Here is a 104,086-nt window from a genome sequence, read left to right as displayed (position 1 = left end):
GCGCGCGCCCCCCCCCTCGACACCATCCCTAATGCGATCTGCACAACCCGGCAAGGCTATCCTACGGCGAGGCTTTACGACAGGTGCCCCTGACATTGGCTGGGAAAGTGGAGTTGCACATGCGTGACAAGACGCAGTTGACAGGGCTCGAAACAGAAACTGTCAATTCCGCCAAAACCCGCAAGCCGCTTTATGCCGCGCGTCAAAAGATCTTTCCGAAGCGCGCCTCGGGCAACTTTCGTCGCTTCAAATGGCTGGTGATGACGATCACACTTGGCATCTATTACCTGGCTGCGTGGCTGCCTTGGGCTCGCGGTCCATTTGCCCCGGACCAGGCAGTCCTGCTCGATCTCGCGAACCGGCGCTTCTACTTCTTCTTCATCGAGATATGGCCCCAGGAATTCTTCTATGTGGCCGGCCTCCTGGTCATGGCGGGCGTCGGTCTTTTCCTGATCACCTCGACTGTCGGCCGTGCCTGGTGCGGCTATGCATGCCCTCAGACGGTGTGGGTCGATCTGTTCCTCGTCGTCGAACGTGCGATAGAGGGCGACCGTAACGCTCGCATGAAACTCGATGCAGGCCCCTGGACCGCCCGCAAGCTGATGCTGCGCTTATCGAAGCACGCCGTCTGGCTGGTCATCGGTGCGGCGACCGGCGGCGCCTGGATTTTCTATTTTGCCGATGCGCCGACGCTGGTTGGCGAACTCTTCACCGGCACCGCGCCACCCGTCGCCTACATCACTGTCGCCGTGCTGACGGCTACCACCTACACGTTCGGCGGTCTGATGCGCGAGCAGGTCTGCACCTACATGTGCCCATGGCCGCGCATCCAGGCAGCGATGCTCGACGAAAGTTCTCTCACCGTCACCTACAATGACTGGCGCGGCGAACCGCGTTCTCGCCACGCCAAGAAGGTCCTTGCCGCAGGGCTGCCGGTCGGTGACTGCGTCGACTGCAATGCCTGCGTCGCGGTCTGCCCGATGGGGATCGACATCCGCGATGGCCAGCAGATGGAATGCATCACCTGCGCGCTGTGCATAGACGCCTGCGACGGGGTCATGGACAAGCTCGGCAAGGAGCGCGGGCTGATCTCCTATGCGACACTGTCCGACTACAACGCCAACATGATGCTGGCGACCGCGGGCGGCTCCAGTTCAGTCAACCCGTCGCAGGTCAGGACCGCTGATGGCCTGTTCTCCGACAAGGTGGCGCATTTCCATATCCGCAAGATCTTTCGGCCACGCACCTACGTCTACATGGGTATCTGGTCGCTGATCGGCCTGGGTCTGCTCTATTCGCTGCTGACGCGCGATCGGCTCGAAGTCAACGTGCTGCATGATCGCAATCCGCAATTTGTCACGCTGTCCGACGGCTCGATCCGCAACGGCTACACCGTCAAGCTGCTCAACATGATCCCCGAGCCAAGGACGATCGTTGTCGCGATTCAAGGCTTGCAGGGCGCCGAGATGAGCGTGGTCGGCGACGACATCCCGGAAGGCCGTTCTTTTGCCATTCCGGTCGAACCCGACCGCCTGAAAATGCTGAAGGTCTTCGTGCGCCAGCCGGCGGATCAAATCCAGGGCACAGCGCAGACCTTCAAGTTCCGTGTCGAGGACAAGGCGAGCTTCGAGGCGGACGAATACACCGCCACCTTCAACGCGCCGGAGACTGCCAGATGACCGCTAACGCTGAAAAACCCCGCGTATTCACCGGCAGGCACATGCTGGCCATCATCCTAGCCTTTTTCGGGGTGGTCATCGCGGTCAATCTGACGATGGCAACGCTCGCCAACACGAGCTGGACCGGCCTTGTCGTCGAAAACACCTATGTGGCGAGCCAGCAGTTCAACAAGAAGGCCGAGGAGGGGCGGGCGCAGGCAGCGCTCGGCTGGACCGGCAAGCTGACCATCGCATGGGGCGAGGTCCGCTATAGCCTTACCGACGCCGTCGGCAAGCCGATTGCCTTGCATGGCGTCAAGGTGCTGTTTCGCCATCCCGCCTACGAGAAAGAGGACAAGGCGGTCAACCTCGCCCTCGCCTCCGGCCAGGAATTCGCAGCCCAGCACATGCCGAAGGATGGCGTCTGGATCGTCGAAGTCGACGCTGACGCCGGTCTGGCCGAGCCCTACCGCGAAGTCCGCAGGATCATGATTTCCCATGGAGCGCTGAAATGAGTTGTTGTGCACCGGGCGCCGAAATGGCGCTTGATCTGGGCAGCACCACGTCGGTCCTGCCGTCTAGTCAAGAGATCAGGCTGGCGAGCCGATCGCTTGGAGATGATCTCCGCCAAACCGATCTTTCGGTGCCGAGCGTTCATTGCGCAGCTTGTATCCAGACGATCGAGACGGCGTTGGGAACGCTCGATCGCGTCGAGAGCGCCCGCGTCAACCTGTCGACGAAACGGGTCTCGGTCCGCTGGCGTGGCGACGAGGTTCCACCGTTCGTCGCCGCGCTTGGACGGCTCGGCTACCAGGCGCATCTCTTCGCCCCCGAGATTGATGAAAAGGACAGGACGCTTTCGGAGTTGATCCGCGCCGTCGCGGTTGCCGGGTTCGCGGCGGGCAATATCATGCTGCTTTCGGTCTCTGTCTGGTCCGGGGCCGAAGGGGCTACCCGCGACCTGTTTCACTGGGTCTCCGCATTGATCGCCATCCCAGCGCTCGCCTTCGCCGGCGGCATCTTCTTCCGCTCGGCCTGGAATGCACTGCGCCACGGCCGCATGAACATGGACGTGCCGATCGCGGTCGGAGTGTCGCTCGCTTACGCCATGAGCCTCTATGAGACGATCAACCATGGCGACCACGCCTATTTCGACGCGTCGGTTTCGCTGCTTTTTTTCCTTTTGATCGGCAGGACGCTGGATCACGTGATGCGCGAACGTGCCCGCACCGCGGTGAAAGGCCTGTCGCAGCTGGCCGCACGCGGCGCCATGGTGCTGCGCGGCGATGGCGCGCGCGACTATCTGCCGGTTGGCGAGATCGAACCGGGGATGCAGCTGCTGATCGCGGCCGGTGAAAGGATCCCCGTCGACGGCAAGATCATCCACGGAGCGTCTGATCTCGACTGCTCGCTGGCCTCAGGCGAAAGCGCGCCGAAAAACGTGGCGCCGGGCGAAGCCGTGCAGGCCGGCGTGCTCAATCTTACCGGCCCGCTGACGATCGAGGCGACCGCCGCCGCGAAGGATTCGTTCCTCGCCGAAATGGTTCGGCTGATGGAAGCCGCAGAGGGCGGTCGCGCGCACTATCGCCGCATCGCTGATCGCGTGTCGGCACTCTACGCGCCCGTGGTTCATCTCACCGCCTTCGTGACATTCCTGGGTTGGATGGCGGCGACGGGCGACTGGCACCGGGCGATGACGATCGCCATTGCCGTTCTGATCATCACCTGCCCGTGCGCGCTCGGCCTCGCCGTACCGATCGTTCAGGTGGTCGCCGCGCGGCGTCTGTTCGAGAACGGCATCATGGTCAAGGACGGTTCGGCCATGGAGCGCCTGGCGACGATTGATAACGCAGTGTTCGACAAGACCGGAACGCTCACGCTCGGACAACCCCGGCTCCTCAATGCATCGTCGATCGATCCGGCCATGCTGGCAATCGCGGCAGACATGGCCGCGCACTCGCGTCACCCGTTTTCAAAGGCCATAACCGGCTTTGCCGCTCCTGGCGGGCAACACAAATTCGATGCCGTCACAGAGCATCCGGGGTTCGGGATCGAAGCCACTGTCGCCGGAAGCATCTGGCGGCTGGGTCGACGCGGATGGGCTGGATGGAAGGCCCGGACCGGTGGTGAAGGCAACCATGGCTATGGCGGAACGGTGCTGACAAAAGACGGGTTCATTGTCGCGACCTTCGATTTCGAGGATGCGCTGCGCGCCGACGCGGCGGCGGCGATCAAGCGATTGAACGATACTGGGGTGTCGATGCAAATGCTGTCGGGCGATACCGCAGGTGCCTGCGGTGAAGTTGCAAGAATGCTGGGTGTCGAGGACTTCGTTCCGTGCCTGCTGCCGTCGGGCAAGGTCGAGCGCATCGAGACCCTGGCGAAAGACGGACACAAGGTTCTGATGGTTGGCGACGGCCTCAACGACACGCCGGCGCTGAGCGCGGCGCATGTCTCGATCGCTCCGGCCACCGCCGCCGACATTGGCCGCAATGCCGCCGACTTCGTATTCCTGCGCGAAAGCCTTCTGGCAGTGCCTCTCGCGCTGGACGTCTCGCGCAAGGCGGGACACCTGATCCGCCAGAACATCGCGATTGCGATCGTCTACAATGCCGTCGCCGTGCCGATCGCCATCCTGGGCCACGCCACGCCTTTGTTAGCGGCGATTGCCATGTCTGCCTCATCGGTGCTTGTTATTGGAAACGCATTGCGCTTGCACGGCTTCGGGGCGAATGCGACGCTGCAAGTTATTCAAAAAGTCGGACGCTCCGCAGTCAGCTATTCGGCATAATCCTCGTGACGACGTTGCTCTATCTCATACCAGTGGCCCTTTTTCTGGGTGCACTGGGTGTGTCCGGCTTCGTCTGGGCATTGCGAAGCGGTCAATACGAAGATCTCGACGGAGCCGCCGAGCGGATACTAATTGATCGGGACGACAAACCGGAACGCTGATTTCAATCCGCTGTGCATAAGATGCGCGGATCGCGCTCGTCAGTCGAGCCGGCTCGGTCGGGAACAAGCTGTCCATGCTCCATGCTCCATGCTCCATGCTCCATGCTCCATGACCATCTTGACCTAAGCTGCACACTACATTTGTGAAAAGCCTCTGTCGTGCGAAGGACTGCCTCCCATTGCACCCAGTATGAGGCGTGTGATGCCACGAGAGTACCTCGCGTGGCCGGACGAGAGCTTGGCAATGTGCGCACGGGTTCCAAAGTGGAACGTCACGGTCGATCACCTGACCGTGAACCGCCAGTGCCGATTGGTCATGTCTGGCTGATCCAGATCAGGGTCATACTCATCGGCGTGGTCTATTGACCAGTCTTCGACGGAGAAATGCATGACTTACGGAAAGATTGGTCGTCATTATCAGCACCTTCACGGTTCTGGGTTTTCTGTCGTGTGGTCGGCCATGCCTTGTGCTTACGGCGCAGCCATTAGCTGACCGGCGTCGTGTGTATCTCGCTTGCTGGCTGACCATCCGCGTGGCTTGCGCGGACAGGGGGCCGATCAACAGCTTTCGCCTTTGATGGGTTGTGTGCGTCGTTGCCGATCCATCCCGATTCCCGGCCCGCGCCTTGAGGCTATGCGACGGTACCGGAACCCAGCGCACGTCACGCGGTTCCGCGCGCGTGGTGTCCGCTCGTCACGACGATGAACGAACAAGCGGCTGGAGTACCATGAACACCGTACACATCATCGACTGCCACAATGCAAATGACTACTTCGCCGACAGGCAAGAGGGACCGATCGTGCAGCACTTGTTAAAGGCTGTCAACATCCGCGCGGAGCTCCAAATGGCGTTGAACCGAACGAAATTTGGTGAGGCTGTAGTACGAGCGATGGAGGCGGAGTGCGACGTGCTTCACATCGCCGGGCACGGCAATGGTGACGGGATCGCTTCGTCCAGTGGGCGAAGTGGCCTTCTTTGGGCTGACTTCGTAAAAATGTTCCAGGGCTCGCATCCAGCGCCGAAGATCCTCGTGATGTCAACGTGCTGCGGAGCATCATCGGGGTTGGGACGTGCGTTTTCGAAATCGATCAACCGTCCGAAGTTGATCATTGGTTCGAGTGACGCGCGCTATTTCGACGACTATGTCGCCGCGTGGGCTTTGCTCTATCGGCGACTGAATTGCAAGGACATCGACATCGAAGCCATGCAGCAGGTTCTTGATGAGATATGCGCGGTCGTGGATAAAAGTTTCCGCTACCTTGGCTGGGATGACGAGAGAGAGCGCTACGTTCGATACCCTCACCCTCGCAAGAGAGCCCGCTTCGACGTCGTGGAGCGTGAGTAGTATGCGCAAGGGTTCCAGGTGGAATGTGGCGATCGATGCGGCGCGGCCGTCGCTGACCAGCGTCGCGAGTGTCTCGCTTGCTGGCGGCGATCTGCGCGGCTGCGCGGCGAAAGGGCGGGATCGGTTAGCCGCATCCACCTCTGAGCGCTTTGAGTGCTTCGTTGCCGATCGATGCGAATCTCCCGGCCCAGCGCCTTTAGGCAATGCGGCGGGCACGGAGCTCATGTCACTCGGCTCAGTTCCACCGTTACACGAGGATAGGCGACCGGATGGCGGCACGCTGATGGGCTCTGACGATAATTTTGACATCGTTGTCGTTGGAGCCGGCCCGGTCGGCCTTTCGTTCGCTGCGTCGCTTGCCCAAAGCGAACTCAAGGTGGCAGTTGTTGAACAGAACACATTCGATAGTCTGGCGAATCCGGCTTTCGATGGTCGCGAAATCGCGCTGACCAACGCTTCGATCAGAACCCTTCGCGAGCTCGGCGCCTGGGATGTCATCCCGGCTTCGGACAAATCAGCACTTCAAGGCGCGCGCGTGCTCAACGGCTCGAGCGCATTCGCTCTTCGTTTCGATCCTCCCAGCAACTCTGGAGAACCGCTGGGGGTTTTGGTTCCAAATTGCCGGATCCGCGAGGCGCTGTTCAAAATCGTCCGCTTGCAGGATCGCGCCCGGCTGTTGTGCGGCCACTCGGTCGTCGATGCAACAAACAGCCAAGAAGGAGCAGTCGTAACGCTCTCTAATGGCGCGCGTTTAACTGCTCGGCTGGTTGTTGCCGCGGATTCGCGTTTGTCCGCCACGCGTGATCTGCTAGGCATCGGCGCCGATATCAACCGGCTTGGCCACTCGATGCTGATTTGCCGAGTGAGGCACGAGCGCGCCCACCACCAGATCGCCATCGAATGGTTCGATCACCATCAGACGATAGCGATATTGCCCCTCGCGGAGGGCATGTCGTCGCTGCTGCTCACATTGCGCTCAAACGAGGCCTATAGACTGCTTGCCTTCGATGATGATTTGTTCCTGTCGGAGTTGACGAAACGGTGTCGAGGGCGCCTTGGAAAAATGACCTTGGCAAGCAAGCGCCACACCTATCCGCTGGTCACGACCTGGGCGCACAAATTCCGGGCGCCGAGCGCCGCACTCATCGGCGACGCTGCCATCGGCATGCACCCGGTGACCGCTCACGGATTCAACATCGGTCTCAGCAGCCAGAAGCAACTCGCCCGTGGAATCATGACTGCGTGCCGCGACGGCCGCAATGTTGGCGACCCCGACATGCTGCATATATACGAAAGGCGGCTGCGCCTGTCGGCGGCGCCGCTCTACCATGCAACGAACATATTGGTTGGACTCTACTCCAGAGACCACCTGGCGGCACGGCTTGCAAGGCATCTGGGGCTTCGCTTTGCCCAACATGTTCCCCTTGTCCGGCATGGGATTTCGGCGGAGCTCCAGCGGTGATACTGCACCAGCAGTCGCATTTTTGCGCGTGCTGGGCGAGCGATGAGAGAGTGCATGATGCACCGGAGTAATCCTGCTCCCCGACGCTGATCTCCGATTGAAGAATTAACCCGTCCTTCAGGGGGGCTGCATAGGCTGCGGACAAGCAGGAGTAAGCAAGCTGACCCGTCCAGCCTTGGAAAAAGAAGATCCGCTGGAGGCGAGAATCCTTCAGGACCAGCTCGCTGATCTGAGGGCAGGCCTTTTCGTCTCAATGCCGATAAGCATTGTGCTGTCCGGGCTGATTTTGACCGTGCAGGCCCTTTCCGGGAACGGTCTTGCTGGCGCGGCCTGGTTTTCGGTCGTTAATGCGATAAATGCCGCCCGCCTTGCACTCGCCCGTCATCAGCTGAAGGAACCCGGAGTCCAGGATGATCTGACACGGGTTTGGCTGCGGCTTCGCTGGTTTGGCAGGCTTGCTCTTCTGGCGGGATTCACCTGGTCATTCCTTGCCGTCCTAACGGCTGGATACACGACGTCTCAAGCATCGCTGCATCTAATAATTCTGGCGGGCATTTCAGCTGGCGCGGTCACGTACGGCAGCTCATATGCTGCGGCAGCGATATGCTTCATCACACCGCCACTCCTCATTGCCGCCGCATGTTTGCTGACGAAGGGAGCCCCGGAAAACTACATTCTGGCTTTTGCCGTCCTGCTTTTCGAGGGCGGCCTGGTTCGATCCTCGTTCGTTGGACAAGCGCGCTTCCGTGACGCGAGCCGCCTGAGACATCAAGCCGAGCGGCTTGCCGCGGAAATGGAGCGCAATTCCAGGGAGGACCATCTTACCGCGCTCCTCAACAGGCGGGGCCTCGAACATGCAATCGATCAGTTTGAGAACACCGATGGACCCTTTGTGGCCATGCTGATTGATCTGGACGGGTTCAAATCTGTCAACGATACCTACGGTCACAGAACGGGTGACGAGCTGCTTGCCAGGATCGCCCGCCGAATAGAGGAAGAAGCACCGGAGGGCTCAACGCTCGCCCGCATCGGTGGGGATGAATTCGTGCTGGTTTTTTCTTCGCGAAAGAATTCTCCTTCTCCCACCAATCTCGCGTCCAATCTCATAGCCAAGCTTGCTCGCCCCTATCCTGGGATCGCATCAGTCCGCATTGGAGCGTCTATAGGAATCTACTTGGCTGAAAACCCCGGACTAACGGAAATGTTGTTGCGGGCCGACATCGCCCTTTACACAGCTAAGCGCCGCGGCAGGAATGAATTTTGTCTGTTCGATGCCGAGCTAGCCCGGGAGTTGCAACGCCGCCAGTCAATCGAACGCGATCTTCATTCGGCGATAACGATGAGAAGCTTGGTCGCTTGGTTTCAGCCAATCGTAAGACTCGAAACTGAAGCCGTCGTCAGTTTTGAAGCCTTGCTAAGATGGTCTCACCCGCTTCACGGTCCCATTTCTCCGCCCGAGATCATGACAGCGGCACGCGAAACTGGAATGCTTCAGCTGCTAACTCAAACGGTATTCGCCGACTGTTGCGCTCTTATCGAGGGCTTGGTCAAAGCTGACCGTCGTGATGTTCGTGTGGCGATGAATGTTTCACCGTGCGAGTTGGAAGCTGGCGATATTGACGAGATGATTCTTAATGGTCTGGCGGCAAAAGACCTCCCTGCAACGATGTTCGACATCGAGATTACCGAAGAAGCCCCAGTGGATCCGGACAGAGTGGATGAAAAGCTCGCCCGGCTTTCACATGCTGGCATTTCTATCGCGCTCGATGACTTCGGCACCGGTTTTTCGACGTTGGCATCGCTCAAGGACAGTCGGATCAGGAAGGTGAAAATAGATCAGGGCTTCGTTCGCGGCTTAGCCAAGTCCCGGGAGAATCGGCTGCTTGTCAAAGCGGTGATTGATCTTGGTAGGACGCTCGGGATCGAGGTCATGGCCGAGGGCGTTGAAACAGAGGCAGATCGGCAAACTCTGTACAAGCTTGGCTGCAGAACCGCGCAGGGCTTCCTGTTCTCTAAGGCAGTGCCTCTCCATTTGGCACTTGATTCGGTAGTAAAAGAGCACGCGAAGGAGTTGTGACCGGCCTCTCCGTCCGTGCTGCTCGCGGAACTTTCATGTGGGGTGGACCTGACGCGCGAAAGCCGTTTCGGACGGTAGAGTTATTACGGGGGCGAAACTGAGCACGTGGTTTGGATAGCAGCAATCCGGTCCACCGGCGCACATGCAGCGGCTTCATACAAGCGTTCAAGTTGCGAGATGAGCTTGAGTGAACGACGTCGGAGAATTGCGTCCTTTGGACGCTGGTTTCGCGGTTCCCGTAGGATTCGATTACGGGAAGCGTTCTTGGCTGCTTCTCGGCTCAGCGCTCATCGGGATGAACAACGTACCCGCGGTCAAGGTCTTCGCGACCTCAACCCAGTCACCATCCCGCAACAGCAGCGGTCGGGTCCTGATCAAGCGCTCAGCCTCAGCACAGGTGCTGGAGCAACGGTAGAGCGCGGAAAACGTGTATCGGAATGCGCTGGCTCACCATAGGAAGCTGCCACGGCATGTCGAATGTCCCCAGGGGGCGGACCGTTCCCTTGCATTTGTCTCGATGACGGGCTCTCAAAGCTAAAGCCAAGAGAGCTTTATAAAAATCGCACCCGATCGGCTGCGCAACGACGACCAGCTGAGGCCCGATCGGGTGCTAAGGTCGTGCCAAAAAAGGCGCGTCACTGTCGCATTTCTAGCCGGCTTGCGATCGGACGTCATCTCTTGGCGATCGCTGCCCCTTCTCTCAAATGCGCTTAGCGGCGCCGATGGCGAATAGCGCAAGCTTTTCCACCCGTTTCTACTCCACTACCGAGACTCGTCACCAACCTCCTTTTATTCGCTTCCATATGGCCCATCCTGTCTCCAATCGAGGAGGAGCGCGAACATGGGCCAAGCCGTAGAACGTCTCAGTCTCGGGAATTCTTCTGCTCGCCAAACTGCCGTTGTCGCCGGCACCATATTTGGCAGGGTGACAGTGCACGACAAGATATCAGGCGTTCTTGTCTGGGCTGAACTATGCTTGCAAGCCATAACCCAAAAATCGCCGATCCCTTTGAATTCGAGCCGGATGAATGGGTGTTTCAAAATTTTTGGCGGTTTTAGGCAGAACCCTCCGATGGCCCGCGTACCGGTCAAGCTTCGTGAGCACTTTAGGTTCGTCGATCAGGCATAGGTTTCTTTCCCATGCCACATGCTGGCCGTTTGCCTAGTTCGGAAGCCCTCGAGAGGCGTTGCTCGTCTTGGTATGGCGTCGCCCCTTTTTCCGATCCATCGGCCACGGAGCTAGAATGGTGTCTAGCTGTTGCCGCCTACTTGGTCATCCGGCATGGAGATGCCTATATACCGACCTTCGAAAGGCTGGAATACGAGGTCGAACAAATGCGGCGGAAGCTCGGAAATCGCGAGCGAGCGCAGCGCGTGCTGGCCACGCTCAACCTAAATGGCTCGGACAGCTGGAGCCGTGAGGTTGGTTCTCAAGGCCTGGATGGCGCCGCAATCACATTCGCCCGGGCGGGGTAAAAGCGATTTTTTGGAGCCACTCGCGCTTTTGCGCTAACGAAGGTCCCGCGCCGTATTTGGGCCGGATCCATTTGTGGCCCATCAGAGAAGCAATTACCTTCTCCGGCGCCTCAACTGCCGTCAGCCGGTCCTCGAAAGTGTGTCGCAGGCTATAAAGACTATGCTCGGAAGTCGGCAGAAGTTCCTTGCTGGCGAGCACCTTGTTGACGAGCGCTGAAAGTGACGCGGCCTTGTCGCGATAACGAGGAAAGCCGTCCGGATGGAGCTTGATGGCTGCAAGTGCGCCGCCAACCAAGGGAATGTCACGGGCTGAATGACCGGTCTTCAAGCGACGGCCATTGGGGCGCACCCGCACATGCGGGATTTCTCGATCGAGGTGGATTGTTTCGGTGGTGAGGTTTGCCGCTTCAGAAAGCCTGAGTCCGGTATCGGCAATCACATAGATTAGATGGCGGGCTTCGTCATTGAGTCCGTCGAGCGCGCCTTCAGCGAGTATCTTCTCCTGAATGAACTCCGCTGTGAACGCAGCGCGTTGCCCGGGGACGGCGCCGGAAAGACGCAGGTTTCGAAAAACCGGCTCCAGCTTGAGCTGGTGAGTCAGATCGACGACGCGCAGCATTTTCGAAACATGGCCGATGTCCTTGTTGGCCGTACCGATATCAAGTCCATCCTCAACGATCCGCTTTTGCCACCACTCGCGGAACGCGATTGCGTCGTCCCGAGTGAGGCTTGCGATCTCCTTGTCGCCAATGACTCCAACCAGATTGGCAACTGCGCGCTTTTTGGGGTTACGCCATTTCTTGATTTGGTTGGGCGACATGGTCAGCAAGTTCTGTTGCTCGATCGTCTCGAATTCCTTGATAAGACCGCTCAGGCGGACCGCTGGCCGCTTCTCCCCACCCATGACGGCCGAGACGTCCTGCGCGTCCTCGATCGATTTTTTGTCGAGGAGCAGCTTGATACGGGCCATGAGTTCGTCGAGCGGCCCCGCTGCTAGTTCCTCGTTAGTGCGATAGGCCAATCCAAATGACCGCGCGCGCTTCCTCGCGGCTTCGAAACGCAGCCCCGCCTCGGCGGATTGGCCTTCCCGCAGTCTACGCCAATACGCCTCCAGCCCCGCGCCGAGGCTTTGCACTGCATCTCGCGCCCGTACACCGCGGGGATCGTCAGCCACGGCGACGCCCGTGGAAATGCGTACTAGGCAGCGGCGATCAAACGCCGCGAATTCCTTCGGCACCCTGCGGACGAGATACCAGATGCCTTCACGTTTATGCGGCTTTGGCGCTGCGGAACGTCGCATTATCTTTCTCTAATGTTACACAGTTTGTTACACAGTCTAAGATATGTTTCGCTTCGTGCTGGTCAAGCGCAACAAGGAAGCTTTTGAAAGGAAAGGATTTTTATGGAAGCTAAATGGCGGAGAGGGAGGGATTCGAACCCCCGATGGGCTTGCACCCATGCCGCATTTCGAGTGCGGTGCATTCGACCACTCTGCCACCTCTCCGCGGTCATGGTCGGCCGTTGCCGGCGCGGCGCACTAGATAACGGCTGAACGGGCAGGTTACAAGGCCAAATCCACCGATATTTGGCTTGTCATCCAGCCTGCCGGACAAGCGGCTGAAACAGGGCAGGTCTTTGCAGGCGAGCCGATGCGGTTTCATGGGCCAACCTCGCATCCTCGCCGCCAGGCGACGGCGACGCCGGGCGGTCATGTCGACATGCCTGGTCCTTGCCGGCCAATGACGGTCCCGGCAACGGCTGTTGCCTTGACTCCGACGCAACCTTCGGTTAGGGACAGCGCGCAATCGGCGTGGAGGGTTCTTCCGCGCCGCTTGTTTTTTGAACCCGCAGACTGACAAAAAGACGGCCGATTCGCCTCAGGCGGTTCATCAAGGCCGACCGAACAGCGAAAGGCAAAAAATGTTCGCAGTCATTAAAACGGGCGGTAAGCAGTATCGCGTTGCCGCCAACGATCTCCTGAAGATCGAAAAAGTCGAAGCCAATGTCGGCGATATCGTCGAGATCGGCCACGTGCTCGCGCATGGCGAGGGCGAGAATGTCACGTTCGGCGCGCCGTTCGTCGATGGCGCTCTGGTCACGGCCGAAGTCGTCGAGCAGGGCAAGAACCGCACGGTCATCGCTTTCAAGAAGCGCCGCCGCCAGAACTCGCGCCGCAAGATCGGCCATCGCCAGCTTTTGACCACCGTGCGGATCGCCGAGATCCTGCTGGGTGGCGCCAAGCCGGCCAAGAAGGCCGCCGTGAAGGCGGAAGCCAAGGCCGAGGTTGCTGCCGACGCCGCGCCGAAGGAGGCCAAGGCCAAGAAGGAAGCCGCCCCCAAGGCGGAAGTGACGGCCGAGACGGCCGCCGCGCCGCTGTTCAAGGCGCCGAAGGGCGAGCCGGACGACCTGACCGTGATCAAGGGCATCGGCCCGGTCGCCGCCAAGGACCTCAACGAGCAGGGCATCATCACCTTCGCGCAACTCGCCAAGCTGACCGACAAGGATGTCGCCAAGATCGACGAGCACATGCCGTTCAGCGCCGACCAGATCAAGGACTGGCGCGAGCAGGCCAAGGAACTGGCGAAGAAGTAATTTTTCCGGCGAAACATCCGCCGGATCGGACTTGAAACGGAACGCGAACGCGTTCATAAGGCCTTTTAGGCGCCTTGCGGCGCAACGGAGTTAGTTAGATGGCACACAAGAAAGCTGGCGGCTCGTCGCGCAACGGTCGCGACTCGCATTCCAAGCGTCTGGGCGTGAAGAAGTTCGGCGGCGAAGCCGTCATCCCGGGCAACATCATCATTCGTCAACGCGGCACCACGTGGCATCCCGGCGTCAATGTCGGCATGGGCACGGACCATACGCTTTTCGCGCTCGAATCAGGCGCGGTCACCTTCAACAAGAAAGCCAACGGCCGAACCTACGTATCGGTCAATCCGATCGCCAAAGCCGCGGAGTAGCCGGTTCCGCACTAGAACACCGGCACCCATCTCGGGAACCGGTGTCTGGCAACGCCAGGAAAAGGATCAGGGGAGATGGGTTTCCATCTCCCCTTTTTCTTGTGCCTGGAGGACTTTGAAATGGTTGCCGAAGCGGAAGACTCAGAAGACGAAAGTTACGCGATAGACTGCCCGGTGCTGGCCACCGAGCGGCTGGTGATGCGGGCGCCGCGCGAGAGCGACATCGCGCAACTGGTCGAGCTTGCCGACAACCGTCACGTCGCCGAGATGCTGGCGCGCATGCCGCACCCCTATGGTGAGACCGAGGCCCGCGCATTCCTGGCCATGACACGGTCGCGCCGCGCCGGCATCGCCTACGCCTTGACGCTGGCCGGCACCGACACGTTCGTCGGCTGCGCGGGGCTCAACACCACCGATCGCGGGCTGGAGCTCGGCTACTGGATCGGCGAACCCTACTGGAAGCGCGGCTATGCGACGGAAGCCGCCCACGCGCTGGTCGACCTCGCCTTCCAGCAGACGTCGGTCCAGGTGCTGCATGCCTCGACGCGGGTCATCAATCCGGCCTCGCGCCGGGTCATCCACAAGTGCGGCTTCCAGTATGCCGGGCAGGGCATGCTGAATTCGATCGTCGCCGGCCAGGTGCCGGTCGAGCGTTACAGGCTCGACAGGAAGACGTGGATCAGCCTGCGCAACTGGGTGCATTTTTGATGTGTGCTGATATTCAGGTGAGGCCGGCCTGCGAATGGCGGCTTCCTGCGCTTCCGGTGCTCACGTACTTTAAGTACGCTCCGCTCCGGTTCTCGGAAGCCACCACTCTCGGCGCGGCCTGACCTGAATCTCAACACACATCGGAGCGAGGCCGAAGACTGAATCAGGCCAGTTCGGCCCACACCGGCAGGTGGTCCGAACCGGTCGCCTGCCGGTCGACCCACAGGCGCTGCAGCGATCTGGCCAGCGATGCGCTGGTGAAGACGTAGTCGATGCGCTTGTGGCGGCTGGTGTTGGTAGGATCCTTGGGGTCGACCCAGCTGGCGAGATCGTCGCCGGTGACATCGAGGCGCACGGCGGCGTCAACGGCGAAGTCGGCGGTCAGCGGCATGCCGAATTCATGGTCCGGCCGGCCGGCGAGTTCGACATATTCGGGCGAGCCGGCCAGCATGTTGAAATCGCCCATGGCGACAAAGGCCTCGGGATGGGGCAGTTCCGGCAGGCCGATCTCGGCGACGCCGGACAATGCGCCGCCTTCGAGCGCATAGTTCAACAGGCGCCGGCGCAGGAACTGGATCTGCCTGGCGCGTTCGACCGGGCTGCGGTGATCGAGATGGATGGAATAGAAACGGATGAAACCAAGCGGCGTCTCGATCAGCGCCTCCAGCGCGCCGCGCTGGAAATTCATCATCTCGAAGCTGCGGCTGCGCGGCAAAAGCAGGTTGCGCGACAGATGAATGGGCGTCTTCGACAGCATCATGTTGCCGAGCTGGAAGGTGGTGGTGATGGCGCGGCCGTTCTCGATGCGCGAGCCGATATTGGCCTCGAAATTGCTGCCATAGACGGCGAAATAGTCGGGCAGCGCCTCGCCGATCTCGGCGACCATGTCGCGCCCGCCGTTCCTTGGATTGTTGCGGGTGACCTCCTGCAGCGCGATCACATCCGCGCCGCGCACCGTGTCGGCAATGCGGGCGACATCGTATTGTCCATCAAGGCCGATGCCGTACTGGATGTTGTAGGTTACAAGCTTCATGCCGACATGTCTCCGGCCGACCCCACGCGGCCAATGTCACAAAACGGCCTCGCCCTTGGCCGCGCCTTGGTTTAGAGCAAGGCCCAAGGTTTAGAGCAATGCCGCAAGGCCAATAAAAGAAACTGCAATCCCATGAAATTTCTCGATCAAGCCAAGGTCTATGTCCGCTCGGGTGACGGGGGCGCCGGTTCGGTGTCGTTCCGGCGCGAGAAATTCATCGAGTTCGGCGGGCCGGACGGCGGCGATGGCGGCCGCGGCGGCGATGTCTGGCTGGAAGCGGTCGACGGGCTGAACACGCTGATCGATTATCGCTACCAGCAGCATTTCAAGGCCAAGACCGGCGTCCACGGCATGGGCCGCAACATGACCGGCGCCAAGGGCGCCGACGTGACGCTGAAGGTGCCGGCCGGAACGCAGGTGTTCGAGGAAGACAATGAGACGCTGATCTGCGACCTCACCGTGGTCGGCCAGCGCTTCCTGCTCGCCAAGGGCGGCAATGGCGGCTTCGGCAACCAGCATTTCAAGACCTCGACCAACCAGGCGCCGCGCCGCGCCAATCCCGGCCTTCCCGGCGAAGAACTCAACATCTGGCTGCGGCTGAAGCTGATCGCCGATGCCGGGCTGGTCGGGCTGCCCAATGCCGGCAAGTCGACCTTCCTGGCCGCCGTCACCGCGGCCAAGCCGAAGATCGCCGATTATCCCTTCACGACGCTGCATCCCGGCCTCGGCGTCGCGCGCATCGATGCGCGCGAATTCGTCATTGCCGACATTCCGGGCCTCATCGAGGGCGCGCATGAGGGCGTCGGCATCGGCGACCGTTTCCTCGGCCATGTCGAGCGCACGCGCGTGCTGTTGCACCTGGTTTCGGCGCAGGAGGAAAATCCGGGCAAGGCCTACAAGACCGTGCGCGTCGAGCTCGAGGCCTATGGCCACGGCCTGACCGAAAAGGTCGAGGTCCTGGCGCTCAGCCAGGTCGACACGCTCGATGCCGATGAACGCAAGAAGAAGGTCGCCTCGCTGAAGCGCGCCGCGGGCCGGGCGCCGATGCTGCTGTCCGCCGTCACCGGCGAAGGCGTGGAGGCGGTGCTTCGGGCGCTGATGGCCGTCGTTGCCGAGGCGCGGGCGCAGATTGCCGCGCCGGTCGAGACGCGCTGGGAAAAGTAAGGCCATGCAGTCGCTGAAAAAATACCGGCGCATCACCGTCAAGATCGGCTCGGCGCTGCTCGTCGACCGGGCGAGCGGCCTGAAGCGCGACTGGCTGGACTCGCTCGCCGACGACATCGCGGTGCTTGCCCAGGGTGGCGCCGAAATCCTCGTCGTCTCCTCCGGCGCCATTGCGCTTGGCCGCACCATCCTTGGCCTCGGCAAGCGGGCGCTGAAGCTCGAGGAAAGCCAGGCGGCGGCGGCGGTCGGGCAGATCGCGCTCGCCGGCGCCTGGTCGGATGCGCTCGGCAGGGGCGCGCTGAAATCGGGCCAGATTCTTCTGACGCTTGGCGACACCGAGGAGCGCCGCCGCTATCTCAATGCGCGGGCGACGATCTCGACATTGCTCAAGATGAAGGCGGTGCCGGTCATCAACGAGAACGATACGGTGGCCACCTCAGAAATCCGCTATGGCGACAATGACCGGCTGGCCGCGCGCGTTGCCACCATGATGGGCGCCGACCTTCTGGTGCTGCTTTCCGACATTGACGGGCTCTACACAGCGCCGCCGGTGCGCGACCCCCAAGCCAAGTTCATTCCGGTGGTCGACCGCATCACATCAGACATCGAGGCGATGGCGGGGGCTGCCGCCTCCGAACTGTCGCGCGGCGGCATGCGAACCAAGCTCGATGCCGGCAAGATCGCCACCGCCGCCGGCACGGCGATGATCATCACCTCGGGCACGCGGCTGTCGCCGCTGATGGCGATCGAGCGCGGAGAACGCGCGACCTTCTTCCGGCCGAGCGCCAATCCGGTCAAGGGCTACAAGACCTGGATCGCCGGCCAGCTCGAACCGGCCGGCCGGCTGACGGTCGACGCCGGCGCCGTCGGTGCGCTGGCATCGGGCAAATCGCTGCTGCCGGCCGGCGTCAAACTGGTCAGCGGCAATTTTTCGCGCGGCGATACGGTGGCGATCCTGTCGCCCGAGGGCCGCGAGATCGCGCGCGGGCTGGTTGCCTATGATGCCGCCGATGCCGTAAGGATCGCAGGCCTGAAGACGGCCGAGATCGAAACCGTGCTCGGTTACGAAGCGCGTTCGGCGATGATCCACCGCGATGATCTCGTGGTGAGTCACGCGGGAGGCGACATAAGCGGAGGATGAGCCATGCTGAAGCTGCATGAAAAATCCGGGGATGACACCGTGGCGCTGATGGCCGATATCGGCCGCCGCGCCCACGCCGCCGCCCGACCGCTGGCCATCGCCGCCACCGCCGCCAAGAACGCCGCGCTGCTTGCCATGGCAGAGGCGATCGTCGCCGGGCAACAGGACATCCTCGACGCCAACGCCATCGACATCTCGAATGGCCAGGAGTCAGGGCTTTCCGCCTCCTTCATGGACCGGCTGAAGCTCAATCCGGCGCGCATCCGTGCCATGGCCGACGGCATCCGCGAAATCGCTGAACTCAACGATCCGGTCGGCGACGTGATCGCCGCATGGGAACGGCCGAATGGCCTGCGGATCGAGCGCGTACGGACGCCGCTCGGCGTCGTCGGCGTCATCTATGAGAGCCGCCCGAACGTGACGGCCGATGCCGGTGCGCTCTGCCTCAAGGCAGGCAATCCGGTGATCCTGCGCGGCGGTTCGGATTCGCTCAATTCGTCCGCTGCCATCCATGCCTGCCTGGTCGAGGGCCTGAAGGCCGCCGGCCTGCCGGATGACGCCATCCAACTGGTGCCGACCACCGATCGCGCCGCCGTCGGCGAGATGCTGAAGGGGCTCGATGGTGCGCTCGACGTCATCATCCCGCGCGGCGGCAAAAGCCTGGTCGGGCGGGTGCAGAGCGAGGCGCGCGTGCCGGTCTTCGCCCATCTCGAAGGCATCTGCCACCTCTACATCGACCGCTCCGCCGACCTCGACATGGCGGTCAAGATCGCCGTCAACGCCAAGATGCGGCGCACCGGCGTCTGCGGCGCGGCCGAGACGCTGCTGGTCGACCGCGCGGTGGCGTCCACGCATCTGGTGCCGATCCTCGATGCGCTCCGCGCCGCCGGCTGCGAGATCCATGCCGATCAAGAGGTGCTGAAGGTGTTTTTCGACGCCAAGCCGGCGACCGATGCCGACTGGGTGACCGAATATCTCGACGCCATCATCGCGGTGAAGCTGGTCGACGGCATCGGTGGCGCGATCGAGCATATCGAGACCTTCTCCTCGCATCACACCGAGGCGATTATCGCCGAGGATCCGAAAGCCGTGGAGCGGTTCTTCAACGAGATCGATTCGGCGATCCTGCTGCACAATGCCTCGACGCAGTTCGCCGATGGCGGCGAGTTCGGCATGGGCGCCGAGATCGGCATCGCCACCGGCAAGATGCATGCGCGCGGGCCGGTCGGCGTCGAGCAGCTGACCTCGTTCAAATATCGCGTGCGCGGGTCGGGACAGGTGAGGCCTTGACGTTTTTCGTTATCAGAGCCTGAGGCGATGCTGGCATCTTCCGGACCGCCAGTGCACTCCGCCTACCTGAAAATGCCGCATGCCGAGAAAGGCCTGGCCGTCGGCCTGTTCGGCGGCTCGTTCAATCCGCCGCATGCAGGCCATGCACTGGTCGCCGAGATCGCGCTGAGGCGCCTGGCGCTCGACCAGCTGTGGTGGATGGTGACGCCGGGCAATCCGCTGAAGAGCACGCGGGAATTGGCGCCGCTGGCCGAGCGGCTGCAACTGTCCGAGCAGATCGCCAAGAACCCGAAGATCAAGATCACCGCCTTCGAGGCGGCGCATCATGTGCGCTACACCGCCGACACGCTGGCGCTGGTCAAGGCGCGCAATCCGGGTGTCGACTTCGTCTGGATCATGGGCGCGGACAGTCTGCGCGATTTCCACCACTGGCAGCGCTGGCGCGAGATCGTGCTGACCTTCCCCATCGCGGTCATCGACCGGCCGGGCGCGACGCTGTCGTTCCTGTCGTCGGTGGTCGCCAAGACCTTCGATTATGCCCGCATCGACGAAGGCGACGCGCCGCTGCTCGCCCACATGAAGGCGCCGGCCTGGACCTTCATCCACGGCCCGCGCTCATCGCTGTCGTCAAGCGCGATCCGCAAGATGGCGAAGGGGTAGGGCTTGCACGGATCTTCCTTCTTCCCTTGCGGGAGAAGGAAGATCGCTGATGTCGTTTTTGCAGGGGCTTTTCGCCGCCGAATGGGCGATCGTGTCTGAACATGGCCACTCCCGTGAAGCACCATACCAAAATCGAACCGGAGCATGGCAGCGCGCCGACGCCGCTGATCGCGATCGCCAGTGTCATCGTGTCGATGGCGCTGATCGCCATCGGCAACGGGCTGATGTTTGCCTACATCCCGGTCCGGCTCGGCGTCGAAAGCTTCGATCCGACCTGGGCCGGGCTGATCGTCACCGGCCTGTCGGCCGGCGGTCTTGCCGGCTGCATCCTGACCGGGCCGCTGGTGCGCAGGGTCGGCCATGCCCGCGCCTTCATGGTGCTGTCGGCGCTGATCGCGCTGTCCAACGCGGCCATCGGCGCCGGTCCGCATCCCGTGCTGTGGATCGGCGCGCGCGCTCTCTACGGCTTTGCCATATGCGGCCTGTTCATCGTCGCGCAGAGCTGGCTGAACGATGCCGTGGCCAACACCATACGCGGCCGGGTGATGGCCTTTTTCTACGTCGCCTATGTCGCCGGGCTCGGCGTCGGCTATGCGACGCTGGCGCTGGTCGACATCAAAACCGCGGAAGCGCCGTTGATCGGCATTGCCTTCACCGCTTTGTCGATCCTGCCCGTCGGCATGACACGGCTGGCGCAGCCACCGGCGCCGCAGGCCGCCTCCGTGGCGCTGCGCCGGGCATGGCGGATTTCGCCGGTCGGCGTTGCCGGCATGCTGGCGGTCGGCGGCCTGTCGATGTCGATTTCAGGTTTTGCGCCGATCCATGCCACGGCCAAGGGCTACAGCCAGGCCGATGTGGCGTTGCTGCTTTCGGTGATGCCGCTCGGCACATTGATCCTGCAGCTTCCCTTCGGCTGGATTTCCGACCGCACCGATCGCCGTTACGTGCTGATCGGGGCATCCGCGCTGGCCGCGGTGGCCGGCATGTTCGCGCTCGGTTTCGACGGCGGCGCGCTGCCGGCGCTGCTGTTGATCTATGTCTTGTGGGACGGCGCCTCGGAATCGATCTATTCGCTGTCCAGCGCGCACGCCGCCGACCGGGCCGTTAAGGACGATATGGTGGCGCTGTCCAGCTCGCTCCTGTTCGCCTGGTCGCTGGCCGGGTTCGTGGTGCCGGGTATCGTCACGGCGCTGTCGGCCGTCTTCGGCACGCAGGCCTTCATCTATGTTACTGTCGTCATCGCCTGCGCCTTCTGCCTGTTCGTGCTGTTGCGTGTGTTCACCACACAGGCGGTACCCGCCACCGACACCGGCAGCTTCGCGCCGATGACGGCACAGGCGCCGCTGCCGGTCGAACTCGCTTATGCGCCGGACGAGACCGCAGGCCGGACCAAGGACTGAACCGGTTTCCTTCGCACGGCCGGGGGGAAAAGCGCTCTGGACGCCTCGCGGCTGCTTACTGCTTACGGGTCTCTTGTGCAGGCGCTTCCGGCGGCGGCAGCGGGATGGAGATGCCCTCGCTGTCGAAAGCCTGCTTTGCGCGCTTCGTCATGTCGATATTCGTGGAGAAATAGTCGGCCGCCGAGGTCCAATAGCGCAAGGTAAGCGAAACGGTCGTATCACCGAGGCTGGCCACGAAGGCGATCGGCGCCGGTTCACGACGGATGCGCTTGTCGGCACCGGCAAGGGCAAGCAATGTCTTCTGGGCGCCGTCGATGTCGTTCCACGAGCCGATGCTCAGGCTGATGTCGGAGCGGCGCACCCCGTTGCGCGAAAAGTTGCGGACCGGCTGGTTCCACAGCGTCGAATTGGGCGCCAGTATGTAGACGCCGTCGGCGGTCCTGAGCCTGGTGGCGAACAGACCGATTTCCTCGATCGACCCTGAAATGGCGCCGACCTCGACGGATTCGCCGATGCGGAACGGCCGCAGCGCCAGAAGCATGATGCCGGCGGCGATGTTCTGCAGCGTGCCTTGCAGCGCCAGGCCGATGGCCAGGCCGATGGCACCGATCGCGGCGATGATCGAGGCTGTCTGCACGCCGAACTGGCCGAGCACCATGATGACGACCAGGATCAGGATGGCGTAGCGGACGATCTTGGAAAAGAAATGCCGCAGCGTCGCGTCGAAACCGTGGATATGGCCGAGGCCGGCAAAGATCGAGCGCTCGGCGAGGCCGGCGACGATATAGCCGACCACCAGCAGGATGATAGCGCCGATGGCCGAGAAGGAATAGGAGACAATCAGCGTACTGAGCTGCGCCAGGCCGGCCTGGACTGTGAGAAGCGTGTTTTGTGGGTCGATCGGCATGACGGGTTTCCGGTTGGTCGGTCAGCCGATAACCCATGCCAGACGCCAGGGTTCCGATCTTTTTTGCGCCCCGCATGGAACAGGCTGGCAATCGGCGAGTTCGCGTCAGTTGTGACTGCGTCTTGAAACTGCAACGGAACTCTGCCTATCTAAGTGGTGTCACCTGCTTTTGGGGTGATTTGGTTGTTCTTGCTGCGAAAGGAAATACACTGAGAACAGCACTGCGGAAGAAGGCCGACATCGTGCCTTCGCCGGCCGGGATCAGCGTAAACGACGCCGTGTCCCGCGCCATCAACACAGTCCTTGCCAGTCTGGAAGACTCCAAGGCCGAAAACATCGTCTCAATCGACATTCAGGGGAAATCGAGCCTCGGCGACTACATGGTCGTCGCGTCGGGCCGATCGCACCGTCATGTCTCGGCTGTCGCCGACCATCTCCTCAAGGCGCTCAAGGATGCCGGCCTCGGCACGGCGCGCGTCGAGGGGCTGTCCGGCGCCGACTGGGTCCTGATCGATTCGGGCGACATCATCGTCCACGTCTTCCGCCCCGAAGTCCGCGAATTCTACAATCTCGAAAAGATGTGGCAGGCGCCGGATCTCGAGGAAGAGACCCTCCACTAAGCCGCCTTTGTTTTGATGCATGTCATTGCCCCAAGACCGCTTCCCACTTTTGGGTGACATGCATTAGCGGCTTATAGAGGCGAGGATGAAGATTTCAGTTCATGCCGTGGGCCGAATGAAAGCCGGCCCCGAGCGGGAGTTGGCCGACCGCTATTTCGAGCGCTTCGCCAAGAGCGGGCCGGCGGTCGGGCTTGAATTTGCCGGGATAACCGAGATCACCGAGGGCCGGGCGCAGAGCGCTATCGAGCGCCAGCGCGACGAAGGCTCCCGACTGCAGGCGCAGCTGCAGCCGGGCACGGCGCTGATCCTGCTCGATGAGCGCGGCAAGAGCCTTTCCTCGCAGGATTTAGCCAATCGCATCGGGCAGTTGCGCGACGGTGGGCGCAAGGCGCTGGTTCTGGCCATAGGGGGCGCCGACGGCCACGATCCACCGCTGCGCGACCAGGCCGATCTGGTGCTGTCGTTCGGTGCGCTGACCTGGCCGCATCAGCTGGTGCGGGTGATGCTGGGGGAGCAACTCTACCGAGTGGCGACGATCCTTTCCGGCCACCCCTATCATCGCGCGTGAGCCTGCCGCTAGAGTTGCAATCAGCAGTGATTCGTCGCCCATTGCCCGGATTTCCGCCCCAATGCCGAGCTAGATTGAGAATCTGTGGTTTTGATGCATGTCGTTGCCCAAAACGGGGACCACTTGGGGCAACATCCATTCGGGGACGGGCTGGTCAAACATGGTTGATGGTTCGTTAACGAAGCCGCGGATAGTATAGATCGCGAATGTCTGAGGGCTGGAAATCGACAACGGGCCCGACAGGGGGCTCCTGGCGCGCGCGCTGCGGCATGGCTGCGGTGGCGATGTTCCTGTCGCTCCACTCGGCGCGGGCCGAAAACACGCTCGACATGGCGCCCGATCCGGACCAGAGCCGCGCCGAGTACGAGCAGGTTTCCAAGGAAATAACGCTGTCGTCCGAACGGCTTGCCAAGCTCGCCGCCGATATCGCCGCGGTCAAGAAGGACCATGCCTCGATTACCGCCGCGCTGATCCAGTCGGCGATGACCGAGCAGAAGCTTGGCCAGGACATCGAGGATATCGGCGCCAAGCTGGAAGGGCTGAAGAACCAGCAACAGAAAATCCGCGGCTCGCTCATGGCGCGACGCGATGTGCTGGCCGAAGTGCTGGGCGCGCTGCAGCGCATGGGGCTCAACCCGCCGCCGGCGATCCTGGTCAAGCCGGAGGACGCGCTGTCGTCGGTGCGCAGCGCCATCCTGCTCGGCGCCGTGGTGCCGGAATTGCGCCAGCAGACCGACAGCCTGCTGGCCGACCTCAAGGAGCAGACCCGGGTGACGGCCTCGATCGAGGCCGAGCGGGCGCGGCTGACGGACGCTGTCGGCGAGCAGGTGGCGGAAAAGAAGCGGCTCGGCATGCTGCTGGAAGCCAAGCAGAAGCTCGAGGCCGATACGCAGGCGCAAATGGCGGCCGAACAGCAGCGTTCCGCGCAGTTGGCGGCCAAGGCCTCCAGCCTGAAGGACCTGATCGCCTCGCTCGAAGCGCAGGCCGACAAGGCCCGCAAGGCCGCGGATGCCGCAAAGGCAGCCGCCGCGGGCCAGCCGGGTGACGTTCAGACGGACAGCGACAAAACGGCATCGTTGGCGTCGCTGCCGGTTCCCGAAGGCAACCGGCTCACCGCGACCGCGCCCTTTTCGGCGCTGCAGGGGCAGATCGCGCTGCCGGTCACCGGCCGCATCAAACGCCGGTTTGGCGCGGACGACGGTAATGGCGCGGTGATGCTTGGCGACATGCTTGCGACACAATCGGGAGCCATCGTCACCGCTCCGGCGGATGGGAATGTGCTTTATGCGGGGCCGTTTCGCTCCTATGGTCAACTCTTGATCCTCAATGCTGGCGACGGTTATCATGTCGTTCTGGCGGGGATGAGCAGAATCAGCGTCGTGACTGGCCAGTCAGTGCTCGCAGGAGAGCCGGTCGGTGCGATGGGAGAGGCCCGGGTGGCAAGCACCTCGGTCTCGAAGAATGGAAATGCCACGCCGGAACTCTACGTCGAGTTCCGCAAGGATGGAAAACCCGTCGATCCGACCCCATGGTGGGCGGACCGTTTTTCTGGAAGGACGTGAAATGATGCGGAAACTGTCGCTTCTGTTTGCCGGTGCGCTGATGGGCGCATCCGCCATGAGCCTTGTCTATGGTGCTCCTGGCTCGTCGGCGAACGCTGCGGGATCGGAGACCTACAAGCAGCTGGCGATCTTCGGCGACATCTTCGAGCGGGTGCGGGCACAATATGTCACGCCGCCCGACGACAAGTCGCTGGTCGAGAACGCCATTAACGGCATGCTTTCCTCTCTCGATCCGCACTCCTCCTACATGAATGCCGAACAGGCGCAGGATATGCGCGTGCAGACCAAGGGCGAGTTCGGCGGCCTCGGCATCGAGGTCACCATGGAGAATGACCTGGTCAAGGTGATCACGCCGATCGACGATACGCCGGCCGCCAAGGCTGGCGTGCTGGCTGGCGACTACATCGCCAAGATCGACGGCGAAGAGGTTCGCGGCCTGACGCTCAACGACGCGGTCGAAAAGATGCGTGGCCTGGTCAACACGCCGATCAAGCTCACCATCCTGCGCCAGGGCGCCGACAAGCCGATCGAGCTGACGGTGGTGCGCGACATCATCAAGGTCAAGGCGGTCAAGTTCCGGGTCGAGAACGACATCGGCTACATGAAGATCACCTCCTTCACCGAAAAGACCTATGACGACCTCGAGAACGCCATCGAGACCATCAAGAAGCAGGTGCCGGACGACAAGCTCAAGGGTTATGTGCTCGACCTGCGCCTCAATCCGGGTGGCCTGCTCGACCAGGCGGTGAGCGTGTCTGACGCCTTCCTGAAGCGCGGCGAGATCGTCTCGACGCGCGGCCGCGATCCGAAGGACGTCACCCGCTTCGACGCCAAGCCGAAGCAGACCGACGACATCAACGGCAAGCCGATGATCGTGCTCGTCAATGGCGGCTCGGCCAGTGCGTCCGAAATCGTCGCCGGCGCGCTGCAGGATCTGCGCCGCGTCACGGTGGTGGGCACGCAGTCCTTCGGCAAGGGTTCGGTGCAGACCATCATTCCGCTCGGCGAGAATGGCGCGCTCAGGCTGACGACGGCGCTCTATTACACGCCGTCAGGCAAGTCGATCCAGGGCAAGGGTATTACGCCCGACATCAAGGTCGACCAGCCGCTGCCGCCGGAACTGCAGGGTAGGGACCTGACGCGCGGCGAATCCGATCTCAAGGGCCACATCAAGGGCGCCGACGAGAGCGCGACCGGCTCGGGCTCGGCCGCCTATGTGCCGCCGGATCCGAAGGACGATCTGCAGCTGATCTTTGCCGAGAAGCTGCTGCGCGGCGAGAAGACCGATCCGGCCTTCCCGCCCAATCCGGAAAAGGCCGTGCTCAACCAGTAATGGTTTGGTCGGCCGGGTCTGGCCGCCCGAACGAAGCAATGCGATGCTGCCGGGACCGAAAGGTTCCGGCAGTTTGATTCGGGGAGGCAAGATCAAGCCTCCGGATGCGGCGCCAGGGGCGCCAGGGTTGATGAATTCGCGCATGTCGTCGAAGGGATCGCCTTCGCAACCATGCGTCCGGGGACAGGGCTTGGCTGATATCGGCAAGGACATCGAACGCCCGCTTGGACAGTCGCTCCGGGCGCCGCGCGCTGCCCGCAAGGTCAGCACTGGCGTGGTCGCGTCGACCGTTGTCGTGCTGGCGCTGGTCGGCGTCTCGGCCGCGATCGCGCTCAGGGAAAAGCCGTTTCGCAAGCCGCAAGAGGTCGCCGTTTCGACGCCGAAAGTGACTGCCGCGGGCCCACCCGCCGCCGCGCCATCCGCTCTGGCCCCGGTCGCGGCGCCAAAGGTTGAAGCGCCGTCCAAGACCGGTGGTCCCCAGATCATCCATGTGCAGAAGGAGGAGGGCGATGGTCCTCCGCAGGCGGCCATCGTCATCCGCGATCCGTCTGGTATCGGGCAGAACCTGAAGATCGCGCATCTTCCCGACAAGGCGCTGATCGAAGCCAGCGACGCCGGACCCTTGCCGATACGCTCCGCCGATGGAAGGCGGCCGTTCGATGTCTATGCACGGCCGTGGTCCGGGGCGCGCGGCGCGCGGGTGGCGATCGTCATCGGTGGGTTGGCGGTCTCGCAGACCGGCACCCAGGCTGCGATCGCCAAGCTGCCGCCGGAAGTGACGCTCGCCTTCGCGCCGCAAGGCAACAGCATCGGCCGCTGGATGCAGGCCGCCCGGCAGAGCGGCCACGAGATCGTCATGCAGGTGCCGCTCGAACCGTTCGACTATCCCAACGTCAATCCCGGCCGCAACACGCTGACCGTGGCGGCGAGCGCCGAGGAGAACCTCAAGGATTTGCACTGGGCGCTGTCGCGCACGACGAACTATACCGGCGTCATGAACTATATGGGCGCGCGTTTCTCCGCCGACCCGGCGGCGATGGAGCCATTCATGGCCGAACTCGGCAAACGGGGTCTCGCCTATATAGACGACGGCTCGTCGGCGCGCAGTCTGGCGCCCGACCTGGCGCTGAAGGACGGCGTGCCCTTCGTCGCCGGCGATACGGCGATCGACGCCGTGCAGGATCGCGGCGCCATCCTGAAGAAACTCGACGGTCTCGAAGCCACGGCGCGGGCCAAGGGCACTGCCGTCGGCATCGGCTCGGCCTTTGATCTCACGGTCGACATCGTCTCATCCTGGATTGCCGAGGCCAGGAAGCGCGGCATCGAGATCGTGCCGATTTCTGCGGTGGCGATCGATCCACAAAAGGGTTAGCCATCGCAAGATGGCTGGAGAGACTGACTGATGCCGAAGACGAAAATGGTCGACCGCGAAACGCTGCCCTACCGTCCCTGTGTCGGGCTGATGATCCTCAATGGCGAGGGCCTGGTCTGGGTCGGGCATCGCATTGCCGAGCCCGACAGCGAATTTGCCGGTACGACGCAGCTATGGCAAATGCCGCAAGGCGGCATCGACAAGGGTGAGGAACCGTTGCAGGCGGCCGAGCGCGAGCTTTATGAGGAGACCGGCATGCGCAGCGTCTCGCTGCTCGCCGAAGCGCCGGACTGGATCAATTACGACCTGCCGGACCATCTCGTCGGCATTGCCTTCAAGGGCCGGTACCGCGGCCAGACGCAGAAATGGTTCGCCTTCCGCTTCCATGGCGAGAGCAGCGAAATCCAGATCAATCCGCCGCCCGGCGGCCACACCGCCGAATTCGACAAATGGTCGTGGCGGACGATGCAGGACCTGCCCGACCTGATCGTGCCGTTCAAGCGCAAGGTCTATGAAGACGTGGTGGCGGCGTTCAGCCATCTGGCGCGGTAATCGCGCGTCGAGGTTGCCGCGTTGGTGCGAGGGTCGTATTGATGGCCGATGCAATGAGGGTCGCCATGAACGACGCCGTCAACCGGTCCGCTGCGAAAACCGTCACCGGTTGGCCGGTCAGCGAAGCGGCGGCCGGAGCGATCCTGACGATCGATCTCGGCGCGGTCCGTGAAAACTACCGGCGGCTGAAGGCGCGGCTGGGCGGCGTGGCCTGCGCCGGCGTGGTCAAGGCCAATGGCTACGGCCTCGGCGCGGCCCAGGTGGCTGCGGCCCTGATCCGGGAAGGCTGCGACATCTTCTTTGTCGCGCTCCTGGCCGAAGGCGTTGCGCTGCGCAAGACGATCGGAACCGGACCGCACATCTACGTGCTGAACGGGCTGCCGCCGGGCTCCGAGCCGGAAGCGGTGGCGGCCGGGCTCTGCGCGGTCATCAACAGTGGCGCGCAGTTGAAAGCCTGGCGCGCGGCGGCGCACGATGCCGGTCGCCGGCTGCCGGCGGCCATCCAGGTCGACAGCGGCATGTCTCGGCTCGGCTTGGCGCCGACCGAGGTCGAGGCGCTGGGCGGGGATAGCAGTGCGTTCGACGGCATCGACGTTAGATATGTCATGAGTCACCTGGCCTGCGCCGACGAACCGCGCCATCCGGCCAACGAACAGCAAAGGCTGGCCTTTGAACGGCTGCGCGCCATGCTGCCTGAGGCGCCCGCCTCGCTCGCCAATTCTTCCGGCATCTTTCTCGGGCCGTCCTATCATCACGATCTCGCTCGGCCGGGAGCGGCGCTCTACGGCATCAACCCGACGCCCGGCGAGCCCAATCCGATGCTGCCCGTGGTGTGGCTGCAGGCCAAGGTGGCGCAGACGCGCCGCGTCGAAAAGGGCGCCGGCATCGGCTATGGCCACAGCTATCACGCGGACGCTCCGCTGGGCCTGGCGACGATTTCGTTCGGCTATGCGGATGGCTGGCTGCGCCGCTCCGCTTCGGCGGGCTGGTTCGAGGGCGTGCGCCTGCCTTTCCTCGGGCGTGTGTCGATGGATTCGATCATTCTCGACATATCGGCCCTGCCGCCCGGCAGGCTGCGCGAGGGCGATCTGGTCGAGTTGCTCGGTCCCTCGCAGAGCGTCGACGACGCCGCCGGCCATGCCGGCACCATCGGCTATGAAATCCTGGCCAGTTTCGGCCCGCGCTTTCACCGCCGCTATGTCGGCGGTTGAGCGGTTTGGCCGCGCTTGACAAGCGTGCGCCTGTCGGCAAGGTTCGGGGCATGAGCAACCTCGCCTACACCAGAACCTTGTTCAGGGTCTGCCCGATCGCGGGATCGTAGCCCCGGCGCGGCCGCCTTCCGGCGTCCGTCCGTATCGGGGCATCCATACATCCAAAACCGCCATCAAGCCGTACAGCCCTTCGCGGCTGCCGGCCTTTCATCACGCCGCCGTCAGTGCGGTGGCAAGCGCGCATCCATTCGATGCGCCGATCCAAGAGGTTTGCCATGCAATATGCAACAGGACTGCGTCCGCCAAGCCGGATTCTGATCAGCGACACCGACCATGACAGGTTGACCGGCCTGGCGAGAGCCTTGCTCGACCGCGCCCCGGAGACGGCCGAGGAACTGCTCCTCGAAATGGACCGCGCCGTCGTCACGGAGGCCGCAGCGATGCCGCCCGACGTGGTGCGTATGGGGTCGATCGTGACGGTCCGCGGCGAAGCCGGGGAGACCCAGCGCATCATGCTGGTCTATCCCGGCGAAGCCGACATTGCCGAAAACAAGATCTCGGTGCTGACGCCGATGGGAACGGCGCTCATCGGAGCGGCGATCGGGCAGGCGGTGTGCTGGAGCAGTCGTGGCGGCCGTGAACTGTCGGTGACAGTCGAGGCCGTCGACACGCCGGCCTCCGGCGCGCAGCGGCGCTGATCGTGGAGGCGGTGATGAAAAGCACGAATTGCTGCCTGACTACGAAGGACCGCGCCGTCCTCGAAATCATGCTGGAGCGCCGGCGGGCATTCGCGGACCCGATCGTGCAGATGCTCGAACACAAGCTCTCAAGCGCTGATGTTGTCCCGATCGATTCGGTCGGCCCCGATATCGTCACGCTGAACAGCAGGGTGGTGTTCAGCGTCGATGCCGGTCACGCCGAGACGCGCACCCTGGTGCAGAACGAGGTGCGCGGACCGGTGGGCTCCAGCCTGTCGGTGGCAACCAGGCGTGGGCTGTGCATGCTTGGCATGGCGCAGGGCCAAGCGGCTTCGATCGAGCATGCCGACGGCCGGCGGGAGTCGATCCTGATCAAGGCCGTGCTCTACCAGCCGGAGGCTGCCCGGCGCGCGGTCAGGCAGAAAGACCGGACCGACGGGCGGCGACCGCACGGGCTCACTCTCGTCTACAGCGCCGCGGACAATTGGCGACCTCTTGGCGAGACGGCCGGAATGCGGCAGACAGAAGATGACGACCCCGGTCCCTCGGCGGCGTGAATGGGCAACAGCGCACGGTTCTCGAAAATCGGCATCGATTTTCATTTGGGATCATGCGCAAATCGAGAAATGCGGTGGCGTCCACGGGCGTCCTGAGGACGCGCGGCGCGGCAAGGAGTGAACGATGCAGATCATGGTGCTGGGCGGCGGCGTCATCGGGGTGACCACGGCCTATTATCTTGCCGAGGCCGGTCACGAGGTGACGGTGCTCGACCGCCAGAAAGGCCCGGCGCTGGAAACCAGTTTCGCCAATGCCGGCGAGATTTCGCCCGGCTATGCCTCGCCCTGGGCCGGGCCCGGCATTCCGCTGAAGGCGATCAAATGGCTGTTGATGAAGCATGGCCCGCTGGTGGTGCGGCCGGCCTTCGATCCGCACATGTGGACCTGGCTGGTCAAGATGCTGCGCAACTGCACCGCGGAGCGCTATGCCCTCAACAAGTCGCGCATGGTGCCGCTGGCCGAATACAGCCGCGACACGCTGAAGGCGCTGCGCGAGGCGACCGGCATCACCTATGACGAGCGCAGCCGGGGCACGCTGCAGCTGTTTCGCACGCAAAAACAGCTCGACGGCACCGGTGGCGATGTCGATGTGCTGAAGAAATATGGCGTGCCCTACGAGATCCTCGACCAGGACGGCTGCATCGCGGCGGAGCCGGCGCTGGCCGGCGTGCGCGAGAAATTCGTCGGCGGGCTCAGGCTGCCGCATGACGAGACCGGCGACTGCAAGATGTTCACCGAGAAACTGGCCGAGCTCTGCGTGGCGCGCGGCGTCAAGTTCGAATACGACACGACGATCTGGCGCGTCCTGCGCAGCCGCAACCGCATTGCCAATATCAGCACCAGCAAGGGGTTCAAGGCCTCCGAAGCCTATGTGATGGCGCTGGGCAGCTACTCGGCCGGCTTCATGCGCCGGATGAAGCGGTCGGTCCCGGTCTATCCGGTCAAGGGCTATTCGATCACCGTGCCGATCAAGGATGCCGCCCTGGCGCCGGTGTCGACAGTGATGGACGAAACCTACAAGGTGGCGATCACCCGGCTGGGCGACCGCATCCGCGTCGGCGGTACGGCCGAGATTTCAGGCTTCGATCTCAGGCTGCACGAATCGCGGCGGCGCACGCTCGAACATTCGGTCGGCGATCTCTTTCCGGGCGCCGGCGCCATGCGCGAGGCGACCTTCTGGTGCGGCCTGCGGCCGATGACGCCGGACGGGCCGCCGCTGATCGGCCGCACCGAGCTTTCCAATCTCTTCCTCAACACCGGCCATGGCACGCTCGGTTGGACCATGGCGTGCGGCTCTGCCAAGGTGCTGGCCGACATCATGTCGAACAAGGTGCCCGACATCGATGCCCGAGCGCTGGCTCAGGAGCGCTACCTGAAATAGGCGCGGCGCGGGAAGATCAGAACGCTTGCCTGACCCAAGCCTCGTCGAACAGCAGCCGATAGGCCCATGGGATCGTCACGTTGGCGGCGACCGGGTTCGAATGGGCGAGATAGTCGTCATAGATCGGCTTCATCCTGACGTAGAAGGCGGGATCGAGCACCATCATGCCGTTCTCTGAATCGTGGAAGAAGCTGCGGTTGTTGAGATTGACCGAGGAGATGGCGACCAGCCTTTCGTCGATCATCATGATCTTGGAATGCAGCACCACGTCGGGCGCCTTGAACTCGCGGATGTTGATGCGGTCGCCATATTTCTCGACGAACAGCTTGTTGAGCGCAGTGAGGAACCTGCCGCCAATGTCGCCCTTGAGGTCGATGCGGCCGACAATGTCGATCTTGACGCCGCGGGCGAGCGCCCGGTCGAAGGCCTGGGCGAGGCTCGGCGTCAGATTGAGGTAGGGGTTTACGATCTGGATATGGTGTTGGGCGGCGTCGACCAGTTCGACGAAATAGTCCTCCAGCGCATGGTCGTCCTCATAGGGCACGGAAATGAAATGCCGGGCATTGCCCCGCGGGCGGCCATCTCCACGGACCGGGATTGAGAAGGGGCGCGCCAGATTGGTGTCGGCGTCGCGCAACCATATCGTCGACAGATGCGCGGCGAGCGTCTCGACCGTCGCCCTGTCGGCGAACTCGATGTCGAAGTCGCTCCAGTTCGAATAGTAGTTCAGCGAAAAGCCGTCGGTCTTGCCGTATTGCTGCAGGTCCGGATAGCGCGACAGGTCGATCGGACTGTGGAACAGGAAACCGTCATGGATGTTGCGGCCGCCGATGATGACGCGCGAGCGCGCAGGGTCCAAAGCCAGCGTCGCCAGTATCTTGATATGATGGGTCTTGTGCATCTGTGAGATCTGCTCGTCGATCGGCGCGCCGTGATAGGCGCGCCAGCGGTATTCCTGCAATTCGACATTGGGGAACTCCGCCGCCAGCCGGTGCAGCATGGCGTCGTCCTTTTCGCGCTCCAGCACGTCCGTGACCAGAATGCGCACCTTGGTGCCAAGGGCGGCATGATGGCGGATCAGCCGCTCGATGATGCGGCCGGAAAAGTCGGCCTTGAATTCGAGCGACGACAGATAGATCAGCTTCAGCCTGGGCGCCCTGGAGAAATCGAGAGGCAGTTCCGGGTCGCCTTTGTCTATTGCCGCATCGGAAAGCGGTGCGCCCATCAGCGCCTCGACCTTGGCGTTGAAGCCGTCGCGCGACTTGCGCAGCAGCCGAGGCTCGCCGATTGGCAGGGCGCAGGTCTGCGACAGCCAGCGGCTGGCATAGAAGGCACGCTCAAGCGCGTCGAGGCCGGCGCTGTCGGGGACCGGGCAGCGCTCGTAGCGGCTGTCGAAGCTGGCGAGTGAGGGATCCGCGGCCTCTTCGCGCCGGATGGTGAGCGGCGCGCCGGCCGGGGCAAGGCTGGAGCGGACCCTTGCCGTGCAGCGGTTCAGGCTGTCGCTTGGAAACAGGCTGACCGTGTCGTCCTCACCCGACAGGCGGAAGCGAAATGCCGCGCCGACGGCGATGGTGCGCGCGGCGCCGGCGGCGCGGATCGCCAACGCGCCGTCGCAAGTAGCCTCGATCTCAGCCGGCTGCTCGCCGGCCTGGCGCACGACGATCTCGGTACTGCGCGCCTGCAGGCCGGAGAAATCGAAACTCTTGGGTGACGAGGGCCGTGCGGCCGCATCGATGTAGAGGGTCTGCCGCGACACCCGCCAGCGTCCGTTGAAATGGCCTTCGCCGCTGCCGCCATTGGCCGGCGGCAGATGCGTCCTTGCGAGTGGTTCGGCCAGTTGCTGCAGCTTCGAATAGGTCGCCTGAAAGTCGCTGTTCCGCACGTCGCGGCGGTTGCGCCCGAACGGGCCGGTGCCGTTGGCGCGGTCCATGGCGCCGAGCTGATTGTGGGCGAGCAGCGCCAGGAAGCGCCTTTCGTAGTCGCTGGCGCCGGCGTCGTCAAAAAACTGCGACGCGGCGACCTGCGGCCCAGGCATGCTTGCTGACAGCCAGGGCCGCGCACAGGCCGCCTCTCCCAGCAGGAGATCGCAGGAATCGCGGCCTGTTCCGGCACAACCGGCAAGGGCGATCAGCCCGAACAGGGCAAGGATGACAAATGCGTGGCGATTCACCCGGTGGCTCCGGCCTTCATGACGCTCAACTGAGCCGGGTCGCGCGGCGGCATGAAGCCTTGGGGAAACACCTTGCAGACGGGAATGACGAAGGTAGCGATCAGCAATTCCGCCTCGCCGCGCATCTTGCGTGGCGCCGTGTTGTCATCACGGATCGCCCTGGCGGAGGCGACGAGCGCGCCGTCGCAATCGCAATGATCGTGGCGCGCGATGTAGCAGGCGTCGTGGGTCCGGCACACCGCGTCGAGGCGGTCGACCGGCCGGGCCGACAGATCGCCGGTGCGGGTGCCGGGGCCGCAATAATTGCCGAAGACGAAAGGCGAGGGGCGCGCCATGGCGTAGCGGATCGGCTTGGGCAATTCGGCTTGCGGCACTTTTGCCCACGGGTTGGCGCAGGCCGAAACGAAAATCAGCGGCAGGATGGCAAGAACGGCTCGCATGTCTATCCGCGCCAGCTTTCTGAACGATTTTCCCACCCGGCGACCTGCCCGTGGCCGGCGCTGCATGCCTGATGCCACAGTGGCCGGTTTTGTGGCAAGGAAAAGGCGTCGCCTATTGACCGATCCTGATATATCGTGGCGGCACAATCTGCCTATGGCGCTACCTGCGCCTCACATTCGCGAGCGGTGATGCGTATCTGCTTCCTGGTTACGGCCGTCGGATTTCTATTCTGCGCAACAGCGGCCAATGCCGCCGACAAGACCGTCCACGACCGGGAAAATGGGTTCGCACTAACCTTTCCACCGGAATGGATCAATGAGCCGCCTTCCGGGGAAGCGATGCGGCTGAGCGTGCAATCCCCCGATCGGGCCCTTACCTGCATGGTGTCGACGTCGCTTTACGATGCATCCGCACCGGATTCTCCGTCCGATCCGAGCAAGTTCATCGAGGGCTGGTCCATGGAAACATGGAAGATGATGATGGGCAAATCGTTCAGCACAGCCGATTTCAGCAATGACAAGCTTGCAAGGTTTCCCGACGGCTACCCTGTGCGACTTGCCGATCTGGATTTTACGGTTGTCGACAACGGTGTTCGCGTGCACGGCCATTCCAGATTTGCGTTCTCGTTGCGGGGAGCGCGCTATGGCTATGTCAATTGCAGCGTGATGAGCGAGAGCGCCGAGCAGGTGGAGCAGATGTGGGCGCCACTGGCGGACAAGGCCGAGCATGTCGTGAATTCGTTCGTTCTCGACCCACCTTGAACAGCGCATCGCGTCTGCCGGTTTGCGAAATCAGGCAAAGAGGCCCCGCTCCCGTTCCACCGCCTTGGTGATGAAACCGGCGACGATCTGGATGCGGCGCAGCGGCCTGACCGATTCGTGATAGACCAGCCAGTAGGCGCGGCGGATGGGCGCCACCACGTCGACAGCCACCAGTTCCGGCATCGACCGCGCGACGAAGGTGTGCAGGATGCCGATGCCGGCGCCCGAGCGCACCGCTTCGGCCTGGCCGAGCGCCGAGGAGATGGCGAAGCTGGTGCGCCAGTCCGCGCTGAATTCGGCCGCGTAGTCGAGCGAAGGGCTGACGATGAGATCGGGTACATAGCCGATGAGTGTGTGCCGGCCGAGTTCGGCTGCGGTTTTGGGCAGGCCATTGGCATCGGCATAGGCGCGCGAGGCAAACAGGCCCAGCGAATAATCGACCAGCTTTCCCGCCACCAGCCGGCCCTCGGTCGGCCGCTCGACGGTGATGGCGATGTCGGCCTCGCGTCGGGACAGGGAGAAGGAGCGCGGCACCGGCACGAGCTGGATCGTCAGTTCGCGATGCAGCGCGGTCAGTTCGCCGAGGCGCCTGGCCAGGAAGGCGACGCCGAACCCGTCCGGCGCGCCGATGCGCACGGTGCCGGAGATATCGTCGCCTTCGCCTGATATGGTCGAGCGCGCGGCGATCATGTCGCTCTCCATGCGCTCGGCAATATCAAGGAATCGCTCGCCGGCCGGCGTCAGTTCGCTGCCGGTGGTCAGCCGGCGGAAGAGCTTCGTGCGCAGCGCTTCCTCGAGCGCTGCGATGCGGCGCGAGACTGTGGCGTGGTTCAGCTCCAGCCGCCGGGCGGCGCCGAGGATCTGGCCGGCGCGTGCCACGGCGAGAAAGATGCGGACGTCATCCCAGTTCATGGGAATCCCCAGGAGATATCTTGTCGTAAGTCATTTGCGAGAATTGATGCTCGCCCGTCAACCGATATCTAATTTTCGCACAACGGTTGCGTTCTCCCTCGCGTTGCCTTCGCCACCGCAAAGGCGGACAATGCGCCATCACAAACAAGGGAGAGATATCATGATCGAATACGGTCATTTCATCGGCGGGAAGCGTGTCGCCGGCACCAGCGGCCGCAAGCAGGACGTCATGCAGCCGATGGACGGCTCCGTGCGCGGCACGGTGGCGCTGGCCTCGCAAGCGGAACTGCGCGCGGCGGTCGAGAATGCCAAGGCGGCGCAGCCGAAATGGGCCGCCACCAACCCGCAGCGCCGCGTGCGCGTTCTGATGAAATTCCTCGAACTGGTCGCCCGCGACTATGACGAACTAGCCGACATACTGGCACGCGAGCACGGCAAGACCATCGCCGACGCCAAGGGCGACATTCAGCGCGGCCTGGAGGTGGTCGAAGTCTGCATCGGTGCGCCGCACATGATGAAGGGCGAATTCACCGATGGCGCCGGCCCCGGCATCGACGTCTATTCGATGCGCCAGCCGCTCGGCGTCGTCGCCGGCATCACGCCGTTCAATTTCCCGGCGATGATCCCGCTGTGGAAGATCGCGCCGGCGATCGCCTGCGGCAATGCCTTCATTCTGAAACCGTCGGAGCGTGATCCGGGCGTGCCGATCCGCATCGCCGAACTGTTACTCGAGGCCGGCCTGCCCGCCGGCATTCTCAACGTCGTCAACGGCGACAAGGAAGTCGTCGACGCCATCCTCGACGATCCCGACATCAAGGCCGTCGGCTTTGTCGGCTCGACGCCGATCGCCCACTACATCTATTCGCGCGGCACCGCGGCGGGCAAGCGGGTGCAGTGCTTCGGCGGCGCCAAGAACCACATGATCATCATGCCCGACGCCGACATGGACCAGACCGTCGACGCGCTGATCGGCGCCGGCTACGGCTCGGCCGGCGAGCGCTGCATGGCGATCTCGGTGGCTGTCCCGGTCGGCAACGACACTGCCAACCGGCTGATGGAAAAGCTGGTGCCGCGCGTCGAGAGCCTGAAGGTCGGCCCGTCGACGGATTCGGCCGCCGATTTCGGCCCGCTGGTGACGGCTCAGGCGCTGGAGCGCGTGAAAGGTTACGTCGATACCGGCGTCAAGGAAGGCGCCACGCTGGTCGTCGATGGCCGCGGCTTCAAGATGCAGGGCTATGAGAACGGCTACTATATGGGCGGCTGCTTGTTCGACAACGTCACGGCGGACATGCGCATCTACAAGGAAGAAATCTTCGGGCCGGTGCTCTCGGTGGTTCGTGCTCCGACCTATGAGAGCGCGATCAAGCTCGCCAACGACCATGAGATGGGCAATGGCGTCGCCATCTTCACCCGCGACGGCGACGCCGCGCGTGACTTTGCAAGCCGTGTCCAGGTCGGCATGGTCGGCGTCAACGTGCCGATCCCGGTGCCGATCGCCTATTACACGTTCGGCGGCTGGAAGGCGTCGTCCTTCGGCGACCTCAACCAGCACGGCCCGGACGCCTTCCGCTTCTACACCAAGACCAAGACGGTGACCTCGCGCTGGCCGTCCGGCATCAAGGACGGTGCGGAATTCGTCATCCCGACGATGAACTGAGCTGACGGTTTTCTTGCTTGCGCGCCTCTCGCCCTCGGCGGCGGGCGCGCGGCAACATATCCGACATCGAAGGCCCGGGCTGCATGCCCGGGCCTTTTCGTTGTGGTCGCGGCGTTATCCGCCAAATCGCTAATGTGATGGAACCAAGCGGGCGCCATACGTCTTACGCTGTATCCTGCAGCGCTTGCAGGCCAATCAACAGCGCCGGTAGCAGCTGGGGTTTTGCGTCTGGCGCAGGGAGGTCTCAGATGACACGAGGTCTTGTGGCGACGATGATCTTGATGTCGCTTGCGATATCAGCCGGTGCGGCGCAGGCGAATGCGGCTGGACAATGCGCACCGCGGGCCGATCTGATCAAGGCACTTGGCGAGAAGTTCCATGAGATCGAGGCCGGGCGTGGCCTGATCAATTCCAGCGTGGTTCTCGAGGTCTTTGTTTCCGAGCAAGGCAGTTGGACCGTTCTGGCCTCCGATACCAAGGGCCAGAGCTGCATACTGTCCGTCGGTGAAGGCTGGGACAGTACAATGATGAAAGCGGCCCTGCCGGGTGCTTGAGCGACCCGGCGCGTTCGCGGCCCCTCGGCAGGTCACGCCGTGACGGCAGGCCCTTTTTGCAGCGGCCTGAGTGTGGCTTGTTTTCAGATCGGGGCCTCACCATATCGATTCCAGGGAAATGATAAAATTCCCTGACGACAGACCGGAAACCAGAAGGAGTGACGTGATGAAGACGTCGAACCCGGCCTGGAGCGTTCTGGTGTATTGAGGCTGCCCCATGTGCCTCCCTTTGCCGGAACGCCAAGGCGAAGGAGGTGCCAAATGGCACACAAATTTTCGTTTCGATGGATCAGGATAGCCGCGATCGGCGCCGTGCTGGCGTTGTGGACGCTATCGGCGCAGGCGCAATTTATCTGCGGCGGCCACAGTGACCTTGTCACGGGACTGGCGCAGGCCTTTGAACAAAAGCAGATCGGCTACGGTGTGGTCGGGCAATCCGCCATTGTGGAGATCTATGTCTCGGCAAGCGGGACCTGGTCGATGCTGGTGACCGACGTGCAGGGTCGAAGCTGCATTTTCGCGACCGGTGAGGGATGGGAGAATACCGCCATCGCCGCCGCGCGAGGGATTTGATCGCCCGATCAGCGTGTCGCGGCGACCTCGGCATGGCCGCGCAGCAGCGCCATCAGCCGCTTGGCATCCTTGGCGGCTGCATCCTCGTCGCCGTCGAGGATCGAGCGGATCAGCGCGACGTGATGCTCGGCTGACTCGGCGAGGCCCGTGTCCGCCTTGTAGCGGAACCAGAAGCGGCGGCTGTGGGTCTGCAGCGGCGCCGCCAGCCGCGCGGCGAAGGGGTTGTCGGCGGCCATCGCCAGCGCCTCGTCGAGCGCCTTGTCGGCCTGGATGAAGGCAAGCACATTGCCCGAGATGACCGCCTTCTGCATGGCGAGCGCCGCCTCGTGAAACAGGTCGGCCGCCTCGCGGGTGACGAAGCGGGCGGCCGAACGGGCCAGCACCACCTCGACACCGCGCCGGGCGTCGAGCACGCGCAGCCAGTCGCCGGGATGCAGCGGCGCGATCGCGATGCCGGCGCGCGGCCTGACATCAAGCAGCCCTTCCCAGGCCAGCCGCTGGATCGCCTCGCGCACCGGCGTGCGGCCGAGGTCCAGCTTCTCGATAAGCGCCCCCTCGGTGACAAAGCTCGACGGCGCCAGTTCCAGCGTAACGATCATATGCTCGAGCACGCGATAGGCCCTGGCCGCCGCCGGCCCGGAGGTCATAGTTGCTTCCATGGATATCAAAGGCGATCTCCTGATATATTCAAAATATATCATAACGGATTCCGCATTGACAGCGAGTTTCTTAACAGATATACGACTGATATATCAGATGGAGACACGACTATGTGGACCGGAGTTTTCCCCGCCGTCACGACCAAATTCACCGCCGACGACCGGCTCGACCATGCCGAAATGGAGCGCTGCTTCGGCCTGCAGATGGAGGCCGGTTGCGATGGCATCATCGCATGCGGCTCGCTTGGCGAAGGGCCGATGCTGTCGCCTGACGAGAAGATCGAGGTGCTGAAGACAGCGCAGAAAGTCGCCGGCAAGAAGCCGGTACTGCTGACCGTCAATGAGGCGGGCACCCGTGAGGCCGCCGCTATTGCCAGGCGCGCCGCCAGGGAAGGCGCCGATGGCCTGATGGTGGTGCCGAGCCCGATCTACCACACCAATGCGGAAGAGACCGTCGCCGCGCTGCGCGCGGTCGCCGAGGCTGGCGACCTGCCGGTCATGATCTACTCCAACCGGCTCGCCTATCGCGTCGACGTCACCGTCGACCAGATGGAGGAGTTGGCGTCGGACAAGCGCTTCGTCGCCATCAAGGAATCCTCCGACGATATCAGGCGCTCGACGGAGATCATCAACCGGCTTGGCGACCGCTACGATCTGTTCACCGGTGTCGACAATCTTGCTTTCGAGGCGCTGTCGGTCGGCGCCATCGGCTGGGTGGCCGGCCTGGTCACCGCCTTCCCGCGCGAAACCGTCGCCATCTTCCAGCTGATGAAGCAGGGCCGCCGCGAGGAGGCGCTCGCCATCTACCGCTGGTTCCGGCCACTGCTCGACCTCGACGTCTCGACCTATCTGGTACAGAACATCAAGCTTGCCGAAGTGCTGGCAATCGATACCAATGACCGCGTGCGCATGCCGCGCCAGCCGCTGTCGGGCGAGCGCCGCAAGGCGGTCGAGAAGATCATACGGGATGCGCTGGCGGCGCGGCCGAAGCTGCCTTCGCTCCAGACGTCTCCGCTATCGGCGGACAGACTGGTGGCAGCCGAATAAGGGACAGCATCGACGTGCCAGGAAATCCCAAATCCCCGGAACAGGAGCAGCGCTCCGCCACTGGGGCACCTTCTCCGCGTGAACGGGGAGAAGGGAAAGATATCGCCATTGTCGGCGGTGGCATTATCGGCATCTGTGCCGCCGCCTTCCTCGCCGAGGCGGGGCGCGGCGTAACGATCTTCGACCGCACCGGCATCTGCGAGGAGACGAGCTCCGGCAATGCGGCCGCCTTCGCCTTTTCGGACGTGCTGCCGCTGGCGCACAAGGGCATGATCAAGCACCTGCCGAAATGGCTGGCCGATCCGCTCGGCCCGCTCGGCATTCCGCCCGCCTACCTGCCGCGGCTTCTGCCGTGGCTGATCCGCTTCTGGCGCGCCGGCGAAATACGAAGCCAGCCTCGCCGCCCAGGCCGGCATGATGAAGCTCGCCGAAACCGAATGGATGGGGCTGCTCGATCGTTGCGGCGCGCGGCCGATGCTGCGCGAGGACGGCTCGCTGGAGCTCTACGAGAGCGAAGCCGAGTTCCAAGCCTCGCTGTCGGGCTGGGCCGCGCGCGAGCGCTTCGGCATCGGCTTTCGCCATGTCGAGGGCGAAGGCCTGGCGGGTCTGCAGCCGGGCCTGTCCCCGCGCTTCATCAAGGGCACCTTCGTGCCGGGCTGGAAGACGGTCGCCGATCCAAAGCTGCTCGGCAAGGCGGTGTGGGCTTACGCCGAGGCCAGGGGTGCCCGCTTCGAAAGGGCTGGGATCGACCGGATCGCGGCGGACCAGCATGGCGCGACGCTGACGCTGGCCGACGGCACGACCAGGCAGGCAAGGCACCTGATCGTCGCCGCCGGCGCCTGGTCGCACCTCCTGGCACAGCAGCTTGGCGACCGCATTCCGCTGGAGACCGAGCGCGGCTACAACACGACGCTGCCCAAAAGCGCCTTCGATGTGAAGCGGCAGCTGATCTTCTCCGGCCATGGCTTCGTCATCACGCCGCTGGAGACGGGCCTGCGCGTCGGCGGCGCGGTCGAACTCGGCGGCATAGAGCGGCCGCCCAATTTCAACAGATCGAAGGCGCTCCTGCAGAAGGCGCAGCAGTTCCTGCCCGGGCTCAATCCCTCGGGCGGGCGCGAATGGATGGGGTTCCGGCCCTCGCTACCGGATTCGGTGCCCGTCATCGGCAAGGCATCGGGAAGCCGGCCGGTCGTCTATGCCTTCGGCCACGGCCATCTCGGCCTGACCCAGGCCGCGGCGACCGGACGGTTGATCCGGGAAATCATCCTGGGGCAGGTTGCGTCTGTTGATCTCGCCCCCTTCAGTCCACAACGGTTTTGAATTTTCGAGGAACGACATGGCCAAGAAATCCTTCTTCTGCATCGACGGCCACACATGCGGCAATCCGGTGCGGCTGGTCGCCGGCGGCGGCCCGCTGCTCGAGGGCTCGACGATGATGGAACGGCGCGCGCATTTCCTCGCCGAATATGACTGGATCCGCACCGGGCTGATGTTCGAGCCGCGCGGCCATGACGTGATGTCGGGTTCGATCCTCTATCCGCCGACGCGCGAGGATTGCGACATCGCCATTCTGTTCATCGAGACCTCCGGCTGCCTGCCGATGTGCGGCCACGGCACCATCGGCACGGTGACGATGGCCATCGAACACGGGCTGATCAAGCCGAAGACGCCGGGTGTGCTGAGGCTCGATACGCCAGCCGGGCTGGTCATCGCCGAATACAAACAGGTCGGCGAATATGTCGAGGAGGTGCGCATCACCAATGTGCCGTCGTTCCTCCATGCCGAAGGTTTGACGGTCGAATGTCCCGGGCTCGGCGAGATCACCGTCGATGTCGCCTATGGCGGCAATTTCTACGCCATCGTCGAGCCGCAGGAGAACTACCTCGACATGGCGGATCATTCCGCCGGCGACCTCATCGCCTGGAGCCCGGTGGTGCGGCAGCGCCTCAACGAGAAGTATTCCTTCGTGCATCCGGAGAACCCCGGCATCAACAGGCTGTCGCACATGTTGTGGACCGGCAAGCCGACGGTGGAAGGGGCCGACGCCCGCAACGCCGTATTCTATGGCGACAAGGCGATCGACCGCTCACCGTGCGGCACCGGCACCTCGGCGCGCATGGCGCAGCTCCATGCCAAGGGCAAGCTCAAGGCAGGCGACGCCTTCGTGCATGAATCGATCATCGGTTCGCTGTTCAAGGGCAAGGTCGAAAAGGAGATCACCGTGGCGGGCAGACCGGCGATCATTCCTTCGATCGGCGGCTGGGCGCGGATGACCGGACTGAACACGATCTTCATCGACGACCGCGATCCGTTCGCGCATGGTTTCGTGGTCAAGTGAGGAGAATCCTGACGCCGCGGAAAGGAGTGTGACGAAAAGACCAACCTTGTCAGGAACGCAACGATTCCTCTTGTCACCTAATTTTGACGATGATTTCTTCGAAACGGGGCGCATGATACGGCCGAATCGTCAAAGACATTGCGTTATGCCAATGATAGGGTCCGCGATAGTCCAGGGGTCGGGTGCAGAAAACGGGCGGTCGGAACGACGTGAATCGGAAACACGCGGGGCGGTCAAAAAAATCACGTTGCAATCCGGGCTCGAAACTTTACGACTAGGGGAAATACGAAAAGGAATGCGTCTGCATGGGCGACATTCCAGGGGAGCCACGTACACATGCAGTATTTTGTCCAGCAGCTTATCAACGGGCTGACGCTGGGATCGATCTATGGGCTGATCGCAATCGGCTACACGATGGTCTACGGCATCATCGGCATGATCAACTTCGCCCATGGCGACATTTTCATGGTGGGCGCCTTCACGGCGCTGATCGTCTTCCTCATCCTCGGCGCGCTGTTCTATTCGGTGCCCGTGGTCATCGCTCTGCTGGTCATGATGATCGTGGCGATGCTGCTGACCAGCCTCTACAACTGGACGATCGAGAAGGTGGCCTACCGGCCGCTGCGCGGTTCGTTCCGGCTGGCGCCGCTGATCACCGCCATCGGCATGTCGATCGCGCTGTCGAACTTCGTCCAGGTGACGCAAGGTCCGCGCAACAAGCCGATCCCGCCGATGGTCAGCCAAGTCTACAACATCGACGGCGTCAGCGTGTCGCTGAAGCAGATCATCATCGTCATCGTCACCGCGCTGCTCCTGGTGGTGTTCTGGTACCTGGTCAACAGGACCTCGCTTGGCCGGGCGCAACGCGCCTGCGAGCAGGATCGCAAGATGGCCGCACTGCTCGGCATCGACGTCGACCGCACCATCTCGATCACCTTCATCATGGGTGCCTCGCTTGCCGCCGTCGCCGGTACGCTGTTCCTGATGTACTATGGCGTGGTGGCTTTCTCCGACGGTTTTGTGCCGGGTGTGAAGGCATTTACCGCGGCGGTGCTTGGCGGCATCGGCTCGTTGCCGGGCGCCGTGCTCGGCGGGCTGCTGATCGGCTTCATCGAGAGCATGTGGTCGGCCTATTTCTCGATCGACTACAAGGACGTCGCGGCGTTCTCGATCCTGGCCATCGTGCTGATCTTCCTGCCTTCCGGCATATTGGGCCGGCCTGAAGTCGAAAAGGTCTGAGATCATGGCCGTGACCGTATCTCGCGAGAGCGACAGCGTCGCCACCCCCACCCAACGCGCGCTTAAGGAAGCGTTCTATGCCGGCGCCATCGCGCTTGGCCTGTTCGTGCTGTTCATCGGGCTGAAGACCGGTCAGAACATGTCCAATGAACTGGTCCTGACTCAGCGCTGGGGCCTGCTCGCCGCCGTGGTGATCGCCACGGCCGTCGGCCGTTTCCTCTATGTCGCCTATGGCCAGCCCTTCATGGCCAACCAAAAGATCGCCAACGTCGCCACCGGCCTGTTGCCGGCCAGCGTGGGGTCACGGTTCTTCACGCTGCCGGCCTTCATCGTGGCTGTCGTCGCGGCGGTGCTGCTGTTCGTGTTCAACAGCTCCCTCGCCGGATGGGTGGGAGCAGAACCGGCCGGCTATCTGCAATTCCTGCGCGCCCTGGCGGTCATCTATCTGCTGGCTTGCGTGATCTACTACTTCCGCGCCTTCATCCATGCCAACTTCACCAAATTGGGCATCACCGCGCTGGTGCTGTACCCGATCCTCGTGGTCGCGGTGCTGTCGCTGAACGCATGGTCGATTGCTGGAGGGCTGCAGGGCTCGCTGAAATGGGTCGACAATTTCGGCATCCAGATCCTGATCTATGTGATGCTGGCCTGGGGACTGAACATCGTCGTTGGCCTCGCCGGCCTGCTCGACCTCGGTTACGTCGCCTTTTATGCACTTGGCGCCTATGCCTATGCGCTTCTTGCCACGCATTACGGCCTGTCGTTCTGGATCCTGCTGCCGGCCGCGGGCTGCATGGCCGCCCTGTGGGGGGTGCTGCTCGGCTTCCCCGTGCTGCGCCTGCGTGGCGATTATCTGGCGATCGTGACGCTCGCCTTCGGCGAGATCATCCGCCTGGTGCTGATCAACTGGCGCGACGTCACCAACGGGTCGGCTGGTATCTCCGGCATTCCCAAGGTTTCCTTCTTCGGCCTGATGACCTTCAACGTGTCGGACCCCAACTACATTGCCAAGGTTCTGCATCTGGCGACATCGAGCGCCTACTACAAGATCTTCCTCTACTATCTGATCCTCGGCCTGTGCCTGCTTACCGCCTTCGTCACCATCAGGCTGCGCCGTCTGCCGGTCGGCCGCGCCTGGGAAGCCTTGCGTGAGGACGAGATCGCCTGCCGCTCGCTCGGCATCAACACCACCACCACCAAGCTGACCGCCTTCGCCACCGGCGCCATGTTCGGTGGCTTCGCCGGCTCGTTCTTCGCCGCGCGGCAAGGCTTCGTCAGCCCGGAATCCTTCGTTTTCCTGGAATCGGCCATCATCCTCGCCATCGTCGTTCTCGGCGGCATGGGCTCGCTGGTCGGCATCGCGGTCGCCGCGATGGTGATGATCGGCGGCACCGAGGCGCTGCGCGAACTCGATTTCCTCAAGCAGATCTTCGGGCCGGACTTCACCCCCGAACTCTACCGCATGCTTCTGTTCGGCATGGCCATGGTCATCGTCATGCTGTGGAAGCCGCGCGGCTTCGTCGGCAGTCGTGAACCGACCGCCTTCCTCAAAGAGCGAAGGGCTGTCTCAAGCTCCTTCACCAAGGAGGGCCACGGCTGATGAACGCGACCACGCAAATGAACGACGCCATCCTGCAGGTCGAACATCTGTCGATGAAGTTCGGCGGGCTGGTCGCCATCGGCGACCTCTCCTTCACAGCCAGACGCGGCGAGATCACGGCGCTGATCGGGCCTAACGGCGCCGGCAAGACCACCGTGTTCAACTGCATCACCGGCTTCTACAAGCCGTCCGAAGGCATGATCACGCTCAACCGTTCCGACGGCTCGACCTATCTCTTGGAACGGCTGCCCAACCATGAGATCCCGGCGCGCGCCAAGGGGGCGCGCACCTTCCAGAACATCCGCCTGTTCTCGGGCATGACGCTGCTGGAGAACCTTCTGGTTGCCCAGCACAACAAGCTGATGAAGGCCTCGGGCTATACGGTGCTCGGCCTGTTCGGCTTCAGCGGTTACCGCAAGGCATCGGCAGAGTCGATGGACCTGGCCAGGCATTGGCTGGAGAAGGCCGATCTCGTCGATCGCGCCGACGATCCGGCCGGCGATCTGCCCTATGGCGCGCAGCGGCGCCTCGAGATCGCGCGTGCCATGTGCACGGGTCCGGAACTTCTGTGCCTCGACGAGCCGGCGGCCGGCCTCAACCCGAAGGAATCGGCGGCACTCAACGAGCTCTTGATGGACATCAAGAACAACACCGGCACCTCGATCCTGCTGATCGAGCACGACATGTCGGTGGTCATGCAGATTTCCGACCATGTCGTGGTGCTGGAGTATGGCCGCAAGATCTCCGACGGCAATCCGCAGTCGGTGCGCACCGATCCACGCGTCATCGCCGCCTATCTCGGCGTCGACGACGAGGAGGTCGAGACCGTGCTGACCGAGGTCGGCGACGAGGACGTCATCGAGCAGCTCGACATTGGGCCGGATGCCGCACATGGCCCGGGGACATCGTCGTCATACCTGGCCGGACCCGTGACCGACACCGTCGGACACAGCGATGGCGAGCGCGTCACGGTGTCGAAAGGCGCCTCGAAGGCGGCACAGGTCGATGCCCGCGCGGCTACCGTGGCGAGTAAACCCGTCGCAAAACCGGCCGCGCCGGCCAAGCCGGCGGCGAAAGCGGCACCGAAGAAAACGGCCGCCAAGGCGCCCGCGGCAACGGCCGAAGGCATTTCGAACCGCCTCGCTGCCCCTCGTGGCGGCAAGGCCGACAACCTGACCCGCATCAAGGGCATCGGTACGGTCAACGAGAAGAAGCTCAACGACCACGGCATCTTCCACTTCGACCAGATCGGCGCCTGGAAGAAGGCCGATGTCGAGGCTGCCGAAGCCTATCTCGCCTTTGACGGACGCATTGCGCGCGAGGAATGGGTCAAGCAGGCCAAGCTGCTCGGTCAGGGCAAAGACACGGAATTCTCGCGCCGCGTCGACGCCGGCAAGGTGGCGACCAGCCATGCTTCCGCCAAGACTACCGGTGCGGCCAAGCCTGTGTCGGGCAAGCGTGGAGGGGGCAAATAATGGCCAGGACAACGCTGCTCGATATCAAGGGCGTGGAGACCTATTACGGCAACATCCGGGCGCTGAACGGCGTCGATGTCACCGTCAAGGAGGGCGAGATCGTGGCGCTGATCGGCGCCAACGGCGCCGGCAAATCGACGCTGATGATGACCATTTTCGGCGCTCCCCGCGCCCGCACGGGGACCATCACCTTCGCCGGCACCGACATCACCCAGTTGCCGACGCACGAGATCGCCCGCATGCGCATCGCCCAGTCACCCGAAGGCCGGCGCATCTTCCCGCGCATGACGGTGATGGAAAACCTGCAGATGGGCGCCAGCCTCGACAACCTCAAACACTATGACGAGGACGTCGAGAAGGTGTTCGCGCTGTTCCCGCGGCTCAAGGAGCGCATCGCGCAGCGCGGCGGCACGCTGTCGGGCGGCGAGCAGCAGATGCTGTCGATTGGACGCGCGCTGATGGCGCGGCCGAAGCTGCTTCTGCTCGACGAGCCGTCGCTGGGCCTGGCGCCACTGATCGTCAAGCAGATCTTCGATGCCATCCGCGAGCTGAACCGCACGCAAGGGCTGACCGTGTTCCTGGTCGAGCAGAACGCGTTCGGCGCGCTGAAGCTCGCCACGCGCGGCTACGTCATGGTCAACGGCAATGTGACGATGAGCGGCACCGGCAAGGAACTGCTCGCCAATCCGGAAGTGCGCGCCGCCTATCTCGAAGGCGGACATCACTGAGTTTGGAGCGGAATGTGCATCCGGTATCCCGCTCCAACTTGTTTGTTTGTCGCATGATCCTTGTCCGAAAAGTCTGCAACTTTTCGGGATCATGCTAGGGAGACTTCATCATGCAGGGCATTCTCTATGAGGAACCCTCGATCTGGCAGTTCTTCTTCGTCACCTGTCTGCTCGGCGGCTGGGCGGCCTGGATGACTGGCAAGGCTAGCGCCCAGACATGGCGCTCCTTCATCCAGCTTTTCGCCTATCTGCTGGGTCTCGGCATCGGCATCCGCTTCATCCATCACGCGCTGTTCGACGGCACGATGTTCTCGCTGCAGTACTATATCGTCGACACCATCGTGCTGATGATATTGGGCTTCGTCGGCTATCAATACACACGAACCAACCAGATGGTCACACAGTATAATTGGCTCTACGAAAGAGCTTCAATCTTGAGCTGGAAACCGAAAGGTTGACGTTCATCATTAACGCCGGGTCAGGGATGAATCGGCGTGACAAGTGCCTGAAAATCGGCAAACTATGCTTTCTGCGATAAGGGTGGGCATCGCATGAAAGCTTCATCCACGCCCACTCCGTTAATGGGAGCGTTTAAATGAAAAAGTCACTTTTGTCCGCCGTCGCCCTGACCGCGCTTGTCGCGTTCGGCGGCAACGCGTGGGCTGATGTAATGTTCGGCGTTGCCGGTCCGATCACCGGTCCGAATGCGGCCTTCGGCGCACAGCTGCAGAAGGGCGCAGAGGCGGCGGTCGCCGCGATCAATGCCAAGGGCGGCATCAACGGCGAGCAGATCAAGCTCGAAGTCGGCGACGACGTCTCCGACCCGAAGCAAGGCATCTCGGTCGCCAACAAGTTCGTCGGCGACGGCGTCAAGTTCGTGATCGGCCACTTCAACTCGGGCGTCTCGATCCCGGCCTCGGAAGTCTACGCCGAAAACAACATCGTCGAGATCACGCCGGCCGCGACCAACCCGAAGTTCACCGAGCGCGGTCTGTGGAACGTGTTCCGCACCTGCGGACGCGACGATCAGCAGGGCAGCATCGCCGGCGCTTACATCGCCGCGAACTTCAAGGATGCCAAGGTCGCCGTCGTGCACGACAAGACCCCTTATGGCCAGGGCCTCGCCGATGAAACCAAGAAGGCGATGAACGCCGCGGGCGTCAAGGAAGTGATGTATGAAGGCGTCAATGTCGGCGACAAGGACTTCTCGGCGCTCATCGCCAAGATGAAGGAAGCCGGCGTCACCCTGATCTACTGGGGCGGCCTGCATACCGAAGCCGGCCTGATCATCCGCCAGTCGGCGGACCAGGGCCTCAAGGCGCCGATGATGTCGGGTGACGGCATCGTGACGGACGAACTCGCCGCGATCGCGGGCGACGCCGTCGCCGGCACGCTCAACACGTTCGGTCCCGATCCGCGCCTGATCCCGGCCAACAAGGAACTCGTCGAGAAGTTCCGCGCGCAGGGCTTCGAGCCGGAAGCCTACACGCTCTACGCCTACGCCGCCGTGCAGGTGGTCGCCGAGGCGGCCGCTGCCGCCAAGACGAACGACCCGCAGGCCGTCGCCAAGGCGATGCATGAAAGCGGCCCGTTCCCGACCGTGCTGGGCGATCTTGCCTATGACGCCAAGGGCGACCCGAAGCTGCCGGGCTACATCATGTACGAGTGGAAGAAGAAGGACGACGGCAAGTATTCCTGGTTCCCGAAATAAGCTGCTCTGGCAGGTCTGAAATCCAAGATGCCCGGCGCGACGCGCCGGGCATTTTCTTTTGGTGCGTTCGGGTCGGCGATGATCTTTCTTGCCGGCACCTCTCAGGCGGAGAGATCGCATCCAGGATCGAAATTGTCGTCATTGTTCCGTCCGTTCGGGCCAAGGCATGCGAGTGTTGGCCGGATAATTGATTTAAATCGGTTTAAACCGGCGTTGATTTTGTTTGCACTGCAGCATTTTCACGCTAATCATTGCACCGATTTCCCGTCCCTGCCGCTGCTGGAGCCCAGTCCTTGGCCATCACGAAGATCCTCGTCGCCAACCGGTCAGAAATCGCCATCCGCGTCTTTCGCGCGGCCAATGAGTTGGGCCTCAAAACCGTGGCGATCTGGGCCGAGGAAGACAAATATTCGTTGCACCGCTTCAAGGCCGACGAGAGCTACCAGGTCGGGCGTGGTCCGCATCTCGCCAAGGATATGGGGCCGATCGAGAGCTATCTGTCGATCGAGGAGGTGATCCGCGTCGCCAGGCTTTCCGGCGCCGATGCCATCCATCCCGGCTATGGGCTCCTGTCCGAAAGCCCCGAATTCGCCGAAGCCTGCGCGCAAGCGGGCATCACCTTCATCGGGCCGAAGCCGGACACGATGCGCCGTCTCGGCAACAAGGTCGCGGCGCGCAATCTCGCCATTGAGGTCGGCGTGCCGGTCATTCCCGCCACCGATCCGTTGCCGGACGATATGGAGGCGGTCAAGAAACTGGCCAAGGAGATCGGCTATCCGGTGATGCTGAAGGCCTCGTGGGGTGGCGGTGGGCGCGGCATGCGCGCCATCCGTTCCGAGGCCGATCTCGCCCGAGAGGTCACGGAAGGCAAGCGCGAGGCGAAGGCCGCCTTCGGCAAGGACGAGGTCTATCTCGAAAAGCTGATCGAGCGCGCCCGCCATGTCGAGGTGCAGGTGCTTGGCGACACGCATGGCAATGCCGTGCACCTGTTCGAGCGCGACTGCTCGATCCAGCGCCGCAACCAGAAGGTCGTCGAGCGGGCGCCGGCGCCCTATCTCGAAATGGCGCAGCGCGAGGAGCTTTGCGGCCACGCGCTGAAGATCGCGCGCGAGACCAGTTATATCGGCGCCGGCACGGTCGAGTTCCTGCAGGATGCCGATACCGGAAAATTCTATTTCATCGAGGTCAACCCGCGCATCCAGGTCGAGCATACCGTCACCGAACAGGTGACCGGCATCGACATCGTCAAGGCGCAGATCCACATCCTCGACGGCTTCGCCATCGGCACACCGCAATCGGGCGTGCCGGCGCAGAAGGACGTCAGGCTCAACGGCCACGCCTTGCAGTGCCGCATCACCACCGAGGATCCCGAGCACAATTTCATTCCGGACTATGGCCGCATCACCGCCTACCGCGGCGCCACCGGCTTCGGCATCCGGCTGGATGGCGGCACTGCCTATTCCGGCGCGGTCATCACTCGCTTCTACGATCCGCTGCTGGAGAAGGTGACGGCGTGGGCACCGACGCCGGCCGAGACGATTGCCCGCATGAACCGGGCGCTTCGCGAATTCCGCATCCGCGGCGTCGCCACCAACCTCACCTTCCTCGAAGCGATCATCAACCACCCGAGCTTCGCCGACAATTCCTATACGACGAAGTTCATCGATACGACGCCGGAACTGTTCCAGCAGGTCAAGCGGCAGGACCGCGCGACCAAGCTGCTCAACTATCTGGCCGATGTCAGCGTCAACGGCCACCCCGAGACGCGCGGCCGGCCGATGCCGAAAGCCGATGCGGCGGCACCGGTGGTGCCCTACCTCAATGGCAATGTGCCGGGCGGCAGCAAGCAGAAGCTGGACGTGCTCGGTCCTGAGAGATTCGCCGGCTGGATGCGCGAGCAAAGGCAAGTTCTGGTCACCGACACGACGATGCGCGACGGCCACCAGTCGCTGCTGGCGACACGCATGCGCACGCATGACATTGCCAATATTGCCGGCACCTATGCCCGCGCCCTGCCGCAGCTTCTGTCGCTCGAATGCTGGGGCGGCGCGACCTTCGACGTCGCCATGCGCTTCCTCACCGAGGATCCTTGGGAGCGGCTGTCGCTGGTCCGCGAGGCGGCGCCCAACCTGTTGCTGCAAATGCTGCTGCGCGGCGCCAACGGCGTCGGCTACACCAACTATCCCGACAATGTCGTGCAGCATTTCGTCAAGCAGGCGGCTGCCGGCGGTATCGACCTGTTCCGCGTCTTCGATTGCCTGAACTGGGTCGAGAACATGCGCGTCGCCATGGACGCGGTCGGGGCCGAAGGCAAGCTGATCGAAGCGGCGATGTGCTACACCGGCGACATTCTCGATCCGGCGCGGGCCAAATACGATCTGAAATACTATGTCGGCCTGGCCGGGGAATTGCAGGCCGCCGGCGCCCATATCATCGCCGTCAAGGACATGGCGGGTCTGTTGAAGCCGGCCGCCGCCCGCGTGCTGTTCAGGGCGCTGCGCGAGGCGACCGACCTGCCGATCCATTTCCACACCCACGACACGTCTGGCCTGTCGGCGGCGACCGTGCTGGCGGCGGTGGAGAGTGGCGTCGACGCCATAGACGCGGCGATGGATGCCTTCTCCGGCAACACGTCGCAGCCTTGCCTGGGCTCGATCGTCGAGGCGCTGAAGGGCACCGAGCGCGACCCCGGCCTCGACCCGCAATGGATCCGCAAGATCTCGTTCTACTGGGAAGCGGTGCGCAACCAGTACGCTGCCTTCGAAAGCGATCTCAAGGGGCCGGCCTCGGAAGTCTATCTGCATGAAATGCCGGGCGGACAGTTCACCAACCTCAAGGAACAGGCGCGCTCGCTCGGGCTGGAAACGCGCTGGCACGAGGTGGCGCAGACCTATCATGACGTCAATCTGATGTTCGGCGACATCGTCAAGGTGACACCGTCATCCAAGGTCGTCGGCGACATGGCTCTGATGATGGTCAGCCAGGACCTCACCGTCGCCGATGTCGAGAACCCGGCCAGGGATATCGCCTTCCCTGACTCGGTCGTCTCGATGCTGCGCGGCGATCTCGGCCAGTCGCCCGGCGGTTGGCCGGCGGCGCTGCAGAAGAAGGCGCTGAAAGGCGACAGGCCGATCACGGCGCGGCCTGGCTCGCTGCTGAAGCCCGCCGATCTCAAGGCCAGCCGCAAGGAGATCGAGGAGAAGCTGGAGCGCAAGCTCTCGGAATACGAATTCGCCTCCTGGCTGATGTATCCGAAGGTGTTCACCGACTTCGCCGGCGCGCAAGAGACCTACGGCCCGGTCAGCGTCCTGCCGACGCCGACCTATTTTTACGGCATGAAGTCCGAAGACGAGATCTTCATCGACATCGAGAAGGGCAAGACGCTGGTCGTGCGGTGCCTCGCCATCGGCGATGTCGACGAGAAGGGCTTGGTCACCGTGTTCTTCGAGCTCAACGGCCAGCCGCGGCGCGTGAAGGTGCCGGACCGGGCGCATGGCGCCTCCGCCGCCAAGGCGCGCCGCAAGGCCGAGCCTGGCAACGAGGCGCATGTCGGCGCGCCGATGCCGGGCGTGGTCTCCGCGCTTTCGGTCGTCACCGGCCAGGCGGTGAAGGCCGGCGACGTGCTGCTCTCCATCGAGGCGATGAAGATGGAAACGGCGCTGCATGCCGAGCGCGACGGCACCGTCGCCGAGGTGCTGGTCAAGGCCGGCGACCAGATCGATGCCAAGGATCTGCTGATCGCCTTCGCTTGAGAAGCGGCAAAGGGCGGGCAGGCTGTCGGCTTCTGTCGGCAACCCCCATGCCTTGTTCGATAACAGCTTGACCCGCCGCCGCCGGTCGGGCATCGAACCGGCTCAAATTTGCCGCCGTCTTTCGCCGAGTCGCGGCGCCGAACCCTTTTGGAGAAAAACATGGCCGACGATATCACCGAGACCAGCCAGACTGTTGCCGCCGGCCAGCTGCGTGCCTTCATCGAGCGCATCGAGCGGCTCGAGGAAGAGAAGAAGACGATCGCCGACGACATCAAGGAAGTGTTCGCCGAGGCCAAGGGCACCGGTTTCGACACCAAGGCGATGCGCACCATCATCCGCCTGCGCAAGAAGGACCAGGCCGAGCGCCAGGAAGAGGATGCGATCCTCGATCTGTACATGGCCGCGCTCGGCATGGTGTAAGGCGCGTGGCCGGAAACCGGCCATGAGTGGTTTGACGTCGGCGGCCGCCGCGCCTCGGCCAGCGATGGCGGTGGCGTCACATGAGCAGGCCGGGCGGCTCAGGATGACGAAATCGATCCTGGCCGCCGCGTGAAGCCGAGGCCCCTCGATTTCGGATCGGCATATCGAGGGCGGAGCGCATCTAAATTTGGACCGCTGCTTAAAGCGCGTCGCGATCCTTCGGGTTCGCTCCATGCGCTTTAGGTTTTGATTTTACGCATGTCTTTATCCCGAAACCGGTGCCCACTTTCGGGAGACATGCTTGGTCGCCTGCAGCTCAGTGGTCACCTGCCGCAAAGTTTTCCCTGCCAACCGAGAACACCAAGGCCGTTGCCTCGCGGACTGTGAGCAAGTCTTGAAAGTTGTGCGCGGATAAACGCTCTTCGCGCCGGCGCTGTGCTCCGCTACAACGGAGCCGAGGGATGTTCTCCACAAAAGACTGGTCGTTCAGCACACGGGGTTTAAATCCAAACGAACCGTCTTCGGCGGCGTCGCATCACCGAGAGCGATGCCCACGCTTACGCAGGACTTGTCGATGAACGAGACCGTCGTTGAAATCCGAAGATATTCCGGGGAGGTCGAGAGGCACCAGCATGACTATCCCCAAGTGGTCCTACCGGTTTCCGGAGCACTCGAAATCGATCTGGGGCACCGTTCAGGACGGGTTTCGGGCAGCACTGGCGTCTTTGTTTCTGCCGGTTGCCAGCACGCGTTCTACGCCAAACAAACGGGCTCTTTCGTCGTACTCGACCTGCCGTCCCGCCTCGGCATCCGGGAGCCGGATGAAGACATACCCGCATTTTTTGCGATCGGCCGGGAGGTTCACGGCCTGATCGACTACATGGCGGTGCTGGCGACATCGCAGGAGCTTTCCGCCTCGCTTCGACACGCCTGGTCCACATTGCTGCTGGATCGCATCGCTCCTGCAAGGGATCGTCCGGATCGAGCAGAGCTTGCTGTCAGAAGAGCCACGGCGTTCATGCAACGAAAGCTTGCCGACCCAATCCGCATTGCGGATATCGCGGAAGCGGCAGGGATGAGCCCAACCCGTCTGCATGAAGCCTTCACCAGACGGCGCGCGACCACGCCGCACGCGCATTTGGTTGCGATGCGCCTCGATGCGGCTGAACGGCTGCTTGCCGATCCGCGCCTTTCCATCGCGGATATCGCGATTTTCAGTGGTCACTCTGACCAGAGCGCCTTGACGCGCGCAATGCGGCGGGAGCGAAACTCAACCCCGGCCGAAATTCGCCGAAATCTGCTCGGAAGAACGGGAGGAAAAGCCTAAAATCCGGAAGGTTTTGCCGAGATATCGGCCTCGCGCGGCGCTACGGATACGGAAATTACGCGTGTGTGAGGATCACCGATATGGATTTGACTCGTTTCAAAGCGCTGACATTCGATGTCTATGGCACGCTCATCGACTGGGAAACCGGCATCTGGAACGCGCTTCAGCCGCTTTTGAGCATGGCAAATCGCGAAATCAGCCGAAACGAAGCGTTGGAAACCTATGGGGAAATAGAGACGCGGCAGCAAGCCGAGACTCCTTCCTTGCACTACAGAACACTGTTGGCGGCAGTGCACGCAAGGCTGGCTCGACATTGGGAGATCACCGCGCAGGCTGATCTGCATGAACGTTTCGGCACCTCGGTGCCCGATTGGCCCGCCTTTCCGGATTCCAGGGAGGCGCTGGCCTATCTGAAACAGCACTTCCGTTTGGTCGTATTGTCCAATGTCGACGGCCAGAGTTTCGCGGCTTCAAACCGCAAGCTCGGTGTGAGCTTCGATGCCGTTTACACGGCGGAAGACATAGGCAGCTACAAGCCGGATCTGGGCAACTTCCGTTTCCTGTTCGGCAGGCTGAAGCAGGATCTGGGCATTCAGCAGGACGAAGTCCTTCATGTGGCCCAGAGTCTGTTTCATGATCATGCGCCGGCAGAGAGCATCGGGCTCGCCAGCGTTTGGATCGACCGCAGGTTTGGGATGGAGGGGTCAGGTGCAACGAAGCGGCCTCTTGCCCAGCCGAAGGTCGGAGGTCATTTTCCAACCTTGGCAGACTTTGCCGCTATGCATCGCGCAGCGAAGGAGAAGCATTGATCCCGTTCGCCAGATACGGGCGACGAGATCTGACGGTACACGCCGTCCTCGGCCGCGACCAAATGCGGCGTCTGCCGCATTGGCTGTCCTGGCGTTTTCTGCGCCTGCGTTGCGTGCGGACCCAAATGTCCGCTACGCTACGTTCTCAAAACGCCACCATATGACTCGCCAGAACGAATTTCGAAACAGCCTCGGGCAGCGGGGCAGCCGGCCATGAACGAATTCGACTTCGGTGGCCGCCGTGCCTCGGAGTTCCGCCATCGCGGCTTCTGGGCGCTGTTCGCCGAGCGGCATCCGCAAGAAAGAGCCACGCTTGCAAGGCGGGGGCCGTGGTTCTGGCAGCGCGGGCTGCCGGATTTCGCTTTGGTGCTTTCGATGTATGTCGCGCCGGCGCAGAACCAAGTCGGCGTCTTCTTCGGGCGCAACGAAAAGTTCGGCGCCACGGAGTCCTGGTCGCGGCTGAAGCCTTTCCAGCCGGCGATCGAGGCCAGGCTGAAGCTCAAGCCCGAACAGAGTTGCCAGGGTCTCGGCATCAACTCGGTGTGGCGGGTGAACTGCTACGCCGAAGACAACTGGCCGGCCATGACCGACTGGCTGGTGAGGGAGTGCACACGCTTCGAAGAGGCCGTGACCGACGTTCTGGGGCAGGGGTGACGCGTCGGCGATGACGGACTTTTTCCGTACGCGCTGGAGGGGTGAAGCGCCGCTCGACCGGCTGTTCTGGCGCGACATGCTGCTCGTCGGGACGATCTTGAGCATCGCCTCTTCGGCGCTGGCGCTGATCCTGCTTGGATTGAAGCTGCCGCTCTGGCTGGTGCTGGTGGTGCATTTCCTCCCCGTTCCCTACAATATCTTCCTCACCATCGCCGTCTGGCGGACGGTGGAGAAGGGCGGCGGCCCGAAGGCGCAGCTGATGATGTTGGGTGCGGCGCTCTGGCTGATCGCGACGGTCGTGGCATGAGCCAAACGAAAAAGGGCGGCTGAAGCCGCCCTTTGCGAAGTCTTTTCCGAGGCATCAAGCCGCCGGTTCGAATTTCAGCGCCACGCCATTAATGCAGTAGCGCAGGCCGGTCGGCGGCGGGCCATCCTCGAAGACGTGGCCGAGATGGCTGCCGCAGCGCGAGCAATGGCACTCGGTGCGGACCATGCCGTAGCTGCGGTCGACAGTGGTCTCGATCGAGCCGGGCACCGGGTCGTTGAAGCTCGGCCAGCCGGTGCCGCTCTCGAGCTTCAGCTTGGATTCGAACAGCGACTGGTCGCAGCCGACGCAGGAAAATGTGCCGGCGCGCTTCTCGTAGAGCAAGGCGCAGCTGCCCGGCCGCTCGGTGCCGTGATTGCGCATGACCGCATATTGCTCCGGCGTCAGCCGGGCGCGCCATTCGGCATCGGTGCGGGTGACGGGGTAGGTTTGGGTGTCCATTTGATCTCCTCAGCCTTGGCGGCTCGTTCTTGGTTGCAAGCTATATTCGCACCAACATAGGCATTTGTTACCGGATTTTCTCGCATTTTCGATCGCCGTCATGCGATGGCGGCGAGATAACGAGCCACCGATGCGTTGAATGCCGCCTTTGCGCCGCCGATGATGTTCAGGTCCCACCATGCGCCGCGGATATCGTTGAAGTCGAATGGTTCAAGCGCCGTCGCGATGCGGCGGACAGCTGCCGCGTTGAGCGGTATCTGGTTGGGATAACTGTACATGAAGCTGACATGGCGGCGCGTCGGCGTCACCTGCACGGTGTCGCCGGTCAGCAGCGCGTTGCCGCCCTCGCGCTGCCAGTGCAGCACCTGGCTGCCGGAAAAGTGGCCGCCGCAGCGGATGGCAAGCGTCTGGCCTTGCCAGCTGACGATCGAGGGATGCGGCCGCATGATCCATTGGCGGTCGTCGGCGTGGAGATAGATCGGCACGCCGCCAAACGCCTCGCTCCAACAGGCCATCGCCGAGTAGAAGTGGCAGTGCGAGATGGCGATGGCCGCCAGGCCGCCGCGACGGTTGATCTCGGCCACCGCCTCCTCGCTCACCATCGAGACGCAGTCCCACAGCACATTGCCGTGCGTCGTCTGCACCAGCTGCGCCCGCTGGCCTATGGCGAAGCGCGGCTCGATGCCGAAGCCGAGCACGCCGGCATCGTCCCTCGTCACCAGCCGATGCCCGGCGGCAAGCTCCCGCGGGGTTATCCAGGCCTGGCCTTCCCAGCGCACGAACTGCCGCTCATCCTCGCAGACCGGGCAGTGCTGCAGCGGCGTCTCCGTCGCCGCAAATTGGACGCCGCACTGCAGACAGAGGAAGCAGGTCATCGGATTTCCCGTCGGTCCTTCAATGTTTTCGAGAAAGCTGCTTCGTCGCGCCTTCGAGTCCGGCCAGCGTCAGCGGGAACATGCGGCCGCCGAAGATGTCGCGGATCATGGCGATCGAATGGGTGAAACCCCAGTTCTTTTCGCTCTCGGGGTTCAGCCATACCGCATTCGGCCATTGCCGCAGCAGGCGGCCGAGCCAGACGGCGCCGGCCTCCGGGTTCCAGTGCTCCACTGACCCACCGGGGTGGGCGATCTCGTAAGGGCTCATCGAGGCGTCGCCGACGACGATCACCTTGTAGTCCGGCCCGTATTTGTGGAGGAGGTCGAAGGTCGGCATCACCTCCGCATGGCGGCGCCGGTTGTCCTTCCACACGCCTTCGTAGAGGCAATTGTGAAAGTAGAAATATTCGAGCTGGCGGAATTCGGCGCGGGCCGCTGAAAACAGTTCCTCGACGCTCTTGACGTGGTCGTCCATCGAGCCGCCGACATCGAAGAACATCAAAAGCTTCACCGCGTTACGCCGCTCGGGCCGCGTCTGCACGTCGAGATAGCCATGCTCGGCGGTGGCGTGGATGGTGCCGGGCAGGTCGAATTCCTCCTCGGCACCCTCGCGCACCCAGCGGCGCAGGCGTTTCAGCGCGATCTTGATGTTGCGGGTGCCGAGCTCGACGGCATCGTCGAAATTGCGGAACTCGCGCTTGTCCCAGACCTTCACCGCGCGGCGGTTGCGGCTTTCGTGCTGGCCGATGCGCACGCCTTCGGGATTGTAGCCATAGGCGCCGAAGGGCGAGGTGCCGCCGGTGCCGATCCATTTCGAGCCGCCCTGGTGGCGGCCTTTTTGCTCCTCGAGCCTTTGCTTCAGGGTCTCCATCAGCCTTTCGAAGCCGCCGAGCGCCTCGACCAGCTTTTTCTCCTCCTCGGTCAGGTGCTTTTCGGCAAGCCGGCGCAGCCATTCCTCGGGAATATTGGCGACATCGACCGCATCCGGTCCGCCCAGCGCCTCGATGCCCTTGAAGACATGCGCGAACACCTGGTCGAAGCGGTCGATGTGGCGCTCATCCTTCACCAGAGCGGCGCGGGCCAGGTAATAAAAACCCTCGACATCGTAGTCGACCAGCCCGGCTTCCAGCCCTTCCAGCAGCGACAGATATTCCCTGAGCGAGACGGGAACGCGTGCAGCCTTCAGTTCTAGGAAGAAAGGGATGAACATTTTCTACTTATAGCAGATCATACTCGATGAAGCCGGTGCGGCGCGCCACGTGGTCGTAGAGCTTGCGCGCCGTGGTGTTGGTTTCGTGCGTCATCCAGTAGACGTTCTTGACGCCGATCTTTGCCGCTTCCTGCTTCACGGCATTGATCAGCGCGGCACCGATGCCCTTGCCGCGCACGTTCGGGTCGGCGAACAGATCCTGCAGATAGCAGTTGTTTTTCTCGGACCAGCCCGAGCGATGGTAGAGATAGTGGGTGAGGCCGACGGCCTTGCCGTCGAGCGTGGCGATAAAACCCTTCGGCTCGAATTCGCCTGCCGTGAACAGTCGCTTCCAGGTGACGGCATAGACCTCTTCCGGCAGCCTGGTTTCATAGAAGGTCAGGTAGTCGGTCCACAGGCGCTTCCAGTCGGCGTGGTCGGACTGCGCGAGCGGGCGGACAATAATCTCGGACATTTCATCTCCTGCGAAAGGTTGCGGCCGAAGCTGCCTTCCCGTCCGGCCGGCGGCAACGGTCCACGGAAGGGAAAGCGCTATTGCTGCGGCCCTATTGCCGCCTTCTGGCCATGAAAGCCAGCCGCTCGAACAGATGCAGGTCCTGTTCGTTCTTCAGCAGCGCGCCATGCAGCTTGGGCAATGCGTTCTTCGGGTCGGCGCGCAAATCCTCGGGCGCGATGTCGTCGGCGACCAGCAGTCGGATCCAGTCGAGCGCCTCGGACGTCGATGGCTTTTTCTTCAGGCCCGGTACCTCGCGGATCTCGTAGAACTGGGTGAGGGCCGCGCGCACCAGATTCTGCTTGATGCCGGGATAGTGGACGTCGACGATCCTGTGCAGGGTGTCGACGTCGGGAAAGCGGATGTAGTGGAAGAAGCAGCGGCGCAGGAAGGCGTCCGGCAGTTCCTTCTCATTGTTGGAGGTGATGATGACGATCGGTCTGATAGCAGCGCGGATGGTCTCGCCGGTCTCGTAGACGAAGAACTCCATCCGATCGAGTTCCTGCAGCAGGTCGTTGGGGAACTCGATGTCGGCCTTGTCGATCTCGTCGATGAGGAGCACGACCTTCTTGCCCGCAGCGAACGCCTCCCAGAGCTTGCCGCGCTTGATGTAGTTCTTGATGTCGTTGAACCTGGCATCGCCGAGCTGGCTGTCGCGTAGCCGCGACACCGCGTCATACTCGTAAAGACCTTGCTGGGCTCGCGTCGTCGATTTGACGTGCCATTCGATGAGATCGAGGCCAAGTGCCGCCGCCACCTGGCGGGCAAGCTCGGTCTTGCCGGTGCCGGGCTCGCCCTTGACCAGCAGGGGGCGCTCCAGCGCGATCGCCGCGTTGACGGCCACCATCAGATCCTTGTCGGCGACATAGGCCGCCGTGCCTTCGAAACGCATTTTTGCTCCTTGGTTCACCCCGCGACCGTAAGGACGCCGCCCGGCCTGTGCAAGGGTGCGATGCCGGCGGCGAATAAAGCCGCCGAGACCGGCTGCGTCACTGGCGCTTGACCGATGAGCGGCCTATATTGGGGAGGACGGTCTGTGCTTCCCGGCAGGAGAACATTTTCCCCGGGGCCTTAACGATCCTTAGGGAGCTGTCCCTGGGAAGACCCGTGGGTTTTCTCACACGGCGCCCACCTACTTTGTAGGTTCCCGGGATCGCTCTCTCCACCGGTTGTGTGGATCGTCACTTCTTGTTGCGCATCCATGCATTGCGGTGGATGATGCGGTGGAAAACGTCGCTCCCAAAACGCCATCCCGATCCGGCCTTTTCTACCATCCGCGCATGACATCTCTCAAAGACCAGAAGAAACAGCTGCGACTCCAGGCGCTTGGACGCCGCGACGCGCTCGACGAATTCTGGCGGGTGGAAATGGCGCTCGAAATGGCCGAGACGGCGCGCGATCATCTCGCCATCGAGCCCGGCCAAATCGTCTCCGGCTTCTGGCCGATGCGTTCGGAAGTCGACGTCAGGCCCTTGATGTTTGCCTTGCGTGAACAGGGCGCCAGGCTTTGCCTGCCCGCCATTCTCGACAAGACCACGATCGTCTTTCGCGAACTGGTGCGCGGCGCGCCGATGGTCGACATGGGCTTCGGCACGATCGGACCCCATGAAGAAGCCGAGGTGCTTGACCCCCAGGTGATGCTGGTACCGCTTGCCGCCTTCGACGCGCGCGGCCACCGCATCGGCTATGGCGCCGGCTATTACGACCGCGCGATCGCCAAGCTCGTCGACAAGGGGCATTCGCCCCGGCTGATCGGCATCGCCTTCGATTGCCAGGAGGTGGCGCAGGTTCCGGACGAGAACCATGACGTGGTCATCCCGGAAATACTCACCGAGAGCGGGTTGCGTCGCTTCACGCCAAAATTGTAGATAATGGAGGCATGATCTTTTCGCGGATGTCATGCAGCTTTTGCTTCGCTGACTTTCGGTGCGGGATCATATGAGACTTCTCTTCCTCGGTGACATGGTCGGAAAAACGGGACGCACGGCGGTGTGGGAACAACTGCCCGGCCTGATCTCGGACTTCAAACTCGATTTCGTCATCGTCAATGGCGAGAATGCCGCCGGCGGCTTCGGCATCACCGAGGAGATCTTTCGCGAGACGATCGCGGCCGGCGCCGATGTCGTCACCACCGGCAATCATGTCTGGGACCAGCGCGATGCGCTGGCCTTCGCGCCGCGCGAAGAACGCTTCCTGCGTCCGTCGAATTTTCCCAAAGGCACACCCGGGCGCGGCTCCGGCGTCTACATCGCCAGAAGTGGCGCGCGCGTGCTGGTCGCCAACATCATGGGCCGGGTGTTCATGCATCCCGAGCTCGACGATCCGTTCCAGGCCGGCGAGCGCGAGCTTGCCGCCTGCCCGCTCGGCGAGCAGGCGGATGCGGTGGTGATCGACTTCCACGCCGAGGCGACCTCGGAAAAGATGTGCTTTGCGCATTTCGTCGACGGCCGCGCCAGCCTGGTCGTCGGCACCCACACCCACCAGCCGACCGCCGACCACCAGATCCTCAATGGCGGCACCGGCTATCTGTCGGATGCCGGCATGTGCGGCGACTATGATTCCTCGCTCGGCATGGACAAGGAGGAACCGCTCAACCGGTTCCTGTCGAAAGTGCCGAAGGGGCGCTTCGAGGCGGCGACCGGCCCGGCGACCTTGTGCGGGGTCGGTGTCAATATTTCCGATCGTACCGGACTGACCGAGAGGATCGCGCCGTTTCGTCGCGGGCCGCGACTGGAAGAAACGACTCCGTCCTTCTGGTCATGACATTGATATAGGCGCGCGCGGTACCTAACTGCCGACGACATCTGCTTCAGATCGTTAACAGAGGGGACAACGACCTCCATGCAGCTTATCGAATTTCTTGCGCCGCATTTTCAATTCGTTTCCGATCCAACCGCATGGGTCGCCTTGCTGACGCTGGTGGTGCTCGAGATCGTGCTCGGCATCGACAATCTGATCTTCATCTCGATCCTGACCAACAAGCTGCCGGAAGCGCAGCGGGCCCGTGCCCGCCGGCTCGGCATTTCGGCGGCGCTGGTCATGCGGCTGGTGCTGCTGGCCACCATCTCGGTCATCGTCCAACTGACGACGCCGGTCTTCACCGCCCTCGGCCACGGCTTTTCCTGGCGCGACCTGATCCTGATCGCCGGCGGCCTGTTCCTGGTGTGGAAGGCGACCAAGGAGATCCATCACACGGTCGATCCCGACGACCACAAGGACACGATGATGGGTGAGACGCTCAAGATCTCGCTTGCCGGCGCGATCTTCCAGATCCTGCTGCTCGACCTCGTCTTTTCGATCGATTCCATCATCACCGCCGTCGGCATGACCGACGAGATCGCCATCATGTACATCGCCGTGATCGTGGCTGTCAGCGTGATGATGCTGGCGGCGGGTCCGCTGGCCAACTTCATCGCCAAGAACCCCAGCATCGTCATGCTGGCCCTGGGCTTCCTGTTGATGATCGGCATGACGCTGATCGCCGACGGCATGGGTTACCATGTGCCCAAGGGCTACATCTACGCGGCGATGGGTTTCTCGGCCCTGGTCGAGGGGCTGAACATGCTGGCGCGGCGGCGCAGGAAAGCGAAGCCCGGCGACGGGCATTGAGTATCGGGGTGCTGGGCATCTAACGCCCCGGCGCACCCTCCGGGTGGCGGTCGCCGATCAGGCCTAGCGTCAGGCCCTGTTCCAGCCAGGCCTTGGCGCCGGCCAGCACCAGCGTGAAGCCACCGGTCGAGCCGATCGCTTCCTTGACCTGTTCGTCGGGCGTCCCAGCGAAACCGAAGTTGCGGACCTCGAGAAAGGTCGCATCGCCAGGCATTTCGGTGAACGTCCAGACCACCGTTGTCGGCGGATCGCTCCATTGCATGACGATCCTTTCATTCCTGACGATCTCGCTGACCTTGGCGGTCGTCGAGACGCCATACATGCGCCACTCCCAGCGGACCTCCTTGCCGCTGTCCAGCCGGCCGCTGCCATGGGTGAACCAGAATTTGGTGGTGATAGCCGGGTCGACGATGGCCTCGAACACCTCGGTGACGGGCCGTCGGATCAGCATGCCGGCTTCGGCTGTCGGGGTTTCACGGATCTCCATGGCGGTCTCCTTTCTGGTCGTGGCGCTCACCAGGCGTCGGGCTCGCGCAGCATGTGAACGATGCTGGCCGGGTTGGTGATCCAGCCGCCGCGAAAGCCTTCGCCCAAGGGCTCGATGGCATCGCAACGCACGATGCCGGCCTCGGCGAAGTGTGCGGCAGCGGTGAAAAAATCTTCGGTGAACAGTTCCAGCCAGACCTCGGCCTGGCTCAACATCGGCGCCTCGTCGATCCACAGGCGGTTGGGTCCGAGCTCGAAGCCGACCGCCGGCGCCTTGGCGGTGAACGGCTTCAGGCCGACGATGTCGCGGTAGAAGGCAATCGTCGCCTCATACTGATGCGGTGGCACCTTCATGGCTATGTTGATGCCGCCGGTGATTTTCGTCGTCATTGCTGTCTCCATTGCGCTGCGCTTGGGTCGGCCATGTTCGGTCAGGCCAGGTTGACCTGCCATGAGACACCAAACCTGTCGTTCAACCAGGCGAAGCGGCGGCTGAAACCATAATTGTCGGGTGGCATCAGGAATCCGCCCTCCTTCGCCAGTGCGTCGACAATGCGGTCCAGTTCCTCCAAGGAGGAACAGTCGACGTAGAACGAGACCGACGGCGTGAAGCCGAAGGCGTGGTGTACGGGGCTGTTGAAGACCATGACGTCCCGGCCGGCGATGGAAGCGCGCGCCAGCTTCAGCGTCCCTTCAGGGCCATCCTCACCGGCACCATAGCGCGTGATGTCGAGGATGCTGCTGCCGGGAATGGTGTCGCAATAGAGGGCCATCGCCTCCTCGGCCTTGCCCTCGAACATCAGGAACGGCGTTACTATCGTCATCGCTGGCCTCCGTTTCCCTGCTCAAACATTGGTTTCGTTGGCGGGCTCGCCCTTCATCTCGCTGCGGTAATAGCCGTCGCGCAGATTGATGCCGTATTCGACATAGGCCTTCATGCAGGCCAGCATCTGCGACCAGCCCTCGCAGTTGAGGTAGGATTTCTTCAGGCCGACCGCGCCTTCCTGCCAACCGCTTTCGGCGATGGTGACGAGGGTGCCGCCATCGTCCAGCGGTTCGAAATTCATCTCGATGCGCGTCTTGTAGGCCGGCTTGCCGTCGGCGTCGGTGGCGTCCCAGCGCAGCACGATACGGCTGTCCTTGACCACCTCGTCGACCTCGACCGGCACCTTGCCCCACCAGACGACGCTCGTGCCGGTTTGCAGCGGTGCGCTGGCGCCGCCGATGGTGGTGAAATAGCCGCTGAGCTTCTTGGGGTTGACGACGGCGTCGAAAACTTCGGCGGCCGGTTTGCCGATGCGGCCGGAAACGCGGAATCCAAGAGACATATCCACAGCTCCATCCTTGAAAGGTTCAACAATATGTTATATAAACATAACATGTCAAGCCGATCGCAAGATGACAATGTTTTCAAGGCGCTGGCGCACCCGCGCCGGCGCGAAATGCTCGATCGGCTGAAGGACGAGCCGAAGACCACCGGCATGCTGTGCGATGCCTTTCCCGATATCGACCGCTGCACCGTCATGCTGCACCTGAAGGTGCTGGAGGAGGCGAAGCTGATCGTTGCGCGCCGCGATGGACGCGAGCGCTGGAACCATCTCAACGCACTGCCGATCAAGCAGATCCACGATCGCTGGATCAGCCAGTATGCCGGCCATGCGCTCAGCGTCATCGACCGGCTGAAGTCCGATCTGGAGGCGTAAGCGTTTGCAGCAGCCTGTCCGGTTACGCCACGCGCGCGGTGCGGCTGGACGAATTGAGCCGATTTATCTATAAGCCGGCCATTCCGACAAAGAGCGCCGTACGTCCTCCGGACGCATCAAGGACGTTCTGAAATTTTGAATTCGAGCATTTTGCAACAGGCGATGTAATGCATCTCGCTGCAGAACGCTCTAGCCGAACACGACAGGGGTGCCATGGCTGGCCATTCACAGTTCAAGAACATCATGCACCGCAAGGGCCGTCAGGACGCGGTGCGGTCGAAAATGTTTTCCAAGCTGGCGCGCGAAATCACCGTGGCCGCCAAGAGCGGCACGCCCGACCCATCGATGAATCCACGCCTGCGGCTGGCGATCCAGAACGCCAAGGCAGTGTCGATGCCGAAGGACAACATCCAGCGCGCCATCAACAAGGCGTCGATGGGCGATGCCGAAAACTACGAGGCCGTGCGCTATGAGGGCTATGGCCCAGGTGGCGTCGCCGTCATCGTCGAGGCGTTGACCGACAACCGCAACCGCTCGGCGTCGAATGTGCGCGCCGCCTTCACCAAGGCCGGCGGCGCGATGGGCGAAACCGGCTCGGTGTCCTTCATGTGGGACCGTGTCGGTGAGATCTATTATCCGGCATCGGCCGGCAGTGCCGACAAGGTCATGGAAGCGGCGATCGAAGCCGGCGCCGACGACGTCGAAACCGACGAGGAAGGCCACACGATCTATTGCGCCTTCGAGAATCTCGGCGAGGTATCGAAGGCACTGGAAGCCTCGCTCGGCGAAGCGGAATCGGTGAAGCTGATCTGGCGGCCGCAGAACAATGTTCCGGTCGACGAGGAGCGGGCACAGTCGCTGATGAAGCTGGTCGCCACGCTCGAGGACGACGATGACGTGCAAAGCGTGTACGCCAACTTCGAAGTCGACGACGAGACCTTGGCCAAGCTCAGCGCGGCGTGATGAGCGAGACGCCGCTGCCCGCCATCCGCATCACCTATTGCACGCAGTGCCAGTGGCTGCTGCGCGCCGGCTGGATGGCGCAGGAGCTGCTCTCCACCTTCGGCACCGACCTTGGCGAAGTGACGCTTGTGCCCGGCACCGGCGGCGTCTTCACCATTTCCTGCAACGACGTGCTCATCTGGGACCGCAAGCGCGACGGCGGCTTTCCGGACGCGGCAAAACTCAAGCAGCTGGCCCGCGACGTGATCGATCCGGACCGCGACCTGGGCCATGCCGACCGCAAAACGCACAAGAAGACAGACCCCGCCTGAGGCGGGGTCTTTTGCATTCGCGGGCTGCTGTCTTCAGATCAAAGCCATGATGAAGCAGGCCATCGCCACGATGGCGGTGACGGTGCGGACGTGGTTCCACATTACCCACTGGCTCAGATGGTTCGCCCATACGGCGGCGCCGTTGGCGCTCGCAGGATCGACGGCGGCGAGTGCGTCGTTGAGCGGCACGTTGAAGACCATGGTCACGATCGGATTGCCGATGAAATAGATCACGGCGCCGGCAAGCAGCCAGTATGAGCCTGATTGGCTCCAGCCCAGAAGAACGGCGGCAATCAGCACGAGGCAGATGAGGCCGGTGCCGAAAAGAGCGGTCATGAAGCTTGGGGTGATCACCGTGACGTTGATCGAATTCATCGCGGCGATGCCTTGCGGGACGGGCAGCCGGGCAAGGGCTGCCATGACGAAGTTGGAAAAGGCGAAGAAGACGCCGCCGACGACGCCCGAGCCGATTGCGGCGATGATGGTGAGGGTGGGAACAAGCTTGCTCATCTCAGTTACTCCAGATTCGGCTAGCGGCGGTTTCGGTTGCGTAGGCGGAAAAGTCTTTCGGTGCACGGCCGAGCACGCGCTGGACGCCGTCAGTGAGCATCTCGTTGCGGCCGTCGAGCACTTGGGTGAACAGCTCATCGAGCAGCCAGACGATTTCGGGTGGCAGTTCATGCGACGCGATAGCGGCCGTGAACTCGTCATGCGAAATTCTGACAAAGCGGATGTCACGTCCGGCTGCCTTGGCAATTTCGGCGACCGCGTCGGCGAAGCTCAACAGCCGCGGCCCCGTCAGCTCATAGAGCTGGCCGACATGACCGGGCCCGGTCAGCACCACTTCGGCGGCGTCAGCGATGTCGTCGACATCGACAAAGGGTTCGCCGACAGGTCCGACCGGCAGGGCAACTTCGCCCGCCAGCAACGGCTCGACGAGAAAGCCTTCGCTGAAGTTCTGCGAGAACCATGCGCAGCGCAGGATCGTCCAGTCGGCCCCGGAAGCCTGCAGCATCTCTTCGGCGCGCTGCGCCTCGTGCTCGCCGCGGCCCGACAACAGCACCAGACGTCGAACGCCATGCGCCACGGCAAGGCGGGTGAAGGCATCGATCACCTCGGCGGCGCCCGGCACGGCGATGTCGGGATAGTAGCTGATATAGACCGCGCTGACGTCCTTGAGTGCCGGAGCCCAGCTTGCGGGCGCCTCCCAGTCGAAGCGCGGCGTGCCGGAACGAGAGCCGATGCGTACCGGAATGCCGCGCGCCGTCAGCCGCTCGGCAAGACGGCGGCCGGTCTTGCCGGTGCCGCCGAGGATCAGAATTGGTTTGGTGTCGGTCATGGTGGTTTTCCTCCGTTTGAAAATATGAGTAATCCTCACATTTGCAAAACGTGATAAACCCTCGTATTTTGTCAGTCAAGCCATTTTCTCGGCGATTGTGCCGAGTGCATTATTGGAGACAGTCGATGGAACGCACGCCGGCCAACGAGCAGATCGCTTCGCCGCGGCGGGCGCCAAGCCAGCAGCGCAGCCGCGAGCGGGTGGAGCGCATGCTGGCCGCGGCCTCGGCGCTGATCACCGAGCAAGGCAGCGACGCCATGCGCATGGGCGAGGTCGCGGAACGGGCAGGGGTGTCGATCGGCTCGCTCTACCAGTTCTTCCCCGACAAGCGGGCGATCATCTGGGCACTGGCCGAGCGCTACACGGCCGAAAGCCAGGCCTGTATCTCGGCGGCGCTCAGGGATGTCAGCGACGCCGAAGGCCTGCGGCAGGCTTTCTCGGAGCTGGTCGATATCTACTACGGGCTGTTCCTGGCCGAGCCGGTGATGCGCGACATCTGGTCGGGCACGCAGGCCGACAAGGCGCTGCGCCAGCTCGAACTCGCCGACAGCCGGGCCAATGCGGAGTTCCTGGTCGCGGTGCTGAAGCGCTTGCGGCCCGGCGCCGACCCACTCGCCCTGGAAACCACGGCGCTTCTCGTCTGGCAAATGGGCGAGGCCGCGGTACGGCTGGCCATCTCGGTCGAGCGGCAGGAAGGCGACAGGCTGGTCGCCGCCTACAAGCGCATGGCGCTGCGGGAGTTGGTGGACGGGTAGAATGCCTCCCATCCTCCCCCGCGTGGGGTCGAAGGAAGGGCAAGCCCCGTGGCTCGCCCCGACAAGTCGCTGCGAAGCAGCAGGGTGGGGCCGGCGCCAGACCCCCACCCGGACCTTCGGTCCGACCTCCCACAAGGGGGAGGTAGGGGTGGGCGCCAGCTCGAGGCGCGTCATCTCATCGCAAACCCGCCACAAGGGCGGGTTTTTGATCTGCGACAATGCCGAAATGGGCTTAGAGGCCGAAACCTTCGAAACGCTTCTTGAACTTGGAGAGGCGGCCGCCGCGGTCGAGCAGGGTCTGCTGGCCGCCGGTCCAGGCCGGGTGGGTGGTCGGGTCGATATCGAGGTTCATCGTATCGCCTTCCTTGCCCCAGGTCGAACGGGTCGTGTATTCGGTGCCGTCGGTCATGACGACCTTGATGGTGTGGTAGTCGGGATGAATAGCGCTCTTCATGGTTCGGTTCCTGGCTTGCCGGCGCGGCTGACGGGCATGAGCCTGCGTCGATGCGCCTCTTTTTAAAACTCGAAGCCGTAGCTATTGAGGAGCCACGGCTTCTAAAACGGTCGGCGAGCCTATACATCAGCCGAAATTGAATCACAAGGCCGCGTCAAACGCATATTGATGGCGCGCACGAAAAGGGCCAGAGGAAAACGGTCATGGCGGACATCAGTGGCGATGCGGACGAGCGTCGGCGCTCGCTCAAGCCGCTCAGGCGCCTGTTCCCCTATCTTGGCCGCTACCGGAAACTGGTCATCGGCGCCGTGATCTCGCTGACGGTCGCGGCGGCGACGACACTGGCCCTGCCGCTGGCGGTGCGGCGCATGATCGACCACGGCTTTTCGGCATCGGATTCCCGCTTCATCGCCGAATATTTCGGCATGCTGGTGGTGATGGCCGCCGTGCTGGCGGCGGCGTCGGCCTGCCGCTACTATTTCGTCATCACGCTCGGCGAACGTGTTGTTACCGACATCCGCAATGACGTGTTCAGCCATGTGACGACCCTCTCGCCATCCTTCTTCGATACGTCGCAGTCGGGAGAGATCGTATCGCGGCTCGCGGCCGATACGACGCAGGTCAAGTCGGCCGTGGGGGCGACCGCCTCGGTTGCGCTGCGCAACGTCATCCTCGGCCTCGGCGCCGTGGCAATGATGGTCTTCACCAGCCCGAAACTGTCCGGCCTGGTCATCGCGGCCATCCCCGTCATCGTCTTGCCGCTGGTCGCCTTTGGGCGCTCGGTGCGTCGCAAGTCGCGGCTGGCGCAAGACACGCTGGCCAATGCGACCGCCTATGCCAGCGAGCAGATCGGCGCGGTGCGGACGCTGCAGGCTTTCACCAACGAAAGACTGGTCACCGGTCGCTTTTCGTCCGCCGTGGAGGCCGCCTTCGAGGCGGCGCGCGCCTCGATCTTCGCTCGCTCCTTCCTCACCTTCTTCGCCATCTTCATGATCTTTTCCTCCGTCGTGGCGGTGCTGTGGTTCGGATCGCGCGACGTGCTCGAAGGCACGCTGTCGCCGGGCACGCTTGGCCAGTTCCTGCTCTATTCGGTGTTCGCCGCAGGCGCGCTCGGCGCGCTGTCGGAGGTCTGGGGCGAACTTGCCCAGGCAGCGGGCGCGGCCGAGCGGCTGACCGAGATCCTGGCCGAAAAGCCGGCGATCCAGGCGCCGGCCGAGCCGAAGCCGCTGCCGGCGGTCGCCAAGGGCGCGATCGTCTTCGACGACGTCTCCTTCTCCTATCCGGCGCGGCCCGACCGGGCCGCCGTCCACGGCCTGAGTTTCCATGTCATGCCCGGCGAGACAGTGGCCATCGTCGGCCCTTCGGGGGCGGGCAAGAGCACGGTCTTTTCGTTGATCCTGCGCTTCTACGATCCCGAAACCGGCAAGATCATGATCGATGGCGTCGATGTGCGCGAAGCCGATCCGGCTTCGGTGCGCGAACGCATAGCCATCGTGCCGCAGGACGTCACCATCTTCGCGGCGAGCGCGCGCGACAATATCGGCTTCGGCCGGCCGGGCGCAGGCAATGCCGAGATCGAGGCGGCGGCGAAGGACGCGCTGGCCGACGAATTCATCCTCAAGCTCGAGAACGGCTATGACAGCCAGGTCGGCGAACGCGGCGTGACGCTGTCCGGCGGCCAGCGCCAGCGCGTGGCGATCGCCCGCGCCATCCTGCGCGACGCGCCGATCCTGCTGCTCGACGAAGCCACCTCGGCGCTGGATGCCGAAAGCGAGACACTGGTGCAGACGGCGCTGGAGCGGCTGATGCAAGGCCGCACCACCATCGTCATCGCCCACCGGCTGGCAACGGTGCTGAAGGCCGACAGGATCCTGGTCATGGATGGCGGCCGCATCGTCGAGGAAGGCACGCATCAGAGCCTGGTCGCCAAGGGCGGCATCTATGCCAGGCTTGCCAAGCTGCAGTTCGAGACCGGCGCCAGCGCCTTCAGAGGGGCGGCGGAGTAGACAGGCGCTTCTGCCCTGTCGGTTCCCTCGATGGCTTCACGCGGTTCCATACCGTTTGCGCAGGTGATCGACGAAATACACGGCGTTGAGCTTTTCGCCGGTGGCGCGTTCGAGCAGGTCCGGCGTCGACCAGCGCGAGCCCTGCGACCATATCTTCTTGCGGCGCCAGTCATTGATATCCGTGAAATTCCCTTTCGCCAGGTCGTCATCTGCGGAAGGATGTTCGCGCGTCAGCGCGGCCCATTGCTGCGCCGCCATCATCGCGCCCAGCGTGTAGGACGGGAAGTAGCCGAAGGCGGCACCCGGCCAGTGCACGTCCTGCATCGGCCCGTCGGCCGGATTGTCCAACGTGGAGAGGCCGAGATAGTCGCGCATCTTGGCGTCCCAGGCTTCGGGCAAATCGGCAACCTCCAGCCTGCCCGAGACCAGCTCCTGCTCCAGCTCGTAGCGCAGGATGACATGCAGGGGATAGGTCACCTCGTCGGCATCGACGCGGATCAGGCCGCGCTCGACGCGATGCACATGCGGCAGGAGATCGTCGAGCGACCAGGCCTCGCCGAGATGCTTTTCCACCACCGGCAGCGCCCAGCGCCAGAAGGCGGGATTGCGGCCGATCTGCTTTTCGACGAACAGGCTCTGGCTTTCATGCACGGCCATGCCGCGCGCCTTGCCGAGCGGCCAGTGCGACCATACCTTCGGCAGGTTCTGTTCATAGAGCGCATGGCCGGTCTCGTGCAGCACGCCCATCAGCGCCGACAGGAAATCCGATGTCTTGTAACGGGTGGTGATGCGCACGTCGCTGGGCACGCCGCCGCAGAAGGGATGGTGCGATACCGACAGCGAGCCGTGCGTCAGGTCGAAACCGACGGCCGCCATCATGGCAAGGCCAAGCTCGCGCTGCTTGTCGATCGCGTAGGTGCCTGAGAGCGGCTTCAGCTTGCGCAGCCGCGCCTCCTGGATCGCCAGCGCCTCCGGCACGAATCCCTTGAGGAAGGCTTTCAGGTCGGCGAAGACGGGGGTGATGTCGGCGGTACGGTTGCCGGGATCGAATTGCTCCATCAGCGCATCGTAAGGGGCGAGGCCGAGCACGTCGGAACGCAGGGCCGCCTCTTCGCGCACCAGCGCCACCACGCCCTCGAGCGCCGGCTGGAAACCCGCCCAATCGTTCTTGGCGCGCAGGTCGCGCCACAGCTGCTCGCAACGCATGCGCGCCGTCGTCTGGCGTTCGACGAATTCGACCGGCAGGCAGGTCAGGTTGGTGTATTGCCGCCGCAGTTCGCCGAGCGCCGCACGCTGCTGGTCGTCGAGCGCCTCGCCTTCGGCGGTGGCGATCCAATCGGCGATTTCCGGGGCGGTCGCCCTGGTGTGGTACATGCCGGCCAGTGCCGCCATCGCCTCGGCGCGCTTCTCGCCGCCGCCGACGGCCATATGCGTGGCTTCGTCAGCGCCGAGGATGGCCAGCGCATGCTCAAGCGCTTCGAGCTTGTGGCCGAGGTCGTCGAGTTTCTGAAAGGACATGGCGGCTTCCGTGATTGAGGACGGCGCGAAAAGATACCAACGCAAAAGCGTTGGCAACCCTCGGATGCGCTCCGGCGGATGCATCTTGCGCAGGCGATGCCACACATGAAATGCTGCCGGCAACGCATGAAGGGGGAGCAAATGATCGGCAACATCCTGGTCGGGCTGGTGGCCTTGATCCATGTCTACATCGTCTATCTCGAGATGGTGCTGTGGGACACGCCGCGCGGGCACAAGACATTCCGCCTGACGCCGGAATTCGCCAGGGCGTCGAAGGTGCTCGCCGCCAATCAGGGCCTCTACAACGGATTTCTCGCCGCAGGCCTGATCTGGGGGCTGTATCTCGGCGCCGCCGGTTTTCAGGTCAAGGTCTTCTTCCTGTTGTGCGTGGCCATTGCCGGCCTTTACGGCGCGGCAACGGCCGGCCGCAAGATCCTGTTCATCCAGACCGTGCCGGCGGTGGTCGCCCTGATCGCGGTCTGGCTCGGTTGGTAGGCAGGCCGGGCTGGTGAGGAAAAAGGACGCCCGCGGGATTGGGGTCCCGAAGGCGCCAGGTGGTCCCTTCCTCTTGGACCTTGCCGGAGGCCTCAGCCGTTCGGATAGGCTCCGCCGTCGGCGCCGTCACCCATCAGGAAACCGCTGCCGGTATCGACCCGCAGCCGCTGGTCCACATTGTCGAGGCGGCGCAGCAGGTCATGGTATTGCGCTGCCGGTATCCTGCCGTGATCGGACGCGGCTATCTTTTCGGCCGCCTGCCTGATGCGGGCGGTGCGCATTTCCAGGCGCTCCGCCACCGCCGGGGTGATGTTGTTGGCCCGCCTGGCGTCGACTATGCCGTGGCGGATGCCCTGAACCTGCTCGAAGAGAGCCTCGACACGCGGGCCGGTCATGTCTGTCGGGTCCGTCGCCTCGAGAGCGCCCTTGTGATGGCCTGCGGCATAGGCGCCGGCGAGCGGGGCGACAATGAGAACCGTGGCAAGCGTTGCCGTCTTGAGAGGTGCTGATGTGCGCATGGGGCGCTTCCTCCTGCTGGGAAGGGGGCGGTCGCGCCGCCTCGCCTTCCGACCGTTTGGGTCGTCCAGTTCCGTCGCGTCGCGATGGGAGGCATCGCCGGCGGTTCTCGGCCCTGAGCGGCAAGCTAGGAGCGCTCCGGCGCGAAGTGTAATTAAAAAAAGATAATCTTTTCAGGCCTTGCCGGCTACACTCTGCGCCCTAGAGTTGAGCCGGCGAACAAATTCGCGTGAGTTCGCGTGATGAGAAATCAACGTTCGGTGAGCTTCAGTTCAATGCGGCGGTTCTTGTTGCGCGCTTCGTCGGTGTCGGCGGGGTCGAGCGGCTGGAACTCACCGAAGCCGGCGGCGACCAGACGGTTGGCCGGCACGCCGTTCTCGATCAGGAACTTGACCACCGAGGTCGAACGCGCCGTCGACAATTCCCAATTGTCGCGGTAGCGGCCGGTGCCGGAGAGTGGCTTGTTGTCGGTATGGCCGTCGACGCGCAGCACCCAGTTGATCTCCGGCGGGATTTCCTTCTGCAACTCGATGATGGCGTCGGCGAGCTTCTTCATCTCGACCTTGCCGGCATCGTTGATCACCTCGGAGCCGGTCGGGAACAACACTTCCGACTGGAAGACGAAGCGGTCGCCGACGATGCGGATATTCTCGCGGTCGGCGAGGATCTCGCGCAGGCGTCCGAAGAAGTCGGAGCGGTAGCGGTTCAATTCCTGCACGCGCTGCGCCAGGGCGACGTTCAGCCGGCGACCGAGATCGGCGATCTTGGTGTTGGAATCGCGGTCGCGGGCTTCGGACACGTTGAGGGCGTCTTCAAGCGCGCCGATCTGCTTGCGCAGCGCGGCGATCTGCTGGTTGAGGATCTCGACCTGGCTCAGCGCCTGCTGGCTGATCTGGCGCTGGCTGTCGAGTTCGCCCGAAAGCGCCGCGGCGCGCTGGTTGGCCTGGTCGCCGGCGCCGGCGCCTTGCGCCAGCAACTGTTCGAGCCGGCTCTTCTCGGCCTCGGCCGCCGACAGCGACGCCTGCAGATTGGCGAGCGAGTCCTCCTTATCCTGCGCTGTCGAGCGCTCCAGCGCCAGAAGCTGCGTCAGTTCGTTGATCTGCGAGTTGAGGCGGTTGAGCACCGTGTCCTTGCCGGAAATCTCGCGGCCGAGCAGGAACTGGGCCAGCACGAAGACGGTGAGCAGGAACATGATGGCGAGCAGCAGCGTCGACAGCGCGTCGACGAAGCCCGGCCAGTAGTCGATGCGGCGGTCGGCGCGCCGTCTTGCTAGCGCCACGTCAGTGGACCCCTTGCTTCTTCAGCGCGTCGGCGATCTTCTCCAGCGTGTTGCGCATCGCCTTCTGCTCGTCGGACTGGGCCTCGACCCAGTCACGCATGATCTGCTGTTCCGAACGCATGTTCTTGACCAGGCCGGAAATGCCGTCGGCGAGATTGGCCATGGCGGTGGCGACGCGCGGATTGGAGCCGCCGCCATTCTCCTGCATGCTGCGCAGGCGCTCCGACAGCAGACGGATTTCGTCGGATGGTTCGCTCTTGGCCTGATCGGAGACGACGATGTCGGAGGAGAGATCGGTGACCGAGGACAGCCAGTTCTCAAGCTCGGTGTAGAAGCGCGTCTGGGCGCGGCCTGCCTGCAGGTCGAGGAAGCCGAGCACGAGCGAGCCGGACAGGCCGAACAGCGAGGACGAGAAGGCCGTGCCCATGCCGGCCAGAGGCGCTGCAAGCCCTTGCTTCAGCGAATCCAGCACGGCGGCGGCGTCGCCGCTGCCGGGATCGAGCGCTTCGATGGTTTCGCGAATCGAGCCTATCGTGTTCAGCAGGCCCCAGAAGGTGCCGAGCAGGCCGAGGAACACCAGGAGGCCGACCAGGTAGCGCGAGGTGTCGCGGCTTTCGTCGAGGCGCGTGGCGATGGAATCGAGCATGGTGCGCATCGAGGAGGTCGAGAATGCCATGGTCGAGGAGCGGCCGATCATGGCTTTCATCGGCGCCAGCAGCACCGGCTCGGTGGTCTCCGAACCGGCGCGGAAGGAGTTGAGCCAGCGCACTTCGCGAAACAGCCGCCCGACCTGGGCGAAGGCAAGCAGGATGCCGACCGCCAGCACGCCGATGATAAGACCGTTGAGCCCGGGATTGGTGACGAAAGCCGTCGAGATCTGTCGCGTCAGGATAGCGGCAATGAAGGCGACGATGGCCAGGAAGATGACCATGGTCAGCAGGAACACCTGCGGACTCGACAGTTTATGCGGATCGTAAATCAGTACGTCGGAGCGCTTGCCCATGCCGAAGGATCTGAGAAAAGCCATCCGTGCCCCGTTTCGCTGCCGCTGCCGCCGATCACGTCGTTCGCGACTCTAAACGCAATTGTGACCAAATTGAATGGCGCTTGGCAATATTGCCACGAGCGGATCAGAAACGGTTTATCACCAGACAGTCGACCATGGCCGCCAGATGCAGGCCTGCGCCGGTGACGACGAAGCCGTGCCACAAGGCGTTGTGAAAGCGCAGACCCTTCCAGGCGAAGAAGATGACGCCGCAGGAATAGACGACGCCACCGGCAACGATGAGCACGATCGACGTCGTCGGCAGCGTCGCGACAAGCGGCTTGACCAGGACGATGCCGCTCCAGCCGATGGCGAGATAGAAGACGATCGCCAGCCGGTCAAAACGGCCGGGAAAGCCCACCTTGATGGCGATGCCCGTCGCCGCCGCGATCCAGACCAGCACGATCATCCAGCGGGCCAGCGGCGACGCGTCGAGCTGGGCCAGAAAAGGCGTGTAGGTGGCGGCGATGAGAAGATAGATCGCGGCGTGATCGAAGCGCCGCAGAACCCATTTGGCCGGCGACGTCACCGGCCACAGATTGTAGGCCAGCGACACCGAGAGGACGGTTAGCAGCGAAACGACATAGAAGGCGGCGGCGATGTACTCGCCAGGTCCGACGCGAAACGCCGCCAGCGCCAGCAACGCCGAGCCGGCCGCGATCGCCAGCACGATGCCGACAGCATGGACAATGCCGTCGGCGATCATCTCCGCGCGGGAGTAGTGCCAGCGCCCGACAAAGGGGATTTCGATTTGCGGCGGGATGTTGGTCATCGATCGTCCTGCATCACCCCATATCTGGGCAACCGCCGGACAGTATTTCAAGCTCAGGTGACGGTTTTGCGACCGCGGCCGTTCAGCGCGGCGGGAGGGCTTCAGCGGGGTGCCAGGGGCTTTTTCACCGTCTTCAGCAGCGCACGCTGGATGACCTCGTTGCCGGCAACGACGGAGCCGTTGTCCAGCATGTCCTGCCCGCCATCCATGTCCGAGACGAAACCGCCGGCTTCGCGGATCAGGAGCAGGCCGGCGGCGATGTCCCAGGCCGACAGGCCGGTTTCCCAGAAACCGTCCATGCGGCCGGCAGCGACATAAGCGAGATCGAGCGCGGCGGAACCGAGACGGCGCACGCCCGAGACCTCGGCCATGACGTTGCGCAATTCCACGAGGAAATTGCCGTGGTGGCCGCGTCCCAGATGCGGCATGCCGCAGCCGATCACCGTGTCAACCAGCTTCGTGCGGCCGGCCACGCGCAGCCGGCGGTCGTTCATGAATGCGCCGCCACCGCGCTCGGTCGTGTAGAGCTCGTCCATGGCCGGGTTGTAGATGACGCCGGCTACGATCTGGCCCTGGCGCTCCAACGCGATCGACACGGCGAAAAGCGGAATGCCGTGCAGGAAATTGGTGGTGCCGTCGAGTGGATCGACGATCCAGCGGTGCTGGCTGTCTTGGCCTTCCACCGCACCGCGCTCTTCCATCAGGAAACCGTAGCCCGGACGCGCCTTCGACAATTCGGCAAAGATGATGTCCTCGGCCTTGCGGTCGGCCTGGCTGACATAGTCGCCGGGTCCCTTCAACGAGACCTGCAGGTTCTGGACCTCGCCGAAGTCGCGCGACAGCGAGCGGCCGGCCTTCATTGCGGCCTGGACCATGACGTTGAGAAGGGCTGAGCGTGCCATCGTATGTCTTCCTGCTGCAGCGCGTCAGTCGGCGCGGCGCACGTAAGTGATTTCGTTGGTGTCGACGATGATGCGTTCGCCGGCGCCGATGAAGGGCGGCACCAGCACGCGAATGCCGTTCTCCAGCACCGCCGGCTTGTAGGAGGATGCAGCCGTCTGGCCCTTCACCACCGGGTCGGCCTCGGTGATGGTCAGGGTCACCTGATCGGGCAGCGAAATGCCGATCGGCCTCTCCTCATAGAGCTGGACAGTCACCATCATGCCGTCCTGCAGGAACGCGGCGCGGTCGCCGACGAAATCCTTGTTCAGTTCGAGCTGTTCGTAGCTTTGGGTGTCCATGAACACCAGCGCGTCGTCCTGCTCGTAGAGAAAGGAAAAATCCTTCAGGTCGAGGCGGATCTGTTCGACCGTCTCGGCCGAGCGGAAGCGCTCGTTGAGCTTGGTGCCGTTGATGAGGTTCTTCAGTTCGACCTGGTTGTAGGCGCCGCCCTTGCCGGGCTTGACGGTGTTGGTCCTGACCGCCACCCACAGGCCGCCATCATGCTCGATGACGTAGCCGGGACGGATTTCGTTGCCATTGATCTTGGCCATGATGGGGTGATCCGGAATGAGATTTTCGCCGGGACTAGCGATTTAGGGGCTCCCAAGACCACAAATCGTCCGGAGAGGCAAGGGACGCCGGATCGGCCCCAACCGGTCAGTCGGTATCAAGCCTCGATCTTGATGGCTTCGCCGACGGTCTTTGCAATGGCCTCAACGACCTTCGCCAGCCGGTTGAGATGTGGCGAGCGCAATGCCACGACCTGCAATGAAAGGTCGACACCTTCGAGATCGACAAGCGCGAGGCCGTCGGGAAGTCCACGCGTCGCGAGCCGCAACGGCATGAGGCCGAGGCCGTGTCCCCGACGGACCCATTCCATCTGCATCGCCGGATCCTGAATTTCCGCCGCCACAATGAGCGGATGCCGTTCACCGCCCAAACTGGAGAGGAGCGTCTGACGCGCGTCGCAAGGCTCGGGGCTGAGAACCCAGGGCATGCTGGTCCGAGCGTCCGCGAGATGGGCGCCGGCTTGCGCTATGATGCAAAGACGTTCGGTGCCAAGCGCGTCCGGGCCTTGATGACCGGCAGGTCGCAGAACGATCGCCATATCGAGTTGACCGCGTTCGAACTGCTCGACCAGCTCAGCGCTCCAACCGGTCTTGAGCCGCAACGATATCTTTGGAAACGCAGCGGCGGCGCCGGCGACAGCGCCCGCAACGCTTGCATCGGACAAGCCATGCGCCAGGCCGACACGCAGCACGCCCTGCGGCTCGGCGTCGGCGGCGAACGCTTTCAGAGCTTCGACCGAAGCCAGTATGTCCTTTGCCCGCGCCAGCACCTCCAATCCCGCCGCGGTCAGCCGCGGCGGCTTCTGCCGGCGATCGAGAAGCGTTGTCGCGAGCATATCCTCCAGCCGCTGCATCTGCCGGGTGACGGCCGGCTGCGTCAAAGGCAGGCGGCGGGCCACATTCTGGATCGAGCCTTCCTCGGCAAAGAGGACAAGCGTGCGCAATTCTTCCAGCATCCTTTGGTCCTCAAATGCATAATCATTTTGATTATTATGAATTTGAAATCAAGGTGCCGGCAAGCGATTTTCCTTTCGACGGACTTTCAAAAGGAAAGGGAAGACAATGAAGGCAATCGAGTTGCAGGCCCCCGGCGGCATCGACAATCTCAGACTGGTCGAGCGGCCGATGCCAGAACCGGGCCGCCAGGAGATGATCATCAAGGTCAAGGCAACAGCGCTCAACTACCGCGATGTGGAGATCGCCCGTGGCAGCTACCACACCGCCTTTGCGCTGCCGCTGATACCGCTTTCGGACGGTGTGGGCGAAGTGGTCGCGGTTGGCGCCGAAGTGACCCGTTTCAAGGTCGGCGACCGCGTTTGCAGCACGTTCTGGCAGCGCTGGGTCGGCGGCAGTTTTGCCATGGCCGAGCCGTCCTATCAGCGTGGCGGCCCCATCGACGGTTTGCTCAGCGAGTTCGCGCGGCTGGACGAACAGGCGGCCGTGCTGGCGCCGCCACATCTAAGTGATGTCGAGGCGGCGACATTGCCTTGCGCCGCGGTCACTGCCTGGCACGCGTTGTTCACCGAAGGCCGGTTGAAACCGGGCGAGACGGTGCTGAGCCTGGGCACTGGCGGCGTCTCGTTGTTTGCCGTGCAGTTCGCCGCGGCAGCCGGCGCACGGGTCATCGTCACGTCAAGCAGCGACGACAAGCTCACGCGGGCAAAGGCGCTTGGCGCGCATGACGGCATCAACTATCGCGACAATCCCGATTGGTCGTCAGCCGTGCTGGCGCTGACCGGAGGCGGCGGCGCGGACCATATTATCGAGGTCGGCGGGCCGCAAAGCTTCACCCAGTCGCTGAAGGCTTCGGCGCGTGGCGCCCAGATCAACGTCATCGGCTATCTCGGCGGCAACGAAGGGTCCATCAATCCCCTCGACATCTTCCGCCGCCAGGTCAAGGCGCGCGGCATACCCGTGGGCTCACGCGAATCCTTCGAGGCAATGAACCGAGGCCTGACAGTCAACCGGATAAGACCCGTGATCGAGAAGGTATTTGCCTGGAAGGACGCGGCGGCAGCCTTCCGGTACCTCGAACACGGCTCGCCCTTCGGCAAGGTCGTCCTCGATCACACGCAATGATCCACCAACCGCCGTCACGGCAAACGATTCGCCTTCTGCAGGGCCTGTTTGGTCTGGTCGTCGCTCAGCCCTTGCAGGAAATCGTCCATGTCGGGGTCGATCAGACCGGCGCGGCGGGCGGCGATGTACCAGGCGCCGGCGAGCACCAGGTCCGGGTCGGTACCGATGCCTTGCATGTAGAGTTTTGCCAGCCGGTTCCGCGCGGCGACGTTGCCGCCCTCGGCTGCCTGCTTCGTCCAGCCGAAAGCCGATTTCAGGTCGCGGACACCGCCGCGGCCCTCGATCATCCAGGCGGCGAGATCGATCTGCGCGGTGTCGTAGTTCTGCCGCGCGGCCTGGGCGAGGAAGCGTCTTGCCTGCGCGTCGTCGCGCGGCTTGCCGCCGACGCCGTTGGCATAGATCTGGGACATGGCGTATTGCGCGTCGGCGAGGCCGGTCGCGGCGGCGCGCTCATAATAGGAAACCGCCTTGGCCAGACCCGCATCGCCGGGATCCTGCTGAACCAGCATCTGCGCGAAATTGAACTGCGCCAGCTGGTTGCCGGCTTCGGCGGCAGCCTGCATCAGGGCGTAGGCCTCTTTCGGGTCCTTCTTGACGTAACGGCCGTCGAGCAGCATCAGCGCATACTGGAACTGCGCCTCGGGCACACCCTGTTCGGCGGCAAGCGCATACCATTTCGAGGCTTCCGCCGCATTCAGCGGCACGCCGAGCCCGCGCGACAGGATCTCGGCCACCAATGTCTGCGCCGCCGGGTCGCCATTCTGGGCGCGGGTCAGCGCCAGGTTATAGGCCGTTTTGTAGAGCCCGCGCTGGAAGGCGCCATAGGCCGCATCCGCCGGCTTGGCGCCGAAGCGGTCGGGATTGATGCTGTCAACTGAGGGCAGCGGTGCCGGCTCCGCCGTGGTGGCGGGCTGCGGCAGCTGCTTTTCGATCGGCTTGTCCGTGTGCAGGCCGGTTTCAGGCTTGGGCTGTGGCTGGGGTATGGGTTCGGCGGCGGCGGCCTGGATCATGACCGCTGCAAGCAAGGCCTGAAGGGGAAGCCTTACCGAAGTCACATCAGTCCTCGAAGCGCGGCGCGGTTTCGTCGAGCAACGCGTTGGCACGGGCCACGGCGGTTTTCGGATCGACGCCGTCGGCGAACACCGCGCTCGACAGCGCGACGAACTCGGCGCCGGTGGCGGCCACGTCCTCTACGGAAGCCAGATCGGATCCGGCCATGACGATGCAGGGGATCTGGATCATCTGCGCCCACCACTCGCCCAGCGACAGGTTGCGCGGATGCGGCTCCGGCTTGTTGTCGTAGCCGAAGCGGCCGAAGAAGATGTAGTCGGGCCTGACCTCGCCAAGCTCGAGCGCGTCGTCGCGCTTCTTGGCGCCGCCGGTGCCGACCATCATCTTCGCCTGGAAATGTTCGATCGTTTCGGCCAGTTCGGCCTTGGACGCCTCGACATGGATGCCGTCGGCCTGGACACGGCCGGCGATGCGGGTGTCGCCGGCGATGATCACGGCCACGCCCGCCGCCTGCGCCGTCGGCACGATCTGTTCGGCAAAGGCCTGGAAGGAGGCCTCGTCCATGCCGTTTTCGGGCAGGATCAGCGAAGCGACGTCGCCGCCGTCGAATGCGGCGGCGATACGGGCGGCCGGCACGCCGGGCGGCGCGATCAGCACGATGCGGCAACGATTTGGGGGTGTGGCGTCGTTCATGGTTCTTCGATCCCGGGTTTCGCCTATGCCGGGCGAAGATGGTTGCATTGCGGCATAGAGCAAACTGCCCGCTTTGAACAGGCGGGCAGTCGGGATCGCGTTTCCTGGCCGCCGGGCGGCGCCTGCCCTACTTGACCGGCTCAGGGCTCGCGGTGACCGGTTTCGATTTCCACAAGGACCAGCCGAGGTTCATGCCGGCGGCAGCCACCAGGATGGCGGCGGCGCCGGCGACCTGGCTGAGATGCAGCCGATGGCCGAAAGCCACGACATCGACCAGGATGGCGACGACCGGATAGATGAACGACAGCGATCCCTGCAGATGCGTCGGCAGCTTCTGGATGGCGCCGTACATCAATATGTACATCAGGCCGGTGTGGACGATGCCGAGCGTCGCCAGCATGGCCCAGCTCCACGGGTCGGCGGGAAGACGCGAGAGATTGGCGAAGGGCGCCAGCATGACGACGCCGACGCAGACCTGGATCAGCGCGATCAGATGCGGCGGCGTGCCCTTGAGCTTCTTGGTGACGATGGCCGCGACGGCCCAGAAAAAGGCCGCGGCCAGCGCCATGAGGATGCCGGCAAAATAGTTGGTGCCGACATCGCCGGCGTCAGGGGCGGCCTCGACGATCAACACCATGCCGGCAAAGGCTATTGCCAGCCATGTCAGCTTGGTCAGCGTCAGCCGTTCGGCGAAGAAGAGCGCGCCGAAGCCGACCAGCATGAAGGGCTGGGTGTTGTAGACGGCGGTGGCGATCGAGATCGACGCGCGGGAGAAGGCGCTGAACAGGAGCAGCCAGTTGATGACGATGGCCGCGCCGCCAAGCGCGGCGAGGCCGATGACGCGCAGCGACAGCCTGCCGCGCAATAATCCCAGGCAAGCGCAGATGATCAGCAGCGTCACCGCGCCGAACGCGCAGCGCCAGAACACCACGTCCATGATCGGCTGGCCGGACATGACGACGAACCATCCGATCGTCCCGAGGATCGCCATTGCGGCCGACATTTCGACCGTGCCACGTACCATATCGTTCATGATAATCTCCGAGCCCATTTTGACGCGGCATAATCTCATGCGAGATGGGCGCTTTCCACCTGATTGGAAAGGTTGTATGATTGTATGACCTAATTATATTAGGCTACTTCCGCGAATTTGTGAGAAATCTGAAATGCTTGACGATCTCGACCGAAATCTCCTCGAAATCCTAGTACGGGATGCGCGGACTTCACTGAAGGAACTGGCTGCCAAGGTCGGGCTGTCGTCGCCGAGCGTTTCGGAGCGGCTGCGACGGCTCGAGGAGCGCGGCGTCATCCGGGCGTTCACAGTCGAGATCGATCCGCTGGCGCTCGGCTATACGCTGCAGGCGATCGTGCGCATCCGGCCTTTGCCGGGCAAGCTGCACATCGTCCAGAAACTGATCGAGGAGATCGCCGAGTTCGGCGAATGCGACAAGGTGACCGGTGACGACTGTTTCGTCGCGCGGCTGTTCGTGCGCTCGATCGGCGACCTCGACGGCATTCTCGATCGCATTGCCGACAAGGCCGAGACCAGCACCGCCATCATCAAGGCGCAGCCGATCCGGCGGCGGCCGCCACCGCTCGGGGTTCCATCTTCGTCTTCGTCTTGACTCCGTATGGCAGTGGTGGACAGGCGCGATCAGTCCACTAAATGTCAGCCCGCCAGATGATTTGCCGAGAGACGAGGAAGACATGGCACAGAATATCTACGACCAACCGGATTTCTTCGCTGGCTACAGCCAGCTTGGCCGGTCGATCGAAGGCCTTGGCGGCGCCGCCGAATGGCCGGCGCTGCGCGCCATGCTGCCGGACCTCGGCGGCTTGCGGGTCGTCGACCTCGGCTGCGGTTTCGGCTGGTTCTGCCGCTGGGCGCATGAGCATGGGGCGAGCCATGTCCTGGGGCTGGACCTGTCGGAGAAGATGCTGGCCCGGGCGAGGGCCGGCGGCCCGGACACCGGCATCATTTATGAGAGGGCCGACCTCGACCAGCCTGCCGCGAGCCGGCTTCGATCTCGCCTACAGCTCACTTGCGCTGCATTATGTCGAGGATGTCGCGCGGCTGTTCAGGACGGTGCACAAGGCGCTGTCGCCCGGCGGGCATTTCGTCTTCTCGACGGAGCATCCGATCTACATGGCTCCGACCAGGCCCGGCTGGGCGGTCGATGCCGAAGGCCGCAGGACATGGCCTGTCGACCGCTATCTGGTGGAGGGTCCATGCAAGACCGACTGGCTGGCCAAGGGCGTGGTGAAACATCATCGCACCATCGGCACGACGCTGAACGCGCTGATCGTGTCCGGTTTCGCGATCGAGCACGTCGAGGAGTTCTGTCCGACAGTCGCGCAGATCACGGCCAGGCCGGAACTGGCGGAAGAGCTCGATCGGCCGATGTTCCTCCTGGTCTCGGCCCGGCGATAGGCACGAGCCGGACATTGGCGGGTGTTCGGCAACCTGTCGGGATTTACAGTCGCCCCAAGCGCAATTCTGGGCTATTCAGGCGTTGACGCCTTCCCTCCAGACCAGCTCCTCCCCATGTCAGGCCTGCTTCTCGATCCGTGGTTCTACGCGGCCGCCATTCCGGCGGTCATTCTGGTCGGCCTGTCCAAGGGCGGCTTCGGCGGCGCCGTCGGTTTCGTCGGCGTGCCGCTGATGGCGCTGACCATGCCGCCGGTGCAAGCAGCCGCCATCCTGCTGCCGATCCTGTGCCTGATGGACATCGTGTCGGTGTGGACATGGTGGGGCGTCTACGACCGCAAAATGCTGGTCGACATGATGCCGGGCGCCGTCATCGGCATCGGCCTTGGCTGGCTGACGGCGGCTTTGGTCACCGAGGAAGCGGTGCGGCTCATCGTCGGCGCCGTTGCCATCATCTTCGTGCTGCGCTGGCTTTATCTGCAGTTCCGCCATGGTGCCGACCACGCCGCCGAACCCAACCGCGTGGCTGCGGCGATCTGGGGAACGGTCGCCGGCTTCACCAGCTTCGTCGCCCATGTCGGCGGCCCGCCCTTCCAGGTCTATGCGCTGCCGATCCGGCTCGACCCCAAGGTCCTGTCGGGCACCGCTGCGATCTTCTTTGCCGCGACCAATGCGCTGAAGCTCATCCCCTATTTCGCGCTCGGCCAGTTCGACACCGCCAACCTGACGGCGTCGGCCGTGCTGATGCCGCTGGCGCCGCTTTCGACGATCGCCGGCGCCTGGCTGGTGCGGCGCATGCGGCCGGAGATTTTTTATCCCTTCACCTACGCGACCGTGGCGGTCGTGGCGCTGAAGCTTTTGTGGGACGGCCTTGCCGGCCTGATGTAGACAGGCGAGGCGGCTCGTCGGCCGCTCTCACCGTCAGGGAGATCAGGCGGCGCTCGGCACGAGGCGACGGCTGCCGCCAAAGGCCAGTATAGCGCCCGCTGCCATGACCAGCGCCATGCCGGCGAGGATGCCGATATCATGCATGGTCGGCTTGAGCACCATGTCGGCGACGATCACCAGCATCACCGCATAGTCGAAACGTGCCGCGCTCATCATGCGCTGGCCGATGGCCAGAACAGCCGGCGTGATGCCCTCGTTGGCGATCATCGCGCCCATGCGCTCGCCGGTCGGCTTGAAGATTAGCATGCCGATCGAGAAGGTCGTGGCGTAGCCGGCCAGGCCGATGATGATCCACAGGTCGGAGAAGCCGACCCAGAAGCCACACATGATGAGGCCGAAGATCAGGGTCAGCATCGACATCGGCGCGAAGAAACGCCCGCCCAACTGCCCGCTGGCCCGTATCGCCTGAAGCTTGTCCTCGATGTTGCCGTCGCGCTCGGCAAGCACGCCGAGGAGGAACAATGCGAAGCCGCCTCCGACCCACAATATGGCCGAGGTGACGTGGAGGAATTTGACGATCGAGTACCAGTCCATGGCTTGCTCCGGGTAGGTTTGCGGTGGAGCGGATTTGCGCCAGCCGTCAGAGGAGCGGGCGTTTAGCGCGGCGCGTGTTTCGGAACGATGTCGCGGAAAACCCGGCTCTGTTTCGGCTACCTTTTTCGCGGGCATAAGCTGCAACGACCGCAGATGCCCAGATTCGTTTCTGCTAATATACGAAGTGTCGGGAGGGGTTTGGCGCGACATCGTCCGGAAACATTGCCAATGCTAGTGCGCCGACGCCGGGAGCCGGTGGCGACAGGAATCGCCTGACAATCAACCCATTCCCGCAGACGGGAAGAGGCAATCGAGGGGACATATGCAAGGGGTAGCACGGAATTTCTTCACGCTGGCCATCATCTATGCGCTGTGCGGCATGGCGCTCGGCCTGTCCATGGCGATCAGCCAGGACCATGGCCAGATGCCGACTCACGCCCACACGATGGTGGCTGGATGGCTGATGTCGGCGGTCTTCGCCTTTTTCTACCATCTGTTTCCGGCGGTCGGGCAAAAGACGCTCGCCGTCGTCCATTTCTGGCTGACGGCGATCAGCGGCATCGGCCTGCTGATCGGGCTCTACTTCCTGCTTGCCGGCAATGCCGCGATCGAACCGATGGTGGCGGCGTCCTCGATGGGGTTCTACGCGGCCATGCTGCTGTTTGCCTTCATCGCCTTGCCGGCCGTCTGGAAGAAGGCCTGAATGAGCTTCGGGGCTGTGCTGTTACGGCACAGAAAGGGGGCATTCGGTCAAAAAACATCGGGGCCGTTAAAGGTTCATTAAGCTTTACAGGCGTTTACTATGCGCATCCAGTGATCTGGATTCTTACCGAGTGGTTGGAGCCACTTTGTTTGACGCCTCCCTGTTAAACTCCTGAGAGCCGCCTTATCCGCGGCTCTTTTTTTGTCCGCATTCCAGGGACCCTGACGCAACGGCTCGCCGTTAACCTTCTGTTAAACATGTGCTTGCCTTCACCCCGTGCAAAGCGCATTTTCAAGCTTCAGTCAGATAGGGTGCCGGGTGTATCGGCAGAGAACCGAATCGGCCGGTTGCAAGTGCAGGGGCGTATCAATGAACGAGCCTTCGAAGGGCAGTGCGAACACCGTCAAACTGGCGGAGCGTCGGGTTTTTTCGCACTCCTTCAAACCGCTCTACCAGGAAGGCATGGGGCTGGTCGAACAGGCGGCCGAGTATCTCGACGGCAAGGGCCGCGCCGAGGCCAAGAAGCTGTCGCGGCTGGCGGCCACGCTCTACGCGGCCGAATCGATGCGGCTGACGACCAGGCTGATGCAGGTGGCCTCATGGCTGCTTTTGCAGCGCGCGGCCAATTCCGGCGAGATGACCCGCGACCAGGTCGCTTCGGAAAAGTCCAAGGTGCGCCTCGATACCGCTTCCGCGCATGATGAAGCCGCCGGCTGGGCCGAATTGCCCGAGGAGTTCCTCGACCTGGTCAACCGCTCGCTTCGCCTGCAGGCATTGGTGCGCCGCATGGACGACGAGATCTACGGCGCCGGCGCCGTGGTCGACATGCAGCCGATGGGCCGCCGGCCCAATCCGGTTTCCGACCAGATCAGCCTGCTCAACACGGCGTTCGCCCGCAACTGAGCGGCTTCGGACTATTTCCCGCCGGATATGCCTCCGTTTCCGGTTTGTTCACATTTCGCTGGCATCGCTGTCCCCCGGAGGTAAAGTGACCGGATGGGGGACGCGATTCGCATCATCGGCATCGATCCGGGGCTCAGGCGCACCGGCTGGGGCATCGTAGAGAGCCTCGGCAATTCCTTGCGCTTCGTCGCGTCCGGCACGGTGCGCTCCGAGGACAAGGCGGCGCTGGCGACGCGGCTCTGCCAATTGCATGACGGGCTCGCCGAAGTCCTGCATGCGGCAATGCCGCATGAGGCGGCCGTCGAACAGACCTTCGTCAACAAGGATGCTGTGGCAACGTTGAAGCTCGGCCAGGCGCGCGGCATCGCTATGCTGGTGCCGGCGCGTGCCGGCCTTGTCGTCGCCGAATACGCGCCCAATGCGGTGAAGAAGGCGGTCATCGGCGTCGGCCATGGCGACAAGAAGCAGATCCACATGATGGTGAAAGTGCTGCTGCCCAAGGCGACCTTCGACACCGAACATGCCGCCGACGCGCTGGCCATCGCGATTTGCCACGCGCACCACCGGCAGAGCGCTGCCTATCGGATGGCGGCATTGGCATCGTGAGGAATTGTTGGGTATGATCGGCAAGCTCAAGGGCACGCTGGACGAGATCGACGAGGATCATTGCCTCGTCGACATTCATGGCGTCGGCTATGTCGCCTACTGTTCGGCGCGCACACTGGCAGCGCTGCCTTCGCCCGGCGAGGCGGTGGTGCTGTTCATCGAGACCTATGTGCGCGAGGACATGATCCGGCTTTACGGCTTCCAGTCGGCGCTGGAGCGCGAATGGTTCCGGCTGTTGATGAGCAATGTGCAGGGCGTCGGCGCCAAGGTGGCGCTCGCCATCCTGTCGACGCTGGCGCCCGCCGATCTGGCCAATGCGATCGCGCTGCGCGACATCGCCATGGTTTCCCGCGCGCCTGGTGTCGGCAAGAAGGTGGCCGAGCGCATCGTCACCGAATTGAAGAACAAGGCGCCGGCCTATGCGGGCGCGGCCTCGGGCACCATCGGCCTGAAACAGGAGCTCGGTGAAGGTGTCGCCCCGGCCCCGATCACCGACGCGGTCTCGGCGCTGGTCAATCTCGGTTATTCGCGCGACACCGCCGCCAATGCGGTGGCCGCGGCGCTGAAGACGGCGGGCGAGGACGCGGATGCCTCGAAGCTTATCCGCTTCGGGCTGAAGGAACTGGCGCGGTGAGGGCTCGCTTGCCCCTCCTCTTGCCATATGCAAGGAAGACAGCATGAGCCTGTCGCCCCGTCTCATAGCTCCGGAAAAACGCGGCGAGGATGCCGATCAGACCTTGCGGCCGCAAACACTCGCCGATTTTGTCGGCCAGGCGGCGGTGCGGGCCAACCTCAAGGTCTTCATCGAGGCCGCCAAGGGCCGCAACGAGGCGCTCGACCATGTGCTGTTCGTCGGGCCGCCGGGGCTGGGCAAGACGACGCTGGCGCAGATCATGGCGCGCGAACTCGGCGTCAATTTCCGCTCGACGTCCGGGCCGGTCATCGCCAAGGCCGGTGATCTCGCCGCACTGCTCACCAATCTCGAAGAAGGCGACGTGCTGTTCATCGACGAGATCCACCGGCTCAACCCTGCGGTGGAGGAAATCCTCTATCCGGCGATGGAGGATTTCCAGCTCGACCTGATCATCGGCGAGGGGCCGGCGGCGCGCTCGGTCAAGATCGACCTCGCCCGCTTCACCCTCGTCGCCGCCACCACGCGGCTTGGCCTGCTCACCAATCCGCTGCGCGACCGGTTCGGCATTCCGGTGCGGCTGAACTTCTATACGGTCGAGGAACTGGAGCAGATCGTCCGGCGCGGCGCGCGCATCCTGCAAATGCCGCTCGGCGACGACGGCGCGCTGGAGATCGCGCGGCGCGCGCGCGGCACACCGCGCATCGCGGGGCGGCTGTTGCGCCGCGTGCGCGACTTCGCCTCGGTCGCCGGCGACGGCCATGTCGATCGCCTGATCGCCGACGAGGCATTGACCCGGCTGGAGGTCGACGCGCTCGGCCTCGATGCGCTTGACCGCCGCTATCTCTCGATGATCGCCCGCAATTTCGGCGGCGGGCCGGTCGGTATCGAGACGATCGCCGCCGGCCTGTCCGAGCCGCGCGACGCCATCGAGGACATCATCGAGCCCTATCTGATCCAGCAGGGCTTCATCCAGCGCACGCCGCGCGGGCGCATGCTGACGGCCAATGCCTGGCGCCATCTCGGCCTCGATGCGCCGAAGGATTTGGCGCAGCAGCAGATCAACCTGTTCCAGGAAGAATAGCCGCCAAGCGTTCAGGCGCGGGTTCCCAGACCAGCGATCAAGGATATGTGACCCATCCTGCGCAAAATCTGCGCGTCTTTGCTGATTTGCCGGCGTAATCGTGGATTTTATCGGACGCGTGCGGGGAATCGCGCGATCGAAGGGCTGGGAGCCAATCCATGATAACCAGACGCGGGTTCCTGCGTTTCATCGGCGGGTCGTTCCTGACGGCTGCCGCGCTCGGCGCCTATGCGGTCGGCATCGAGCCGATGCTATTGACCCATGTGAAGCGCTACGCTCTGGCGCCGCCGCACTGGCCTGATGGCCTGAAGCTGCGGGTTGTCGCGCTCGCCGATATTCATGCCTGCCGGCCGTGGATGACGCCGGAACGTATTGCTTCGCTCGTCGAAGACGCCAATGCGCTGCAACCGGACCTCATCGTGCTGCTGGGCGACTACATTGCCGGCATGCCCCTGGTGACGGGACCGGTGACGCCGTCGCAGTGGGCCTCCGCCCTGTCGGGCCTCAAGGCGCCGCTCGGCGTTCTGTCGATCCTTGGCAACCATGATTGGTGGAGCGACGGCTTTGCGCAGCGCGCCGGCGCGGGTCCAATCATCGCACGCAAGGCCCTGGAAAAGGCCGGCATCCCGGTGCTGGAGAACGATGTCGTGCGCCTGGAAAAGGATGGTCATGGCGTTTGGATCGCCGGCCTTGCCGACCAGCTGGCGCTGCTGCCGGCCAGGAGGGGCGACGACTGCAAGGGGCTCGACGATCTCGACGGCACGTTGGCCAAGGTCGGCGACTCCGCGCCGATTATCCTGCTCGCCCATGAGCCGGATATTTTTCCGACCGTCCCGTCGCGGGTTTCGCTGACCCTGTCGGGCCACACTCATGGCGGGCAGGTGCGGCTGTTTGGCTATTCGCCCGTCGTGCCGTCGCGTTTCGGCAACCGCTACGCCTATGGCCATGTCGTCGAGAACGACCGCAATCTGATCGTCTCCGGCGGGCTCGGCTTCAGCATCATGCCGGTGCGTTTCGGCGTGCGCCCGGAGGTCCTGCAGATCGACCTTGGCTGATTTGAACAACATTGCTCAGTGAAGCGAGCGGATCACGTCCATCACATCCGGCTCGGCCTTGTCGCCATTGAAGGCATCGACGATGCCGAAAGCGCCGCCATAGCTCCACACCGACCATGAGAAACCATGCGCCTCGGCGCGGGCGATCATGTCCTTGACGTAAGCGGCGCGGTACTGCGCCGGCATTACATAGGCATTGCCGTATTCCTGGCGGATCATGCCGAACTCACCAAGCGTGATGTTTTCGGGCTTGATGCCGTTGGCCTTCGCCCATGCCTCGACCCTTTTGAACGGCGCGTCCATCAGGCCGAGCAGCTTGCCGGGGCCATCCATGCTGGCGATCTGTTCGTCGAGATAGGCAAGCAGCCCGCTCTGCCGTGTCCACGGCGCTTCGGCCTTGATCCGGGCGCGGATGGTGTCGAGCGTGACGTCGAGCTGCGCCTTCGGCACGGCGTCGAGCGGATAGGGCAGGCCGGTCACATAAGGGATAAAGTCGCCGGCCCAGGTCGCGCCCTGGTGGGTGAGCAGGAATGGATCATAGGAATGGAATGTCCAGATGACATTGTCGTCGGGGATCGCCTTGGGATCGATCTTCTCCAGGGACGAAGCGGCGGAATAGCAGCCGCCGGTCAGCACCAAGGTCAATTTCGTCGCCGAGGATCGTGCCGCGGCGAACAATTTGCGCTGGCGGTCCGGCCACAGGCTGGTGCCGTCGCTGTCGCAGTCGACGATCGGTTCGTTCATCAATTCGAAGGCGACCTGGCTCGGATCTTCGCCGGCCAGGGTGCGGGCCACCTTGCGCACCATGTCGACATAGCGGTCGAAGGTCTGGGGATCATCCATCACCTGCGCCATGCCGATCTTCCGGCTGCCGCCGGCCGGAACCAGGTGCATGTCGACGATCACCTTCAGGCCGGCGCGGTTGATCATGCGCACGGAGTCCAGCACGCTGCCATAGAGGTCTCCACGCAACGCCGTTGTCTGGTCGGACAGGAAAGGCGACGGGTCGACCGGCATGCGCAGGAAATCGAAACCCGCTTCCTTGAGCGCTCTGAGATCGTCGGCCTTGAGGAATTTGCGCCATTCCGGATAGGGCAGTATGGTCTTGGCGTCGCCCCACTGATCCTCGCCGGGCCAGGTGACCCACTGGTCGAGATTGAGGCCGCGCTTCATCGCAAAAGTAGCCGCCTGACCAGGCAGCGCCAAGGCCATCAGCAACAGCAGCGCCGCCATCAAGCTCTTGATCATCGCCCTCAACAGTGCCATCCGATGTTTCTGGAGCATGATCTCTGGCCAAACGGAAACCCGTTTGGCCGAGAAAACCGGTTCCCACTTTTCGGGATCATGCTCTAGGTCACGCGCGGAACAGGTGCCTCGCCGCGACTGAAAAAGGAAGCGCAATGGACGATCATGGTGAATCGGCGACGCTGCTGGCCGGGCTTTCCGGCGCGCTGACGGCGTTCGGCCACCGGCTGATGGCGCGGGTCTATTATGCCGACACCGATTTCTCCGGTGTCGTCTACCACGCGCGCTATCTCGAATTTCTCGAGCGCGGCCGCTCCGACTATCTCAGGCTCACCGGGGTGCATCACACGGAACTCGCCGACGGCAAGCATGGCGAGAAGATCGTCTGGGTGGTGCGCCGCATGGAGATCGACTTCCGCAGCCCCGCCCGCATCGACGACATCCTGACCGTCGACACCCGCACCGACACCATTTCCGGCGCGCGCATCTTCATGGCGCAGCAGCTCAAGCGCGGCGACGAGGTGCTGGTCGAAGCCAAGGTCGAGGCGGCGATCATCGGCGAGAATGGCCGGCCGAGGCGTTTTCCCAAGGAGTGGGTCGCGGCGTTCATGCCCAAGGTGGGCTGATATTCAGGTGATGCCGGCCGGCAAACGGCGGCTTCCTGCGCTTCCCCGTTTTACTGCGTCGCAGCAGAACGGCGCTCCCAGAAGTACGCTCCGCTCCGGTTCTCGGAGCCCACCATTTTCGACTCGGCCTAGCCTGAATCTCAACCCACCTTTGAGCGTCGTATGAGTTGACGCAGGCCCGGTTCGGGGACTGGCAGGCGCGGCAATGCGCCGCGCCTTATTCACTAACCCATCCTTAACCATAACGGTTCATGAAGAGATTGGTGAAGATTGGCGCTGTCCAGCGCCTTCCTTTCACCAATATTTGCCCTGAAAAGGCCGCTAACGGCACGGTTTGGGGCGTCCGGTAGCTTCGTGCGAACCGACCACAAGGGATGCCAGGGGCCAGCCGCCAGCTTCGCCCGGAAAATCTTAAGGACGTAACGATGGAAAATATCGCACTCGCCGAACCGGGCGCGCAATTGTCGATTTGGGCGCTGTTCATGCAGGCCAGCTGGGTGGTCAAGCTAGTCATGATCGGGCTGCTCTGCGCCTCGGTCTGGACCTGGGCGATCATCATCGACAAGCTTGTTGCCTATGGCCGGATGCGGCTGGCGCTGAACCGCTTCGAGCAGGTCTTCTGGTCCGGGCAGTCGCTGGAGGAACTCTACCGCACACTCGCCGACCGCAAAACCTCAGGCATGGGCGCCATTTTCGTCGCCGCCATGCGCGAGTGGAAGAAGAGCTTCGAGAAAGGCGCCAAGACGCCGCTCGGGCTGCAGACCCGCATCGACAAGGCAATGGACCTGGCGCTGACCCGCGAGATGGAGAAGCTGGAGGGCCGCCTCGGCTTCCTCGCCACCACGGGCTCGGCGGCCCCGTTCATCGGTCTGTTCGGCACGGTCATCGGCATCATGACCTCGTTCCAGGCCATTGCCGGCTCCAAGAACACCAGCCTTGCGGTTGTCGCACCCGGCATCGCCGAGGCGTTGCTGGCGACGGCCATCGGCCTGCTCGCCGCCATCCCGGCGGTCATCGCCTACAACAAGCTGTCATCGGATGCGAGCAAGCTCGCGGTGCGCATGGAAGGGTTCTCCGACGAGTTCTCCGCCATACTCTCGCGCCAAATCGATGAAAAAGTCGCGCCGAAGGCCTGAGGAGTAGCTGATGGGTATGTCCGTAGGCATGGCTGGACGCGGCGGGCGCGGCCACAGGCGGCGCGGCCGTCACCATGGGCTGATGTCGGAGATCAACGTCACGCCGATGGTCGACGTGATGCTGGTGCTTTTGATCATCTTCATGGTCGCCGCACCGATGCTGACGGTCGGCGTGCCGATCGACCTGCCCGACACGCAGGCCAAGGCGATGAATGCCGACACGCAGCCGATCACCGTTTCGATCAACGCCACCGGCCAGATCTATCTCCAGGAAACCGAGATCCCGATCGAAGAGCTGGTGGCCAAGCTGCAGGCGATCTCGAAGACCGGCTACGAGGAGCGCATCTTCATCCGTGGTGACAAGTCCACCGACTACGGCACGGCGATGAAGGTGATGGCCCGCATTTCGGCCGCCGGCTACAAGAATATCGGCCTGGTTTCGCTGCAGGAACAGGATCAATAGACGCGCGATGAAGACCGGCCTCACCACATCGGTGATCTTGCACACGGCGGTGCTGGCCTTCGGCCTGTTCACGCTGTCGGCGCCGGCCGCGCTTCCGTCCGCCGATGTCGAGTCGGTCGCGGTCGATATCGTGCCGATGGAAGCCATCGCGCAGACGCTGCAGGGCGACAAGAAGGCCGTGATGCATGAAAAGCCGGCGCCGCTGCCGACGCAGCGCCCGGATATCGTGCCGGCTTCGCAGAAGGTCGGCGAGAACAGCGTCGACACCGACAAGCCGATAACGCCGGAGGCCAAGCCGAAGCCCGTCGACATGACCTCGGCCCCGCCCCCCGCGCCGACCCCCAAAGAGACGCCGAAGACCGAGGACGTACCGAAGCCGCAGGAAAAGCCGAAGCCCATTCCGGCGACGGAAGTGGCGCCCGCGCCGACGCCCAAGGAAGAGGTCAAGCCCGAGCCGGTCAAGCAGACCGAGCCGAAGCCGACGCCGGCCAAGCCGGCGCCGACCCCGCCGCCGCAGGACAAGACCGCTGCCATCGATCCGACACCCGAGGTCAAGCCGGATGCCGTCGCCGAGGCCATAGCCAAGGATCCGCCGACCGAAGAGACGCAATTGCCGAGCTCGGCGCCCGCGCCGGAAGCGCGGCCGAAGCCACAGCCGGCACAGGCTGAAAGCGCCAAGGCGCCTGAACGCAAGGATGCCGACAAGCCGGTCAAGGAAGCGTCGTCGAAGCCGAAATCCGACGACAAGCAGTTCAACGCCAACGAGATCTCCGCGCTCCTCGACAAGCAGAAGCCGTCCGGCGGCGGTGCCAAGCGCTCGACGCAGCAGGCCTCGCTCGGCGGTGACAAGGACCAGGGCCAGAAGCTGTCGAAGTCGGAACAGGGCGCCCTGGAAAGCCAGTTGGGTGGTTGCTGGACATTGCCTGTCGGCCTCGAGGGCTCGGAGAATTTCGTCGTGGTCGTGCGCTTCAACCTGGACAACTCCGGCAAGCTCGATGGCCGTCCGTCCGTTGAAAAGTCGAGCGGCAACCGGCAGTTCGATGAAAGCGCGGTTCGTGCGGTTCAGAAATGCGACGTGGCCGGCCTGCAGGTTCCTGCCGGCAAGCAGGACATCTGGAACGACATCCGGGTCACTTTCGATCCAAGGGAGATGCTCGGCCTCTAGGCCTGGCGCCCAACCAATCAAAAGAAGAGAAGCGAGAAGATATGAGATCCTTCCTCAAGCCGCTCCTGACGATTGCAGCCGTGGCGCTGGGCATGACGGCGGTAGTCCCCATGCCGGCGTGGGCGCTCGTCGAGCTCAACGTCAACAAAGGCAATGTCGAGCCGCTGCCGATCGCCATCACGGATTTCCAGGGCGGCGACGCGCTTGGCGCGCAGATCTCTCAGATCGTCACGGCCGACCTGAAGCGCTCGGGCCTGTTCGCGCCGATCGACAAGAGCGCCTTCATCGAGAAGATCTCGAACCCGGATGCCGCACCCCGCTTCGACGACTGGAAGGTGATCAACGCGCAGGCGCTGGTCACCGGCAGCGTCAGCAAGGAGGCCGATGGCCGCATCCGTGCGCAGTACCGGCTTTGGGACACTTTCGCCGGACAGCAGATGTCGGGTGAGCAGTTCTTCGCCAACGACGCCAACCAGCGCCGCGTCGCCCACATCATCGCGGACGCCATCTATGAACGGCTGACCGGCGAGAAGGGCTACTTCGACACGCGCGTGGTGTTCATCGACGAATCCGGCGCCAAGAACGCGCGCAAGAAGCGCCTGGCCATCATGGACCAGGACGGCGCCAATGTCCGCTATCTCTCGGACGGCCGGTCGATCGTGCTGACGCCGCGTTTCTCGCCGAACCGGCAGGAAATCACCTACATGTCCTATGAGAGCGGCCAGCCGCGGGTCTATCTCCTGCAGATCGAGACCGGGCAGCGCGAACTGGTCGGCAATTTCCCCGGCATGACGTTTGCGCCGCGCTTCTCGCCCGACGGCCAGAAGGTGATCATGAGCCTGCTGCGCGACGACGGCAATTCCAACATCTTCGCCATGGACCTGCGCAGCCGCTCGACGACGCGGCTGACCAACTCGACCGCCATCGACACCTCGCCCTCCTATTCGCCCGACGGCAGCAAGGTGGTGTTCACCTCGGACCGCGGCGGCCGCGCGCAGATCTATGTGATGGGCGCCGACGGCTCGGGCCAGACCCGAATCTCCTTCGGCGACGGCGTCTATTCAACGCCGGTGTGGTCGCCGCGCGGCGATCTCATCGCCTTCACCAAGCAGACCGGCGGCGAATTCCAGATCGGCGTCATGAAGACCGACGGTTCCGGCGAGCGCATTCTGTCGTCCGGTTTCCAGCAGGAAGGACCGACCTGGGCGCCAAACGGCCGCGTGCTGATGTTCTTCCGCGACTCCAATGGCGGCCCGAAGCTGGTTTCTGTCGATCTCACCGGCCGCAATGAGCAGCCGATCCCGACCGCGAACTTCGCGTCGGATCCGGCCTGGTCGCCGCTGCTGGAATAGCGTCGGCCGAATTGCCACAGATGCTGAAAAGGGGCCGTTTCGGCCCCTTTTCCATGCCTTCGTCGCGTTTTGGCCGCATTTCCGCCTAGGGTCCGCGCCAACTGTGACCCCGATCAAAAGGTTGCGGACGGGCAGCCTAAACCAAATTTTAACCGTGTTTCTTGAATGCCGGTTAACCCAAACGTGGTTACTGGGTGATCAACGAAATCACTCGAAATGCGAAGGAGAGGCGGCATGGGCCGTATCGCAGCACTTACCAGAAACCCGGTCATGATCGCGCTGGTGGCGATGCTCGCCATTGCCGGTTGCGCTTCGAAGAAGACGCCCAACAGCGCCGCCGATCTTGGCCTCAACGGTGCCGGTGCCGCAACGCCCGGCTCGGCGCAGGATTTCACCGTCAACATTGGCGACCGGATCTTCTTCGATACGGACTCGTCCTCGATCCGCGCCGACGCGCAGACGACGCTCGCCCGCCAGGCGCAGTGGCTGAACCAGTACAAGCAGTATGCCATCGTCGTCGAAGGTCATGCCGACGAACGCGGCACGCGCGAGTACAATTTGGCGCTCGGCGCCCGCCGCGCCGCCGCCGCCCGCGACTTCCTCGTTTCCAAGGGTGTCGCTTCCAGCCGCCTGAAGACCATTTCCTACGGCAAGGAACGTCCGGTCGCGGTGTGCGACGACATCTCCTGCTGGTCGCAGAATCGCCGCGCCGTCACCACGCTCAGCGGCGCCGGTTCCTGAGTTGGCCGCGCGTCGGGAGACGCGATCGCGCCGACTGGCAAAAATGCAACACAGCTTTGCGAAAGGCGGCCTCCGGGCCGCCTTTTTCATATCCGGGTGACCGAAACAAAATTTGGCCGAAGTCTCGCGTCCTGCTATGAGCCGAGGGCGCCTGGCTGGTCCCATCCTGATTGGAAGGCGCGAACAGACAAACGACACACGGCGAGAGGCACATGCATTTGAGATCGGTTCTGAGCGGCACGCTTGCGGCGCTGCTCCTATCAGGCTTCACCGCCGTGGCAAGCGGTCCGGGGGCAAGCGGCCCAGGGCAGTCAACCGACAGCGGCTTTTCCTTCCATCTGCCGAGCCTCGAGTTGCCGAGCCTCTTCGGCGACAAGAAGAAACCCGACCAGGTCCAGCTCGCGCAGCAGTCGAACGGCGCCGGCGCCACCGGGCTCGAGGACCAGCTGCGCCAGATGAACGGCAAGATCGAAGAGCTCAATTTCCAGATCCTGCAGATGCAGGAACAGATGCGCAAGCAGCAGGAAGACAACGAGTTCCGCTTCCAGCAGCTTGAAGGCGGCGCGCAAGGCGGACAGCCTCCGGCGCAGAAGAAATCCGACGCCACCACCGACACCAACGCCGACGTGGCGGCGGCCCCGGCTACCCAGGCTCCGGCCGATGCCGGCACCGCGTCCGGCGCCAATCAGTCCGCGGGCGGCAAGACGGTCGAGGACGTCATCGTCGAATCGCCGGATGGCGACCCCGGCAAGGTGATCCCCGGCACGGGAGCCCCGGAAAAGACCTTTGGTTCCATCACCGTCGACAAGAACGGCAATGTGATCGACGCCGGCGGCAACACCCAGTCGACCGCGCCGGCGCAAGATGGCGCCCCGGCCACCGGCGCTCCGGCCAAGGCCGGCAAGTCCAATGGCACGATCGTCGCGGCGCTGCCCTCCACCAAGGACCCGGAGGAACTCTACCGCAATTCCTACCAGTTCATCCTGTCGGGCGACTATAGCACCGCCGAACAGGGTTTTCGCGATCATATCTCGCGCTTCCCGCGCGATGCGAAGGCGGCGGACGCGCATTACTGGCTGGGTGAATCGCTGCTTGGCCAGCAGAAATACCGCGACGCGGCCGAAGTCTTCCTCGCCGCCAGCAAGGACTACCCCAAGGCCAAGAAGGCGCCCGACATGCTGTTGAAACTTGGCGTGTCGCTGGTCGGCCTCAAGCAGCACGACGTCGCCTGCGCCACCTTCAGCGAAGTCGGCAAGCGCTACCCCGACATCTCCAGTGCACTCAAGGAACGCGTCAAGCAGGAGAAGGCCCTGGCTGCGTGCTGATGGACCGCGACCGCTTTTGGACGACATGCGTTGATGCTCGACACCGAGCCTGATCTTTCGACCAGACTTTTTTCGCCTATCGATTTTACCCGCGGCGCCATTGCGGCCGTGTCCGGCGGCAGTGACTCGACCGCCCTGCTTCTCCTTCTCAAACAGCATCTCGACCGAACCGCATCGTCAGCGAAGCTGCTGGCCGTGACGATCGACCATGGCCTGCGCCAGGGTTCGGCGGCCGAGGCGCAAGCCGTGGCGAAGTTGTGCGCCGAGCGCGGCATTGCCCACCGCACCCTGACGTGGTCCGGGCGCAAGCCATTGACCGGCCTGCCGGCGGCGGCGCGCGAAGCGCGCTACCATCTGCTGGCCGAGGCGGCGCGCGCGGAAGGCATCGGCCTGATCGTCACCGGTCATACCGCCGACGACCAGGCCGAGACGGTGCTGATGCGGCATGCACGCGGCCGGGAGCTTGCCGACATGGCAGGCCGTGGGCTTGCCGGCATGGCGCCGGCCACCCTCTATGACTGGCGCGAGTGGATCGTTCGCCCACTTCTGGAGATGCGGCGCTCGGCGCTTCGCGATTTCCTGCGGCATGAACATGTTGGCTGGGCCGATGACCCGACCAATATCGACGAGGCCTTCGAGCGGCCGCGCGTGCGCGCAGCACTTGCCGGCGAAAGTGCCGGCCACATGGAGAATGCGCTGCGGCTCGCGGGCCAAGCCGCCGTCGAGCGCAGGCAGCTTGGCGCCAGCGCTGCCGATCTGATCCATCGCTTCGCCAGCCAGCCGTGCACGGGTCTCGTCCGGCTCGATCCGGCAATGCTGACCGCGGACGACGGCCGGGCGCCCGCCTATGCGTTGCGCATCCTGCTGGCCACCGCCGGAGGCGGTGCCTTCCTGCCGGACCAGGCGCGCAGCGAGGCGCTGTTGGGCCGGCTGAAGGCCGGATTTCTTTGCGCCACATTGTCGCGGACGGTGGTCGATTTCCGGCGAACCGGTCTCTTCCTGCGCCGCGAGGCGCGGGGTTTGCCGCCCGCCGCAACCGCTGTCGACAACACCATCTGGGACGGCCGCCGCCACATCACATTGAACGACAGGTCCGGCGCATTGTTGATCGCACCGTTGGGCGTGACAGCTGCGAGGCGGCTGGCGATCGATGATGGAAAAACCCCGGCAAGCCTGATGCGCGCCGCAATGGCCGCGGAACCGACATTGCGACAAGCCCTTGAAAAGCCTGGTTCGCCGCAGGGCGGGCCGGGGTCGCTGGCGTTCGCGGCGCGACCGGTCGTGTCGCCTTTTTCCCGCTTTCTGCCGTCCTTCGATCTGGCGCCGGCGCGGGCCGTCGCCGAACTGATCGGCGCGTCACCGCTTCCCGCTTCGCCATTGGGCGGCCACAGTGCCGATTGATGGTGGCCGAAAGCTTAACCCAGACGTGCTGTTCTGCTTGGCAAGGGGAGACGCTCTCCCTATGTTAGGCTCAAGTTTCCTCTCATGATGCTGTCCGTGCGCGGACGCCAACGGGACAATTGATGAATCCGAACTATCGCAACCTCGCGCTCTGGGCGATCATAGCGGTCCTGCTCATCGCTCTCTTCAATCTGTTCCAGACGCCGCAGACGCGCGGGGCTTCGAGCGATGTGCCTTATTCGCAGTTCCTGCAGGATGTCGCGGCCGGCCGGGTCAAGACGGTGACCATTGCGGGCGCCCGCATCACCGGCACCTACACCGACAATTCCACCGGCTTCCAGACGTATTCGCCCGGCGATCCCCAGCTGGTCTCGCGGCTGCAGGACAAGAACGTCACCATCAATGCGCGGCCCGAGACCGACGGTTCCAATTCGCTGTTCGGCTACCTGATCTCCTGGCTGCCGATGATCCTGATCCTCGGCGTCTGGATATTCTTCATGCGCCAGATGCAGTCTGGATCAGGGCGCGCCATGGGTTTTGGCAAGTCGAAGGCCAAGCTTCTGACGGAGGCGCATGGCCGCGTCACGTTCCAGGACGTCGCCGGCGTCGACGAAGCCAAGGAAGATCTGGAAGAGATCGTCGAGTTCCTGCGCGATCCGCAGAAGTTCCAGCGTCTCGGCGGCAAGATTCCGCGCGGCGTGCTTTTGGTCGGCCCTCCCGGCACCGGCAAGACGCTGCTCGCCCGCTCGGTCGCCGGAGAAGCCAACGTGCCGTTCTTCACCATTTCGGGTTCGGACTTCGTCGAGATGTTCGTCGGCGTCGGTGCAAGCCGTGTGCGTGACATGTTCGACCAGGCCAAGAAGAACGCGCCCTGCATCATCTTCATCGACGAAATCGACGCGGTCGGGCGCCACCGCGGCGCCGGCCTCGGCGGCGGCAATGACGAGCGCGAGCAGACGCTGAACCAGCTGCTGGTCGAGATGGACGGCTTCGAATCCAACGAAAGCATCATCCTGATCGCCGCCACCAATCGTCCCGACGTGCTCGATCCGGCGCTGCTGCGTCCGGGTCGTTTCGACCGCCAGGTGGTGGTGCCGAACCCCGATATCGTCGGCCGCGAGAAGATCCTCAAGGTGCATGTGCGCAACGTGCCGCTGGCCCCCAATGTCGATCTCAAGGTTGTCGCGCGTGGCACGCCGGGCTTCTCCGGCGCCGACCTGATGAACCTTGTCAACGAATCGGCGCTGATGGCGGCGCGGCGCAACAAGCGCCTCGTCACCATGGCCGAGTTCGAGGATGCCAAGGACAAGATCATGATGGGCGCCGAACGCCGCTCATCGGCCATGACCCAGGCCGAGAAAGAGCTGACCGCCTATCACGAAGCCGGCCACGCCATACTGGCGCTCAACGTGCCGTCAGCCGACCCGCTGCACAAGGCCACCATCATTCCGCGTGGCCGCGCGCTCGGCATGGTCATGCAGTTGCCGGAAGGCGACCGCTATTCGATGAGCTACAAATACATGATCTCGCGCCTTGCCATCATGATGGGCGGCCGCGTTGCCGAGGAGTTCAAATTCGGCAAGGAGAACATCACTTCGGGCGCCTCTTCCGACATCGAGCAGGCAACCAAGCTGGCGCGCGCCATGGTCACGCGCTGGGGCTTCTCCGACAAGCTCGGCCATGTCGCCTATGGCGACAATCAGGAGGAAGTGTTCCTCGGCCATTCGGTGGCGCGCACGCAAAACATCTCGGAAGAGACCGCGCAGATCATCGACGCCGAAGTGCGTCGCCTGATCGACGAGGCCTATTCGACAGCAAAGTCCATCCTGACCAAGAAGAAGAAGGAATGGATCGCGCTGGCGCAGGGCCTGCTCGAATACGAGACGCTGTCGGGCGACGAGATCAAGCAGCTGATCGCCGGCGAGAAGCCCGCGCGCGATCTCGGCGACGACACGCCGCCCAGCCGCGGCTCGGCCGTGCCGAAGTCCGGCGGCCGCCGCAAGAAGGGTCCCGAGCCCGAAGGCGGCATGGAGCCACAGCCGTCGAGCTGAGCCGGGGCGGACAGCAGATCCTCGGGACAAGCCCGAGGATCACGGCTCAACGTCTGCGTGACCGCTTTATCCGCCGTATTCCATTTTTATGATTCAGCTTTCAGCCGCGCATTGCACAGGCTGTAATAACCGCCGCCCTTCTGGATCCAGCGAAGGCCGTTCAACGTACCCGCGTCCTTGTTGCCGTGGTAACCCTGCAGGCAGGTCTTCATCCGCGCCTTCGCGGGCTTTTCGGTCTTGAACTCGGCGGCGAGGGTGGTTGGGAATGTCACGCCTGCCGGCGCTACAGTGGGGGCGACCGCCGCGTCGGATTCCTTTTTCGGCTGCGGCGCGGTTTTGACGGTATCGCCGTTGACACTCTCCGCAGCGGGCGTCGCGCATTTCTCCTTGCGGAAAGCGGCCCAGTCCATGCCGTTCAGAGTGCCGCCTTCTTTGGCTGTCCGATAGGTCTCGCCGCATTCCTTCATCGTCAGTGCGCTTGCAGGGGCGACGCTCCAAGCAACCGATGCCGTCACAGCCAATACCGCCAATTTCAAATTGGGCATAAGATCCTCCCGGTTGATAACAAGTTAGACATCCTTTTGTATACTGTTTGTTCCTGATATGTTCAATTAGAATCTTTGGGAGCTAGCGATAAGGGCCGGCGGTGGGCAGTGTGGGCGAATTGATGCCGACAGCTCCCGCGATAGATGCGAGCAAGGCCGCGGGCGTCGTCGCGAGCAATAAAAGGCCCGCGAAGCAGATGCATCGCGGGCCTTTGCCTGTCCTTGCCAGACTTTCCGTCTAACTCAATTCGATCTCAACCGGCTCATGCCTCATCGATCCGGGGGAATGCGTAGCTTAGCCCTTCAGCTTGGCATTGCACAGGCTGTAGAAGCCGCCGCC

The 104,086-nt window shown here is 63.4% G+C and carries 104 protein-coding genes, 1 tRNA gene, 1 other RNA gene and 2 pseudogenes (1 of these 108 only partly in view); 73 read left to right on the top strand and 35 right to left on the bottom strand.

Going from position 1 to position 104,086, the window contains the following annotated elements:
• Positions 1-119 precede the first annotated feature (119 nt).
• The 7 genes from ccoG (at position 120) to FJV80_RS17340 (ending at position 9,495) form a co-directional block, all read left to right on the top strand.
• Complete coding sequence (ccoG, locus tag FJV80_RS17370) at positions 120-1,679, top strand: cytochrome c oxidase accessory protein CcoG (RefSeq protein ID WP_063169222.1); 1,560 nt, start codon at positions 120-122, stop codon at positions 1,677-1,679.
• The gene (locus FJV80_RS17365; RefSeq protein WP_063169221.1) at positions 1,676-2,173 is read left to right on the top strand and encodes a FixH family protein; all 498 of its coding nucleotides are present in this window, start codon (positions 1,676-1,678) and stop codon (positions 2,171-2,173) included. Before ccoG ends, FJV80_RS17365 begins: the two co-directional genes overlap by 4 nt.
• A complete protein-coding gene (locus FJV80_RS17360; protein WP_063169220.1) occupies positions 2,170-4,449 on the top strand; it encodes a cation-translocating P-type ATPase in 2,280 nt (759 codons plus the stop codon). Before FJV80_RS17365 ends, FJV80_RS17360 begins: the two co-directional genes overlap by 4 nt.
• 5 nt (positions 4,450-4,454) lie before the next feature.
• Entirely contained in the window at positions 4,455-4,610 is a 156-nt protein-coding gene (gene ccoS, locus FJV80_RS17355) for a cbb3-type cytochrome oxidase assembly protein CcoS (protein ID WP_081714250.1), read from the top strand.
• A 728-nt stretch (positions 4,611-5,338) separates the two neighbouring features.
• Complete coding sequence (locus tag FJV80_RS17350) at positions 5,339-5,956, top strand: hypothetical protein (RefSeq protein WP_063169219.1); 618 nt, start codon at positions 5,339-5,341, stop codon at positions 5,954-5,956.
• A 280-nt stretch (positions 5,957-6,236) separates the two neighbouring features.
• A complete protein-coding gene (ubiM, locus tag FJV80_RS17345; protein ID WP_024502870.1) occupies positions 6,237-7,418 on the top strand; it encodes a 5-demethoxyubiquinol-8 5-hydroxylase UbiM in 1,182 nt (393 codons plus the stop codon).
• Between the two features lie 175 nt (positions 7,419-7,593).
• Positions 7,594-9,495: an EAL domain-containing protein gene (locus tag FJV80_RS17340; RefSeq protein ID WP_082826564.1), complete on the top strand. Its 1,902-nt coding sequence runs from the start codon at positions 7,594-7,596 to the stop codon at positions 9,493-9,495.
• Between the two features lie 1,453 nt (positions 9,496-10,948).
• On the opposite strand, the gene FJV80_RS17335 is transcribed toward FJV80_RS17340, so the two are convergent.
• Together FJV80_RS17335 and FJV80_RS17330 are read right to left on the bottom strand one after the other, a co-directional pair.
• Entirely contained in the window at positions 10,949-12,271 is a 1,323-nt protein-coding gene (locus FJV80_RS17335) for an integrase (RefSeq protein WP_063169217.1), read from the bottom strand.
• A gap of 114 nt (positions 12,272-12,385) precedes the next feature.
• Positions 12,386-12,475, bottom strand: a tRNA-Ser gene (locus FJV80_RS17330).
• A 416-nt stretch (positions 12,476-12,891) separates the two neighbouring features.
• On the opposite strand from FJV80_RS17330, the gene FJV80_RS17325 reads away from it, so the two are divergent.
• The 3 genes from FJV80_RS17325 (at position 12,892) to FJV80_RS17315 (ending at position 14,639) form a co-directional block, all read left to right on the top strand.
• Positions 12,892-13,563 (top strand): 50S ribosomal protein L21, encoded by a 672-nt coding sequence (locus FJV80_RS17325; protein WP_095772323.1) that lies wholly within the window; start codon positions 12,892-12,894, stop codon positions 13,561-13,563.
• A 98-nt stretch (positions 13,564-13,661) separates the two neighbouring features.
• Positions 13,662-13,931 carry a 50S ribosomal protein L27 gene (rpmA, locus tag FJV80_RS17320; protein WP_095771984.1) on the top strand — a complete coding sequence of 90 codons (270 nt, stop codon included), beginning with the start codon at positions 13,662-13,664 and terminating at the stop codon, positions 13,929-13,931.
• A 120-nt stretch (positions 13,932-14,051) separates the two neighbouring features.
• Entirely contained in the window at positions 14,052-14,639 is a 588-nt protein-coding gene (locus FJV80_RS17315) for a GNAT family protein (RefSeq protein WP_185975227.1), read from the top strand.
• Between the two features lie 163 nt (positions 14,640-14,802).
• Here FJV80_RS17315 and FJV80_RS17310 read toward each other — a convergent pair whose 3' ends face one another.
• A complete protein-coding gene (locus tag FJV80_RS17310) occupies positions 14,803-15,672 on the bottom strand; it encodes an endonuclease/exonuclease/phosphatase family protein (RefSeq protein WP_142877020.1) in 870 nt (289 codons plus the stop codon).
• 132 nt (positions 15,673-15,804) lie between these two features.
• Between FJV80_RS17310 and obgE the strand changes: the two genes are divergently transcribed.
• The 5 genes from obgE to FJV80_RS17285 all read left to right on the top strand — a co-directional run bounded on the left by obgE (position 15,805) and on the right by FJV80_RS17285 (position 21,327).
• Complete coding sequence (obgE, locus tag FJV80_RS17305; protein WP_142877019.1) at positions 15,805-16,836, top strand: GTPase ObgE; 1,032 nt, start codon at positions 15,805-15,807, stop codon at positions 16,834-16,836.
• A 4-nt stretch (positions 16,837-16,840) separates the two neighbouring features.
• Positions 16,841-17,977: a glutamate 5-kinase gene (gene proB, locus FJV80_RS17300; protein ID WP_095771988.1), complete on the top strand. Its 1,137-nt coding sequence runs from the start codon at positions 16,841-16,843 to the stop codon at positions 17,975-17,977.
• 3 nt (positions 17,978-17,980) lie between these two features.
• Positions 17,981-19,267: a glutamate-5-semialdehyde dehydrogenase gene (locus FJV80_RS17295; protein WP_142877018.1), complete on the top strand. Its 1,287-nt coding sequence runs from the start codon at positions 17,981-17,983 to the stop codon at positions 19,265-19,267.
• A 72-nt stretch (positions 19,268-19,339) separates the two neighbouring features.
• Entirely contained in the window at positions 19,340-19,927 is a 588-nt protein-coding gene (locus FJV80_RS17290) for a nicotinate-nucleotide adenylyltransferase (RefSeq protein WP_095789941.1), read from the top strand.
• 101 nt (positions 19,928-20,028) lie between these two features.
• On the top strand, positions 20,029-21,327 hold the full coding sequence (locus FJV80_RS17285; RefSeq protein WP_142877017.1) for an MFS transporter: 1,299 nt from the start codon (positions 20,029-20,031) through the stop codon (positions 21,325-21,327).
• Between the two features lie 55 nt (positions 21,328-21,382).
• On the opposite strand, the gene FJV80_RS17280 is transcribed toward FJV80_RS17285, so the two are convergent.
• A complete protein-coding gene (locus FJV80_RS17280) occupies positions 21,383-22,234 on the bottom strand; it encodes a mechanosensitive ion channel domain-containing protein (RefSeq protein WP_095771992.1) in 852 nt (283 codons plus the stop codon).
• Between the two features lie 242 nt (positions 22,235-22,476).
• On the opposite strand from FJV80_RS17280, the gene rsfS reads away from it, so the two are divergent.
• The 10 genes from rsfS to FJV80_RS17230 all read left to right on the top strand — a co-directional run bounded on the left by rsfS (position 22,477) and on the right by FJV80_RS17230 (position 32,088).
• Complete coding sequence (gene rsfS / locus FJV80_RS17275; RefSeq protein ID WP_010912111.1) at positions 22,477-22,854, top strand: ribosome silencing factor; 378 nt, start codon at positions 22,477-22,479, stop codon at positions 22,852-22,854.
• Positions 22,855-22,939: 85 nt separating this feature from the next.
• Entirely contained in the window at positions 22,940-23,422 is a 483-nt protein-coding gene (gene rlmH / locus FJV80_RS17270) for a 23S rRNA (pseudouridine(1915)-N(3))-methyltransferase RlmH (RefSeq protein ID WP_095789939.1), read from the top strand.
• A gap of 206 nt (positions 23,423-23,628) precedes the next feature.
• Complete coding sequence (locus tag FJV80_RS17265) at positions 23,629-24,984, top strand: murein hydrolase activator EnvC (RefSeq protein WP_142877016.1); 1,356 nt, start codon at positions 23,629-23,631, stop codon at positions 24,982-24,984.
• A gap of 1 nt (position 24,985) precedes the next feature.
• Positions 24,986-26,317, top strand: coding sequence for a S41 family peptidase (locus FJV80_RS17260; protein ID WP_095771995.1), 1,332 nt, complete (start codon positions 24,986-24,988; stop codon positions 26,315-26,317).
• Between the two features lie 190 nt (positions 26,318-26,507).
• Entirely contained in the window at positions 26,508-27,689 is a 1,182-nt protein-coding gene (locus tag FJV80_RS17255) for a divergent polysaccharide deacetylase family protein (protein WP_142877015.1), read from the top strand.
• Between the two features lie 30 nt (positions 27,690-27,719).
• Positions 27,720-28,241, top strand: coding sequence for an RNA pyrophosphohydrolase (locus FJV80_RS17250; RefSeq protein ID WP_095789936.1), 522 nt, complete (start codon positions 27,720-27,722; stop codon positions 28,239-28,241).
• A 65-nt stretch (positions 28,242-28,306) separates the two neighbouring features.
• Positions 28,307-29,452, top strand: a complete 1,146-nt coding sequence (gene alr, locus FJV80_RS17245; protein WP_142877014.1) for an alanine racemase — start codon at positions 28,307-28,309, stop codon at positions 29,450-29,452.
• A gap of 275 nt (positions 29,453-29,727) precedes the next feature.
• Positions 29,728-30,150: a nucleoside diphosphate kinase regulator gene (gene rnk, locus FJV80_RS17240; protein ID WP_142877013.1), complete on the top strand. Its 423-nt coding sequence runs from the start codon at positions 29,728-29,730 to the stop codon at positions 30,148-30,150.
• Between the two features lie 14 nt (positions 30,151-30,164).
• Positions 30,165-30,707: a nucleoside-diphosphate kinase gene (locus tag FJV80_RS17235; protein ID WP_142877012.1), complete on the top strand. Its 543-nt coding sequence runs from the start codon at positions 30,165-30,167 to the stop codon at positions 30,705-30,707.
• Positions 30,708-30,831: 124 nt separating this feature from the next.
• Complete coding sequence (locus tag FJV80_RS17230) at positions 30,832-32,088, top strand: D-amino acid dehydrogenase (protein WP_095771999.1); 1,257 nt, start codon at positions 30,832-30,834, stop codon at positions 32,086-32,088.
• Positions 32,089-32,104: 16 nt separating this feature from the next.
• On the opposite strand, the gene FJV80_RS17225 is transcribed toward FJV80_RS17230, so the two are convergent.
• Together FJV80_RS17225 and FJV80_RS17220 are read right to left on the bottom strand one after the other, a co-directional pair.
• Positions 32,105-34,258, bottom strand: a complete 2,154-nt coding sequence (locus tag FJV80_RS17225; protein ID WP_142877011.1) for a phosphatidylserine/phosphatidylglycerophosphate/cardiolipin synthase family protein — start codon at positions 34,256-34,258, stop codon at positions 32,105-32,107.
• A complete protein-coding gene (locus FJV80_RS17220) occupies positions 34,255-34,698 on the bottom strand; it encodes a hypothetical protein (RefSeq protein ID WP_142877010.1) in 444 nt (147 codons plus the stop codon). The genes FJV80_RS17225 and FJV80_RS17220 overlap by 4 nt, the downstream gene beginning before the upstream one ends.
• Positions 34,699-34,887: 189 nt before the next feature.
• On the opposite strand from FJV80_RS17220, the gene FJV80_RS17215 reads away from it, so the two are divergent.
• Positions 34,888-35,460 carry a hypothetical protein gene (locus FJV80_RS17215; protein ID WP_142877009.1) on the top strand — a complete coding sequence of 191 codons (573 nt, stop codon included), beginning with the start codon at positions 34,888-34,890 and terminating at the stop codon, positions 35,458-35,460.
• A gap of 30 nt (positions 35,461-35,490) precedes the next feature.
• Here the strand turns inward: FJV80_RS17215 and FJV80_RS17210 are convergent, their stop codons facing one another.
• A complete protein-coding gene (locus FJV80_RS17210) occupies positions 35,491-36,372 on the bottom strand; it encodes a LysR family transcriptional regulator (RefSeq protein WP_095772003.1) in 882 nt (293 codons plus the stop codon).
• A 160-nt stretch (positions 36,373-36,532) separates the two neighbouring features.
• On the opposite strand from FJV80_RS17210, the gene FJV80_RS17205 reads away from it, so the two are divergent.
• From FJV80_RS17205 to FJV80_RS17195, 3 genes are all read left to right on the top strand, one after another.
• Entirely contained in the window at positions 36,533-38,029 is a 1,497-nt protein-coding gene (locus FJV80_RS17205; protein WP_142877008.1) for a CoA-acylating methylmalonate-semialdehyde dehydrogenase, read from the top strand.
• A gap of 248 nt (positions 38,030-38,277) precedes the next feature.
• Entirely contained in the window at positions 38,278-38,583 is a 306-nt protein-coding gene (locus FJV80_RS17200; RefSeq protein ID WP_095772005.1) for a hypothetical protein, read from the top strand.
• 261 nt (positions 38,584-38,844) lie between these two features.
• Positions 38,845-39,156 carry a hypothetical protein gene (locus tag FJV80_RS17195; RefSeq protein WP_095772006.1) on the top strand — a complete coding sequence of 104 codons (312 nt, stop codon included), beginning with the start codon at positions 38,845-38,847 and terminating at the stop codon, positions 39,154-39,156.
• Between the two features lie 8 nt (positions 39,157-39,164).
• Here FJV80_RS17195 and FJV80_RS17190 read toward each other — a convergent pair whose 3' ends face one another.
• Positions 39,165-39,857 (bottom strand): GntR family transcriptional regulator, encoded by a 693-nt coding sequence (locus FJV80_RS17190; protein WP_185975226.1) that lies wholly within the window; start codon positions 39,855-39,857, stop codon positions 39,165-39,167.
• A gap of 69 nt (positions 39,858-39,926) precedes the next feature.
• Between FJV80_RS17190 and FJV80_RS17185 the strand changes: the two genes are divergently transcribed.
• The 15 genes and pseudogenes from FJV80_RS17185 (at position 39,927) to FJV80_RS17115 (ending at position 57,222) form a co-directional block, all read left to right on the top strand.
• Positions 39,927-40,862, top strand: coding sequence for a dihydrodipicolinate synthase family protein (locus tag FJV80_RS17185; RefSeq protein ID WP_095772007.1), 936 nt, complete (start codon positions 39,927-39,929; stop codon positions 40,860-40,862).
• 101 nt (positions 40,863-40,963) lie between these two features.
• Positions 40,964-42,182, top strand: a pseudogene (locus tag FJV80_RS17180) (FAD-binding oxidoreductase).
• Between the two features lie 16 nt (positions 42,183-42,198).
• Positions 42,199-43,200 (top strand): 4-hydroxyproline epimerase, encoded by a 1,002-nt coding sequence (locus tag FJV80_RS17175; protein WP_095789926.1) that lies wholly within the window; start codon positions 42,199-42,201, stop codon positions 43,198-43,200.
• Between the two features lie 336 nt (positions 43,201-43,536).
• Complete coding sequence (locus FJV80_RS17170) at positions 43,537-44,439, top strand: branched-chain amino acid ABC transporter permease LivH (protein ID WP_095772009.1); 903 nt, start codon at positions 43,537-43,539, stop codon at positions 44,437-44,439.
• A 4-nt stretch (positions 44,440-44,443) separates the two neighbouring features.
• Positions 44,444-46,039 (top strand): high-affinity branched-chain amino acid ABC transporter permease LivM, encoded by a 1,596-nt coding sequence (livM, locus tag FJV80_RS17165; protein WP_095789925.1) that lies wholly within the window; start codon positions 44,444-44,446, stop codon positions 46,037-46,039.
• The gene (locus FJV80_RS17160) at positions 46,039-47,514 is read left to right on the top strand and encodes an ATP-binding cassette domain-containing protein (RefSeq protein ID WP_142877006.1); all 1,476 of its coding nucleotides are present in this window, start codon (positions 46,039-46,041) and stop codon (positions 47,512-47,514) included. The genes livM and FJV80_RS17160 overlap by 1 nt, the downstream gene beginning before the upstream one ends.
• Positions 47,514-48,242 (top strand): ABC transporter ATP-binding protein, encoded by a 729-nt coding sequence (locus FJV80_RS17155; protein ID WP_095772012.1) that lies wholly within the window; start codon positions 47,514-47,516, stop codon positions 48,240-48,242. Before FJV80_RS17160 ends, FJV80_RS17155 begins: the two co-directional genes overlap by 1 nt.
• 110 nt (positions 48,243-48,352) lie before the next feature.
• Positions 48,353-48,700 carry a DUF6867 family protein gene (locus FJV80_RS17150; protein WP_010912085.1) on the top strand — a complete coding sequence of 116 codons (348 nt, stop codon included), beginning with the start codon at positions 48,353-48,355 and terminating at the stop codon, positions 48,698-48,700.
• Positions 48,701-48,837: 137 nt separating this feature from the next.
• The gene (locus FJV80_RS17145) at positions 48,838-49,953 is read left to right on the top strand and encodes a branched-chain amino acid ABC transporter substrate-binding protein (protein ID WP_095789923.1); all 1,116 of its coding nucleotides are present in this window, start codon (positions 48,838-48,840) and stop codon (positions 49,951-49,953) included.
• Between the two features lie 293 nt (positions 49,954-50,246).
• The gene (gene pyc, locus FJV80_RS17140) at positions 50,247-53,705 is read left to right on the top strand and encodes a pyruvate carboxylase (protein ID WP_142877005.1); all 3,459 of its coding nucleotides are present in this window, start codon (positions 50,247-50,249) and stop codon (positions 53,703-53,705) included.
• 159 nt (positions 53,706-53,864) lie between these two features.
• Positions 53,865-54,125 (top strand): DUF2312 domain-containing protein, encoded by a 261-nt coding sequence (locus tag FJV80_RS17135; protein WP_095772329.1) that lies wholly within the window; start codon positions 53,865-53,867, stop codon positions 54,123-54,125.
• Between the two features lie 574 nt (positions 54,126-54,699).
• On the top strand, positions 54,700-55,452 hold the full coding sequence (locus FJV80_RS17130) for an AraC family transcriptional regulator (protein WP_142877004.1): 753 nt from the start codon (positions 54,700-54,702) through the stop codon (positions 55,450-55,452).
• An 80-nt stretch (positions 55,453-55,532) separates the two neighbouring features.
• Positions 55,533-56,261: a haloacid dehalogenase type II gene (locus FJV80_RS17125; RefSeq protein WP_142877003.1), complete on the top strand. Its 729-nt coding sequence runs from the start codon at positions 55,533-55,535 to the stop codon at positions 56,259-56,261.
• 213 nt (positions 56,262-56,474) lie between these two features.
• Complete coding sequence (locus FJV80_RS17120; protein ID WP_095772016.1) at positions 56,475-56,915, top strand: hypothetical protein; 441 nt, start codon at positions 56,475-56,477, stop codon at positions 56,913-56,915.
• Positions 56,916-56,925: 10 nt separating this feature from the next.
• Positions 56,926-57,222: a hypothetical protein gene (locus FJV80_RS17115; protein WP_142877002.1), complete on the top strand. Its 297-nt coding sequence runs from the start codon at positions 56,926-56,928 to the stop codon at positions 57,220-57,222.
• A 54-nt stretch (positions 57,223-57,276) separates the two neighbouring features.
• Here FJV80_RS17115 and msrB read toward each other — a convergent pair whose 3' ends face one another.
• The 5 genes from msrB to FJV80_RS17090 form a co-directional block, all read right to left on the bottom strand.
• The gene (gene msrB, locus FJV80_RS17110; RefSeq protein WP_142877001.1) at positions 57,277-57,681 is read right to left on the bottom strand and encodes a peptide-methionine (R)-S-oxide reductase MsrB; all 405 of its coding nucleotides are present in this window, start codon (positions 57,679-57,681) and stop codon (positions 57,277-57,279) included.
• Between the two features lie 98 nt (positions 57,682-57,779).
• Positions 57,780-58,556, bottom strand: coding sequence for an MBL fold metallo-hydrolase (locus FJV80_RS17105; protein ID WP_142877000.1), 777 nt, complete (start codon positions 58,554-58,556; stop codon positions 57,780-57,782).
• Between the two features lie 19 nt (positions 58,557-58,575).
• A complete protein-coding gene (locus FJV80_RS17100) occupies positions 58,576-59,766 on the bottom strand; it encodes a VWA domain-containing protein (protein ID WP_142876999.1) in 1,191 nt (396 codons plus the stop codon).
• A gap of 7 nt (positions 59,767-59,773) precedes the next feature.
• On the bottom strand, positions 59,774-60,220 hold the full coding sequence (locus FJV80_RS17095) for a GNAT family N-acetyltransferase (RefSeq protein ID WP_142876998.1): 447 nt from the start codon (positions 60,218-60,220) through the stop codon (positions 59,774-59,776).
• A 91-nt stretch (positions 60,221-60,311) separates the two neighbouring features.
• Positions 60,312-61,151, bottom strand: coding sequence for a MoxR family ATPase (locus FJV80_RS17090; protein ID WP_142876997.1), 840 nt, complete (start codon positions 61,149-61,151; stop codon positions 60,312-60,314).
• 136 nt (positions 61,152-61,287) lie between these two features.
• Between FJV80_RS17090 and ssrS the strand changes: the two genes are divergently transcribed.
• The 4 genes from ssrS (at position 61,288) to FJV80_RS17070 (ending at position 63,868) form a co-directional block, all read left to right on the top strand.
• Positions 61,288-61,443, top strand: a non-coding RNA gene (ssrS, locus tag FJV80_RS17085) — 6S RNA.
• Between the two features lie 96 nt (positions 61,444-61,539).
• On the top strand, positions 61,540-62,127 hold the full coding sequence (locus tag FJV80_RS17080; protein WP_142876996.1) for a 5-formyltetrahydrofolate cyclo-ligase: 588 nt from the start codon (positions 61,540-61,542) through the stop codon (positions 62,125-62,127).
• A 70-nt stretch (positions 62,128-62,197) separates the two neighbouring features.
• A complete protein-coding gene (locus FJV80_RS17075) occupies positions 62,198-63,022 on the top strand; it encodes a YmdB family metallophosphoesterase (protein ID WP_095772023.1) in 825 nt (274 codons plus the stop codon).
• 78 nt (positions 63,023-63,100) lie between these two features.
• Positions 63,101-63,868 (top strand): TerC family protein, encoded by a 768-nt coding sequence (locus FJV80_RS17070; RefSeq protein ID WP_095772024.1) that lies wholly within the window; start codon positions 63,101-63,103, stop codon positions 63,866-63,868.
• Between the two features lie 19 nt (positions 63,869-63,887).
• Here FJV80_RS17070 and FJV80_RS17065 read toward each other — a convergent pair whose 3' ends face one another.
• From FJV80_RS17065 to FJV80_RS17050, 4 genes are read right to left on the bottom strand one after another with little or no spacing between them, the layout of a single operon-like run.
• Positions 63,888-64,355, bottom strand: a complete 468-nt coding sequence (locus FJV80_RS17065) for an SRPBCC family protein (RefSeq protein WP_142876995.1) — start codon at positions 64,353-64,355, stop codon at positions 63,888-63,890.
• 26 nt (positions 64,356-64,381) lie between these two features.
• The gene (locus FJV80_RS17060; protein ID WP_095789915.1) at positions 64,382-64,744 is read right to left on the bottom strand and encodes a hypothetical protein; all 363 of its coding nucleotides are present in this window, start codon (positions 64,742-64,744) and stop codon (positions 64,382-64,384) included.
• 41 nt (positions 64,745-64,785) lie between these two features.
• Positions 64,786-65,178, bottom strand: coding sequence for a VOC family protein (locus tag FJV80_RS17055; protein ID WP_095772026.1), 393 nt, complete (start codon positions 65,176-65,178; stop codon positions 64,786-64,788).
• A gap of 21 nt (positions 65,179-65,199) precedes the next feature.
• Positions 65,200-65,682 (bottom strand): SRPBCC domain-containing protein, encoded by a 483-nt coding sequence (locus tag FJV80_RS17050; protein WP_095772027.1) that lies wholly within the window; start codon positions 65,680-65,682, stop codon positions 65,200-65,202.
• Positions 65,683-65,733: 51 nt separating this feature from the next.
• On the opposite strand from FJV80_RS17050, the gene FJV80_RS17045 reads away from it, so the two are divergent.
• The 3 genes from FJV80_RS17045 to FJV80_RS17035 all read left to right on the top strand — a co-directional run bounded on the left by FJV80_RS17045 (position 65,734) and on the right by FJV80_RS17035 (position 67,331).
• Positions 65,734-66,057, top strand: coding sequence for a helix-turn-helix domain-containing protein (locus FJV80_RS17045; RefSeq protein ID WP_142876994.1), 324 nt, complete (start codon positions 65,734-65,736; stop codon positions 66,055-66,057).
• Between the two features lie 213 nt (positions 66,058-66,270).
• Positions 66,271-67,020, top strand: coding sequence for a YebC/PmpR family DNA-binding transcriptional regulator (locus FJV80_RS17040; protein ID WP_095772028.1), 750 nt, complete (start codon positions 66,271-66,273; stop codon positions 67,018-67,020).
• Positions 67,020-67,331, top strand: coding sequence for a SelT/SelW/SelH family protein (locus tag FJV80_RS17035; RefSeq protein WP_142876993.1), 312 nt, complete (start codon positions 67,020-67,022; stop codon positions 67,329-67,331). Before FJV80_RS17040 ends, FJV80_RS17035 begins: the two co-directional genes overlap by 1 nt.
• A gap of 33 nt (positions 67,332-67,364) precedes the next feature.
• On the opposite strand, the gene FJV80_RS17030 is transcribed toward FJV80_RS17035, so the two are convergent.
• Together FJV80_RS17030 and FJV80_RS17025 are read right to left on the bottom strand one after the other, a co-directional pair.
• Complete coding sequence (locus tag FJV80_RS17030; RefSeq protein WP_095772030.1) at positions 67,365-67,841, bottom strand: DUF1772 domain-containing protein; 477 nt, start codon at positions 67,839-67,841, stop codon at positions 67,365-67,367.
• Position 67,842: 1 nt separating this feature from the next.
• On the bottom strand, positions 67,843-68,670 hold the full coding sequence (locus tag FJV80_RS17025) for an NAD(P)H-binding protein (protein ID WP_142876992.1): 828 nt from the start codon (positions 68,668-68,670) through the stop codon (positions 67,843-67,845).
• 125 nt (positions 68,671-68,795) lie between these two features.
• Between FJV80_RS17025 and FJV80_RS17020 the strand changes: the two genes are divergently transcribed.
• Positions 68,796-69,425: a TetR/AcrR family transcriptional regulator gene (locus FJV80_RS17020; RefSeq protein WP_095789912.1), complete on the top strand. Its 630-nt coding sequence runs from the start codon at positions 68,796-68,798 to the stop codon at positions 69,423-69,425.
• A 232-nt stretch (positions 69,426-69,657) separates the two neighbouring features.
• Here the strand turns inward: FJV80_RS17020 and rpmE are convergent, their stop codons facing one another.
• Entirely contained in the window at positions 69,658-69,879 is a 222-nt protein-coding gene (gene rpmE, locus FJV80_RS17015; RefSeq protein WP_010912060.1) for a 50S ribosomal protein L31, read from the bottom strand.
• A 203-nt stretch (positions 69,880-70,082) separates the two neighbouring features.
• On the opposite strand from rpmE, the gene FJV80_RS17010 reads away from it, so the two are divergent.
• Positions 70,083-71,885: an ABC transporter transmembrane domain-containing protein gene (locus FJV80_RS17010; RefSeq protein WP_095772033.1), complete on the top strand. Its 1,803-nt coding sequence runs from the start codon at positions 70,083-70,085 to the stop codon at positions 71,883-71,885.
• A gap of 36 nt (positions 71,886-71,921) precedes the next feature.
• Here the strand turns inward: FJV80_RS17010 and FJV80_RS17005 are convergent, their stop codons facing one another.
• On the bottom strand, positions 71,922-73,403 hold the full coding sequence (locus FJV80_RS17005; protein WP_142876991.1) for a carboxypeptidase M32: 1,482 nt from the start codon (positions 73,401-73,403) through the stop codon (positions 71,922-71,924).
• Between the two features lie 141 nt (positions 73,404-73,544).
• On the opposite strand from FJV80_RS17005, the gene FJV80_RS17000 reads away from it, so the two are divergent.
• The gene (locus FJV80_RS17000; RefSeq protein ID WP_095772035.1) at positions 73,545-73,898 is read left to right on the top strand and encodes a DUF1304 domain-containing protein; all 354 of its coding nucleotides are present in this window, start codon (positions 73,545-73,547) and stop codon (positions 73,896-73,898) included.
• A gap of 92 nt (positions 73,899-73,990) precedes the next feature.
• On the opposite strand, the gene FJV80_RS16995 is transcribed toward FJV80_RS17000, so the two are convergent.
• From FJV80_RS16995 to FJV80_RS16965, 7 genes are all read right to left on the bottom strand, one after another.
• Positions 73,991-74,416 carry a hypothetical protein gene (locus tag FJV80_RS16995; RefSeq protein WP_095772036.1) on the bottom strand — a complete coding sequence of 142 codons (426 nt, stop codon included), beginning with the start codon at positions 74,414-74,416 and terminating at the stop codon, positions 73,991-73,993.
• A gap of 248 nt (positions 74,417-74,664) precedes the next feature.
• On the bottom strand, positions 74,665-75,693 hold the full coding sequence (locus FJV80_RS16990) for a peptidoglycan -binding protein (protein ID WP_095772037.1): 1,029 nt from the start codon (positions 75,691-75,693) through the stop codon (positions 74,665-74,667).
• Position 75,694: 1 nt separating this feature from the next.
• Positions 75,695-76,720: a MotA/TolQ/ExbB proton channel family protein gene (locus FJV80_RS16985; RefSeq protein ID WP_142876990.1), complete on the bottom strand. Its 1,026-nt coding sequence runs from the start codon at positions 76,718-76,720 to the stop codon at positions 75,695-75,697.
• A 103-nt stretch (positions 76,721-76,823) separates the two neighbouring features.
• Positions 76,824-77,510: a hemolysin III family protein gene (locus FJV80_RS16980; RefSeq protein WP_095772039.1), complete on the bottom strand. Its 687-nt coding sequence runs from the start codon at positions 77,508-77,510 to the stop codon at positions 76,824-76,826.
• A 101-nt stretch (positions 77,511-77,611) separates the two neighbouring features.
• Positions 77,612-78,412 (bottom strand): inositol monophosphatase family protein, encoded by an 801-nt coding sequence (locus FJV80_RS16975; RefSeq protein ID WP_095772040.1) that lies wholly within the window; start codon positions 78,410-78,412, stop codon positions 77,612-77,614.
• Between the two features lie 24 nt (positions 78,413-78,436).
• Positions 78,437-79,003: an elongation factor P gene (efp, locus tag FJV80_RS16970; RefSeq protein WP_032932086.1), complete on the bottom strand. Its 567-nt coding sequence runs from the start codon at positions 79,001-79,003 to the stop codon at positions 78,437-78,439.
• A 116-nt stretch (positions 79,004-79,119) separates the two neighbouring features.
• Positions 79,120-79,977, bottom strand: a complete 858-nt coding sequence (locus FJV80_RS16965; RefSeq protein WP_095772041.1) for a LysR family transcriptional regulator — start codon at positions 79,975-79,977, stop codon at positions 79,120-79,122.
• A 106-nt stretch (positions 79,978-80,083) separates the two neighbouring features.
• On the opposite strand from FJV80_RS16965, the gene FJV80_RS16960 reads away from it, so the two are divergent.
• Positions 80,084-81,100, top strand: coding sequence for an NAD(P)-dependent alcohol dehydrogenase (locus tag FJV80_RS16960; RefSeq protein ID WP_142876989.1), 1,017 nt, complete (start codon positions 80,084-80,086; stop codon positions 81,098-81,100).
• Between the two features lie 14 nt (positions 81,101-81,114).
• Here FJV80_RS16960 and FJV80_RS16955 read toward each other — a convergent pair whose 3' ends face one another.
• The 3 genes from FJV80_RS16955 to FJV80_RS16945 form a co-directional block, all read right to left on the bottom strand.
• Positions 81,115-82,155, bottom strand: a complete 1,041-nt coding sequence (locus tag FJV80_RS16955) for a tetratricopeptide repeat protein (protein ID WP_095789904.1) — start codon at positions 82,153-82,155, stop codon at positions 81,115-81,117.
• A 1-nt stretch (position 82,156) separates the two neighbouring features.
• Positions 82,157-82,804, bottom strand: coding sequence for a thiamine phosphate synthase (locus FJV80_RS16950; protein ID WP_095789903.1), 648 nt, complete (start codon positions 82,802-82,804; stop codon positions 82,157-82,159).
• A gap of 127 nt (positions 82,805-82,931) precedes the next feature.
• Positions 82,932-83,837: a DMT family transporter gene (locus tag FJV80_RS16945; protein WP_095793495.1), complete on the bottom strand. Its 906-nt coding sequence runs from the start codon at positions 83,835-83,837 to the stop codon at positions 82,932-82,934.
• 133 nt (positions 83,838-83,970) lie between these two features.
• Between FJV80_RS16945 and FJV80_RS16940 the strand changes: the two genes are divergently transcribed.
• The 3 genes and pseudogenes from FJV80_RS16940 (at position 83,971) to FJV80_RS16930 (ending at position 86,120) form a co-directional block, all read left to right on the top strand.
• Complete coding sequence (locus FJV80_RS16940) at positions 83,971-84,429, top strand: Lrp/AsnC family transcriptional regulator (protein WP_095772045.1); 459 nt, start codon at positions 83,971-83,973, stop codon at positions 84,427-84,429.
• 82 nt (positions 84,430-84,511) lie between these two features.
• Positions 84,512-85,235: pseudogene (locus tag FJV80_RS16935) on the top strand (class I SAM-dependent methyltransferase).
• Between the two features lie 114 nt (positions 85,236-85,349).
• On the top strand, positions 85,350-86,120 hold the full coding sequence (locus FJV80_RS16930; protein WP_095789900.1) for a sulfite exporter TauE/SafE family protein: 771 nt from the start codon (positions 85,350-85,352) through the stop codon (positions 86,118-86,120).
• Between the two features lie 42 nt (positions 86,121-86,162).
• Here FJV80_RS16930 and FJV80_RS16925 read toward each other — a convergent pair whose 3' ends face one another.
• Positions 86,163-86,714, bottom strand: coding sequence for a DUF2269 family protein (locus tag FJV80_RS16925; protein ID WP_142876988.1), 552 nt, complete (start codon positions 86,712-86,714; stop codon positions 86,163-86,165).
• A gap of 322 nt (positions 86,715-87,036) precedes the next feature.
• Here FJV80_RS16925 and FJV80_RS16920 point away from each other — a divergent pair, with 322 nt between their 5' ends.
• The 6 genes from FJV80_RS16920 to FJV80_RS16895 all read left to right on the top strand — a co-directional run bounded on the left by FJV80_RS16920 (position 87,037) and on the right by FJV80_RS16895 (position 91,696).
• The gene (locus FJV80_RS16920; RefSeq protein WP_095772049.1) at positions 87,037-87,417 is read left to right on the top strand and encodes a hypothetical protein; all 381 of its coding nucleotides are present in this window, start codon (positions 87,037-87,039) and stop codon (positions 87,415-87,417) included.
• 369 nt (positions 87,418-87,786) lie between these two features.
• Positions 87,787-88,320: a DUF1465 family protein gene (locus FJV80_RS16915; protein ID WP_095772050.1), complete on the top strand. Its 534-nt coding sequence runs from the start codon at positions 87,787-87,789 to the stop codon at positions 88,318-88,320.
• Between the two features lie 93 nt (positions 88,321-88,413).
• Positions 88,414-88,926: a crossover junction endodeoxyribonuclease RuvC gene (ruvC, locus tag FJV80_RS16910; RefSeq protein ID WP_095772051.1), complete on the top strand. Its 513-nt coding sequence runs from the start codon at positions 88,414-88,416 to the stop codon at positions 88,924-88,926.
• A gap of 13 nt (positions 88,927-88,939) precedes the next feature.
• A complete protein-coding gene (ruvA, locus tag FJV80_RS16905; RefSeq protein ID WP_095772052.1) occupies positions 88,940-89,560 on the top strand; it encodes a Holliday junction branch migration protein RuvA in 621 nt (206 codons plus the stop codon).
• Between the two features lie 43 nt (positions 89,561-89,603).
• Positions 89,604-90,641 carry a Holliday junction branch migration DNA helicase RuvB gene (ruvB, locus tag FJV80_RS16900; protein ID WP_010912034.1) on the top strand — a complete coding sequence of 346 codons (1,038 nt, stop codon included), beginning with the start codon at positions 89,604-89,606 and terminating at the stop codon, positions 90,639-90,641.
• Between the two features lie 158 nt (positions 90,642-90,799).
• Positions 90,800-91,696, top strand: a complete 897-nt coding sequence (locus FJV80_RS16895; protein WP_095772053.1) for a metallophosphoesterase — start codon at positions 90,800-90,802, stop codon at positions 91,694-91,696.
• Between the two features lie 15 nt (positions 91,697-91,711).
• On the opposite strand, the gene FJV80_RS16890 is transcribed toward FJV80_RS16895, so the two are convergent.
• Positions 91,712-92,962 (bottom strand): cellulase family glycosylhydrolase, encoded by a 1,251-nt coding sequence (locus tag FJV80_RS16890; RefSeq protein ID WP_142876987.1) that lies wholly within the window; start codon positions 92,960-92,962, stop codon positions 91,712-91,714.
• Between the two features lie 134 nt (positions 92,963-93,096).
• Here FJV80_RS16890 and ybgC point away from each other — a divergent pair, with 134 nt between their 5' ends.
• The 9 genes from ybgC (at position 93,097) to ftsH (ending at position 103,201) form a co-directional block, all read left to right on the top strand.
• Positions 93,097-93,567 carry a tol-pal system-associated acyl-CoA thioesterase gene (gene ybgC, locus FJV80_RS16885; RefSeq protein ID WP_095772055.1) on the top strand — a complete coding sequence of 157 codons (471 nt, stop codon included), beginning with the start codon at positions 93,097-93,099 and terminating at the stop codon, positions 93,565-93,567.
• A 425-nt stretch (positions 93,568-93,992) separates the two neighbouring features.
• Positions 93,993-94,703: a protein TolQ gene (gene tolQ / locus FJV80_RS16880; RefSeq protein ID WP_019861737.1), complete on the top strand. Its 711-nt coding sequence runs from the start codon at positions 93,993-93,995 to the stop codon at positions 94,701-94,703.
• Positions 94,704-94,713: 10 nt separating this feature from the next.
• Entirely contained in the window at positions 94,714-95,166 is a 453-nt protein-coding gene (tolR, locus tag FJV80_RS16875; protein WP_027023582.1) for a protein TolR, read from the top strand.
• Between the two features lie 7 nt (positions 95,167-95,173).
• The gene (locus tag FJV80_RS16870) at positions 95,174-96,331 is read left to right on the top strand and encodes a TonB family protein (RefSeq protein ID WP_019861736.1); all 1,158 of its coding nucleotides are present in this window, start codon (positions 95,174-95,176) and stop codon (positions 96,329-96,331) included.
• Between the two features lie 92 nt (positions 96,332-96,423).
• On the top strand, positions 96,424-97,683 hold the full coding sequence (tolB, locus tag FJV80_RS16865; protein WP_245318095.1) for a Tol-Pal system beta propeller repeat protein TolB: 1,260 nt from the start codon (positions 96,424-96,426) through the stop codon (positions 97,681-97,683).
• 234 nt (positions 97,684-97,917) lie between these two features.
• Complete coding sequence (gene pal, locus FJV80_RS16860) at positions 97,918-98,424, top strand: peptidoglycan-associated lipoprotein Pal (protein WP_013892538.1); 507 nt, start codon at positions 97,918-97,920, stop codon at positions 98,422-98,424.
• Between the two features lie 212 nt (positions 98,425-98,636).
• Positions 98,637-99,749 (top strand): tol-pal system protein YbgF, encoded by a 1,113-nt coding sequence (gene ybgF, locus FJV80_RS16855; protein WP_142876986.1) that lies wholly within the window; start codon positions 98,637-98,639, stop codon positions 99,747-99,749.
• 33 nt (positions 99,750-99,782) lie between these two features.
• The gene (gene tilS, locus FJV80_RS16850) at positions 99,783-101,150 is read left to right on the top strand and encodes a tRNA lysidine(34) synthetase TilS (RefSeq protein ID WP_142876985.1); all 1,368 of its coding nucleotides are present in this window, start codon (positions 99,783-99,785) and stop codon (positions 101,148-101,150) included.
• Between the two features lie 122 nt (positions 101,151-101,272).
• On the top strand, positions 101,273-103,201 hold the full coding sequence (gene ftsH, locus FJV80_RS16845) for an ATP-dependent zinc metalloprotease FtsH (protein ID WP_019861731.1): 1,929 nt from the start codon (positions 101,273-101,275) through the stop codon (positions 103,199-103,201).
• A gap of 86 nt (positions 103,202-103,287) precedes the next feature.
• On the opposite strand, the gene FJV80_RS16840 is transcribed toward ftsH, so the two are convergent.
• Both FJV80_RS16840 and FJV80_RS35065 read right to left on the bottom strand, forming a co-directional pair.
• Positions 103,288-103,746: a hypothetical protein gene (locus FJV80_RS16840; RefSeq protein ID WP_142876984.1), complete on the bottom strand. Its 459-nt coding sequence runs from the start codon at positions 103,744-103,746 to the stop codon at positions 103,288-103,290.
• Positions 103,747-104,041: 295 nt separating this feature from the next.
• Positions 104,042-104,086, bottom strand: the final stretch of a protein-coding gene (locus FJV80_RS35065; RefSeq protein ID WP_142876983.1) for a hypothetical protein. The gene runs 798 nt beyond the window's last position; only the last 45 of its 843 coding nucleotides appear in the window; its start codon lies off the right edge, out of view; the stop codon is at positions 104,042-104,044.

Origin of the sequence: Mesorhizobium sp. WSM4310 (genome assembly GCF_007003935.1) — a bacterium.
Taxonomy (GTDB): domain Bacteria; phylum Pseudomonadota; class Alphaproteobacteria; order Rhizobiales; family Rhizobiaceae; genus Mesorhizobium.
This window is presented reverse-complemented; position numbering and strand designations above follow the sequence as displayed.

Coding starts and splice junctions, on each gene's coding strand:
- FJV80_RS17220 (WP_142877010.1), bottom strand. CDS start 34,698: ATGCGAGCCGTTCTTGCCATCCTGCCGCTGATTTTCGTTTCGGCCTGC.
- rpmE (WP_010912060.1), bottom strand. CDS start 69,879: ATGAAGAGCGCTATTCATCCCGACTACCACACCATCAAGGTCGTCATG.
- proB (WP_095771988.1), top strand. CDS start 16,841: ATGCAGTCGCTGAAAAAATACCGGCGCATCACCGTCAAGATCGGCTCG.
- FJV80_RS17005 (WP_142876991.1), bottom strand. CDS start 73,403: ATGTCCTTTCAGAAACTCGACGACCTCGGCCACAAGCTCGAAGCGCTT.
- FJV80_RS16940 (WP_095772045.1), top strand. CDS start 83,971: ATGCTTGACGATCTCGACCGAAATCTCCTCGAAATCCTAGTACGGGAT.
- alr (WP_142877014.1), top strand. CDS start 28,307: ATGAACGACGCCGTCAACCGGTCCGCTGCGAAAACCGTCACCGGTTGG.
- efp (WP_032932086.1), bottom strand. CDS start 79,003: ATGGCCAAGATCAATGGCAACGAAATCCGTCCCGGCTACGTCATCGAG.
- FJV80_RS16870 (WP_019861736.1), top strand. CDS start 95,174: ATGAAGACCGGCCTCACCACATCGGTGATCTTGCACACGGCGGTGCTG.
- FJV80_RS17170 (WP_095772009.1), top strand. CDS start 43,537: ATGCAGTATTTTGTCCAGCAGCTTATCAACGGGCTGACGCTGGGATCG.
- FJV80_RS17105 (WP_142877000.1), bottom strand. CDS start 58,556: ATGACCTGCTTCCTCTGTCTGCAGTGCGGCGTCCAATTTGCGGCGACG.
- FJV80_RS17090 (WP_142876997.1), bottom strand. CDS start 61,151: ATGCGTTTCGAAGGCACGGCGGCCTATGTCGCCGACAAGGATCTGATG.
- FJV80_RS17095 (WP_142876998.1), bottom strand. CDS start 60,220: ATGTCCGAGATTATTGTCCGCCCGCTCGCGCAGTCCGACCACGCCGAC.
- FJV80_RS16975 (WP_095772040.1), bottom strand. CDS start 78,412: ATGGCACGCTCAGCCCTTCTCAACGTCATGGTCCAGGCCGCAATGAAG.
- FJV80_RS17115 (WP_142877002.1), top strand. CDS start 56,926: ATGACGGACTTTTTCCGTACGCGCTGGAGGGGTGAAGCGCCGCTCGAC.
- FJV80_RS17130 (WP_142877004.1), top strand. CDS start 54,700: ATGAACGAGACCGTCGTTGAAATCCGAAGATATTCCGGGGAGGTCGAG.
- obgE (WP_142877019.1), top strand. CDS start 15,805: ATGAAATTTCTCGATCAAGCCAAGGTCTATGTCCGCTCGGGTGACGGG.
- FJV80_RS16915 (WP_095772050.1), top strand. CDS start 87,787: ATGAACGAGCCTTCGAAGGGCAGTGCGAACACCGTCAAACTGGCGGAG.
- FJV80_RS17260 (WP_095771995.1), top strand. CDS start 24,986: ATGATGCGGAAACTGTCGCTTCTGTTTGCCGGTGCGCTGATGGGCGCA.
- ccoG (WP_063169222.1), top strand. CDS start 120: ATGCGTGACAAGACGCAGTTGACAGGGCTCGAAACAGAAACTGTCAAT.
- ruvA (WP_095772052.1), top strand. CDS start 88,940: ATGATCGGCAAGCTCAAGGGCACGCTGGACGAGATCGACGAGGATCAT.
- FJV80_RS16895 (WP_095772053.1), top strand. CDS start 90,800: ATGATAACCAGACGCGGGTTCCTGCGTTTCATCGGCGGGTCGTTCCTG.
- FJV80_RS17280 (WP_095771992.1), bottom strand. CDS start 22,234: ATGCCGATCGACCCACAAAACACGCTTCTCACAGTCCAGGCCGGCCTG.
- FJV80_RS16995 (WP_095772036.1), bottom strand. CDS start 74,416: ATGCGCACATCAGCACCTCTCAAGACGGCAACGCTTGCCACGGTTCTC.
- FJV80_RS16980 (WP_095772039.1), bottom strand. CDS start 77,510: ATGACCAACATCCCGCCGCAAATCGAAATCCCCTTTGTCGGGCGCTGG.
- FJV80_RS17160 (WP_142877006.1), top strand. CDS start 46,039: ATGAACGCGACCACGCAAATGAACGACGCCATCCTGCAGGTCGAACAT.
- FJV80_RS17235 (WP_142877012.1), top strand. CDS start 30,165: ATGAAAAGCACGAATTGCTGCCTGACTACGAAGGACCGCGCCGTCCTC.
- FJV80_RS17120 (WP_095772016.1), top strand. CDS start 56,475: ATGAACGAATTCGACTTCGGTGGCCGCCGTGCCTCGGAGTTCCGCCAT.
- FJV80_RS17020 (WP_095789912.1), top strand. CDS start 68,796: ATGGAACGCACGCCGGCCAACGAGCAGATCGCTTCGCCGCGGCGGGCG.
- FJV80_RS17060 (WP_095789915.1), bottom strand. CDS start 64,744: ATGACGACGAAAATCACCGGCGGCATCAACATAGCCATGAAGGTGCCA.
- FJV80_RS17285 (WP_142877017.1), top strand. CDS start 20,029: ATGGCCACTCCCGTGAAGCACCATACCAAAATCGAACCGGAGCATGGC.
- tolQ (WP_019861737.1), top strand. CDS start 93,993: ATGGAAAATATCGCACTCGCCGAACCGGGCGCGCAATTGTCGATTTGG.
- FJV80_RS17310 (WP_142877020.1), bottom strand. CDS start 15,672: ATGAAGCTTGTAACCTACAACATCCAGTACGGCATCGGCCTTGATGGA.
- FJV80_RS17075 (WP_095772023.1), top strand. CDS start 62,198: ATGAGACTTCTCTTCCTCGGTGACATGGTCGGAAAAACGGGACGCACG.
- FJV80_RS17150 (WP_010912085.1), top strand. CDS start 48,353: ATGCAGGGCATTCTCTATGAGGAACCCTCGATCTGGCAGTTCTTCTTC.
- FJV80_RS16985 (WP_142876990.1), bottom strand. CDS start 76,720: ATGGCTTTTCTCAGATCCTTCGGCATGGGCAAGCGCTCCGACGTACTG.
- FJV80_RS17035 (WP_142876993.1), top strand. CDS start 67,020: ATGAGCGAGACGCCGCTGCCCGCCATCCGCATCACCTATTGCACGCAG.
- ftsH (WP_019861731.1), top strand. CDS start 101,273: ATGAATCCGAACTATCGCAACCTCGCGCTCTGGGCGATCATAGCGGTC.
- FJV80_RS17190 (WP_185975226.1), bottom strand. CDS start 39,857: ATGATATATTTTGAATATATCAGGAGATCGCCTTTGATATCCATGGAA.
- pal (WP_013892538.1), top strand. CDS start 97,918: ATGGGCCGTATCGCAGCACTTACCAGAAACCCGGTCATGATCGCGCTG.
- FJV80_RS17135 (WP_095772329.1), top strand. CDS start 53,865: ATGGCCGACGATATCACCGAGACCAGCCAGACTGTTGCCGCCGGCCAG.
- FJV80_RS17025 (WP_142876992.1), bottom strand. CDS start 68,670: ATGACCGACACCAAACCAATTCTGATCCTCGGCGGCACCGGCAAGACC.
- FJV80_RS17045 (WP_142876994.1), top strand. CDS start 65,734: ATGTCAAGCCGATCGCAAGATGACAATGTTTTCAAGGCGCTGGCGCAC.
- ruvC (WP_095772051.1), top strand. CDS start 88,414: ATGGGGGACGCGATTCGCATCATCGGCATCGATCCGGGGCTCAGGCGC.
- FJV80_RS16925 (WP_142876988.1), bottom strand. CDS start 86,714: ATGGACTGGTACTCGATCGTCAAATTCCTCCACGTCACCTCGGCCATA.
- msrB (WP_142877001.1), bottom strand. CDS start 57,681: ATGGACACCCAAACCTACCCCGTCACCCGCACCGATGCCGAATGGCGC.
- tolR (WP_027023582.1), top strand. CDS start 94,714: ATGGGTATGTCCGTAGGCATGGCTGGACGCGGCGGGCGCGGCCACAGG.
- FJV80_RS17125 (WP_142877003.1), top strand. CDS start 55,533: ATGGATTTGACTCGTTTCAAAGCGCTGACATTCGATGTCTATGGCACG.
- FJV80_RS16965 (WP_095772041.1), bottom strand. CDS start 79,977: ATGCTGGAAGAATTGCGCACGCTTGTCCTCTTTGCCGAGGAAGGCTCG.
- FJV80_RS17335 (WP_063169217.1), bottom strand. CDS start 12,271: ATGCGACGTTCCGCAGCGCCAAAGCCGCATAAACGTGAAGGCATCTGG.
- FJV80_RS17250 (WP_095789936.1), top strand. CDS start 27,720: ATGCCGAAGACGAAAATGGTCGACCGCGAAACGCTGCCCTACCGTCCC.
- FJV80_RS17040 (WP_095772028.1), top strand. CDS start 66,271: ATGGCTGGCCATTCACAGTTCAAGAACATCATGCACCGCAAGGGCCGT.
- FJV80_RS16920 (WP_095772049.1), top strand. CDS start 87,037: ATGCAAGGGGTAGCACGGAATTTCTTCACGCTGGCCATCATCTATGCG.
- tilS (WP_142876985.1), top strand. CDS start 99,783: ATGCTCGACACCGAGCCTGATCTTTCGACCAGACTTTTTTCGCCTATC.
- rlmH (WP_095789939.1), top strand. CDS start 22,940: ATGAAGATTTCAGTTCATGCCGTGGGCCGAATGAAAGCCGGCCCCGAG.
- FJV80_RS17365 (WP_063169221.1), top strand. CDS start 1,676: ATGACCGCTAACGCTGAAAAACCCCGCGTATTCACCGGCAGGCACATG.
- FJV80_RS17065 (WP_142876995.1), bottom strand. CDS start 64,355: ATGGAGATCCGTGAAACCCCGACAGCCGAAGCCGGCATGCTGATCCGA.
- FJV80_RS16950 (WP_095789903.1), bottom strand. CDS start 82,804: ATGAACGACGCCACACCCCCAAATCGTTGCCGCATCGTGCTGATCGCG.
- FJV80_RS16960 (WP_142876989.1), top strand. CDS start 80,084: ATGAAGGCAATCGAGTTGCAGGCCCCCGGCGGCATCGACAATCTCAGA.
- FJV80_RS17215 (WP_142877009.1), top strand. CDS start 34,888: ATGCGTATCTGCTTCCTGGTTACGGCCGTCGGATTTCTATTCTGCGCA.
- FJV80_RS17200 (WP_095772005.1), top strand. CDS start 38,278: ATGACACGAGGTCTTGTGGCGACGATGATCTTGATGTCGCTTGCGATA.
- FJV80_RS17175 (WP_095789926.1), top strand. CDS start 42,199: ATGGCCAAGAAATCCTTCTTCTGCATCGACGGCCACACATGCGGCAAT.
- FJV80_RS17145 (WP_095789923.1), top strand. CDS start 48,838: ATGAAAAAGTCACTTTTGTCCGCCGTCGCCCTGACCGCGCTTGTCGCG.
- ruvB (WP_010912034.1), top strand. CDS start 89,604: ATGAGCCTGTCGCCCCGTCTCATAGCTCCGGAAAAACGCGGCGAGGAT.
- FJV80_RS16930 (WP_095789900.1), top strand. CDS start 85,350: ATGTCAGGCCTGCTTCTCGATCCGTGGTTCTACGCGGCCGCCATTCCG.
- FJV80_RS17230 (WP_095771999.1), top strand. CDS start 30,832: ATGCAGATCATGGTGCTGGGCGGCGGCGTCATCGGGGTGACCACGGCC.
- FJV80_RS17315 (WP_185975227.1), top strand. CDS start 14,052: ATGGTTGCCGAAGCGGAAGACTCAGAAGACGAAAGTTACGCGATAGAC.
- FJV80_RS17185 (WP_095772007.1), top strand. CDS start 39,927: ATGTGGACCGGAGTTTTCCCCGCCGTCACGACCAAATTCACCGCCGAC.
- FJV80_RS17205 (WP_142877008.1), top strand. CDS start 36,533: ATGATCGAATACGGTCATTTCATCGGCGGGAAGCGTGTCGCCGGCACC.
- FJV80_RS17290 (WP_095789941.1), top strand. CDS start 19,340: ATGCCGCATGCCGAGAAAGGCCTGGCCGTCGGCCTGTTCGGCGGCTCG.
- FJV80_RS16890 (WP_142876987.1), bottom strand. CDS start 92,962: ATGGCACTGTTGAGGGCGATGATCAAGAGCTTGATGGCGGCGCTGCTG.
- ybgF (WP_142876986.1), top strand. CDS start 98,637: ATGCATTTGAGATCGGTTCTGAGCGGCACGCTTGCGGCGCTGCTCCTA.
- FJV80_RS17155 (WP_095772012.1), top strand. CDS start 47,514: ATGGCCAGGACAACGCTGCTCGATATCAAGGGCGTGGAGACCTATTAC.
- FJV80_RS17325 (WP_095772323.1), top strand. CDS start 12,892: ATGTTCGCAGTCATTAAAACGGGCGGTAAGCAGTATCGCGTTGCCGCC.
- rpmA (WP_095771984.1), top strand. CDS start 13,662: ATGGCACACAAGAAAGCTGGCGGCTCGTCGCGCAACGGTCGCGACTCG.
- FJV80_RS17070 (WP_095772024.1), top strand. CDS start 63,101: ATGCAGCTTATCGAATTTCTTGCGCCGCATTTTCAATTCGTTTCCGAT.
- FJV80_RS17195 (WP_095772006.1), top strand. CDS start 38,845: ATGGCACACAAATTTTCGTTTCGATGGATCAGGATAGCCGCGATCGGC.
- tolB (WP_245318095.1), top strand. CDS start 96,424: ATGACGGCGGTAGTCCCCATGCCGGCGTGGGCGCTCGTCGAGCTCAAC.
- FJV80_RS17055 (WP_095772026.1), bottom strand. CDS start 65,178: ATGACGATAGTAACGCCGTTCCTGATGTTCGAGGGCAAGGCCGAGGAG.
- FJV80_RS17100 (WP_142876999.1), bottom strand. CDS start 59,766: ATGTTCATCCCTTTCTTCCTAGAACTGAAGGCTGCACGCGTTCCCGTC.
- FJV80_RS17030 (WP_095772030.1), bottom strand. CDS start 67,841: ATGAGCAAGCTTGTTCCCACCCTCACCATCATCGCCGCAATCGGCTCG.
- FJV80_RS17010 (WP_095772033.1), top strand. CDS start 70,083: ATGGCGGACATCAGTGGCGATGCGGACGAGCGTCGGCGCTCGCTCAAG.
- rnk (WP_142877013.1), top strand. CDS start 29,728: ATGCAATATGCAACAGGACTGCGTCCGCCAAGCCGGATTCTGATCAGC.
- FJV80_RS17265 (WP_142877016.1), top strand. CDS start 23,629: ATGTCTGAGGGCTGGAAATCGACAACGGGCCCGACAGGGGGCTCCTGG.
- FJV80_RS17210 (WP_095772003.1), bottom strand. CDS start 36,372: ATGAACTGGGATGACGTCCGCATCTTTCTCGCCGTGGCACGCGCCGGC.
- FJV80_RS17050 (WP_095772027.1), bottom strand. CDS start 65,682: ATGTCTCTTGGATTCCGCGTTTCCGGCCGCATCGGCAAACCGGCCGCC.
- FJV80_RS17295 (WP_142877018.1), top strand. CDS start 17,981: ATGCTGAAGCTGCATGAAAAATCCGGGGATGACACCGTGGCGCTGATG.
- FJV80_RS16945 (WP_095793495.1), bottom strand. CDS start 83,837: ATGAACGATATGGTACGTGGCACGGTCGAAATGTCGGCCGCAATGGCG.
- livM (WP_095789925.1), top strand. CDS start 44,444: ATGGCCGTGACCGTATCTCGCGAGAGCGACAGCGTCGCCACCCCCACC.
- FJV80_RS17000 (WP_095772035.1), top strand. CDS start 73,545: ATGATCGGCAACATCCTGGTCGGGCTGGTGGCCTTGATCCATGTCTAC.
- FJV80_RS17360 (WP_063169220.1), top strand. CDS start 2,170: ATGAGTTGTTGTGCACCGGGCGCCGAAATGGCGCTTGATCTGGGCAGC.
- ybgC (WP_095772055.1), top strand. CDS start 93,097: ATGGACGATCATGGTGAATCGGCGACGCTGCTGGCCGGGCTTTCCGGC.
- FJV80_RS17080 (WP_142876996.1), top strand. CDS start 61,540: ATGACATCTCTCAAAGACCAGAAGAAACAGCTGCGACTCCAGGCGCTT.
- FJV80_RS16840 (WP_142876984.1), bottom strand. CDS start 103,746: ATGCCCAATTTGAAATTGGCGGTATTGGCTGTGACGGCATCGGTTGCT.
- FJV80_RS17350 (WP_063169219.1), top strand. CDS start 5,339: ATGAACACCGTACACATCATCGACTGCCACAATGCAAATGACTACTTC.